Annotated in this window: 86 protein-coding genes, 4 tRNA genes and 1 pseudogene; 56 read left to right on the forward strand and 35 right to left on the reverse strand. The window is 74.1% G+C overall.

The genetic code is table 11. The annotated features are described in order from the left end of the window. The 5 genes from BM142_RS25695 to BM142_RS18725 all read right to left on the reverse strand — a co-directional run. On the reverse strand, positions 1–276 hold a 276-nt coding region (locus tag BM142_RS25695), incomplete at its 3' end, for a helix-turn-helix domain-containing protein (RefSeq protein ID WP_139228944.1). A gap of 131 nt (positions 277–407) precedes the next feature. Beyond that, positions 408–833, reverse strand: coding sequence for a hypothetical protein (locus BM142_RS18715; RefSeq protein ID WP_092202071.1), 426 nt, complete (start codon positions 831–833; stop codon positions 408–410). A 36-nt stretch (positions 834–869) separates the two neighbouring features. After that, positions 870–1,511, reverse strand: coding sequence for a TetR/AcrR family transcriptional regulator (locus BM142_RS18720; RefSeq protein WP_092202073.1), 642 nt, complete (start codon positions 1,509–1,511; stop codon positions 870–872). Positions 1,512–1,732: 221 nt separating this feature from the next. Beyond that, complete coding sequence (locus BM142_RS24690; protein ID WP_175527354.1) at positions 1,733–1,870, reverse strand: hypothetical protein; 138 nt, start codon at positions 1,868–1,870, stop codon at positions 1,733–1,735. Between the two features lie 122 nt (positions 1,871–1,992). Further along, the gene (locus tag BM142_RS18725) at positions 1,993–3,009 is read right to left on the reverse strand and encodes a TIGR03617 family F420-dependent LLM class oxidoreductase (protein WP_217640791.1); all 1,017 of its coding nucleotides are present in this window, start codon (positions 3,007–3,009) and stop codon (positions 1,993–1,995) included. A 66-nt stretch (positions 3,010–3,075) separates the two neighbouring features. Between BM142_RS18725 and BM142_RS18730 the strand changes: the two genes are divergently transcribed. The 7 genes from BM142_RS18730 to BM142_RS18760 all read left to right on the forward strand — a co-directional run bounded on the left by BM142_RS18730 (position 3,076) and on the right by BM142_RS18760 (position 12,832). After that, positions 3,076–3,810 (forward strand): TetR/AcrR family transcriptional regulator, encoded by a 735-nt coding sequence (locus tag BM142_RS18730; RefSeq protein WP_092202075.1) that lies wholly within the window; start codon positions 3,076–3,078, stop codon positions 3,808–3,810. 38 nt (positions 3,811–3,848) lie between these two features. Next, complete coding sequence (locus BM142_RS18735) at positions 3,849–4,643, forward strand: TIGR03084 family metal-binding protein (protein ID WP_092202077.1); 795 nt, start codon at positions 3,849–3,851, stop codon at positions 4,641–4,643. Then, a complete protein-coding gene (locus BM142_RS18740; RefSeq protein ID WP_092202079.1) occupies positions 4,640–6,361 on the forward strand; it encodes an acyclic terpene utilization AtuA family protein in 1,722 nt (573 codons plus the stop codon). The genes BM142_RS18735 and BM142_RS18740 overlap by 4 nt, the downstream gene beginning before the upstream one ends. Beyond that, complete coding sequence (locus tag BM142_RS18745; RefSeq protein WP_092202080.1) at positions 6,358–7,971, forward strand: acyl-CoA carboxylase subunit beta; 1,614 nt, start codon at positions 6,358–6,360, stop codon at positions 7,969–7,971. The genes BM142_RS18740 and BM142_RS18745 overlap by 4 nt, the downstream gene beginning before the upstream one ends. A gap of 8 nt (positions 7,972–7,979) precedes the next feature. Continuing rightward, entirely contained in the window at positions 7,980–9,956 is a 1,977-nt protein-coding gene (locus BM142_RS18750) for an acetyl/propionyl/methylcrotonyl-CoA carboxylase subunit alpha (protein WP_092202082.1), read from the forward strand. Between the two features lie 73 nt (positions 9,957–10,029). Continuing rightward, positions 10,030–11,190: an acyl-CoA dehydrogenase family protein gene (locus BM142_RS18755; protein WP_254791067.1), complete on the forward strand. Its 1,161-nt coding sequence runs from the start codon at positions 10,030–10,032 to the stop codon at positions 11,188–11,190. Between the two features lie 49 nt (positions 11,191–11,239). After that, the gene (locus BM142_RS18760; protein WP_254791068.1) at positions 11,240–12,832 is read left to right on the forward strand and encodes an AMP-binding protein; all 1,593 of its coding nucleotides are present in this window, start codon (positions 11,240–11,242) and stop codon (positions 12,830–12,832) included. Here BM142_RS18760 and BM142_RS24695 read toward each other — a convergent pair whose 3' ends face one another. The 3 genes from BM142_RS24695 to BM142_RS18770 all read right to left on the reverse strand — a co-directional run bounded on the left by BM142_RS24695 (position 12,833) and on the right by BM142_RS18770 (position 14,522). Then, on the reverse strand, positions 12,833–12,988 hold the full coding sequence (locus tag BM142_RS24695) for a hypothetical protein (RefSeq protein WP_175527355.1): 156 nt from the start codon (positions 12,986–12,988) through the stop codon (positions 12,833–12,835). A gap of 66 nt (positions 12,989–13,054) precedes the next feature. Next, on the reverse strand, positions 13,055–13,981 hold the full coding sequence (locus tag BM142_RS18765) for a ribokinase (RefSeq protein WP_092202084.1): 927 nt from the start codon (positions 13,979–13,981) through the stop codon (positions 13,055–13,057). A gap of 58 nt (positions 13,982–14,039) precedes the next feature. Further along, on the reverse strand, positions 14,040–14,522 hold the full coding sequence (locus BM142_RS18770) for a DUF6328 family protein (RefSeq protein WP_092202086.1): 483 nt from the start codon (positions 14,520–14,522) through the stop codon (positions 14,040–14,042). 100 nt (positions 14,523–14,622) lie between these two features. Between BM142_RS18770 and BM142_RS18775 the strand changes: the two genes are divergently transcribed. The 3 genes from BM142_RS18775 to BM142_RS18785 all read left to right on the forward strand — a co-directional run bounded on the left by BM142_RS18775 (position 14,623) and on the right by BM142_RS18785 (position 17,232). Further along, entirely contained in the window at positions 14,623–15,315 is a 693-nt protein-coding gene (locus tag BM142_RS18775; protein WP_092202088.1) for a methyltransferase domain-containing protein, read from the forward strand. Positions 15,316–15,461: 146 nt separating this feature from the next. Next, complete coding sequence (locus tag BM142_RS18780) at positions 15,462–16,490, forward strand: type III polyketide synthase (RefSeq protein ID WP_092202090.1); 1,029 nt, start codon at positions 15,462–15,464, stop codon at positions 16,488–16,490. A 70-nt stretch (positions 16,491–16,560) separates the two neighbouring features. After that, on the forward strand, positions 16,561–17,232 hold the full coding sequence (locus BM142_RS18785) for a response regulator (protein ID WP_092202092.1): 672 nt from the start codon (positions 16,561–16,563) through the stop codon (positions 17,230–17,232). A 3-nt stretch (positions 17,233–17,235) separates the two neighbouring features. Here BM142_RS18785 and BM142_RS18790 read toward each other — a convergent pair whose 3' ends face one another. Continuing rightward, entirely contained in the window at positions 17,236–18,918 is a 1,683-nt protein-coding gene (locus BM142_RS18790; RefSeq protein ID WP_254791069.1) for a sensor histidine kinase, read from the reverse strand. Positions 18,919–19,003: 85 nt separating this feature from the next. Continuing rightward, positions 19,004–19,537 carry a universal stress protein gene (locus BM142_RS18795; RefSeq protein WP_092202096.1) on the reverse strand — a complete coding sequence of 178 codons (534 nt, stop codon included), beginning with the start codon at positions 19,535–19,537 and terminating at the stop codon, positions 19,004–19,006. A gap of 255 nt (positions 19,538–19,792) precedes the next feature. Between BM142_RS18795 and BM142_RS18800 the strand changes: the two genes are divergently transcribed. Then, positions 19,793–21,838 carry a putative bifunctional diguanylate cyclase/phosphodiesterase gene (locus tag BM142_RS18800; RefSeq protein ID WP_092202098.1) on the forward strand — a complete coding sequence of 682 codons (2,046 nt, stop codon included), beginning with the start codon at positions 19,793–19,795 and terminating at the stop codon, positions 21,836–21,838. A gap of 52 nt (positions 21,839–21,890) precedes the next feature. Here the strand turns inward: BM142_RS18800 and BM142_RS18805 are convergent. From BM142_RS18805 to BM142_RS18815, 3 genes are all read right to left on the reverse strand, one after another. Next, a tRNA-Gly gene (locus tag BM142_RS18805) sits at positions 21,891–21,961 on the reverse strand. 53 nt (positions 21,962–22,014) lie between these two features. After that, positions 22,015–22,977, reverse strand: a complete 963-nt coding sequence (locus tag BM142_RS18810) for a methyl-accepting chemotaxis protein (protein WP_092202100.1) — start codon at positions 22,975–22,977, stop codon at positions 22,015–22,017. A 1-nt stretch (position 22,978) separates the two neighbouring features. Next, on the reverse strand, positions 22,979–23,557 hold the full coding sequence (locus BM142_RS18815) for a PAS domain-containing protein (RefSeq protein ID WP_217640792.1): 579 nt from the start codon (positions 23,555–23,557) through the stop codon (positions 22,979–22,981). A 238-nt stretch (positions 23,558–23,795) separates the two neighbouring features. Here BM142_RS18815 and dcd point away from each other — a divergent pair, with 238 nt between their 5' ends. Beyond that, positions 23,796–24,380 (forward strand): dCTP deaminase, encoded by a 585-nt coding sequence (gene dcd / locus BM142_RS18820; RefSeq protein ID WP_092202102.1) that lies wholly within the window; start codon positions 23,796–23,798, stop codon positions 24,378–24,380. Here dcd and BM142_RS18825 read toward each other — a convergent pair whose 3' ends face one another. From BM142_RS18825 to BM142_RS18835, 3 genes are all read right to left on the reverse strand, one after another. Then, on the reverse strand, positions 24,381–25,715 hold the full coding sequence (locus BM142_RS18825) for an MFS transporter (protein ID WP_254791070.1): 1,335 nt from the start codon (positions 25,713–25,715) through the stop codon (positions 24,381–24,383). Positions 25,716–25,889: 174 nt separating this feature from the next. Then, entirely contained in the window at positions 25,890–28,184 is a 2,295-nt protein-coding gene (locus BM142_RS18830) for a (Fe-S)-binding protein (protein WP_092202106.1), read from the reverse strand. A gap of 299 nt (positions 28,185–28,483) precedes the next feature. Then, on the reverse strand, positions 28,484–29,482 hold the full coding sequence (locus BM142_RS18835) for a type IV toxin-antitoxin system AbiEi family antitoxin domain-containing protein (protein ID WP_092202108.1): 999 nt from the start codon (positions 29,480–29,482) through the stop codon (positions 28,484–28,486). A gap of 303 nt (positions 29,483–29,785) precedes the next feature. Between BM142_RS18835 and dnaK the strand changes: the two genes are divergently transcribed. The 7 genes from dnaK (at position 29,786) to BM142_RS18870 (ending at position 36,776) form a co-directional block, all read left to right on the forward strand. After that, a complete protein-coding gene (gene dnaK, locus BM142_RS18840; RefSeq protein ID WP_092202110.1) occupies positions 29,786–31,657 on the forward strand; it encodes a molecular chaperone DnaK in 1,872 nt (623 codons plus the stop codon). Continuing rightward, positions 31,654–32,367, forward strand: a complete 714-nt coding sequence (gene grpE / locus BM142_RS18845) for a nucleotide exchange factor GrpE (RefSeq protein WP_092202112.1) — start codon at positions 31,654–31,656, stop codon at positions 32,365–32,367. Before dnaK ends, grpE begins: the two co-directional genes overlap by 4 nt. Before the next feature lie 28 nt (positions 32,368–32,395). Further along, positions 32,396–33,616: a molecular chaperone DnaJ gene (dnaJ, locus tag BM142_RS18850; protein ID WP_092202114.1), complete on the forward strand. Its 1,221-nt coding sequence runs from the start codon at positions 32,396–32,398 to the stop codon at positions 33,614–33,616. After that, positions 33,613–34,050, forward strand: coding sequence for a heat shock protein transcriptional repressor HspR (locus BM142_RS18855; protein ID WP_092202116.1), 438 nt, complete (start codon positions 33,613–33,615; stop codon positions 34,048–34,050). Before dnaJ ends, BM142_RS18855 begins: the two co-directional genes overlap by 4 nt. Then, positions 34,047–34,505: a MarR family winged helix-turn-helix transcriptional regulator gene (locus tag BM142_RS18860; protein ID WP_092202118.1), complete on the forward strand. Its 459-nt coding sequence runs from the start codon at positions 34,047–34,049 to the stop codon at positions 34,503–34,505. Before BM142_RS18855 ends, BM142_RS18860 begins: the two co-directional genes overlap by 4 nt. A gap of 106 nt (positions 34,506–34,611) precedes the next feature. After that, positions 34,612–35,100 carry a MarR family winged helix-turn-helix transcriptional regulator gene (locus tag BM142_RS18865; RefSeq protein ID WP_092202120.1) on the forward strand — a complete coding sequence of 163 codons (489 nt, stop codon included), beginning with the start codon at positions 34,612–34,614 and terminating at the stop codon, positions 35,098–35,100. Between the two features lie 59 nt (positions 35,101–35,159). Continuing rightward, positions 35,160–36,776: a DHA2 family efflux MFS transporter permease subunit gene (locus BM142_RS18870; protein ID WP_254791071.1), complete on the forward strand. Its 1,617-nt coding sequence runs from the start codon at positions 35,160–35,162 to the stop codon at positions 36,774–36,776. Between the two features lie 84 nt (positions 36,777–36,860). On the opposite strand, the gene BM142_RS18875 is transcribed toward BM142_RS18870, so the two are convergent. After that, complete coding sequence (locus tag BM142_RS18875) at positions 36,861–37,301, reverse strand: OsmC family peroxiredoxin (protein WP_092202122.1); 441 nt, start codon at positions 37,299–37,301, stop codon at positions 36,861–36,863. Positions 37,302–37,386: 85 nt separating this feature from the next. Further along, positions 37,387–37,842: a MarR family winged helix-turn-helix transcriptional regulator gene (locus BM142_RS18880; RefSeq protein ID WP_092202123.1), complete on the reverse strand. Its 456-nt coding sequence runs from the start codon at positions 37,840–37,842 to the stop codon at positions 37,387–37,389. A 203-nt stretch (positions 37,843–38,045) separates the two neighbouring features. Between BM142_RS18880 and clpB the strand changes: the two genes are divergently transcribed. Then, a complete protein-coding gene (gene clpB, locus BM142_RS18885; RefSeq protein ID WP_092202125.1) occupies positions 38,046–40,631 on the forward strand; it encodes an ATP-dependent chaperone ClpB in 2,586 nt (861 codons plus the stop codon). A gap of 191 nt (positions 40,632–40,822) precedes the next feature. Beyond that, positions 40,823–41,488: a hypothetical protein gene (locus tag BM142_RS18890; protein WP_092202127.1), complete on the forward strand. Its 666-nt coding sequence runs from the start codon at positions 40,823–40,825 to the stop codon at positions 41,486–41,488. Positions 41,489–41,536: 48 nt separating this feature from the next. Here the strand turns inward: BM142_RS18890 and BM142_RS18895 are convergent, their stop codons facing one another. Beyond that, positions 41,537–42,001, reverse strand: a complete 465-nt coding sequence (locus BM142_RS18895; RefSeq protein WP_139228945.1) for a hypothetical protein — start codon at positions 41,999–42,001, stop codon at positions 41,537–41,539. Between the two features lie 114 nt (positions 42,002–42,115). Between BM142_RS18895 and BM142_RS18900 the strand changes: the two genes are divergently transcribed. Both BM142_RS18900 and BM142_RS18905 read left to right on the forward strand, forming a co-directional pair. Further along, on the forward strand, positions 42,116–43,789 hold the full coding sequence (locus tag BM142_RS18900; protein WP_217640793.1) for a molybdopterin-dependent oxidoreductase: 1,674 nt from the start codon (positions 42,116–42,118) through the stop codon (positions 43,787–43,789). A 125-nt stretch (positions 43,790–43,914) separates the two neighbouring features. After that, on the forward strand, positions 43,915–44,583 hold the full coding sequence (locus tag BM142_RS18905) for a fasciclin domain-containing protein (RefSeq protein WP_254791072.1): 669 nt from the start codon (positions 43,915–43,917) through the stop codon (positions 44,581–44,583). A gap of 60 nt (positions 44,584–44,643) precedes the next feature. Here the strand turns inward: BM142_RS18905 and BM142_RS18910 are convergent, their stop codons facing one another. After that, entirely contained in the window at positions 44,644–45,099 is a 456-nt protein-coding gene (locus tag BM142_RS18910; RefSeq protein WP_092202132.1) for a TspO/MBR family protein, read from the reverse strand. 33 nt (positions 45,100–45,132) lie between these two features. Between BM142_RS18910 and pyrE the strand changes: the two genes are divergently transcribed. The 7 genes from pyrE to BM142_RS24700 all read left to right on the forward strand — a co-directional run bounded on the left by pyrE (position 45,133) and on the right by BM142_RS24700 (position 51,119). Next, entirely contained in the window at positions 45,133–45,690 is a 558-nt protein-coding gene (pyrE, locus tag BM142_RS18915) for an orotate phosphoribosyltransferase (RefSeq protein WP_092202134.1), read from the forward strand. Positions 45,691–45,824: 134 nt separating this feature from the next. Beyond that, positions 45,825–47,246, forward strand: a complete 1,422-nt coding sequence (locus tag BM142_RS18920; RefSeq protein ID WP_092202206.1) for an FAD-binding oxidoreductase — start codon at positions 45,825–45,827, stop codon at positions 47,244–47,246. A 39-nt stretch (positions 47,247–47,285) separates the two neighbouring features. Further along, positions 47,286–48,638 carry an FAD-dependent oxidoreductase gene (locus tag BM142_RS18925; protein ID WP_092202136.1) on the forward strand — a complete coding sequence of 451 codons (1,353 nt, stop codon included), beginning with the start codon at positions 47,286–47,288 and terminating at the stop codon, positions 48,636–48,638. A 47-nt stretch (positions 48,639–48,685) separates the two neighbouring features. Next, the gene (locus BM142_RS18930) at positions 48,686–49,315 is read left to right on the forward strand and encodes a pentapeptide repeat-containing protein (protein ID WP_092202138.1); all 630 of its coding nucleotides are present in this window, start codon (positions 48,686–48,688) and stop codon (positions 49,313–49,315) included. Positions 49,316–49,377: 62 nt separating this feature from the next. Beyond that, complete coding sequence (gene fbaA / locus BM142_RS18935) at positions 49,378–50,412, forward strand: class II fructose-bisphosphate aldolase (RefSeq protein WP_092202140.1); 1,035 nt, start codon at positions 49,378–49,380, stop codon at positions 50,410–50,412. Continuing rightward, a complete protein-coding gene (locus BM142_RS18940) occupies positions 50,412–50,834 on the forward strand; it encodes a DUF3151 domain-containing protein (RefSeq protein WP_092202142.1) in 423 nt (140 codons plus the stop codon). Before fbaA ends, BM142_RS18940 begins: the two co-directional genes overlap by 1 nt. A 141-nt stretch (positions 50,835–50,975) precedes the next feature. Next, positions 50,976–51,119, forward strand: coding sequence for a GPGG-motif small membrane protein (locus BM142_RS24700; protein WP_175527356.1), 144 nt, complete (start codon positions 50,976–50,978; stop codon positions 51,117–51,119). Positions 51,120–51,153: 34 nt separating this feature from the next. Here BM142_RS24700 and BM142_RS18945 read toward each other — a convergent pair whose 3' ends face one another. The 3 genes from BM142_RS18945 to BM142_RS18955 all read right to left on the reverse strand — a co-directional run bounded on the left by BM142_RS18945 (position 51,154) and on the right by BM142_RS18955 (position 53,889). Next, on the reverse strand, positions 51,154–51,978 hold the full coding sequence (locus BM142_RS18945) for an ATP-binding cassette domain-containing protein (protein ID WP_092202144.1): 825 nt from the start codon (positions 51,976–51,978) through the stop codon (positions 51,154–51,156). A gap of 73 nt (positions 51,979–52,051) precedes the next feature. Beyond that, positions 52,052–53,110 carry an ABC transporter permease gene (locus BM142_RS18950; protein WP_254791073.1) on the reverse strand — a complete coding sequence of 353 codons (1,059 nt, stop codon included), beginning with the start codon at positions 53,108–53,110 and terminating at the stop codon, positions 52,052–52,054. A gap of 140 nt (positions 53,111–53,250) precedes the next feature. Continuing rightward, on the reverse strand, positions 53,251–53,889 hold the full coding sequence (locus BM142_RS18955; RefSeq protein ID WP_254791074.1) for a hypothetical protein: 639 nt from the start codon (positions 53,887–53,889) through the stop codon (positions 53,251–53,253). A gap of 65 nt (positions 53,890–53,954) precedes the next feature. Here BM142_RS18955 and BM142_RS18960 point away from each other — a divergent pair, with 65 nt between their 5' ends. Beyond that, positions 53,955–55,244 carry an adenylosuccinate synthase gene (locus BM142_RS18960; protein WP_092202148.1) on the forward strand — a complete coding sequence of 430 codons (1,290 nt, stop codon included), beginning with the start codon at positions 53,955–53,957 and terminating at the stop codon, positions 55,242–55,244. Between the two features lie 221 nt (positions 55,245–55,465). Here the strand turns inward: BM142_RS18960 and BM142_RS18965 are convergent, their stop codons facing one another. Then, positions 55,466–56,494 (reverse strand): glycerophosphodiester phosphodiesterase family protein, encoded by a 1,029-nt coding sequence (locus tag BM142_RS18965; protein WP_092202209.1) that lies wholly within the window; start codon positions 56,492–56,494, stop codon positions 55,466–55,468. A 104-nt stretch (positions 56,495–56,598) separates the two neighbouring features. Here BM142_RS18965 and rsgA point away from each other — a divergent pair, with 104 nt between their 5' ends. The 9 genes from rsgA to BM142_RS19010 all read left to right on the forward strand — a co-directional run bounded on the left by rsgA (position 56,599) and on the right by BM142_RS19010 (position 65,895). Next, complete coding sequence (gene rsgA, locus BM142_RS18970; RefSeq protein ID WP_092202150.1) at positions 56,599–57,621, forward strand: ribosome small subunit-dependent GTPase A; 1,023 nt, start codon at positions 56,599–56,601, stop codon at positions 57,619–57,621. A gap of 23 nt (positions 57,622–57,644) precedes the next feature. Next, positions 57,645–58,901, forward strand: a complete 1,257-nt coding sequence (gene purD, locus BM142_RS18975; protein WP_092202152.1) for a phosphoribosylamine--glycine ligase — start codon at positions 57,645–57,647, stop codon at positions 58,899–58,901. Positions 58,902–58,950: 49 nt separating this feature from the next. Beyond that, complete coding sequence (purB, locus tag BM142_RS18980) at positions 58,951–60,258, forward strand: adenylosuccinate lyase (protein WP_092202154.1); 1,308 nt, start codon at positions 58,951–58,953, stop codon at positions 60,256–60,258. After that, on the forward strand, positions 60,255–61,112 hold the full coding sequence (locus tag BM142_RS18985; protein ID WP_092202156.1) for a phosphoribosylaminoimidazolesuccinocarboxamide synthase: 858 nt from the start codon (positions 60,255–60,257) through the stop codon (positions 61,110–61,112). Before purB ends, BM142_RS18985 begins: the two co-directional genes overlap by 4 nt. 122 nt (positions 61,113–61,234) lie before the next feature. Continuing rightward, entirely contained in the window at positions 61,235–62,104 is an 870-nt protein-coding gene (locus BM142_RS18990) for a DUF559 domain-containing protein (protein ID WP_139228946.1), read from the forward strand. 168 nt (positions 62,105–62,272) lie between these two features. Next, positions 62,273–62,512, forward strand: coding sequence for a phosphoribosylformylglycinamidine synthase subunit PurS (gene purS / locus BM142_RS18995; RefSeq protein ID WP_092202160.1), 240 nt, complete (start codon positions 62,273–62,275; stop codon positions 62,510–62,512). 4 nt (positions 62,513–62,516) lie between these two features. Further along, positions 62,517–63,188, forward strand: coding sequence for a phosphoribosylformylglycinamidine synthase subunit PurQ (gene purQ, locus BM142_RS19000; protein ID WP_092202162.1), 672 nt, complete (start codon positions 62,517–62,519; stop codon positions 63,186–63,188). After that, positions 63,185–65,518 (forward strand): phosphoribosylformylglycinamidine synthase subunit PurL, encoded by a 2,334-nt coding sequence (purL, locus tag BM142_RS19005; protein WP_175527357.1) that lies wholly within the window; start codon positions 63,185–63,187, stop codon positions 65,516–65,518. The genes purQ and purL overlap by 4 nt, the downstream gene beginning before the upstream one ends. Next, positions 65,518–65,895, forward strand: coding sequence for a sterol carrier family protein (locus tag BM142_RS19010; RefSeq protein ID WP_092202164.1), 378 nt, complete (start codon positions 65,518–65,520; stop codon positions 65,893–65,895). Before purL ends, BM142_RS19010 begins: the two co-directional genes overlap by 1 nt. 227 nt (positions 65,896–66,122) lie before the next feature. Here BM142_RS19010 and BM142_RS24705 read toward each other — a convergent pair whose 3' ends face one another. Continuing rightward, positions 66,123–66,269 (reverse strand): MFS transporter small subunit, encoded by a 147-nt coding sequence (locus BM142_RS24705; RefSeq protein ID WP_175527358.1) that lies wholly within the window; start codon positions 66,267–66,269, stop codon positions 66,123–66,125. Next, the gene (locus BM142_RS19015) at positions 66,266–67,681 is read right to left on the reverse strand and encodes an OFA family MFS transporter (protein ID WP_092202166.1); all 1,416 of its coding nucleotides are present in this window, start codon (positions 67,679–67,681) and stop codon (positions 66,266–66,268) included. The genes BM142_RS24705 and BM142_RS19015 overlap by 4 nt, the downstream gene beginning before the upstream one ends. Before the next feature lie 207 nt (positions 67,682–67,888). On the opposite strand from BM142_RS19015, the gene BM142_RS19020 reads away from it, so the two are divergent. Further along, a complete protein-coding gene (locus tag BM142_RS19020) occupies positions 67,889–68,980 on the forward strand; it encodes an S-(hydroxymethyl)mycothiol dehydrogenase (RefSeq protein ID WP_092202168.1) in 1,092 nt (363 codons plus the stop codon). After that, positions 68,977–69,591, forward strand: coding sequence for an MBL fold metallo-hydrolase (locus BM142_RS19025; RefSeq protein WP_092202170.1), 615 nt, complete (start codon positions 68,977–68,979; stop codon positions 69,589–69,591). Before BM142_RS19020 ends, BM142_RS19025 begins: the two co-directional genes overlap by 4 nt. A gap of 28 nt (positions 69,592–69,619) precedes the next feature. On the opposite strand, the gene BM142_RS19030 is transcribed toward BM142_RS19025, so the two are convergent. After that, positions 69,620–69,928 (reverse strand): hypothetical protein, encoded by a 309-nt coding sequence (locus tag BM142_RS19030; protein WP_092202172.1) that lies wholly within the window; start codon positions 69,926–69,928, stop codon positions 69,620–69,622. A 112-nt stretch (positions 69,929–70,040) separates the two neighbouring features. Here BM142_RS19030 and purF point away from each other — a divergent pair, with 112 nt between their 5' ends. After that, positions 70,041–71,606 (forward strand): amidophosphoribosyltransferase, encoded by a 1,566-nt coding sequence (purF, locus tag BM142_RS19035; protein ID WP_092202173.1) that lies wholly within the window; start codon positions 70,041–70,043, stop codon positions 71,604–71,606. Then, positions 71,603–72,655, forward strand: coding sequence for a phosphoribosylformylglycinamidine cyclo-ligase (gene purM / locus BM142_RS19040; RefSeq protein ID WP_092202176.1), 1,053 nt, complete (start codon positions 71,603–71,605; stop codon positions 72,653–72,655). The genes purF and purM overlap by 4 nt, the downstream gene beginning before the upstream one ends. 65 nt (positions 72,656–72,720) lie before the next feature. Here purM and BM142_RS19045 read toward each other — a convergent pair whose 3' ends face one another. Both BM142_RS19045 and BM142_RS19050 read right to left on the reverse strand, forming a co-directional pair. After that, positions 72,721–73,077: a DUF3073 domain-containing protein gene (locus tag BM142_RS19045; protein WP_254791075.1), complete on the reverse strand. Its 357-nt coding sequence runs from the start codon at positions 73,075–73,077 to the stop codon at positions 72,721–72,723. 27 nt (positions 73,078–73,104) lie between these two features. Then, positions 73,105–74,169 (reverse strand): Glu/Leu/Phe/Val family dehydrogenase, encoded by a 1,065-nt coding sequence (locus BM142_RS19050; protein WP_092202178.1) that lies wholly within the window; start codon positions 74,167–74,169, stop codon positions 73,105–73,107. 143 nt (positions 74,170–74,312) lie between these two features. On the opposite strand from BM142_RS19050, the gene BM142_RS19055 reads away from it, so the two are divergent. The 4 genes from BM142_RS19055 (at position 74,313) to BM142_RS19070 (ending at position 78,742) form a co-directional block, all read left to right on the forward strand. Continuing rightward, positions 74,313–75,317: a sugar ABC transporter substrate-binding protein gene (locus tag BM142_RS19055; RefSeq protein ID WP_092202180.1), complete on the forward strand. Its 1,005-nt coding sequence runs from the start codon at positions 74,313–74,315 to the stop codon at positions 75,315–75,317. A 92-nt stretch (positions 75,318–75,409) separates the two neighbouring features. Then, positions 75,410–76,384 (forward strand): ABC transporter permease, encoded by a 975-nt coding sequence (locus BM142_RS19060; protein WP_254791076.1) that lies wholly within the window; start codon positions 75,410–75,412, stop codon positions 76,382–76,384. After that, positions 76,381–77,190 (forward strand): ATP-binding cassette domain-containing protein, encoded by an 810-nt coding sequence (locus BM142_RS19065; RefSeq protein ID WP_092202182.1) that lies wholly within the window; start codon positions 76,381–76,383, stop codon positions 77,188–77,190. Before BM142_RS19060 ends, BM142_RS19065 begins: the two co-directional genes overlap by 4 nt. A 292-nt stretch (positions 77,191–77,482) precedes the next feature. Then, positions 77,483–78,742 (forward strand): M23 family metallopeptidase, encoded by a 1,260-nt coding sequence (locus tag BM142_RS19070; protein ID WP_092202217.1) that lies wholly within the window; start codon positions 77,483–77,485, stop codon positions 78,740–78,742. Between the two features lie 93 nt (positions 78,743–78,835). On the opposite strand, the gene BM142_RS19075 is transcribed toward BM142_RS19070, so the two are convergent. Then, the gene (locus tag BM142_RS19075) at positions 78,836–79,357 is read right to left on the reverse strand and encodes a hypothetical protein (protein ID WP_092202184.1); all 522 of its coding nucleotides are present in this window, start codon (positions 79,355–79,357) and stop codon (positions 78,836–78,838) included. A gap of 58 nt (positions 79,358–79,415) precedes the next feature. On the opposite strand from BM142_RS19075, the gene BM142_RS19080 reads away from it, so the two are divergent. Genes BM142_RS19080 through mftG form a run of 3 tightly spaced genes read left to right on the forward strand, consistent with a single transcriptional unit; the run spans position 79,416 to position 83,195 of the window. Then, entirely contained in the window at positions 79,416–80,300 is an 885-nt protein-coding gene (locus BM142_RS19080) for an MBL fold metallo-hydrolase (RefSeq protein ID WP_092202219.1), read from the forward strand. Continuing rightward, positions 80,297–81,628, forward strand: coding sequence for a class I adenylate-forming enzyme family protein (locus BM142_RS19085; protein WP_092202186.1), 1,332 nt, complete (start codon positions 80,297–80,299; stop codon positions 81,626–81,628). Before BM142_RS19080 ends, BM142_RS19085 begins: the two co-directional genes overlap by 4 nt. Continuing rightward, positions 81,621–83,195, forward strand: a complete 1,575-nt coding sequence (mftG, locus tag BM142_RS19090) for a mycofactocin dehydrogenase MftG (protein WP_092202188.1) — start codon at positions 81,621–81,623, stop codon at positions 83,193–83,195. Before BM142_RS19085 ends, mftG begins: the two co-directional genes overlap by 8 nt. A gap of 6 nt (positions 83,196–83,201) precedes the next feature. Here mftG and BM142_RS19095 read toward each other — a convergent pair whose 3' ends face one another. Next, positions 83,202–85,361: a transglycosylase domain-containing protein gene (locus BM142_RS19095; RefSeq protein WP_092202190.1), complete on the reverse strand. Its 2,160-nt coding sequence runs from the start codon at positions 85,359–85,361 to the stop codon at positions 83,202–83,204. Positions 85,362–85,528: 167 nt separating this feature from the next. Further along, the gene (locus BM142_RS19100; protein ID WP_092202221.1) at positions 85,529–85,741 is read right to left on the reverse strand and encodes a hypothetical protein; all 213 of its coding nucleotides are present in this window, start codon (positions 85,739–85,741) and stop codon (positions 85,529–85,531) included. Positions 85,742–85,938: 197 nt separating this feature from the next. Between BM142_RS19100 and BM142_RS19105 the strand changes: the two genes are divergently transcribed. The 4 genes from BM142_RS19105 to BM142_RS19120 all read left to right on the forward strand — a co-directional run bounded on the left by BM142_RS19105 (position 85,939) and on the right by BM142_RS19120 (position 90,619). Further along, positions 85,939–86,667 carry a phosphodiesterase gene (locus tag BM142_RS19105; RefSeq protein ID WP_217640795.1) on the forward strand — a complete coding sequence of 243 codons (729 nt, stop codon included), beginning with the start codon at positions 85,939–85,941 and terminating at the stop codon, positions 86,665–86,667. A 110-nt stretch (positions 86,668–86,777) separates the two neighbouring features. Further along, positions 86,778–87,689, forward strand: a complete 912-nt coding sequence (locus BM142_RS19110) for a hypothetical protein (protein WP_139228947.1) — start codon at positions 86,778–86,780, stop codon at positions 87,687–87,689. Between the two features lie 7 nt (positions 87,690–87,696). Beyond that, positions 87,697–89,385: an NAD(P)/FAD-dependent oxidoreductase gene (locus BM142_RS19115; RefSeq protein WP_254791077.1), complete on the forward strand. Its 1,689-nt coding sequence runs from the start codon at positions 87,697–87,699 to the stop codon at positions 89,383–89,385. 220 nt (positions 89,386–89,605) lie between these two features. Further along, complete coding sequence (locus tag BM142_RS19120; protein WP_254791078.1) at positions 89,606–90,619, forward strand: glycosyltransferase; 1,014 nt, start codon at positions 89,606–89,608, stop codon at positions 90,617–90,619. Positions 90,620–90,660: 41 nt separating this feature from the next. Here BM142_RS19120 and BM142_RS19125 read toward each other — a convergent pair. The 3 genes from BM142_RS19125 to BM142_RS19135 form a co-directional block, all read right to left on the reverse strand. Beyond that, positions 90,661–90,734, reverse strand: a tRNA-Phe gene (locus tag BM142_RS19125). A 23-nt stretch (positions 90,735–90,757) separates the two neighbouring features. After that, a tRNA-Asp gene (locus BM142_RS19130) sits at positions 90,758–90,831 on the reverse strand. A 38-nt stretch (positions 90,832–90,869) separates the two neighbouring features. Continuing rightward, positions 90,870–90,942: transfer RNA gene (locus BM142_RS19135), tRNA-Glu, on the reverse strand. A gap of 206 nt (positions 90,943–91,148) precedes the next feature. Between BM142_RS19135 and BM142_RS19140 the strand changes: the two are divergent. Then, positions 91,149–91,375, forward strand: a pseudogene (locus BM142_RS19140) (hypothetical protein); the annotation flags it as partial.

Consider the following 91,375-nt stretch of genomic DNA (forward strand, 5'->3'; position numbering starts at 1 on the left):
CGTGGACCCCGACCGGCCAAGGCGGCGGCCGATCGCCCGCAGGGATTCCCCCCGTTCCAGACCGCAGGCGATTTCCTCCCGCTCGGCCAGGTCCAGATATCGGCCGGTCGGCTCGCTCAGTTCGACAGGTGACACCCCGCCACACTCACGGAACCACCGAAATCCACGCGCCTGCGACACGCCTGATCGCTTCGCCGCGGCAACGGTCGGCAGCCCGTCCCGGATCCCGGTCCAGAACGCCCGCCGCTGATGCTGGAGCTCCGCCGTCCTCGCCATACCCGACCCCCACTCAGTCAGGGTGTTGCGACGACCCCCTGAGCCCGGGGACCCTGATCATGCGGCGTCCTCCCCCACGGTGGGCGGTGAGGGAGGACGCCCGACGATCAGGGAGGCTGATCGTGGCGTGGTCAGCCGTCGAGGGAGGGGCCGGTCTCGTGGCGGGGGTGGCCGGCGGTGCGCTCGCGCTGCTTCATCCGCGCCTCGTGGACGTGCCGGTCGCCGCCGGCCAGCTCGTCGCGGGCACGCGCGTCGAGGCCGCGGAAGGTCGTCCAGTAGTTCGCGTCGTAGTCCTCGACGATCTGGAACGTCCACCGGTCGGCGATCACGTTGCGGCCGACCAGGTCGCGGTCCAGGTCGGCGGCGAGGTCGGTGTGCCCGGCCTCGCGGAGCAGCTCGACGGCGTCCTGGAGCAGCAGGTCGGCCTTGCCGGTCAGCTGGTGGAAGCCGTAGAGCAGGCCGCGGGCCTGCTCGACGGTCTCCAGGGCCTCCGAGAGCTTGCCGAGCCCCTCGACGGTCGTGTCGTCGAGGTCGGGGCGGGTCCGGTCGTCCGTCACGCCCCCATCCTGCGGGGCTGCGCGATCAGCCGCCCGTCAGGCCCGGCCCTGTGCGATGGCGATCAGGCGCTCGGCGAGCCGCCGGCCGTGCGACGCCGGGCCGTCCGGGCCCAGCAGGCCACCGGAGAGGTACATGCCGTCGATGATCAGGTGGAGCTGGGCCGCGAGGTCCTCGCCGTGGCCCGGGGCGACCTGCTCCGCGAGCCGCTCCAGCCGGCTGTAGAGCTCGAACTTGTAGTCGGCGGCGGCGCTGCGCGCAGGGTGCTCCGGGTCGTCGTACTCGCTGCTGACGTTGTTGAACGGGCAGCCGCGGAAGCCGGTGCGGGTCACGTCGCGCTCGACGGCGTCCACGACCGAGAGCAGGGCTGCCCGCGGGTCGCCCTGCAGCCGCACCAGTTCGGCGTCGATGAAGGCGAGGAGGGTGGCCGCCTTGCGCGAGAGGTAGGCCCCGACGAGGTCGTCCTTGCTCTTGAAGAGCCGGTAGACCGTCATCTTGCCCAGGCCGGTCTCGCGGACGAGCTCGTCCATGCCGACGCTGCGCGAGCTGCGCCCGGCGAAGAGCCGCTCCGCGGTGTCCAGCACGATCGCCTGGCGCTCGGCACGGCTGCGACGGACCGGGGCTCCCGAGTCGGCGGAGGTTCCGGTGGCGTCGGCAGCGAGGTGCAGGGCGGCGGTCACGCAGCGATCGTGCACCACCTGCGTGACGGAGCAGTTCGCGGCACGCCGACCGACGTAGCGCTGGGTGACGAGAGGTCCACGGGTTTGCCGAGGCGGCGGGGGGCGCTGAGACCGATGTGGCTACGCACCGTCACGACGCGGCCTGCGGTGACCACCCCGCCCGGGGCCCGCGCGGGCGCGCGGGGGCCGGGGGCCGGGGGCCGGGGGAAGCGTGCTGCCGTTCAGTTCCGCCGGATGCGGCGGGGGTTGGCCAGCATGCGGGCCACGGTCGTCGCGGCCGCCTCGGGGCTGCCCGAGCCCTCCGTCTGGGCCTCGGTGGAGTCGTCGGATACTCGTACGTCGCTCTGGTTGTCCGCCATGGGTCCAGCCTGCCCGCAGCGGGCGGCCCGGGAAACGCCCGGAGGCGTGATCTCGCCCCACCGGTGGTGAGAGATCGCTCACGTACGCCCAGGTCGGAGGGGGTGTTCGGGCCGTCCCCGGGTCAGCGGAACGACTCCACCAGGGGGGTCCAGAGGTCCAGCGGCGCAGGGTAGGACGCGTACACGCTGAAGCGGTCGACCAGCCCGTCGTAGCGCCGGCGCACGGCGGCCCCGACGTCGGCGGGCTCGGCGACGACGGCGAACGTCGCGAGGACCTCGTCGTCGACCAGGTCGCGCATCGCCGTCCACTTGTCCTCCCGCCGGCTCACCGAGAGGCCGTGCAGCTCGTCGGCGAGGGACTCCCAGCCGTGCAGCTCGAGGACCGGCCGGTAGGCCGGGGTGCTCCCGTAGAAGGCGATGGTGGCCTTGACGGCGGACGCGGCCGCGGCCATCTCCGCCTCGTCGCGGCCGGAGACCACCAGTCCGGGCAGGGTCACCGCGACGTCGGCCCGGCCCCGGCCGGCCGACGCCAGGCCCTCGTCGAGCGCCGGGAGCGTCCGCTCGTGCAGGTAGCGCTCGGTGGTGAAGCCGTGCACCAGCAGCCCGTCGGCCACCTCTCCCGCCAGCCTGGTCATCAGCGGCCCCACCGCCGCGAGGTACACCGGCGGGGCGCCCCACTCGTGCGCCGGTGGCGAGAACATCGGCGTCATCAGGGTGTGCCGGTAGAACTCGCCCTCGAAGCGCAGCGGGGTGCCCTCCTGCCAGGCGTCCCAGATGGCGCGCAGCGCGCCGACGAACTCGCGCATCCGGGCGGCCGGCGCGCTCCAGGGCATGGAGAAGCGGCGCTCCACGTGCGGCTTGATCTGGGTGCCCAGGCCGAGCACGAACCGGCCCCGGGTGTAGCGCTGCAGGTCGTGCGCCGTCGTGGCCAGGGTCATCGGGGAGCGGGCGAAGGCCACCGCGATGGCTGTGCCGACCTGCAGCCGTCCGGTCGCCTGGCCGGCGGCAAACAGCTGGAGGAACGGGTCGTGGTCGACCTCGGAGGCCCACAGCGCCGCGTAGCCGCGCTCCTCCAGGTCGCGGGCGGTGCCCGCGATGTCGTCCATGCCGGTCGAGAGCAACGCCGCGTCGAGGAGCACGGGCGGCAGCCTGCCGTACCGGGGTGGACGCTGGCCAGGGGTACCGACCGTCCGTACGGTCACGTCGTGGTCGCCCGCCCGCTCCCGCCCGGTGGATCCACCGGGCCACGCCGTGACAGCCGGCGCGCCGACATCCTCGCGGCCTTCACCCGCGCCGTGGCCGAGCGTGGCTACGACGGGACGAACTTCGGCGACCTGGCGCTGGAGCTGGGGATCAGCAAGGGCACGATCGTGCACCACTTCGGCACCAAGGACCGGATGCTGCGCGAGCTGCACGAGGGCTACATGCGCCGGCGGCTGGCCGAGGTGCAGGTGGTGTGGGCACGGCTGACCGGTCCGGCCGAACGGCTGGCCGCCTTCGTCCACCTCGGCGTGCGCTACCAGGTCGTCGACCGCACCGCGACGGTGGCGTTCCAGCGGGAGGTGCTGCGCTTCGCCGCCGAGCCGGGGATGGAGACGTCGCAGTCGCTCCGCGGCGAGTACCGGGAGCTGGTGGAGCGGGTGCTCGCCGAGGGCACCGCCGCGGGGGTGTTCCGCCCCGGCGACGACCGGCTCCGCACCCTCCAGCTGTTCGGTTCGGTGCACTGGATGTGGACCTGGTTCGACCCGGCGGGCCCGCGCGAGGTGGCCGACGTGGCGGCGTCGTTCGTCGAGACGTTCCTCGCGGGGGTGCTGGTGGACCGGGCGCGCGCTGCCACGCTGGCCGATCGGTCCGGTCTGGTGGCGCAGGTGGTCGCCGAGGCGGTGGCCGCAGGTCGCGCCGAGGGGCTTGACGGCGACGCAGGTCACACCCCAGGCTGACCGTACGGGCGGTCAGTCCCGTCTGTCGGGAGGTCGGTGTGGCGGATCAGGTGCAGGTCCTCGCCGACCTCGCCGACGAGGGCGCGGCACTGGACGACGTGGTGGCGCACCTGGAGGACACGGCCTGGCTCACGCCCACCCCGGCGCAGGGCTGGACGATCGCCACCCAGATCGCCCACCTGACCTGGACCGACGAGTGGGCGTTGCGCGCGCTGACCGACCCCGAGGCGTTCCGGACGGCGGCCGCCGAGGTGGCGGAGCGGCTCGACACGATGGTCGACGACGGCGCCCGGGAGGTGGCCCAGATCGCGCCGGCCCGCCTCCTGGACCGGTGGCGGGCCACCCGCGCCGCACTCGCGGGGGCCCTGGCCGGCGCCCCGGCCGGCGAACGGCTGCCGTGGTTCGGCCCCCCGATGAGCCCGATGTCGATGGCGACCGCGCGGCTCATGGAGACCTGGGCGCACGGCCTGGACGTCACGGACGCGCTCGGCCTGCCCCCGACCGCCTCGCCCCGCCTGCGGCACGTCGCACACCTGGGGGTCCGCACCCGCGACTTCGCGTTCCGGCAGCGCGGCCTGCCGGTACCGGAGGCGCCGTTCCACGTGGAACTGACCGCGCCGGACGGGGCGACGTGGGCCTGGGGTCCCGAGGACGCCGAGCAACGCGTCGTCGGACCGGCGCTGGACTTCTGCCTCCGCGTGACGCGGCGGCGGCACCGCGCCGACCTGGCACTGGAGGCCGTCGGCCGGGACGCCGAGCGGTGGCTGGACGTGGCGCAGGCGTTCGCCGGCCCGGCCGGCGAGGAACGCCTCCCCGCCGGGGCGCAGGGGTGACCCGGCCGCTGCGGATCGGCAACGCCTCGGGCTTCTACGGCGACCGGCGGGCGGCCGTCCGGGAGATGCTGGACGGCGGCCCGCTCGACGTCCTCACCGGTGACTACCTGGCCGAGCTGACGATGCTGATCCTGGGCCGGGACCGGAGCGCGGACCCCTCGCGCGGCTACGCCCGCACCTTCCTGGCCCAGATGGAGGAGTGCCTGGGTCTGGCCGCCGAGCGCGGCGTGCGGATCGTCGTCAACGCCGGCGGCCTGAACCCGGCCGGGCTCGCCGGGGCGCTGCGCGACCTGGCCGCCCGGCTCGGGCTCGGCACCGCGGTGGCGTCGGTGGAGGGCGACGACCTGCTGTCGCGCGCCGGCGAGCTGGGACTCGGGACGCCGCTGACCGCGAACGCCTACCTCGGCGCCTTCGGTATCGCCGAGTGCCTCCGCGCCGGGGCGGACGTCGTCGTCACCGGGCGGGTCACCGACGCCTCGCTCGTCGTCGGGCCGGCCATCGCCCACTTCGGCTGGGGCCGGGACGACCTCGACCCGCTGGCCGGGGCGGTCGTGGCGGGGCACGTCCTCGAGTGCGGGGCGCAGGCCACCGGCGGCAACCTCTCCGCCTTCGACGAGCACCCGCTCGAGCAGTTGCTGCACCCCGGCTTCCCGCTGGCCGAGCTCTCCGCCGACGGCTCGTGCGTGATCACCAAGCACCCCGGGACGGGCGGCGTGGTGGACCGCGACACCGTCACCGCCCAGCTGCTGTACGAGATCGGCGGTCCCCGGTACGCCGGGCCGGACGTCGTCGCCCGCTTCGACACGATCACGCTGACCGACGACGGCGCCGACCGCGTGCGGATCTCCGGCGTCCGCGGTGAGCTGCCGCCCCCCACGACCAAGGTCTGCCTCAACTCCCTCGGCGGGCACCGCAACGAGGTCACCTTCGTGCTCACCGGCGACCGGATCGAGGCGAAGGCACGGTTCGCCCGTGCGCAGTTCGAGGCGGCCCTGACGACCCGGCCGGCGGAGCTGGTGTGGTCGACGGTCGGTGTGCAGCGGCCGGACGCCGACACGGAGGCATCGGCCAGCGTGCTGCTCCGCTGCACGGCGCTGGACCCGTCGGCCGACGTCGTGGGGCGGGCGTTCAGCGGCGCCGCGGTGGAGATGGCGCTGGCGAGCTACCCCGGCTTCCACCTCACGGCCCCGCCCGGCAACGGCTCGCCCTTCGGCGTCTACACGGCGGCCTACGTGCCGCAGGACGCCGTTCCGCACGTCGCCGTCCTGCCCGACGGCAGCCGCGTCGACATCGAGCCGCCGACGGTGATGCGAGCGCTCGAGGAGGTGCCTCCCGGGCAGTCGGCCCCTGCCCACCCGGGTGGGCAGGGGTCGACCGTCCCGGGACCCACCCGCCGGGCGCCGCTCGGCGCGGTGGCGCGGGCGCGCAGCGGCGACAAGGGCGGGACGGCGAACATCGGCTTCTGGGCCCGCACCGACCCCGCCGCCGCCTGGCTCGCCGCCGTCCTGACGCCGGCGCGGGTGCGCGAGCTCCTCCCGGAGGCGGCCGACCTGCCGGTCACCGTGCACCCGCTGCCGAACCTGCGGGCGGTCAACGTGGTGATCGACGGCCTGCTCGGCCGTGGCGTGGCGGCCAGCGCGCGCTTCGACCCGCAGGGCAAGGCCGTCGGTGAATGGCTCCGCGGCCGCACCCTCGACATCCCGGAGGAGCTGCTGTGAGCCTGTTCCGCTCGACGCTGGACGTCGGGTCGGCCGAGTTCGCCGCCAACCGGGAGGCGATGCTCGACGCCCTCGCGGCCCTGGAGGCCGAGCACGCGAAGGCACTGGCCGGTGGCGGGGACAAGGCCGTGGCCCGGCACCGCAGGCGCGGCAAGCTGCTGCCGCGGGAGCGGATCGAGCTGCTCGTCGACCCCGGCAGCCCGTTCCTCGAGCTCTCCCCGCTGGCCGCCTGGGGCAGCGACTTCGCCGTCGGCGCCAGCGTGGTCACCGGGGTCGGCGTGGTCGAGGGCGTGGAGTGCGTCCTGATCGCCAACGACCCCACCGTCCGCGGCGGGGCCAGCAACCCGTGGACGCTGAAGAAGACGCTGCGCGCGCTGCAGATCGCCCGGGAGAACCGGCTGCCGGTGATCCAGCTGGTCGAGTCCGGCGGCGCCGACCTGCCCACGCAGAAGGAGATCTTCATCCCGGGCGGGCAGCTCTTCCGCGACCTCACCCGCCTGTCGGCGGCCGGCATCCCGACGATCGCGCTGGTCTTCGGCAACTCCACGGCCGGTGGCGCCTACGTGCCCGGCCTCAGCGACCACGTGGTGATGGTCGACGGCGGGGCGAAGGTCTTCCTCGGCGGGCCGCCGCTGGTGCGGATGGCCACCGGGGAGATCGCCGACGAGGAGGAGCTCGGCGGCGCCGCCATGCACGGCCGGGTCAGCGGGCTGGCCGACCACGTCGCCATCGACGAGCGCGATGCGCTGCGGATCGGGCGGCGGATCGTCGCCCGGCTGAACTGGCGCAAGCGCGGGCCCGCCCCGGGGCCCTCGGTCCCGCCGCGCGCCGACGAGGAGGAGCTGCTGGGCATCGTCGGCACCGACCTCTCCCGCCCGTTCGACCCACGGGAGGTGCTCGCCCGCGTCGTCGACGACTCCGACCTCGACGAGGTCAAGCCCCGGTACGGACCGAGCCTGGTCACCGCCTGGGCGCGGATCCACGGGCACCCGGTGGGTGTCCTGGCGAACGCGCAGGGCGTGCTGTTCAGCCAGGAGGCGCAGAAGGCCGCGCAGTTCATCGCCCTGGCCAACCAGAGCGACACCCCGCTGGTCTTCCTGCACAACACGACCGGCTACATGGTCGGCCGCGAGTACGAGCAGGGCGGGATCATCAAGCACGGCGCGATGATGATCAACGCCGTCTCCAACAGCCGGGTGCCGCACCTGTCGGTGCTGCTGGGTGCGTCCTACGGCGCCGGGCACTACGGCATGTGCGGACGCGCCTACGACCCCCGGTTCCTGTTCGCCTGGCCGTCGGCCAAGTCGGCCGTCATGGGGCCGGCGCAGCTGGCCGGCGTGCTGTCGATCGTCGCCCGCGCCGCCGCCGAGGCACGGGGGACGGCGTTCGACGAGGAAGGGGACGCCGCGATGCGGGCCGCCGTCGAGGCGCAGATCGAGGCCGAATCCCTGCCGCAGTTCCTCTCCGGACGGGTCTACGACGACGGCGTCATCGATCCCCGCGACACCCGCACCGTGCTGGGCCTGTGTCTCTCGGCGATCAGCAGCCGGGAGATCGAGGGCGTCGGCGCCGGCAGGGGAGACGCCGGCTTCGGCGTCTTCCGGATGTGAGCGCCCCGATGATCGAGCGCGTCCTCGTCGCCAACCGCGGAGAGATCGCCCGCCGCGTCTTCCGCACCTGCCGCGACCTCGGCATCGGCACCGTGGCGGTGTACTCCGACGCGGACGCCGACAGCCCGCACCGCGCCGAGGCCGACCGCGCCGTACGGCTCCCCGGCTCGGCGCCGGCCGACACCTACCTCCGGTCCGACCTGCTGATCGACGCCGCGCGGGCCTCCGGCGCCGACGCGATCCACCCCGGGTACGGCTTCCTGTCGGAGAACGCGGAGTTCGCGCAGGCCGTGCTCGACGCCGGCCTGGTCTGGATCGGCCCCCCGCCGGCGGCCATCGACGCCATGGGTTCGAAGGTGCAGGCCAAGGAGCTCATGGCCGATGCCGGCGTCCCCGTGCTGCCCGAGCTGGACCCGGAGACCGTCACCGACCGCGACCTGCCGGTCCTCGTCAAGGCCAGCGCCGGCGGGGGAGGCCGCGGCATGCGCGTCGTCCGCACGCTCGCCGAGCTGCCCGGGGCGCTCGCCGCCGCGCGGGCCGAGGCCGCCAGCGCGTTCGGGGACCCGGCCGTGTTCTGCGAGCCCTACGTCGAGGCGGGCCGGCACCTGGAGGTGCAGGTCCTCGCCGACGCGCACGGCACCGTGTGGTCCCTCGGCGAGCGGGAGTGCTCGCTGCAGCGCCGGCACCAGAAGGTGGTCGAGGAGACGCCGTCCCCGATGGTGGACGACGCCCTGCGCGCCGAGCTGTCGGCCGCCGCCGTGGCCGCCGCGAAGGCCATCGACTACGTGGGCGCGGGCACCGTCGAGTTCCTCGCGAGGAACGACGGCACCTTCTGGTTCCTCGAGACCAACACCCGCCTCCAGGTCGAGCACCCGGTCACCGAGTGCGTGACGGGCCTCGACCTCGTCGCCGAGCAGCTGCGGATCGCGGCGGGGGAGCGGCTGGCGGCCGACCCGCCGGGGCCCCGGGGCGCCGCGATCGAGGTGCGGCTCTACGCCGAGGACCCGGGGCAGGGCTGGCGGCCGACCGGCGGCCCGGTCCGCCGGTTCGCCGTCCCTGGCGTGCGCGCCACGTTCGACGTGCCCGACCGGCCCGGCGTGCGGCTGGACCCGGGCGTCGTCGACGGCACGACGGTGGGGACGGCGTACGACCCGATGCTGGCGAAGGTGATCGCCTGGGCCCCGACCCGGGCCGAGGCGGCCGCCCGGCTGGCCGCCGCCCTGGCCGGTGCCCGGATCCACGGGCTGACGACCAACCGCGACCTGCTGGTGCGCACCCTGCGGCACCCCGAGTTCCTCGCCGGGCGCATCGACACCGGGTTCTTCGAGCGGATCGGACTCGACGTCCTCGCCGCTCCGCTGGCCAGGCCGCGCGAGGTCGGGCTCGCCGCGCTGGCCGGCGCCCTGGCCGTGGAGGCGACCGGACGCCGGGACGCCGGCGTGCTGGCGGAGCTGCCCAGCGGCTGGCGGAACGTGCCGTCGCAGCCGCAGTGGACGGCGTTCGACGCCGCCGGGGAGACCGTCGAGGTCGGCCTCCGGCACACCCGGGGCGGGCTGCTGGTCGAGGGGCGCGACGGCCAGCATCTTGAGGACGTGGTGCTCGTCTCCGCCGGCCCGGCGGACGTCGTCCTCGAGGTGGCCGGCGTCGAGCACCGGCTGGCGGTCTCCGTCGACGGGGACGCGGTGGACGTCGACGGGGACGGCTGGGCCGTGGCCCTGCGCCTGCTGCCCCGCTTCCCCGACGCCGCCGCCGCGGTCGCGGCCGGTTCACTCGTCGCACCCATGCCCGGCACGGTCACGGCGGTGGACGTCGCGGTCGGGGACGCGGTCGCGGCCGGGCAGCGGCTCCTGGTCCTCGAGGCGATGAAGATGCAGCACCCCGTTGTGGCCGGGACCGCCGGCGTGGTGCGCTCCCTGGACGTCGTCCCGGGGGCCCAGGTGGACGCCGGCACCGTGCTGGCCGTGATCGAGCAGGAGGACCCGTGACCGAGCTTGCGAGGGCACGCAGAGACAGAGCACCGCGCGGCACGTGTGCGACGAGCGTCAGCGAGGAGTGCACGTGACGCTGGACTTCGACGAGGGCGACGAGCTGCGGGCGCTCCGGGCGGCGGTGGCCGACCTCGGCTCGCGCTACGGGCAGTCCTACTTCCTGGAGCAGGCGCGCTCCGGCGGCAGCACCGACGCGCTCTGGCGGGAGGCCGGCAAGGCCGGCTTCCTGGGCGTCAACCTGCCCGAGGAGTACGGCGGGGGCGGCGGCATGGTCGAGCTGTCCCTGGTGTGCGAGGAGCTCGGCGCCGCCGGCTGCGGACTGCTGATGATGGTCGTCTCCCCGGCCATCTGCGGCACGGTGATCGCACGGTTCGGCACCGAGGAGCAGAAGCAGCGCTGGCTGCCCGGCCTGGCCGACGGCTCGTCGATCATGGCCTTCGCCATCACCGAGCCCGACGCCGGCTCCAACTCCCACGAGATCACCACCACCGCCCGGCGGGACGGCGACGAGTGGGTGCTCACCGGCCGCAAGACCTGGATCAGCGGCGTCGACCTCGCCGACGCCGTGCTCGTGGTCGGCCGGCTCGCGGACGGGCCGAAGGGCACGCTCCGGCCGGCGCTGTTCGTCGTCCCCACGGATGCGCCGGGGCTCACCGCCCAGCCGATCCCGATGGAGATCGTCAGCCCGGAGCGGCAGTTCTCCGTCTTCCTGGACGACGTCCGGCTGCCGGCCGACGCGCTGGTCGGCTCCCCCGAGTCGGGGATCGCGCAGCTGTTCGCGGGGCTCAACCCCGAGCGGGTGATGGCGGCGGCGTTCTCCCTCGGTGTCGCCCGCCTGGCCATGCGCAAGGCCACCGACTACGCCCGCGAGCGCACCGTCTGGGGCACCCCGATCGGCGCCCACCAGGGGCTGGCCCACCCGCTGGCCGCCTGCCAGATCGAGATCGAGCTGGCCCGGCTGATGACCCAGAAGGCCGCCTGGCTGATCGACCGGGGCCGGGACGCCGAGGCGGGGCTGGCGGCCAACAGCGCCAAGTACGCCGCCGCCGAGGCCGCCGCGCGCACCGTCGACCAGGCGGTGCAGACCCACGGCGGCGCCGGGCTCGCCCAGGAGTACGGCGTCGGCGCCCTGCTCGTGGCCTCCCGGCTCAGCCGGATCGCCCCCGTCAGCCGCGAGATGATCCTGAGCTTCGTGGCCCAGCACGACCTGAAGTTGCCCCGCTCCTACTGACGACGACGTCGTGCTCCATCGCGGTGGAGCACGGAGAACCGGAGGAACCGTGCCCGAGCCCCGCATCCACACCAGCGAGTACCCGCCCGTCCAGACCCCCACGACGCCGATCTGGCAGACCGTGCTGGCCGGGGCCGCCGAGCGCGGCGACCACCCCGCGCTGGTCGACGGCGTCAGCGGCCAGACGATCAGCTACGCCCAGCTCGCGCACATGGTCGAGCGGATGGCGGCCGGGTTCGCGGAGAACGGGGTGCGGCCGGGGGACGTCGTCGCCCTGCACAGCCCCAACACCGTGCTCTACCCGGTGGTCTTCTACGCGGCCAGCCGGGCCGGCGCGACCGTGACGACGCTGAGCGCGCTCACCACCGCGAAGGACATGGCCAACCAGCTCGACGACAGCAAGGCCACCCTGGTGATCACCGTGGGCCCGCTGCTGCCGGTCGCCGTCGATGCCGCCGGCGACCGCCCGGTGTGGACCTGCGACCAGGTCGAGGGGCACCGCAGCGTCCAGGAGCTGCTCGCGAGCACCGGCCCGGTGCCGGACGTGCCGGTGGACGCCGCCGAGGACGTCGCCGTGCTGCCGTACTCGAGCGGCACCACCAGCCTGCCCAAGGGCGTGATGCTCACCCACGCGAGCATCGGGGTGAACCTGGCCCAGATCGACGTGCTGCACACCATGGGGCCGGAGGACCGGATCGTCGCCGTCCTGCCGTTCTTCCACATCTACGGCATGACCGTGTTGATGAACGTGGCCCTGCGCAAGGGGGCGACCGTCGTCGTGCTGCCGCGCTTCGACCTGGCGCAGTTCATCGACGTCCTCGAGCAGCACCGGATCACCCGCGCCTACGTCGCGCCACCCGTCGTCCTCGCCATGGCCAAGCACCCCGCGTTCGAGGGCCGGGACTTCTCCGCCCTCACCTTCATCCTCTCCGCGGCCGCGCCGCTGGACGCCGAGCTGGGCGCGATCGCCTCCCGCCGGATGGGGGCCGAGCTCGGCCAGGCGTACGGCATGACCGAGCTCTCGCCCGGCACCCACCTGGTGCCCGACGGCACGGCGCACGACGCGCCGGCCGGCACCATCGGCAAGCTGTTCCCGTCCACCGAGGCCCGGCTGGTGTCCGTCGAGACCGGCGAGGACGTCGGCACCGGGGAGCCCGGGGAGATCTGGATCCGCGGCCCGCAGCGGATGAAGGGCTACTTCGGCCGCCAGGAGGAGACCGACACCCTCATCGACGCCGACGGCTGGCTGCACACCGGCGACATCGGCACCGTCGACGAGAACGGCTGGTGGCACGTCGTCGACCGGGTCAAGGAGCTGATCAAGTACAAGGGCTACCAGGTGGCGCCGGCCGAGCTGGAGGCGCTGCTGCTGGCCTCCCCGGACGTGGCCGACGCCGCGGTCATCGGCGTCTACGACGAGCGGGGCGACGAGGTGCCCAAGGCCTTCGTCGTCCGGGCGCCGGGCAGCACCGCCACCGAGGACGACGTGATGGCCTTCGTCGCCGAGCGCAGCGCGCCCTACAAGCGGGTCCGGCAGCTGGAGTTCATCGAGGCGGTGCCCAAGTCGGCCAGCGGCAAGATCCTCCGCCGCGAGCTACGGGTGCAGGAGAAGGCCGCCCAGGCACAGGAACCTGTGGCCTGATCAGGTGTCGGGGGTGTCCGCGCCCTCGCCCTGACCGGCGTCCGTGCCCTCCGCCGGCTCCTCGGGGTGCGGGGTGCGGCCGCCGGTCTCGTCGTCCCCGGGCCGGTCGCCCTCGGCGTTCTCGGACGTGTGCGGTGTGCGACCGGGCTCGGTCATGGCGGGTCCTCCTCGATCCGTCGACTGCCCGGCCTGTGCCCCTCCCGTCGCCACGGAAACCCCTGCTCAGCCGACCGGCTCGGCCGCCGGCACCCGGGGCAGCAGCGCCTCGACGGCCTCGGCGTCCGGGAGCGCGCCGCGGGCGCCGGGGCCGGTCGTCGACAGGGCGGCGGCGGTCACCGCGAACCGCACCGCCGCGGGCAGGTCCCGGCCGGTGGCCAGGGCCTGGGCGAGCGCGCCGCAGAAGCAGTCGCCCGCGCCGGTGGTGTCGACGGCCGCCACCGGCGGCGGGGCCTGCAGCAGGGCGGGGGAGCCGTCGCGGCGCACCAGGAGGGCGCCCCGGGCGCCGAGGGTCACCACCACGACCGGGCCGCTGATGCGGCGGGCGAGCGCGGCCAGCTCGGCGGGCGTCCGTTCGCCGGCGGCGGCCCCGGTGAGCTGCACGAGCTCGTGCTCGTTGGGGACCAGCACGTCGACGAGGGCCAGCAGCTCCTCGGACAGGGGCCGGGGAGGTGCGGGCGTCAGGACGACCCGTCCGCCGGCCGCCGCGGCGGCTCCGTGCACCGCGTCCATCGGCACCTCCAGCTGCAGCAGCAGCACGTCCGCGCGGCGGACCGGCTCGACGTCGACGTCCGCCGGCGAGAGCTCGGCGTTCGCGCCGGGGACGACGACGATCAGGTTCTCGCCGGTGCCCTCCTCCACCGGGATGGTGGCCGAGCCGGTGGGCAGGCCCGGTGTGCGCCGCACCCGGCTGACGTCCACGCGGGACCCGGCCAGCGCGGCCAGCTGCCGGTCGCCGGCCGGGTCCTCGCCGACGCGGCCGACCATGTGCACGCCCGGGCCCAGCAGCCCCGCGGCGGCGGCCTGGTTGGCGCCCTTGCCGCCGGGCGCCAGGACCGCGGAGCGGCCGATCACCGTCTCGCCCCGGGCCGGCAGCCGGTCGACGGCGACCAGCACGTCCTCGTTCAGGCTGCCCACGACGGTGACGGACACGCGGAGACCTCCGGGCTGGACGGCGGGCCCCAAGCAGTACCAGACCGGACGGCGGGGCTCAGCGCCGGCGGAGGGGCTGCGCGTACCAGGTCACGGCGCCGAGCAGCGCGACGGCGCCACAGCCGGCGAACGCCGGCCACCGTCCGAGCGCCACGTCGAGGACCAGCAGCAGGGCGCTGACGATGCCGAGCAGCAGCAGGCCCAGCCCGCAGCGCAGCGAGCGGTCGGCGAAGGCCACCAGCTCCTCCCGGCGGCCGCGCCGGAACACCATGCGGTGGAACGACACGGGCGCGATCAGGACCACCGTCGCCGCCGCGATGCTCAGCAGCGTGATGGTGTACACGCTGGTCGCGAAGGTCCCCCGGGTGTCGAGGTCGGCGGTGAACGCGAGGGTGAGCAGGAACCCGAACAGGACCTGCACGCCGGTCAGCACCACGCGCAGTTCCTGCAGCACGTCGCCCAGGTTCCGGTCGAGGACCTCCTCGCGGGTCTCCCCACGCGTGCGCGCGGTCTGCTCCACCCCTGGCCGTTCGTCCGTCACGGGGCTGCGGTACCGCGGTCGGGGCCACCCGACACCCGGAGGCGACGAGGATCGCCTGGTGGAGTGGGGGTGCGACCCGCGCACGGGCTAGGTTGCGTCGATGCGCCGCAACGATCCCGCGCAGTACGACCAGCTGGCCGACGAGTGGTGGCGGCACGACGGGGAGTTCGCCGCGCTGCACTGGCTGGCCGCCTCGCGCGCCGAGCACGTCCCCCCGGCCCCGCACCCCGGTGCCGTCCTGGTCGACCTGGCCTGCGGCGGCGGTCTCATGGGACCGTACGTCGAGCGCCTCGGCTACCGGCACGTCGGGGTCGACATCGGGATCCGCGGCCTGGAACTGGCGCGGCGGCACGGCGTGCTCCCGGTCCGCGGATCGGTTCTGGCGGTCCCGCTCGCGGACGGCTGCGCGGACGTCGTCCTCGCCGGGGAGATCCTCGAGCACGTGGAGGACGACGTGGGCGTCCTCGCCGAGTGCGCGCGGCTGCTCCGGCCCGGCGGCGCCCTGGTGCTCGACGCGCTCGCCGCGGGCCGGCTGTCGACCCTGGTCAACGTGCACCTGCTCGAGCGGGTGCCCGGGGGCCCGCCCCGCGGGCTGCACGACCCCGCGCTGTTCGTCGACCGGGAGCGCCTGCTGGCGGCGGCGGACCGGCTGGGGCTCGACCTGCGGCTGGTGGGCCTGCGCCCGTCCATGCGGCAGGCGATCGCCTGGAAGCTGGGCCGGCGGACGACGGTCGCGATGAAGCCGATCCGCTCGACGGCCGTCGTCTTCGCCGGTTACGGGCGGAAACGCTGAGGCGGCGGGCGGGTTGTGTGCCACGTACCGTCGACGCATGACGCCGAGCCCGTGCGCCCCGGAGACCCCGTGAGCGAGCTTGCGAGCTCGCGCGAAGACGCAGCACCGCTGTGGTCACGGCCGACGAGCGCCAGCGAGGAGATGCCGTGACCAGCGCGGTCGTGACCGGCGTGGGGTCCGCCCTCCCGGCGACCTTCGAGCAGGACGACGTGTGGAGCGGGTACTTCGCCCGGCACTACGAGGGCGTGCGCGCCGCGCACCGGATCTTCCAGAGCGCGGGCGTGCGACGCCGGCACGCGGTGGCCAGCCCGATGGACGAGGACCTCAGCCAGTGGGGGACCGGCGCCCGCATGGAGCGCTACGTCCAGGAGGCGCTGCCGCTGGGCAAGCAGGCCGTCGCCGGGGCGCTGGACTCCGCCGGCCTCGCGCCGGGCGACGTCGGGCTGTTCGCCGTCGCCACCTGCACCGGGTACGCGACGCCGGGCCTGGACATCCGGCTGGCCAGCGACCTCGGCATGCCGGTCGGGCTGCAGCGGCTCCTGGTCGGGCACATGGGCTGCTATGCCGCGATCCCGGGCCTGGCCGCGGTCAGCGACTTCGTGACGGCCCGGTCCCGTCCGGCGGTGCTGCTGTGCTGCGAGCTGACCAGCCTGCACGTGCAGCCGGCGCAGCGGGACCTCGAGCAGGTGGTGGCGCACGCGCTGTTCTCCGACGCGGCGGCCGCCGTCGTGCTGGAGCCCGGTGCGTCGCGCGGACGCCGGGTCGCCGGGATGGTGGCGCGCACCGACGCATCGACCGCCGACCACATGACCTGGGACGTCACCGACCTCGGCTTCCGCATGGGCCTGTCGCCGCGGGTGCCCGACGTGCTGTCCCGGCACGTCGGCGGGGTGGTCGAGGAGCTGCTCGGCTCGGCCGGCCTGCGGATCGAGGACGTCGCCGGCTGGGCGGTGCACCCCGGCGGGCCGCGCATCCTCGACGTCGTCCGGGACGAGCTCGGCCTCGCCGAGGAGCAGATGGCCGCCTCGCGCCGAGTGCTGGCCGAGCACGGCAACTGCTCGTCGGCCACGGTGCTGCTGGTGCTGGAGGAGATGGCCGACGTCGACGGGCCGGTCGTGGTCATGGCCTTCGGTCCCGGCCTGACGCTGTACGCCGCGCTGCTCATGCCGGCGTGACGTCGCGACACCTCCCATGATCACCTAGGCTGTGTGATCCAGATCACGGCCATGGGGGAGGTGGTCACCGGTGCAGCCGTCGAACGGCCCGGTCCGGGTCTTCCTCGTCGACGACCACGAGGTCGTCCGCCGCGGGGTGGCGGAGGTGCTGGAGGACGATCCCGGCATCTCGGTGGTCGGTGACGCCGGTTCCGTGGCGGAGGCGCAGGCACGGGTCCCGGCCGTGCGCCCCGACCTGGTGGTCGTCGACATGCGCCTGCCGGACGGGGACGGCGCGGACCTGTGCCGTGGCCTGTGCGACCGGGTCCCCGGACTGCGCTGCCTCGTGCTGACCAGCTTCGCGGAGCAGGATGCGCTGGATGCCGCCGTCCGCGCCGGCGCCTCGGGTTTCCTGCTCAAGCAGATCCGGGGGCCGGCCCTCGTGTCCGCCGTCAAGACGATCGCCGCCGGCGGGACGCTGTTCGACGAGGTCGCGCCGCGGGGTCCACGGGTGAGCGCGCCGGCTCCGGCCGGGAGCGACCGGCTCGCCCTGCTGACCGACCAGGAGCGCACCGTGCTGGCGCTGATCGGTGAGGGGCTCACCAACCGCCAGATCGGCGCCCGCATGGGGCTGGCGGAGAAGACGGTGAAGAACTACACCAGCCACCTGCTGGCCAAGCTCGGGCTCGAGCGGCGCACCCAGGCGGCGATCCTCGCGACGGAGCTGCGCGACCGGAGCACGGGGGAGCGCTCCGGGGGGTGACGGTCAGGCGGGCATCGGCGCCGTCCAGCGGATCTCCGTGCCCGACGGGGAGGAGGTGCAGCGCAGGGCTCCGCCCCGCCGCTCGGCACGGTCGGCCAGGTTCGCCAGCCCGCTGCGCACGGTGACCGGGGGCAGTCCGGCCCCGTCGTCGGTGACCACCACCCGGGCGCTCTCCCGGACGTCGACGGCGACGGTGAGCCGCCGGGCCCGTGCGTGCCGCACCACGTTGGTCACCAGTTCGCGGACCACCGCCACCAGATCGGCGACCAGATCGGGCGGCAGCTCGTCGTGGTCGCAGCGGATGCGCAGGTCCGGGCGGACGTCGTGCCCGTCGGTGACCGACCGCACCACCTCGGCCAGCCGGCTCCGGAAGGCCGCCTCCGACGCGTCGCTCGCCTCGTGCAGCTCGAAGATCGAGGAACGGATCCGGGCGATCGTCCCGTGCAGGTCCTCGACGCGCTGGGACAGCGCCGCGGCGACGTCGGCGCGGTCGGACTCCACCGAGCGGCCGAGCCGGTCCAGGGAGAGGGCGGTGGCGAAGATCCGCTGGACGACGTGGTCGTGCAGGTCCCGGGCGATGCGCTCCCGATCGGCCTGGACCTGAAGGCGGCGGGCGCGCTGCTGGGAGTGCGCCAGCTCCAGCACGACCGACGCCTGGGCGGCGAACGTCTGCAGCAGGTCCCGCTCGTTCGGGCAGAAGGGCGGGCTGCCGGCCGACCGCAGGGACACGAGCAGGCCGCGGTTGCCCCCGGTGCCCAGTGACGCCACCAGGGCAGGGCCGTAGCCCTCGGTGAGCTCCTCGACGACCGCCGCGCGGGTGCCGTCCACCGGCGCGGCACCGATGTCGTCGATCACCCGGGCCGCGCCCGTCTCGTACGCCTCGCCGAGCTGGGTCCCGGCCAGGGGCACGCGGACGCCCTCGAGGTCGTCGGCGCCCTCGCCGACCGCGGTCAGGATGGTCAGCGTCGACCGGTCCGGGCTGGGAGCCAGGACGCCGGCGACGTCGGCGTTGGTGAGCGCCGACACCCGGGTCGACACCGCCCGGAGCACCGCCTCCGGGTCGGCGCCCGACAGCAGGGCGGTGGCCATCTCGGTGGCCGCCTGCGCCCATCGGCGGCGGATCTCGGCCTGCTGGGCCAGCCGCGCGTTCTCGATGGCCATCCCGGCGACTCCGGCCAGCGCCTGCACGACCTCGGCGTCGGCCGGCGTGAACGGCCCACCGGTGCGCTTCTCGGTCAGGTAGAGGTTGCCGAAGACCGCCTCCCCGACGCGGACCGGCACCCCGAGGAAGGAGCGCATCGGCGGGTGCCCGGGGGGGAAGCCCAGCGAGGCGGCGTGCTCGCCGAGGTCGTCGAGCCGGAGCGTCGTCGGCTCGGCGACCAGGAGGCCGAGGATGCCGTGGCCCTCGGGGGGCCGGCCGATGCGCTCGCGGTCGTCGTCGTCCATGCCCACGATCACGAATCGGTCGAGCCGGAGGCCGTCCGCGGTCAGTACCCCGAGCGCCCCGTAGCTGGCGTCGACGTGCCGCACCGCCGCCTGCACGATGTCGTGCAGGGTCGCCTCCAGGTGGCTGCCCGAGGCGGCGGCGCGCAGGGCGGCCGTGAGAGTCGGGACGCCCCGCGCGTCACCCTGCGAGGCGGCCGTGCTGCCGACCGGTGGGGGAGCCGGGTCGTCGGGCGGGGGCACGGCCCGACGGTAGGAGCCCCGGCCGGGCTCGGACAGCGGTTCGCGAGCGGCGGGTTCCCGTCGCGGCGCGGCGGGGGAGCGGCGCTCAGGCGCCACGCGCGAGCCGGTGGGTCTGGGGGCGGGGGACGGCCTGCCGGAGCAGCGTCTTGCCGTGGGCACCGACGACCACGAGGTCGGCACCGTGGGTGGCGGCGGTGAGCGCCTCGAAGACCGGCCGGTCGAGCACCGCCGTCCGGCTCCGTCCGTGCACCCCGGTCTCCGCGATCGCCCGGAGGACGTGGGCCTCCAGGCGGTCGTGCGCGGCGGCCCGGGTGCGCAGGTGCACCCGGCCGGTCCCGTCCAGCGGGCTGCCGCCGGGGTCGTCGAGCACGTGCACCGCCACGACGGTCGCCTCCCGCCGCGCCGCCTCGCGCAGTGCCCACACCAGGGCGCCGTGCCCCGTCGGCGAGCCGTCCACCTCCACGATCAGCCACGGGTTCTGCCGGCGGGGCAGCAGCGGGGGCAGCCGCAGCGGTTCGACGCCGGCCGCGGGCTCCTCGTCGGCCCGTCCCTGCGGGGCCGGCTCCTCCGGCGTCGCGGGCACCGGATCGGATTCCCGGGGGGAACGGATCTCGCTCATGGCCGGAATCGTGGTGGGCGGCCCGGGGGGCTCCCAGGGACCAAGGGCCCGGCCCGCACCCGGAGAGAGGCGAACCGGCACCGTTCTGTTGTCATCCCGACGTGTCCACACACTGCGTGACTAGATGACCACGCTTGCGCATCGAAAGTTTCGGCGCCAGACCCTCCGACATGCACCGAAACCCGCGGTCACCCCGTGGAGGGGGGTTGTCGGGGTCGGTTCAAGGAAGGGGGTGATCGACCCGATGGTTGCGCCATGAGCCCTCTCCGGCGGCTGCGGAGCGCCAGTCTCCTCACCCGCTTCGGCGTCGTGAGCCTGCTGCTCACGATCGCCCTCGGTGTCGTGCTCTCCGCCGTGCTGAGCTCCGCCATCGAGGACCGTGCCCGCCAGCAGGCGGAGGATGCCGCCCTCATGGCCGTGCGCCTGGGCTTGCAGCCCCAGCTCACCCCGGCCGACCTCGCAGGCGGTTTCGACGCCGCCCGCCTGGCGGACGTGGAGGACGTGGTCGACGACGCCGCCGAGGAACCCGGGACGGCGGGCCCCGCCCTCGCCGCGTTCGACCCGGTCGAGCTCAAGATCTTCAACCGCGACCGCACGATCGTCTACCACTCGGAGAACCCGGAACTGGTCGGCGAATCCTCCGGCTCCGGTGAGCTGGGCGCCGCGCTGGACGGCTACGTCGTCTCCGGCTTCGCCCACTCGGCCGACGACAGCGCCACGAGCGAGGACGGTGCCCACCAGCTGCTCGAGGTCTACGTCCCGCTGCAGTACGGCGGGACGGCGGGGCCGGACGGCGTCATCGAGGTCTACCTGCCCTACGCGCCGGTCGCGGCCGCGATCGCCGAGGACGTCCGCACCATGACGATCGCGCTGGTCGCCAGCCTGACCGTCTTCTACCTCGTCGTCTTCCGCCTGATCGCCTCGGCGTCGAGGAAGCTCCGTCGCCAGACCGAGGACCTGCAGACCTCGGCCGAGCGGGACCGCCACCAGGCCACGCACGACGCCCTGACCGGGCTGCCCAACTGGGCGCTGCTGCGCGACCGCCTCGACCAGGGCCTGGCCGCGGCCGGCCGGGCGGACGGCGAGGTCGCCCTGCTCCTGATCGACCTGGACCGCTTCAAGGAGATCAACGACACCCTCGGCCACTCGTGCGGGGACAAGCTGCTCCGCCAGGTGGGTCCGCGGCTGCGGTCGGTGCTGCGCGAGGGCGACACCGTCGCCCGGCTCGGCGGCGACGAGTTCGCCGTCCTGCTGCCCCTCGTGGACGGCGTCGCGGAGGCCGAGCAGGTGGCCGAGCGGCTGCGCGAGGCGTTGCACCGGCCTTTCGGGGTCGACGGCGTGTCCCTCGACGTGGAGGCCAGCGTGGGGATCGTCGTCTCCCCGTGGCACGGGACCGACACCGAGGTGCTGCTGCGCAACGCCGACATCGCCATGTACGTCGCCAAGGAGCTCAAGGCCGGCGCGGTGGTCTTCCAGCCCGAGGAGCACGTCACGGCCCCGGCGCGGCTCAGCGTGCTCGGTGACCTCCGCCGTGCCCTGGACGGCACCGGCGAGCTGTTCCTCCACTACCAGCCCAAGTACACCCTCGACGGCGAGCGCATCGAGGGCATGGAGGCGCTGCTGCGCTGGCAGCACCCCACCCAGGGCCTCATCCCCCCGGGCGACTTCATCCCGGCCGCCGAGGGCACCGGCATCATCCTGCGGCTGACCGAGCACGTGCTCGGGCTCGCGCTGCGCCAGATGCGGCTCTGGTCGGACGCCGGCCACGCGGTGCCGGTGGCGGTCAACCTGTCCACCCGCTGCCTGCTCGACGCCGGCCTGCCCGACCTCGTCGGGCGGCTGCTCGCCGAGCACGGGGTGCCCGCCCGGCTGCTGCGGCTCGAGGTGACCGAGAGCGCGGTCATGGGCGACACCGCGCGCTGCACGGACGTCCTGCAGCGTCTGCACGACCTGGGCGTGAAGATCTCGATCGACGACTTCGGCACCGGCTACTCCTCCATGGCCCACCTGCGCCGGCTGCCCGTCGACGAGCTGAAGATCGACCGCTCGTTCGTCCTCGGCATGACCACCGCCGCACACGACGCGGTCCTCGTGCGCACCGCCATCGACCTCGGCCACAACCTGGGCCTCACCGTCGTCGCCGAGGGCGTCGAGAGGGCCGAGCACGTGACGGCGTTGCGCGCCCTGGGCTGCGACATCGCGCAGGGCTACCACTACGCCCGGCCGATGGGGGGCGAGCAGATGACCGAGCTACTGGACCGCGTCGGCAGCATCCACGAGGGGTCCGCCCGGGCCGTCTGACCCGCGGGACGGCGAAGGCCCAGGTCGATCGACCTGGGCCTTCGCCATGCGGAGCGGGTGACGAGAATCGAACTCGCACTGTCAGCTTGGGAAGCTGATGTTCTACCATTGAACTACACCCGCGGACGCCCGCCAGACTACCTGGGACCGTCGGCGAGCGGGAGCGGACCCCCTGATCAGCGCCGCATCTCGGCCAGGAAGCCGGTCGCCTCCGACCGCAGCTTCTCGGCCATCTGCGACAGACCCGTGGTGTCGTCGGCACCTGGCGACAGCGACGACGACCCGTCCACCGCGGCGGTGATCCCGTCGACGAGGGCGTTCATCTCGCCCACCGTCGTCCCGACGGTCCCCATCCCCGAGGCGACCGCGTCGGCCGCCTGCCGGATCTGCTCCACCTGGGCGGTGACCCGCTCGGTGGCGCGGCCGGTCTGGTCGGCGAGGTCCTTCACCTCCGACGCGACGACGGCGAAGCCCTTGCCCGCCTCGCCGGCGCGGGCCGCCTCGATGGTGGCGTTGAGGGCCAGCAGCCGGGTCTGGGCGGCGACGGCGTCGATCATGGCGATGATCTCCCGGATCTCGGCCGACGACTGCGTCAGCGAGGCGATCGTCTGCTGCGCCGTCCCCACCTCGGTGCTGGCCGCCGCCGCTGCCGTGCCGAGGCCGGACGCCGACGCACTCATCTCCGTGGACGCCGTGGCCACCTGCTCCGACATCGCCAGGACGACCGACTCGAACTCGTCGGCCATGCGCAGCCGGGACGTCTGCGCCTCGATCACCCGGCCGGCCGTCTCCTGCATGGCGGCCCGCGCGCTGTTGATCGCCGTGGCGCTGGAGCGGTACGCCCCGAGCAGCCCGCGCTCCAGCAGCCGCCGGTGGAAGCGTCCCTCGGCCGCCGACGTCAGGGCCGCCGAGGACTCGCGCACGAAGGCGTCGGCGACGTCGAGCATGCGGTTCGCGGCGTCGTGCAGGGTGCGCAGCTCCGGCACCGCCTCGATCGCCGGGTCCAGATGGCTGCGGGCCTCGAGGTCGCCACGGGCGGCCGCGTCGCAGACGTCGGTGAGCGACCGGACGAAGGCGCGGTAGAGCTCGAGCTCCTCGGCGTCGGTGCGGCTCGAGGCGCGGGTTCCGCGGATGCCCATGTCAGCGCTCCTCGCTGGAGATGACCGACCAGACGAGCTCCTCGTAGGAACCGCCCCGCTGCTCGATCGTCTCGGCCAGCAGCCGGCTCGAGGCCGCCACGGCCGCCTTCGCCGTCGGATGCCGGCGTTCCTCGGCGAGCAGCTGGTCGTAGAGCGGGCGGATCCGGTCGACCGCGCGGGGGGAGGGCTTCCGGCGGTTGGAGTGGTAGCCGATCAGCCGGCCGTCCGGACCGTGCGACGGCGTGACGTGGGCCAGCACCCAGTAGTGGGCGCCGTCCGAGGCGAGGTTGTTGATGTAGGCGAACAGCTCCTGACCCTGGGCGAGCGTGTCCCAGAGCAGCTGGAAGACCGCCCGGGGCATCTCGGGGTGCCGGATGAGGTTGTGCGGCTGCCCCATGACGTCGCGGGCGGCGTACCCGCTGACCCGCAGGAAGACGTCGTTGGCGTAGGTGATCACCCCGCGCGGATCCGTCTTCGAGACGATCAGCTCGTCGGCCGCGAACGTCCGTTCGACGCCGGTCGGCCGGATCGTCCGATGGGCGCCGCGCGCGGGCGGCGGCGCCGGTCGGGTGTCGAGCACGTTCGTCCTCCTGGTGGTCGTCCTGTCGGAGTCATCGGCAGCCGACCGTCCGGGCGGGACGTGTCGCACGGCACTGCGCCCCGTCCGCGCGGGGAAGTCGGACGGGGCGCAGCAGCTCCGGGCCGGCCCCGACGGGCGGCCCTCTCCCGTGGTGTCGGCACCCGCGCGGAATGGGACGAGGGCCCGCGCGGCAGGTTCCCCCGGAGAGGTGAGCGGGGCGGTCCCTAGACTCCGCGCCATGCTGCTGAGCGACCGCGACATCACCGGCGCGATCGCCGAGGGACGCCTGGGCATCGAGCCCTACGACCCGGCGCTCGTGCAGCCCTCGAGCATCGACGTCCGGTTGGACCGGTTCTTCCGCGTGTTCAACAACGCGCGGTACACCCACATCGACCCGGCGCAGCAGCAGGACGACCTCACCACCCTGGTCGAGCCCGACGGCGAGGAGCCCTTCGTGCTTCACCCGGGTGAGTTCGTGCTGGGGTCGACCCTCGAGGTGGTCTCCGTCCCGGACGACCTGGCCGCGCGCCTGGAGGGCAAGTCGTCGCTCGGTCGCCTGGGGCTGCTCACCCACTCCACGGCCGGCTTCGTCGACCCGGGGTTCTCGGGGCACATCACGCTGGAGCTGTCGAACGTGGCGAACCTGCCGATCACCCTCTGGCCCGGCATGAAGATCGGCCAGTTGTGCCTCTTCCGGCTCACCAGCGCCTCGGAGCACCCCTACGGCTCGGCCGTGTACGGCTCCCGCTACCAGGACCAGCGGGGTCCGACCCCGTCGCGCTCGTACCGGAACTTCACCCGCGCGGAGACCCGGCGCCCCTAGTCAGTCGCGGGGGTCGTCCCTGATCTGCGCGCTGGCCGGCGCCTCGGCCCCGGCCGACTCCAGCACCTCGGTCCGCGTGCCGGTGGCCGACCAGCCGGGGACGGACCGGTCCACCTCGTCGTCGACGTAGCGCTGGCCGGTCGCCACCCAGCCGCTCACGGCCAGGCCGGCCACGCCGGCGAGCACCAGGACGAACATGCCGGTGTAGTCCCCGGTGATCCCGCGCAGGACGCCGACCAGCAGCGGGCCGACCCCGGCGATCACGTAGCCCCAGCCCTGCGCGACGGTCGACAGCGCGGCGGTCGTCTCCGGCGTGCGGGCACGCAGGCCGATCAGGGTGAGCACCATCGCGAAGGTGCCCATGCCCAGTGCCAGCAGGCCCATCCACAGCCAGGGCGCGGTCGTCGGCGCCTGCCACAGGCCCACCCAGCCGGCGACGTAGCAGGTCAGGAAGCCCAGCAGCAGCGGCCGCTGCCACCGCGGGCGCACGGTCAGCGACGGGACGAGGGCGCTCACCGGGAGACCGACCACCGAGTTGAGGCCCAGCAGCAGCCCCGCCGTGGCCGCGCTCAGCCCGGCTTCGCGCAGGTACTGCGCGGACCAACCGATGACGATGTAGGCCTGCAGCCCCTGGATGCCGAAGAACACCGTCAGTGCCAGCGCCATCCGGCTGTGCACCAGGTCCCGCATGCGCACCGCCGCGTGGGTCGCGCGGGACGCGCCGGGGGTGGCCCGGACGGTGAGCCACACGGCCGCGGCGGCCAGGGCCGGGACCGCCCAGACCCCGAGCGCCCAGCGCCAGCCCTCGCCGGCGGCCGCGTCGGCGATCGGCTGGGCCGCCATCGCGGCCGTGGCGCCGCCCAGGCCGAGGGCCGTGCTGTAGGCGCCCACCAGCAGCCCGGTCCGGCCGGGGAAGTACCGCTTCACCAGGCCGGGGAGCAGCACGTTGCCCAGCGCCCCGCCGATCATCGCGACCGCCGTGCCGGCCAGGAAGAGCGGGAAGCCGCCGGCGAGGCTGCGCAGGACCAGCCCGGCCGCCATCGCCAGGAGGGCACCGGCCAGGACGTGGGAATCCCGGAACCGGGCCGACAGCGGGGGCCCGGCGAAGCCGATCACGGCGAAGCACAGCACCGGCATGGACGTGATCAGCCCGGCGAGGCCGCTGGAGATGCCCAGCCCCCGTTCCAGCTCCCCGAGCACCGGGCCGACGCTGGTGACCGCCGTCCGCAGGTTGAGGCCGGTGAGGACGATCGCGAGCCCGATCAGCGCGAGGCCGCGGCGGTGGTCGGTGCCGGGGCGGACGCCGCCGGCGGCGGGCGGGGCGGTGCGGGTCACGTCGCACGATGGTCCTCCGTGCGCGGCTGTGACCTGCGTCCGGGTCGTGAGCCGGCGTAACGATCCCCCGCCCGGGGAACGACGACGGCGCGCGCCCCCGAGGGGGACGCGCGCCGTCATGGCCCTGTCCAGAGGCTCGTCCCGAGCCTGCGAGGGGTGAGGGGGGCGGGGTCCTTACTCGTGCTCCGTCGCCGCCGAGCCCTCGCCGACCGGGTCGGGGCCGGCCTTCGTGCCGACGTCGGGACCGGACGCCTCACCCTGGGCGCCGACGCCCACCGGGGTCATCGACCGCAGCAGGATCTGGCTGACGTCGAGGACCTCCACGTGCTCCCCGGCCTCACCGTTCTGCTTCTTCGACGTCAGCGCGTCGCTGAGCATCGTGATGCAGAACGGGCAGGCGGTGGAGATGACGTCGGGGTCGAGCTCGAGGGCCTCCTCGGTGCGCTCCATGTTGATCCGCTTGCCGATCTTCTCCTCCATCCACATGCGCGCGCCGCCGGCGCCGCAGCAGAAGCCGCGGTCCTTGCAGCGGTGCATCTCCTGGGTGGACAGGCCCTGGACGGAGTCGAGGATCTCCCGCGGCGGCGTGTAGACCTTGTTGTGCCGGCCCAGGAAGCACGGGTCGTGGTAGGTCACCTTGCGGTCGACCGGCGTGACCGGGGTCAGCCGGCCCTCCTCGACCAGCTGGCCGAGCAGCTGGGTGTGGTGCACCACCTCGTACTCGCCGCCGAGCTGCGGGTACTCCCGGCCGAGGGAGTTGAAGCAGTGCGGGCAGGTGGCCACGATCTTGCGCATCCCCGGCACGCGGCCCTCGAAGACGCCGTCGAGCACCTCGATGTTCTGCTGCGCCTGCATCTGGAAGACGAACTCGTTGCCCAGGCGCCGGGCCGGGTCGCCCGAGCAGCTCTCGCCGTCACCGAGGACGGCGAACTCGACGCCGGCGATGTTCAGCAGCTCGGCGACGGCCTTGGTGACCTTCTTGGCGCGGTCGTCGACGGCGCCGGCGCAGCCGACCCAGAACAGGTACTCGATGTCGTAGTCGAGCGGCCCGTCGGCGACCTTGACCTCGAAGTCCAGTTCCTTCATCCAGTCGTTGCGGGCGCTGGCCTGCATGCCCCACGGGTTGCCGCGGTTCTCGATGTTCTTCAACATCACGCCGGCCTCGGACGGGAAGTTGGACTCGATCAGCACCTGGTAGCGGCGCATGTCCATGATGTGGTCGACGTGCTCGATGTCGACCGGGCACTGCTCGACGCAGGCGCCGCAGCTGGTGCAGCTCCACAGCACGTCGGGGTCGATGACCCCGGCCTCCTCGAGGGTGCCGACCAGCGGGCGGTGCGCCTGGGCGTCGTTGGTGCCCTCCACCCGGGCGTAGCCCGACGCCCAGACCTGCTCGTCGCTGGGCTTGAGGACGTCGTAGTCCGGCGCCGTCTCCGACGCGGTCTTCTCGCCCAGCAGGTAGGGGGCCTTCGCGTAGAGGTGGTCGCGAAGATCCATGATCACCATCTTCGGGCTGAGCGGCTTGCCCGTGTTCCACGCCGGGCACTGGCTCTGGCACCGCCCGCACTCGGTGCAGGTGGTGAAGTCCAGCATCCCCTTCCAGGTGAAGTCCTCGATCTTCCCGCGGCCGAAGACGTCGTCCTCGCCCGGATCCTCGAAGTCGATGGGCTTGCCGCCGCTCGTCATCGGCTGCAGCGGGCCGAGCGCGACGCTGCCGTCGTCCTCGCGCTTGAAGTAGATGTTGAAGAAGGCGCTGAACCGGTGCCAGGCGACACCCATGTTCAGGATCCGGCTGATCACGACCAGCCAGGTCAGGCTCACCACGATCTTGACGAACGCGACGACCGTCAGCAGGTCGGGGCTGTCCGGGAGGATCGTGGCCAGGGCGCCGGAGATCGGGTGCGACCAGGCCGGGGCGTCGGTGAGGTCGCTGGAGACCTTGAGCGCGCGGATCAGCAGGATGGCGACGCCGACGGTGAGGACGACGGCCTCGACGAAGTAGCCGCGACCCTCGTTGGTGCCGGCGAAGCGGCTCCTCCGGCCCTGGCGGCGCGGGTGGTCCTTCTGGCGCCGGTAGATCAGGTACAGGATGCCGACGATCGTGCCGGTGCCGATGATGTCGGCGAACAGGTTCCACAGGGACCACTCGCCGATCAGCGGCAGGTGGAAGGCCGGGTTCCAGACCTCGCCGAACGCCTCGACCAGGGTGAGGAACAGGCCGTAGAAGCCGACGAAGACGAACCAGTGGGCGGCGCCGATGGCCGACCACTTGAGCATCCGGGTGTGCCCCAGCGACTCGATGGCGAGGGTCTTCAGCCGGCTCTTCACCGGGCCGAACCGGGTGCCGTCGGGCTGACCGGTGCGGATGATCCGCACCATCGCCCGGACGGCCCGGTAGGCCATCACGGACGAGACGATCAGGAACAGGACGCTGATCGTGCCCAGGACGATCTGCAGTGGGCCCGTCATGTGTTTTCCTCCCCCGCGCGCCGTGGTGGCGCCGGCTGACTCCCGTCCACCACGCGGCGGCGGCGAAGCTGTGGTCGGTGCACGCGGACGCGACTGCCCGCAGCCGCACGATAGCGGGCGCGGAACGAGGCTACTCGTCGGTAACCAAGCGCAGGGCGGAACCGTGATCAACCGCGGCCACCGCCGGTGGTCCCGACCGGGACGAGCCACCGGTACCGCGCTGCGGGGGCCGCTACCTCGTCAGGAGTCGGTACCCGCGACAACACGGCGGTCGCCGACCGGATCGCCCCCTCGGGACATCAGCCGGTCCGGTGTACTCCGCGTTCCCGCGGCGTCGCCGTGAACCGCCGGTTCGTGGGCCCGGCCCTGCCGAGCAGGCGGCGGAGGTGCGCCTCGGTCGCCGGCCATCGCGAGCCGACGTCGGCGTCGACGATCCGGGCGACGCCGATGTCGAGCGCACGGACGTCGTCCTCGCGTCGCTTCTCTTCCCACAGCACCTGTTCGGGTGACCGGCCACGCCACGGGTCGGTGTACTTGATCCGACCGTCGAACTCGATCGCGACCGCGGCGGCCTCGTACCAGGCGTCGGCGACCGCGACCAGTCGCCCGTCGACCCGGATCTCCACCTGGAGGTCGTCCGGCGCGAGCCCGGCACCGATCAGGCGCAGCCGGCCGCGTGTCTCCAGCGGCGACTCCGCGCGCCCGTCGGCGAGCGTCAGAGCGCGTTCCGCCCGACGTCCCCCGGGCCAGAGCCGGGCTCGCGCCACGGCGGAGGTGAGACTGTCACGCGTGGTCCTGCCCTTCAGGAGGGCGGCGTCGATCGCCACGACGGCGTCCTCCAACGGCCACTCGCGCGCGCCGTCGACCAGCGTGCGAGCCGGAGTGGTCAGACGGAACGAGCCCAGCGTGCTGATCTCGTCGGCTTCCAGAGGTGATCGCGTCACCCGGAACCCGCGGCCGGCGCGGTTGTGATGGGGATCGGTGAGGCGGATGTCGCCACCTGAGCGCCGGTCCACGTGAAGGCCGGAGAGACGGGCGGCCGAGGTGTGGCTGAGGGCCGTGGAGCGCCGGTCGGTGGACAGCAGGACCGCCAGGCAGTCGAGCTGGTAGCGGCGCCCGGCAGCCTCCACGTCCGCGAGGGTGTCGGCGGGGACGTAGATGCCGCGGCGAAGCCGCTTCCACTGTCCGGAGGAGCACAGCCTGCGGACCTCCTCGACCTGGTACCCGGCGCGGTAGGCGTCGGTGGCCGTGACGAGGCCGCACTGCCGGTCGGCGGCGGCGCGCAGGAGCGGATGCATCGGGGAAGTCTGGTCGTGACGGTCGAGGCTCTCGACCGCCTTGTGGACAACCTCCCCGGTACCGCGGTGCAGGTACGTCGACCGCGGCAGAGCGGTGTAGTGGCCCAGGCGGCGCGGTACCCGACGGGCTGAACGTGGGTGCTCCTCGAGAGCGGCGGCATTTTCGTCCCGCCCCCGGAACAGGAGCCGACTGGCTGCCGTTAGGGTGGGCAGGAAAGTTGAGCGGACCCCGCGCAAGATGCGGTCGCCGGCTTCCACCGGACCAGGCACCACCCGCACACGAACGGAAGAGAGGCCATCCCCATGGCACGAGCGGTCGGTATCGACCTCGGCACCACCAACTCCGTCGTCACCGTCCTGGAGGGCGGCGAGCCGACGGTTATCGCGAACTCCGAGGGCTCGCGCACCACCCCGTCGGTCGTCGCGTTCGCCAAGAACGGCGAGGTCCTCGTCGGCCAGTCGGCGAAGAACCAGGCGGTCACCAACGTCGACCGCACCATCCGCTCCGTCAAGCGGCACATGGGCACGAACTGGGCCACCGACGAGATCGACGGCAAGAAGTACACGCCGCAGGAGATCTCCGCCCGCATCCTGCAGAAGCTCAAGCGGGACGCCGAGACCTACCTGGGCGAGCCGGTCACCGACGCCGTCATCACCGTCCCCGCCTACTTCGAGGACGCGCAGCGCCAGGCCACCAAGGAGGCCGGTGAGATCGCCGGCCTCAACGTCCTGCGCATCGTCAACGAGCCGACCGCGGCCGCGCTGGCCTACGGCCTGGACAAGGGCGAGACCGAGCAGACGATCCTCGTCTTCGACCTCGGTGGCGGCACCTTCGACGTCTCCCTGCTCGAGATCGGGGACGGCGTCATCGAGGTGAAGGCCACCGCCGGTGACAACCACCTCGGTGGTGACGACTGGGACCAGAAGGTCATGGACCACCTGGTCAAGACCTTCAACGCCTCCAACGGCATCGACCTGTCCAAGGACAAGCTGGCCATGCAGCGCCTCCGCGAGGCCGCCGAGAAGGCCAAGATCGAGCTGTCGGGCGCGCAGTCGACCAACATCAACCTGCCCTACATCACCGCCGGCGCCGAGGGTCCGCTGCACCTCGACGTCACGATCACCCGCGCCGAGTTCCAGCGGATGACCCAGGACCTGCTCGACCGCGCCAAGGCGCCGTTCAACCAGGCCATCCGGGACGCCGGCATCTCGGTGGACCAGATCGACCACGTCGTCCTGGTGGGTGGCTCGACCCGCATGCCGGCCGTGACCGACCTGGTCCGCGAGCTCACCGGCGGCAAGGAGCCCAACAAGGGCGTGAACCCGGACGAGGTCGTCGCCATCGGCGCCGCGCTGCAGGCGGGTGTGCTCCGTGGCGAGGTCAAGGACGTGCTGCTGCTCGACGTCACCCCGCTGTCCCTGGGCATCGAGACCAAGGGCGGGATCATGACCAAGCTCATCGAGCGCAACACCACGATCCCGACCAAGCGCTCGGAGATCTTCACGACGGCCGACGACAACCAGCCGTCCGTGCAGATCCAGGTGTTCCAGGGCGAGCGCGAGATGGCCGCTTACAACAAGAAGCTCGGCATGTTCGAGCTGACCGGTCTGCCCCCGGCGCCGCGCGGCGTCCCGCAGATCGAGGTGGCCTTCGACATCGACGCCAACGGCATCGTGCACGTCCACGCCAAGGACCTCGGCACGGGCAAGGAGCAGTCGATGACGATCACCGGCGGCTCGGCGCTCCCGAAGGACGACATCGAGCGGATGATGAAGGACGCCGAGGCGCACGCCGAGGAGGACAAGAAGCGCCGCGACGAGGCCGAGACCCGCAACCTGGCCGAGTCGCTGCAGTACCAGACCGAGAAGTTCCTGGCCGAGAACGGTGACAAGATCCCGGCCGAGAAGAAGGACGAGCTCGGCGAGGCGCTGACCGAGCTCCGCTCGGCCCTGGGCGGCTCGGACATCGAGGCGATCAAGACGGCGCAGGAGAAGGTGGCCCGGGTGTCCCAGGAGGTCGGCGGCGCGCTCTACGCGCAGAACGCCGAGGCCGCCGGGGCCGAGGGTGCGCCCGGCGCCGAGCAGGGGGCCGGGGCCGCCGGCGGCGCCACGTCCGCCGACGACGACGTCGTCGACGCCGAGATCGTCGACGAGGACACCGACAAGCGGCCGTGAGCGAGCGGAACGAGGAAGCGCCGCGGGTCGTCATCCGCGACAAGCGGCGCATCGATCCGACCACCGGGGAGGTGCGGGTGCCGGCCGGCGACCAGCCGGCCGGCACCGGCCCCGCTCCCACCGCCGCCCGAGAGGAACAGATGAGCGAGCACGAGACGCCGGTCGCCGAGGAGTCGGCCCCGGCTCCGCAGGCCGCCCCGGCCACACCGCCCCCCGCGGCCACTGCGGGCGACCTGGAGAAGCAGCTGGCCGAGCGGACCGAGGACCTGCAGCGGGTCACGGCCGAGTACGCCAACTACCGGCGACGGGTCGACCGCGACCGGTCACTGGTGGTGGACCAGGCCGCCGAGCGGTTCGCGGTCCAGCTGTTCCCGATCGTCGACGACATCGAGCGGGCGCGGGACCACGACGAGCTCACCGGTGGCTTCAAGCTGGTGGCCGATCGGATCCTGGGCCTGCTCGAGGGCCTGGGGGTGGAGGCGTTCGGCACGGCCGGCGACCCGTTCGACCCGGCGCTGCACGAGGCGGTCCTGCACGACACGTCGCCCGAGGTCGGCGTCCCGACGGCGACCACGGTCCTGCGGCAGGGTTTCCGTCGCGGCGACCGCGTCCTCCGGACGGCGATGGTCGGGGTCTCCGAGCCCGAGCACCCGGCGCCGGCCGCGGAACCGGCGGCGGAGCCCGCGCCGGACGAGCCGGCCCAGAACTGACCCGACGGAGACCGAGAGGGGGCGCCCGGTGAGCACCCGGGACTTCATCGAGAAGGACTACTACGCCGCGCTGGGCGTCCCCAAGGACGCCGATGCGCCGGCGATCAAGAAGGCCTACCGCAAGCTGGCCACGGAGCTGCACCCGGACAAGAACCCGGGCAACGCCGAGGCCGAGGCGCGCTTCAAGGACGTGTCCGAGGCCTACGACGTGCTGTCGGACCCCACCCGGCGGGCGGAGTACGACGAGGCCCGCCGCCTGTTCGGGGCGGGTGGCTTCGGGGCCGGCGGCCGTCCGGGCGGCTTCCCCGGCGGCTTCCCGGGCGGGAGCGGCGGCGGTCAGCCGTTCGACCTCGGCGACCTCTTCGGCGCGGCGGGTGGTGCCGGCCCGGCCGGGGGGCGCGGGGCCGGTGGGCTCGGCGACATCCTCGGTGGGCTGTTCGGCGGCGCCGGTGGCGCGCGCGCCCGGAGCCAGGCGGCGTCCGGACCCGCCCGCGGTCAGGACGTCGAGACCGAGGCGACGCTCTCCTTCGACGAGGCGGCGCTCGGCGTCACCGTCCCGCTGCGGATGCAGAGCCCGGGCACCTGCCCGACCTGCAGCGGCAGCGGGGCCAAGCCGGGCACCAGCCCCCACACCTGCCCGGTGTGCCAGGGGGCCGGCGTCACCAGCCGGAGCCAGGGCGCGTTCGCCTTCTCCGAGCCCTGCCGCAACTGCCGCGGCACCGGCTCGGTGGTCGACGACCCCTGCCCGACCTGCGCCGGCAACGGGGTCACCACGCAGACCCGCACGATCACCGTCCGGATCCCGGCGGGGGTCAGGGACGGCCAGCGCATCCGGCTGGCCGGCAAGGGTGCCCCGGGACGCCGCGGCGGTCCGGCCGGTGACCTGTTCGTCGTCGTGCACGTGGCCGAGCACGAGCTCTTCGGGCGCAAGGGCGAGGACCTGACGCTCACCGTGCCGATCACCTTCGCGGAGGCCGCGCTGGGGACGACGCTGACCGTGCCCACGCTCGACGGCAACGTCTCGCTCAAGGTGCCGGCCGGCACCGCCAGCGGGCGCACGCTCCGGGTCCGGGGGCGCGGGGTGCCCGGCAAGGGGCGGTCCGGTGACCTGCTGGTCACCCTCGAGGTGGCCGTGCCGTCGCGGTTGACACCGGCCCAGCGCAAGGCGGTCGAGAGCCTGGCCGAGGAGATGAGCGAGGACCCCCGGCCGCAGATCACCGCCGCGGTGCAGGCGGGAGGTGCGCGGTGAGCAGCCACTCCGACGGCGTCCGGGCCGTGGCCGAGGACGCCCCGGTCTTCGTGATCTCGGTGGCGGCCGAGCTGGCCGGCATGCACGCGCAGACGCTGCGCCAGTACGACCGGCTGGGTCTGGTCAGCCCCGGCCGGACGCCGGGCGGCGGGCGCCGCTACAGCCCGCGGGACGTGGCGCTGCTCCGCGAGGTGCAGCGGCTCTCCCAGGAGGACGGCGTCAACCTGGCGGGGATCAAGCGGATCATCGACCTGGAGTCGCAGGTCGAGGCGCTGCAGGCGCGGGTCCGCGAGCTGCTCGAGGCCATCGACCTCGCCGAGGCCCGGCGCATGGCGGCGGAGGCCGCCGTGCCCGCCGGCTACCGGCGTGACCTGGTGCCGCGGAGCCGCCCGAGCTCGGCGCTCGTCGTCTGGCGCCCGCGAGGCGGACGGTGACCGAGTCGCACGAGGCCTTCGTCCGGCTGGAGCGCGAGGTGGGGCTGCTGCTGCGCCGGGCACGGGCCATCTCCGCCCGGCTCGCCGGTGAGCTGCACCCCGACCTGGACGGCGCGGCCTACGGGCTCCTGGCGCTGCTGCAGGACTCCGGTCCGCTCCGGGCCAGCGAGGTCGTGGCCCGACTGGGTCTCGACAAGAGCACCGTCAGCCGACAGGTGGCGCACCTGGTGGACCTCGGGCTCGTCGACCGCAGCGCCGATCCCGTCGACGGCCGGGCGCAGGTGCTGACGCCGTCGGCCGAGGGCTCGGCCCGCCTCTCCCGCATCCGGGACGTGCGGCGGGCCCGGTGGGAGTCCGATCTGGAGGACTGGCCGGCCGCCGACGTGGCCCAGCTCGCGGAACTGCTGGGCCGGCTGAACCGGCTCGGGGAGGCGCGCGAGGCCGCCGGCCCCTGAGCCGGTGAGAGCCGGATCACGGGGCGTCGGCCGGGTGACTGGTTGTAGACCGCAACCAAACTGCTATATGGTTGCGGTCTACACCTAGTCACCCCCGAGGATCCCCATGACCATCAGTCCCGAGACGCGGGACCGGCTGACGGCGAGCATCGCCCAGCTCGTCCGCACCGGGCGGCAGGTCAGCACCCGGGCCGCCGCCCAGCTCTACGGAGAACTGCCCTCCTTCGGCTGGGCGCTCCTGCTGCCCCTGGAGCGCGACGGCGCCCAGCGCTGCAGCTCGCTCGCGGCGCACGCCGGGATCGACGTCTCCGTCGCCAGCCGCCAGGTGGCGGCCCTCGAGCGGGACGGCCACGTCGAGCGGCGTCCCGACCCGGACGACGGCCGGGCCAGCCTGCTCAGCATCACCGAGCGCGGATCGCTGGCCCTCGCGGCGACCCGTGCCCTGCGCGCGGACTGGGCCCTCGGTGCGCTGAGCGCCTGGGACGAGACCGACGCCCGCCTGCTCAGCGACCTGCTCGACCGGCTCGTCGCCGACCTGGAGCCGTTCGCCGGGCACCGTCCCGCGGCCGGGACGGCCGTCCCCGCCCCCCGATGACCACCCCGCTCCCGACCGTGCGCCCGTCCCGCCGGACCGACCTTCCCCCCAGGAGAACCGTGAGCAGCACCATCCAGCGCCCCGGCACCGTCGCGGCGCCCGAGCCTGCGGCCGACACCGCCCCGGCCGAGCAGCAGGGCCAGATGACGCACCGGGAGATCCTCTCGGCGCTGTCCGGGATGCTCCTGGCGATGTTCGTGGCGTTCCTGTCCTCGACCGTCGTCTCCAACGCCCTGCCGACCATCATCACCGAGCTGCGCGGGTCGCAGAGCCAGTACACCTGGGTGGTCACCGCGACGCTCCTGGCCTCGACGGCGTCGACGCCGATCTGGGGCAAGCTCGCCGACCTGTTCAGCAAGAAGCTGCTGATCCAGCTCTCCATCGTCATCTTCGTCGTCGGCTCGATGCTGGCCGGGCTGTCGCAGTCGGTGGAGACGCTGATCGCCTGGCGGGTGCTCCAGGGGCTCGGCCTGGGCGGCCTGCAGGCGCTGGTGCAGATCGCGATGGCGGCCATGATCAGCCCGCGCGAGCGCGGCCGGTACGCCGGTCTGCTGGGCGGCGTGATGGCCGTCGCCACGGTCGGCGGCCCGCTGCTCGGCGGTCTGCTCGTGGACACCAGCTGGCTGGGCTGGCGCTGGTGCTTCTACGTCGGCGTCCCCTTCGGTCTGGTCGCCCTCGTGCTGCTGCAGCGCACCCTGCACCTGCCGGTGACGAAGCGGACGGTGCACATCGACTACCTGGGTGCGGCCTTCCTGGCCGCCGGCGTCTCGGCCCTGCTGATCTGGGTGACGCTGGCCGGCAACAGCTTCGCGTGGGCCTCTACCGAGACGGCGCTGTTCCTCGCCGGCGGCGGCGCGGCCGTCATCGCCTTCGTCGTCACCGAGCTGAAGGCCACGGAGCCGATCGTGCCGCTGCGGCTGTTCCGCGACCGGACGACGACGCTGGCCATCATCGCCAGCATCGCGATCGGCGTGGCGATGTTCGGCTCGTCGGTCTTCCTCGGCCAGTACCTGCAGATCTCCCGCGGCTACTCGCCGACCGTGGCCGGCCTGCTGACCATCCCGATGGTCGCCGGCCTGCTGCTGTCCTCGACGGTGTCCGGCATCCTGATCACCAGGACCGGCCGCTGGAAGCGGTTCCTGGTGGCCGGCTCGGTGCTGGTCGTCGTCGGCTTCGCGCTGCTCGGATCGGTCGACCACGAGACGGACATGGTGCTGCTGAGCAGCTTCCTCTTCGTGCTGGGCGTCGGCATCGGCATGACGATGCAGAACCTCGTCCTCGCCGTCCAGAACACCGTGGCGGCGACGGACCTGGGCGCCGCGAGCTCCGCGGTGGCCTTCTTCCGCAGCCTCGGGGGCACCGTCGGCGTCTCGGTGCTGGGCGCGGTCCTGTCCACGCGCGTCGGTGACCTGATCCGCGGCGGCCTGGCCGACGTGCCCGGCGCCGCCGCGGCCGCGGGCTCCGGCGAGATCGGCCTGGCGAACCTTGCCGACGCCCCGCCGGCGATCCAGACCCTGATCCGGGTCAGCTACGGCGACGCCACCGGCCGGATCTTCGTCATCTCCGCGGTGATCGCCGTGGTCGCGATGGGGGCGATCGTGCTCATCCGGGAGATCGCTCTCAGCACGCAGAGCGGCGAGGCGCGGCTGCGCGAGGAGTCGGCAGAGCGCGTCTGACCCGGTTGCCCCGCCGGCGGAGGAACCTGTGCACACGTCCTGGCTGATCCAGGCGCATGCACAGGTTCCGCTGCCGGTGCGGGGCTAGTTCTCCAGGGCCGCGTCGAGGGTGATCTCGTCGACGCCGGCCAGCGCCTTGCTGACCGGGCAGCCGACCTTCGCCGCCTGGGCCGCCTGCTCGAAGCCCGCGGCGTCCAGGCCCTCGACCTCGCCGCGCACCGTGAGCGCGACCGTCGTGATGTGCGGTGCGCCGTCCTTCTGGCCGAGCGTCACCTCGGCGGTGATCTCCAGCGCCGTCGGGGTCCCGCCGGCCTTGTCGATCTCGTTGGAGAGGGCCATGGCGAAGCAGGACGAGTGCGCGGCGGCGATGAGCTCCTCGGGACTCGTCGTCCCCCCGGCCTCCTCGGCGGCCCGCTTCGGGAAGGACACCTCGTAGGTGCCGACCTTCGAGCTGGTGAGCTCGACCTGGCCGGATCCGTCCTGCAGGGTGCCGTTCCAGGCGGTGCGTGCGGTGCGAGTGGGCATGGTCCTTCTTCCGTGCCGGGCGCCGCCCGCTCCTGGACGGCGCGTCGACGCAGCCCTTACCCGCTGACGTGCGGGGTCAACGCGTTCAGCAGACGGCCTCGCCGCGGTTCACCCGCTCGGTGAGCAGACGGAGGCGCTGCATGAGCTCGTCGAACTCGCCGCTGTCGAAGCCGATGGCGCCGATCATCTCCTGGGAGATCCCGAACGCCTTGTCCTTGAGCGCGCGGCCCTCGTCGGTCAGCGCGATGGCGACCGAGCGCTCGTCCTCGACGCGGCGGTGCCGGGTGACCAGACCGGCCGCGGTCAGCCGCTTCAGCAGCGGGGAGAGGGTGCCGCTGTCCAGCGCCAGGCGGGACCCGAGCTGACCCACGGTCTGGTGGTCGGACTCCCAGAGCAGCATCATGACCAGGTACTGCGGATAGGTGAGGCCGAGAGCGTCGAGCATCGGTCGGTAGCGCGCCGTCACGGCCCGGGAAGCGGCGTACAGCGCGAAGCACAGCTGGTCGTCGAGTGCGACGCTCGGTGCCGGCAGGGCGGTCATGGGGCGAGTCTAGGTGCCGGAAGGCGCCATGCCACCGTCCCGGCGCAGTCCGGGGCCCCGTCGAGGGGTTCCGGCCCGGGACCGGGCATGCAAGGGTTGAGCGGAACAGACTCAACTTGTGCGTCGTTGCACGGATCGACCAGGCGGCCACCGGTCCCCTCCGGTGGTCGATCGATCCAGCCGAGAGGAAGGCGTCCCCGACCATGGAGAGCAAGCTCACGACCCGGTCGCAGGAGGCCGTCGCCGGGGCCCAGCGACTCGCCGTCGCCCGCGGCCAGGCGGCACTGGAGCCGCTGCACCTCCTCGCCGCCCTGCTGGAGCAGTCCGACGGCATCGCCGGCCCGCTGCTCACCGCGGTCGGCGCCGATCCCGTCGACGTCCGCGCGAAGGCGGATGCGGCGCTGCGCCGCATGCCCAGCGTGAGCGGGGCGACCGTGCCCGCCCCGTCGCCGTCCCGGGAACTGCTCCGCGTCATCAACGACGCGGGGGAGCAGGCGAGCGCCCTCGGTGACGAGTACATCTCCACCGAGCACCTGCTCGTCGGGCTCGCCGGCTCGGCCGGCGAGGCGGGTGACGTCCTCACCGGCGCCGGGGCCACCCGGGAGACGCTGCTGGCGGCCTTCCGCACCGTCCGGGGCAACCGCAAGGTGACGACGCCGGACCCCGAGGGCACCTTCCAGGCGCTCGAGAAGTACGCCGTCGACCTCACCCAGCGGGCCCGCGACGGCAAGATCGACCCGGTCATCGGCCGGGACACCGAGATCCGGCGGGTCGTCCAGGTGCTCTCCCGGCGGACCAAGAACAACCCGGTCCTCATCGGCGAGCCCGGTGTGGGCAAGACCGCGATCGTCGAGGGCCTGGCCCAGCGGATGGTGGCCGGCGACGTCCCGGAGAGCCTCAAGGGCAAGCGGCTGATGGCCCTGGACCTGAGCTCCATGGTCGCGGGCGCGAAGTACCGCGGCGAGTTCGAGGAGCGGCTCAAGGCCGTGCTGCAGGAGATCACCGACGCCGAGGGGCAGATCGTCACCTTCATCGACGAGCTGCACACCATCGTCGGCGCCGGGGCCACCGGCGATTCGGCGATGGACGCCGGAAACATGATCAAGCCGATGCTGGCCCGCGGTGAGCTGCGCATGGTCGGGGCGACCACGCTCGACGAGTTCCGCGAGCACATCGAGAAGGACCCGGCCCTGGAGCGGCGCTTCCAGCAGGTCTTCGTGGGCGAGCCGAGCGTCGAGGACACCATCGGCATCCTGCGCGGTCTCAAGGAGCGCTACGAGGTGCACCACGGGGTCCGGATCACCGACACCGCGATCGTCGCGGCGGCCACGCTGTCGGACCGGTACGTCACGGCCCGGTTCCTGCCGGACAAGGCGATCGACCTCGTCGACGAGGCCGCCAGCCGGCTCCGGATGGAGATCGACAGCCGCCCGGTCGAGGTGGACGAGGTGGAGCGCGCCGTCCGCCGCATGGAGATCGAGGAGATGGCGCTGTCCAAGGAGGACGACCCCTCGTCGATGGAGCGGCTGGCCGCGCTGCGCGAGGAGCTCGCCAACCGACGGCAGGAGCTGGCCGAGCTGACCTTCCGGTGGCAGCAGGACAAGACCGCCATCGACCGCATCCAGCGGATCAAGGAGGAGCTGGAGTCGGTCCGCCTGGAGGCCGAGCGGGCCGAGCGCGACGGCGACCTCGCCCGGGCCGCGGAGCTGCGCTACGGCCGGCTGCCGGAGCTGGAGCGGTCGCTGACCTCGGCCGAGGAATCCGTGGCCGGTGGCGACTCGATGCTCAAGGAGGAGGTCGGCCCGGACGACATCGCCGAGGTCGTCCAGGCCTGGACCGGCATCCCCGCCGGCCGGCTGCTGGAGGGCGAGACGGCGAAGCTGCTCCGGATGGAGGACGAGCTCGGCCGGCGGGTGGTCGGCCAGACCGACGCCGTCCGCGCCGTCTCCGACGCCGTCCGCCGCGCGCGCTCCGGCGTCGCCGACCCCAACCGGCCCACCGGGTCGTTCCTGTTCCTGGGTCCGACGGGCGTCGGCAAGACCGAGCTGGCCAAGGCGCTGGCGGAGTTCCTCTTCGACGACGAGCGGGCCATGGTCCGCATCGACATGAGCGAGTACTCCGAGAAGCACTCGGTCGCCCGGCTGGTCGGCGCCCCGCCCGGCTACGTCGGCTACGAGTCCGGCGGCCAGCTCACCGAGGCCGTGCGCCGGCGTCCCTACACGGTGGTCCTCTTCGACGAGGTCGAGAAGGCGCACCAGGACGTGTTCGACGTGCTGCTCCAGGTGCTCGACGACGGCCGGCTCACCGACGGGCAGGGCCGGACGGTGGACTTCCGCAACACCATCCTCATCCTGACGTCCAACCTGGGCTCGCAGCTGATCGCCGATCAGTCGGTGCCGGAGGCAAGCCGCCGGGAAGCGGTGATGGACGTCGTCCGCACGCACTTCAAGCCGGAGTTCCTCAACCGGCTCGACGACGTCGTGGTCTTCCGGGCGCTGGGCAGCGAGGAGCTGACCGGGATCGTCGAGATCCAGGTCGGCGTCCTGGCCCGGCGGCTGGCGGCCCGGCGGCTCACCCTGCAGGTCACCGAGGCGGCGAAGGAGTGGCTGGCGATCAACGGGTTCGACCCCGTCTACGGTGCCCGGCCGCTGCGCCGGCTGGTGCAGTCCGCCATCGGCGACCAGCTGGCCAGGGCGCTGCTGTCCGGTGACATCCGGGACGGCGACGAGGTGGTCGTCGACCGGCCGGCGGACGTGGCCGACGGCGGGCTCAGCGTCACGCGCGGCTGAGACGGGCCCGACCGGCCCGCCCGATCCCCTGGACCGGACGGGCCGGCGCGCTGCCGCAGCCACCCACCGGGCGCGCCGGCCGGGCCGCGGCCGCCTGACCCGACCGGGCGACAGCGGGCGGCGCGGCGATGGCGGCCGAACGCGGGGGTCCACCATGATCGGCAGGAATCGACACGTCCGGGAGGCCGAAGATGACGTCAGGACAGAGCGGTCCGCACGGGGACCCCGACCAGCAGGGGCAGGGTGGGCCTCCGCAGGGCTGGAACGCCCCGCCGTCCCAGCCGCCGTACGGGCAGCAGCAGCCGGGGCAGCCGCCCTACGGGCAGCAGTACCCGGGGTACGCCCCGGCGCCGTCGGCACCCACCGGGTACGGGGCGCCGCCCCCGATGGAGCGGCCGACCACCGTCCGCGCCGGCATCGGGGCGCTGGTGGCGAGCCTCGTGCTCGGGCTGATCTCGGCGATCGTGACGTTCTCCGACCTCGACGGCCTGATCGAGGAGACGCTGCGCCAGTCGACCGACCCCGCGATCACCGAGGACCTCGCCCGCACGGGCATCCTCATCGGCGTCGTCATCACGCTGATCATCCTGGGGCTGCAGGCGCTCTTCATCTGGTTCGCCTGGCAGGGGCGCAACTGGGCGCGGATCGTCATCTGGGTGCTCGGCGGCATCAGCGTGGTCTTCGGCCTGGTGGGCCTCGCGGCCGGCACCGGCGGGCAGGCCACCAGCGGTTTCGCCACCTCGCTGGGCTGGTTCCAGCTGATCCTGACCGCCGTCGGCATCGTGGCACTGGCGCTCAAGCCGTCCAACGACTGGTACCGCTTCCGCGGCTGGCAGCGGGCGAACGGCCAGGGCTGACCGGATCGTCGTCGGTGGCTCCGCGGACGGAGCCACCGACGACGGCCGTCAGCCGGCGGAGCGCAGCGGCGGCACCCACTCCCGGGTCCCCCGGGCGAGCAGACCCGCGACGGCCGCGATCGAGAGGGCCAGCAGCAGCAGAGACGCGATCGTGATGTCGCCGGCGACGAGCTGGAAGAGGGTGAGCACGACCAGCAACCCGCTGGCCGCCAGCCCCGTCCACCGCGCCCAGGGCTGCCGGCGGGGGAAGAACCACGCGGACAGCGCCAGCACGAGGCCGAGCACCACGTTCGGGATCAGGGACGACAGCACGAACTGCCGGGCCGCGTCGCGGCCGACCTCGGCGGCCTCCGCGACGCGGTCGACGGCGTCGTCGAAGCCGGACCAGAGCAGTGCGCCGTTGGTCAGCAGCAGCGCCGCGACCACGCCCATGGCGATGGCGGCGACCCGCACGGACGGCGGCAGGACGGGGCGCGCGGCAGGTCCTCCCGCAGGGGTCTGATCGGTCGGCACCGCGCCAGGGTGCCAGACCTCCTCCCCGGCGGGCCGCGTCGGCCACAGCCGGTTGTGCCCCAGATGATTTCTCCCGATCGAATCCGGTCCGGGGGTGGCGCACGAAGACCCGGTGTGACCACTTCCCTCCAGGACCCGGCGCCGGCCGCGGACGAGCGCTCCGAGCGGCCCCCCCGGCGCCGTGTCCTGGCCGCGCTCGCCGGCCTGCTGGCCGCCGCGGTGGCGCTCGGTGCGGCGGAGCTGGCCGCCGGGCTCGTGGGGCCGGTCTCCTCGCCGGTGATCGCCGTCGGCGACGCGGCCATCACCCTCACGCCCGAGCCGGTGAAGGCGTTCGCCATCCGCACGTTCGGCGAGGACGACAAGATCGCCCTGATCGTCGGGATGCTGGTCGTCATCGCCGGCTACGCCGTGCTCGTCGGGTTGCTCGGACTGCGCAACCGGCGGCTCGGCGTCCTCGGGATCGCCGTCTTCGGGGCCGTCGGCGTCCTCGCCGCCCTCACCCGGCCGGCGGGGGCGCCGCTGGACGCCCTTCCCTCGCTGCTCGGCGCCACGGCCGGGACCGTCGCCCTGCTGGTCCTGCTCGCGCCGCTGACCGCACCGGTCGCCGGCCCGTCCGGGGAGCGGCCCGCGCCGACGTCCGGCGGGCATGCCGACGAGCGGATCGTGGAGCGGCTGCGGGACGTCCTCGGCTCGACCGACCGCAAGGGCGCCGGCCTCGACCGGCGGCGCTTCTTCCTCACCAGCGGTGTCGCCCTCGGCGCCGCGGCCGTCACCGGGGGCGGTGGCCGGCTGCTCCAGCGGCGCTTCGACGTCGCGGGGGACCGGGCCGCGCTGACCCTGCCGGCCCCCGCCTCCCCGGCGGCCGCGCTGCCCGCCGGCGCCGACCTCTCCGACGAGGTCGACGGGCTGACCCCGCTGTTCACCGCCAACGGCGAGTTCTACCGGGTCGACACCGCGCTCAGCGTCCCGCGCATCCGTCCCGCCGACTACCGGCTGGAGCTGGCCGGGATGTTCGACTCCCCGCGCAGCTACACCCTCGCCGACCTGTTCGAACGCGACGACCTGATCGAGCGCGACATCACGCTGACCTGCGTCTCCAACGAGGTGGGCGGCGGGCTGGCCGGCACCGCGCGCTGGATCGGCGTCCCCCTGGCCGCCCTGCTGGAGGAGAACGGCATCCGCACCGGCAGCGATCAGCTGCTGTGCCGTTCCGAGGACGGCATGACGATCGGCGCCCCGACCCGCAGCGCGCTCGAGGTCGAGGACGCGATGCTGGCGTTCGGGATGAACGGCGAGCCGCTCCCGGTCGAGCACGGCTTCCCGGTGCGGATGCTGATCCCCGGCCTGTACGGCTACGTGTCGGCCTGCAAGTGGCTGGTGCGCATCGAGGCCACCACCTTCGACGCCGTCGACGCCTACTGGACCGAGCGCGACTGGGCCGCCGAGGGGCCGATCAAGATCGCGTCCCGGATCGACACCCCCGCCCCGCTGCGCGAGTTCCCGGCCGGCCGCCGCGCCATCGCCGGCGTGGCCTGGGCCCAGACCCGCGGCATCGCCTCGGTCGAGGTGCGCGTGGACGACGAGGACTGGGCCGAGGCCGAGCTCTCCCCGCAGGTCGACGCCGACCTGTGGCGCCAGTGGGTGCTGCCCTACGACTTCGCGCCCGGCCGGCACTCGGTGACCGTGCGGGCCACGAGCGCCGACGGCGAGCGGCAGACCGAGGAGCGCGCCGCGCCCTTCCCCGCCGGATCCAGCGGCTGGCACTCCATCCAGGTGGTCGCCGGCTGACCGGCCACCCCACAGACTCGTCCCCGGCAGCTGCCGGAGACGCGATCCCGGACCGCGACCGCGGCCGGTGCACTCCCCGCCCGCGACAATGCGGTCGCACGGACAGGACAAAGGAGCACCACCTCGTGAAGAACAGCATGCTCACCCGCGGCGTCCTCCTCACCGCCGTCTCCACGCTCGCCATCACGCTGAGCGCCTGCGGCTCGGACGACTCCGCCGAGGACACCGGCGCGGCCGCCGACACCAGCAGCAGCATGGAGAGCTCGGAGACCACCGACAGCGCGACGCCGGTGTCCGACGAGCCGTTCGGCGAGGGCTGCGCCGCCGTTCCCGCCGAGGGCGAGGGCAGCTTCACCGGGATGACCGACGACCCGGTCGCCACCGCCGCCAGCAACAACCCGGCGCTGTCCACCCTGGTGCAGGCCGTCACCGCCGCCAACCTCGGCGACACGCTGAACACCACCGACGACATCACCGTGCTGGCCCCGGCCAACCCGGCGTTCGAGGCGGTTCCCGCGGACGCGCTGAACGGCCTGCTGGCCGACACGGCGGCGCTGACCACCGTGCTCACCCACCACGTCATCCCGGGTCGCCTGGCCCCCGACGAGCTGGCCGGCACGCACACCACGCTGAACAACGACGAGGTCACCATCGAGGGCTCGGGCGAGGACTTCTCCATCGCCGCCGAGGGCACCGTGACGCAGATGGAGGCCTCGGTGATCTGCGGGAACGTGCAGACCGCCAACGCCACCGTCTACATCATCGACCAGGTGCTGGCCCCGGCCGCGTCCTGATCCAGGCGCAGGGCCGTCGCCCGACTGCGGTCGAGCGGCGGCCCTCCTGCACGTCCGGGGTCAGTTGCGCCGTGCGATGGCGACCGTCAGGGCCGTCGCGAACGCCGTCCACGCGGCGTACGGCACCAGGACGGCGCCCGCCGGCCGGCTCACCCGGGCGGCCCGGCGGACCAGGTCGACCGTCGAGACCGTGAGGGCGGCGCTCTCCGCGGCGGCGAGCCACGGCCGGTGCGCGCGGAAGAACACCGGCGTCCAGGCGGTGTTCAGGACGAGGTCGGCGGCGTAGGCGCGACCGAACGAGGGGCCCGACCCCTTCGCGAGCGCCTCGCCGGAGGCCCAGGCGATGCCGGCGTAGAGGCCGGTCCAGACGATGCCGAAGGCCCGCGGTGGCGGGTACCAGGCCGGCTTCTCCAGGTTCTGGAACCAGCGGCTGTCCGGATCGGTGGCCAGCCCTCCGACGAGCGCGGCGGCGAGCGGCCCGGCGGCGGCGAGCAGGCGGGTGCGGCTGATCGGCATGCACCGATCCTGGGCCTCAGTAGGGTCGGACGCATGCAGAGCGACCCCGTCCCCGCGCACCCCGACCGTGACCGGCTGCGCGAGCTGATCGTCGAGCTCGCCGTGGTGCACGGGAAGGTGACGCTCTCCTCGGGGCGCGAGGCCGACTGGTACATCGACATGCGCCGGCTCACGCTGCACCACGAGGGCGCCCCGCTGGTCGGTCGCGTGATGCGGCAGCTGACCCGGGACCTGCGCTACGACGTCGTCGGCGGGCTGACCCTGGGCGCCGACCCGGTGGCCACGGCGATGCTGCACGCGGCGTCGGACGGCGAGGGCTTCCTCGACGCCTGCGTCGTCCGCAAGGCGGGTAAGGCGCACGGCCTGCAGCGGCGGATCGAGGGCCCGGACGTCGAGGGCCGCGCCGTGCTGGTGGTCGAGGACGTCTCCACCACCGGCGGCAGCCCGCTCACCGCGGCCGAGGCGCTGCAGGAGGCCGGTGCGGAGGTCATCGGGGTCGCGGTCATCGTGAACCGGGGCGCGCGCGAGGCCGTCGAGGCCGCCGGCTTCGAGTACCGCGCGGCCTTCGAGCTCGCCGACCTCGGCCTGTAGAAGACCCCGCGCCCCCGCTCCATGATCAGGGACCCTGATCATGGAGCGTCCTCCCTCACCGTGGGACGTGGGGGAGGACGCCGCACGATCAGGGAACCTGATCGTGGCCGGGGCCCAGGTCGTACGGTGTGACGGTGACCACTCAGTGGGGAACCGAGCTGCGCGACGCGCTCGGCGCCGACAGCGTCCTCACCGACCCCGACGTCACGGCGTCCTACGCCCGCGACCAGGCGATGCTCGCCCCGGCGGGCACGCCCGCGGCGGTCGTCCTGCCCCGGTGCACCGAGGACGTCGCCGCCGTCATGCGCATCGCCACCCGGCACGGCGTCCCCGTCGTCCCGCGCGGCGCCGGATCGGGGCTGGCCGGGTCCAGCAACGCCGTGGACGGCGCGATCACGCTGGTGATGACCCGCATGGACGCCGTCCTGGAGGTCTCGCCGGCCGACCGGCTGGCCGTCGTCCAGCCCGGCGTGGTGAACAAGTCGCTGCGCGACGCCGTCGCCGGGGCGGGCCTGTTCTACCCCCCGGACCCCTCCAGCTACGACTGGTGCACCATCGGCGGCAACCTCTCCACCAACTCCGGCGGCCTGTGCTGCGTGAAGTACGGCGTCACCACCGACTACGTGCTGGGCCTGGAGGTCGTGCTCGCCGACGGGCGGGTGCTGCGCACCGGCCGGCGCACCGTCAAGGGGGTGGCCGGCTACGACCTCGCCCGGCTCTTCGTCGGCTCCGAGGGCACGCTCGGGGTGATCACCGAGGCGACCCTCGCGCTGCGCCCGGCGCCCCGAAGGCCGGTCACCCTGGCCGCCACCTTCGCGACGACGGCACAGACCGGGCAGGTGGTCGAGCAGGTGGTGACCACCGGCCTGGTGCCCAGCCTGCTCGAGGTCATGGACAACACCTGCATCTGCGCCGTCGACGACCTGCTCAAGGCCGACCTCGACCGCACCGCCCGCGCCCTGCTGGTCGCGCAGTCCGACGCCGGCGGGGAGGCCGCCGCGGAGGAGATCGAGGCCCTCGCCCGGCTGTGCCGCGAGGCTGGCGCGGAGTTCGTGCACACCACCGACGACCCCGCGGAGGGTGACCTGCTGCTGGCGGCCCGCCGGATGGCGCTGCCGGCACTGGAGCAGCTGGGCAGCACGCTGATCGACGACGTCGCCGTGCCGCGCTCGCGGATCGCGCAGTTCCTCGACGGCTGCGACGCCATCGCCGCCGGCCGGGCGCTCACCATCGGCGTCGTCGGGCACGCCGGCGACGGCAACATGCACCCGACCATCTGCTTCGACCCCGCCGACGCCGACCAGCGGGAACGTGCCTTCGCGGCGTTCGACGACATCCTGGAACTGGGGCTGTCGCTCGGCGGCACGATCACCGGTGAGCACGGGGTGGGTGCGATCAAGGTCGACTGGCTGGAGCGCGAGATCGGGCCGGTGGCCCTCGACGTGCACCGGGCGATCAAGGACGCGCTGGACCCGGCCGGGCTGCTCAACCCGGGCAAGGTGTTCCGGCGTGCGGCCGTCCGGGACCTGGCCGCCGTCGCCGACCTGGGCGGGTGATGACCTGACGGTGTCGGCCGCAGGTGCCAGGCTGGCCCCATGAGCACCGAGCGGTTGGTCGTCATCGGCGGCGACGCGGCGGGCATGTCGGCGGCCGCGCAGGCCCGGCGCCTGCGGGACGCCGGTGACCTGGAGATCGTCGTCCTGGAGCAGGGTGACGTCGTCTCCTACTCCGCCTGCGGCATCCCGTACTGGGTGGGCGGGCAGGTCGAGGACCGGGACGCGCTGATCGCCCGCACGCCGGCGGAGTTCGCCGCCCGCGACATCGCCGTGCACACCCGCACGCGGGCGGTGGAGATCGACGCGGGCGCCGGGAAGGTCGTGACCGACGCCGGCGAGCGGATCGGCTACGACCGCCTGCTGATCGCCACCGGCGGGCGGCCGAACCGGCCGCCGATCCCCGGCCTCGACGCGCCCGGTGTGTACGGCGTGCACCGGCTGGACGACGGTGCCGCGATCCGGGCCGCCCTGGACGCCGGCGCGCGCCGGGCCCTGGTGCTGGGCGGCGGCTACATCGGGCTGGAGATGGCCGAGGCCCTGCAGCGGCGCGGGCTGGAGGTCACGGTCGTCCTCGCCGACCCGCTGCCGATGCAGCTCCTCGACGCCGACATGGCCGAACGGGTGTGCGCCGGCATGGGGGCCATGGGCATGGAGATGCACCCCGACCAGGCGGTCCGGGAGATCCTGGTCGACGAGGCCGGCCGCGCCCGGGGCGTGCGGACCGACGCCGGCAGCTACGACGCCGACCTGGTCGTGCTCGGTCTCGGCATGGGGCCGGAGGTGGCGCTGGCCGAGCAGGCCGGAATCCGGCTGGGCACCACCGGCGCCATCGCCGTCGACCGCACCCAGCGCACCCGCTCGCACCCGGAGATCTACGCCGCCGGCGACTGCTCGCAGACCTTCCACCGGGTCACCGGCGAGGCCACCCACGTCGCGCTCGGCACCCACGCGAACAAGCAGGGCCGGGTGGCCGGGTCGGTCATCGGCGGGCGGGCGGCCCGCTTCGCCGGGGTCCTGGGCACGGCCCTGACCAAGGTGGGGGACCTGGAGGTCGCCCGCACCGGGCTGTGCACCACCGAGGCCGAGCAGGCCGGGTTCGACTACCGCACCGACACGATCGAGGCGACGACGAGGGCCGGCTACTACCCGGGCGCCGAGGACATCGCGATCAAACTGCTGACCGAGGCCGGGTCGGGGCGGCTGATCGGGGCCCAGATCGTGGGCGGCCCCGGTTCCGGCAAGCGGATCGACGTGCTGGCCGCCGCCATCTGGGCCGGGATGACCGCCGAGGACCTCGCCGGCTCGGACCTCTCCTACGCCCCGCCCTTCTCGCCGACCTACGACCCGGTCGTGGTGGCGGCGCGGGTGGTCAGCCGCATCGAGCAGGGCTGAGCGGGACGGGACGGTGTCGTCGGGGTCGGTGGGCGGGGGTTGAGCTAGTGGCCGACCGGAAGTACGGCGTCGAGCCGCCGCCCACGGAGACCGAGGTGCGGCAGGCCGACTGGTACGGCGAGGACATCTCCGGGCAGGAGCACACCCGGGTGGCCTTCGTCGGCGTCGACCTCACCGAGACCACCGACGACGGCGCCGTCTTCACCGAGTGCACGTTCCGCGACTGCCGGTTCAACCTGTCGCGGCACAGCGAGGCCGCCTTCCTGAACTGCACCTTCACCGGCTGCTCGTTCTTCCAGGCGTCCTTCACCGGGTGCAAGCTCGTGGGCTCCATGTTCGACCGGTGCAGCTTCGACCTCATGACCGTGACCGGCGGCGACTGGTCCTTCGTCGGGCTCCCCGGGGCGGACCTCTCGCGGGCCACGCTGACCGGCGCGCGGATGCGGGAGGCCGACCTGGTCGGGGCCCGCGCCGTGGGGGCGACGCTCCGGCACCTGGACCTGTCCGCGGCCTGGTTCCACGGGACCGACCTCAGCGGGGCGGACCTGCGCGGCTCGGACCTGTCGGCGCTCGACCCGCGGACCGTCGAGCTGGCGGGCGCGGAGGTCGACGTGACGCAGGCGGTCGTGCTGGTGACCGCTCTGGGGCTGCGCGTGCGCCCCGACGTCCCGGAGTGAGCGGTCCAGCGGAATACTGACGCCCGAGCAGCGCCGAGCATCGACGACGAGGAGTGCCCCGCATGCCCATCGCGACCCCCGAGGTCTACGCCGACATGATCCGCCGGGCCAAGGAGGGCGGGTTCGCCTACCCGGCCATCAACTGCACGTCCTCGGAGACGGTCAACGCGGCCCTCCGCGGGTTCGCCGACGCCGGCAGCGACGGCATCATCCAGTTCTCCACCGGTGGTGCGGAGTTCGGCTCGGGCACCCGGGTGAAGGACATGGTCACCGGCGCGGTGGCCCTGGCGGAGTTCGCCCACGTCGTCGCCGAGAAGTACCCGGTGAACGTGGCGCTGCACACCGACCACTGCCCCAAGGACAAGCTCGACTCCTACGTGCGGCCGCTGATCGCGCTGTCCAAGGACCGGGTGGACGCCGGTCAGGAGCCGCTGTTCCAGTCGCACATGTGGGACGGCTCGGCGATCGAGCTGACCGAGAACCTGGACATCGCCGAGGAGCTGATGGAGCGCTCCGCGGCGGCGAAGATCGTCCTGGAGCTCGAGATCGGCATCGTCGGTGGCGAGGAGGACGGCGTCGTCGCGGAGATCAACGAGAAGCTCTACACCGCCGACGGCGACTTCCTGCGGACGGCGCAGCAGCTGGGCCTGGGGGAGCGGGGCGTGTACCTGCTGGCCGCCACGTTCGGCAACGTGCACGGCGTCTACAAGCCCGGCAACGTCAAGCTGCGCCCCGACGTGCTCGAGCGCGGCCAGGCGCTGGTGGCGAAGGAGTTCGGTCTCGGCGAGGGCGCGAAGCCGTTCAACCTGGTGTTCCACGGCGGCTCCGGGTCCGCGCCGGAGGAGATCCGCGAGGCGCTGTCCTACGGCGTGGTGAAGATGAACGTCGACACCGACACCCAGTACGCCTTCACCCGCCCCATCGCCGGCCACATGTTCGGCAGGTACGACGGCGTCCTGAAGATCGACGGGGAGGTCGGCGACAAGAAGGCCTACGACCCGCGCAGCTACCTCAAGGCCGCCGAGGCCGGGATGGCCGCCCGCGTGGTGCAGGCGTGCGAGGACCTGCTGTCGGCCGGCCAGTCGGTGGCCGGCTGATGAGCTCCTCCCACGGGAACCTGCTGGGCGAGCCGCCGGCCACGCTGCTGCCCCCCACGCCCGAGGCCGATGCCGAGCTGGCCGAGGGGGCGACGGCCGCCGAGGTCGTCGCCCACCACCCCACGGTGAGCTCGCTCTGGGCGACGCTGGCCGAGGAGGCGCTCGGCCGGGCGGAGCGGACCCTCCCGGACACGATCGAGGCGTACGCCTATGCCCGGACCGGCTACCACCGGGGGCTGGACGCGCTGCGCCGCAACGGCTGGAAGGGCTACGGGCCGGTGCCGTGGTCGCACGAGCCCAACCGCGGGTTCCTGCGCTGCGTGACGGTTTTGGCCACGGCCGCCGAGGCCATCGGGGAGCACGACGAGCACCAGCGGTGCATCCAGCTGCTGCGTGACTGCGACCCGACCCTGGCGCCCTGATCCTCACTTTCGGTAACCTGCGGTCCGGGCGTTACGGCGTCCTGGCCTGCGGTTCCGTGCTCAGGTTTGCTGGATGATCGTGGTGGCAATCACTGTCCGTGCACGGCGTCACTCCGGCGCCCGCCCGAACGGAGACAGCACATGGAATTCATCCTGTGGATCCTCGCCGTCGTACTGGTGATCGCGGGCATCGTCGCGATCGTCCGCAAGCAGCTGCTGTGGGGGGTCGTCCTCATCGTGGTGGGCCTGCTGGTCGGGCCCGGTGGGGTCAGCATCCTGAGTTGACCGCGCCCCGGGCCCCTCTCGCGGGGCCCGGGGCTCAGCGGTCGCCGAGCTCGGAGTGCAGCGCCGTCAGCGCCTCGGTGAGGGCGTTGAACTCCTCGCCGCCGGCCATCAGCCGCATGAGGTCGGCGGCGTCGACGTCGTCCCGGGTCAGCAGGCCGGCGACCGAGCCGTGCGCCAGCAGCAGGAACCGATCACCGACCAGGTGCGCGTAGCGCGGGTTGTTGGTCACCAGCAGGACCGCGAGGCCCTGGGTGCGGGCGGCGACGATCGCCTGCAGCAGGAGTGTCTGCTGGTTCACCGTCAGCGGTGCCGTCGGCTCGTCGACGATCAGCGCCCGCGCCCCGAAGTGCATGGCCCGCGCGATCGCGAGGCTCTGGCGGGCGCCGGCCTGCAGCGTGCTGGCCGGCTGGTCGGGGTCCAGGTGAGTGACCCCCACGCGGGCCATGGCCCGGACGGTGGTCTCCCGCGCCTTCTCGACGTCCAGCCGGCGCAGCGGCCCGACCCCGCGGGTGGGTTCGGCGCCCAGGAAGAAGTTGCGCCAGATCGACAGCAGGGGCGCGACCGCGAGGTCTTGCCAGACGGTCGCGATCCCGGCCGCGCGGGCCTGCCGCGGCGAGCGGAAGCGGACCGGCTCCCCGCTCAGGAGCAGTTGCCCCTCGTCGTGCGGCCGCAGCCCGGAGAGCACCGAGACCAGGGTGGACTTGCCCGAACCGTTCTCCCCGAGGACGCAGGTGATCTCCCCGGCCGGCAGCGTGACGCTCACCCGGGACAGCGCGGCCACGCTGCCGAAGTGCACGCTGAGCCGCTGCAGTTCCAGCTCCGGCAGGTGCGGGGCGGCGCGGTGGACGGGCTCGGTCACGGGCGCTCCTCGCTGGCGCTCGTCACACCCGTGTCCGTGGGTGCTCTGTTCCCCCGTGACCTCGCGAGCTCGGTCACGACCGGGGCACCGCCTTCAGCCGGCGGCGCACGACCCCGGTGGCCAGGAGCGCCACCAGCAGCAGGACGCCGAGCAGCGCGCGGAACCACAGCGGGTCCCACCCGCTGAGGACGATGCCCTCCCGCGAGACGGCGTAGAGCAGCGCGCCCACGGAGGCGCCGATCGCCGAGCCGTACCCCCCGGTGAGCAGGCAGCCGCCGAGGACCGCCACCACGATGAAGTCGATCGCCGTGGTCAGGACCGGGGAGCCGATGCCGACCGAGCCGAAGCGGACCAGCCCCAGCGTGCCGATCAGCCAGCCGGCCGACGCGGTGAGGCCGAAGAGCACGAGCGTCGTCCGCTGGACCGGCACCCCCAGCTGGCGGGCCGCCGTCCGGGCTCCCCCGCTGGCGAAGACGGCGTTGCCGAAGCGGGTGCGCCACAGCGCCCAGGTCGCCACCAGGGTGACCCCGAGCCACCAGAGCAGGGACACGCGGAAGCGGCCGTCACCCACCTGCAGCGTGGAGCCGAACACCGCGACGGCGGACTCCCAGCCCGGGGCCTCGTCCACCCCGGCGACCCGGCCCGACCCCGTCACGGCGAGCGCGCCGGCCTGGGAGACCCCCTGCAGGACGAGGAACGTCGCCAGGGTCACCAGGAAGCTCGGCAGCCCGGTGTTCACCACCAGGAACGCGTTGACCAGGCCGACGGCCAGGGCCGCCGCCAGGGAGACCAGCAGCGCCGGCCAGATGTCCCACCCCGCGTGCTGGACCAGCAGTGCCGTGAGCAGCGGGCTGGCCACGGCGACGACGCCCACCGACAGGTCGAACTGGCCGGCGATGAGCAGCAGTCCCACGGCCACCCCGCCGATGCCCAGCAGCGCCGCCGTGTCCAGGACGCCGGCCAGCCCGCCGGTCGTGAGCAGCGCCGGCGCCTGCAGGCCGAACACCACCGAGACGACGAGCAGGGCGACCAGTGCGGGCAGGCTCGGCCGCGCGAGCGCCCGCCCGAGCAGCCGGCGGCCGGTCGAGGGGGCGGGCGACGCCGTCGACGTGGGCAGCCGGGTGCTGGTCACCGGCAGGCCTCGCGACGGAGCCACAGCCCGGTCAGGGCACGGGACGACGGCAGCGGGACCTCCTCGGCGGGCGGATGGAGGACAGTCTCCACGACGCGGCCCGACCCGTGCAGCGGCCCGCCGCGAGCGGGGCCGGGCGGCTACGGCTCCAGGCGCCAGCGCACGCGGTCGTCGGCGTACCAGGTCCAGCGGTGCACCGGCCGCGGGTAGGGCACGCCGTCGCGGACGATGCGGGCCGGGTCGGACGCGAGCTGGAGGGCCCGGCCACTGGTCTGCCGGGTGGGCCGCAGCGGCAGGAGCATGACCGTGACGGCGATCGTGTCCACGGCCCGCCAGTCGGGCCGGACGTCGATCCGGGTGATCTCGCCGTCGGCCACCTTGATGTCGTCGTGGTAGGCCTGCAGCCCCAGACGGCGGCTCAGCGAGCGGCGCCCGTCGCCGTCGGCCTCCACGCGCCCGTGGTGCAGGAGGACGCCGCCGTGGTCGTCCCGCACCAGACCGAGCTCACGGGGCCCGCCGGTGCCGACGCCGATGTCGCGGGCCAGGGCCAGCGAGGCCTTGTCCGACGCCGGCTCCCAGGCCACCGGGACCAGCGCCGTCCGCTCGGCCTTGTGCAGCACGGTGAGCACGGCGGCGAGGCCGGCGACCGGACCCCGCACGCGCACGGCGTCGGCCTCCGCGGCGGCGGCGACGTCGGCCGGCCGGGGAGCCTCCCCGGGCTCCAGCCGGCGGAGGTCGAGCTGCACGGCGGCCATGCGGATACCCTGCCATCTGGTCATGCGGGCAACCGTGGGTGGCGAAGCACCCGACCACCCACCGCCATTGCAGAGGAGACCAGGACCCGATGCCGGCTGTCGTGCTGATCGGTGCCCAGTGGGGCGACGAGGGCAAGGGCAAGGCCACCGACCTCCTCGGCGGCCGCGTCCCCTACGTCGTGCGCTACCAGGGCGGCAACAACGCCGGGCACACGGTGATCACCCCGGACGGCGAGAAGTACGCCCTGCACCTGATCCCGTCCGGCATCCTCACGCCCGGCTGCACACCGGTCATCGGCAACGGCGTGGTCATCGACCCCGAGGTGCTGATCGGGGAGCTGGCCGGCCTGGAGGAGCGCGGGGTGGACACCTCGCGGCTCGTCATCTCCTCCGACGCGCACCTGATCATGCCGCACCACCGGGCCCTGGATAAGGTCACCGAGCGCTTCCTGGGCACCCGCAAGATCGGCACGACCGGGCGCGGGATCGGCCCCGCCTACGGCGACAAGGTCGCCCGCAACGGCATCCGGGTGCAGGACCTGCTGGACCTCTCCATCCTCCGGCAGAAGCTCGAGGGCACCCTGCAGGAGAAGAACCAGGTCCTGGTCAAGGTCTACAACCGCAAGGCCATCGACGTCGACGAGGTCGTCGAGGAGTACACGCAGTACGCCGAGGCCCTCAAGCACCGCATCGTCGACACCCGCCTGCTCCTGGGCACGGCCCTGGACGCCGGCGAGTGGGTGCTGCTCGAGGGGTCGCAGGGCACCCTGCTGGACGTCGACCACGGCACCTATCCGTTCGTGACCTCCTCCAACCCGACCGCGGGCGGGGCAGCGGTCGGCGCGGGGGTCGGCCCGACCCGCATCGAGCGGGTCGTCGGCATCCTCAAGGCGTACACGACCCGCGTCGGATCGGGGCCGTTCCCCACGGAGCTGTTCGACGCCAACGGCGAGTACCTGCGCAAGCAGGGTGGCGAGGTCGGCGTCACGACCGGCCGCGACCGCCGCTGCGGCTGGTTCGACGCCGTCGTCGCCCGCTACGCCAGCCGGGTCAACGGCATCACCGACTACTTCCTCACCAAGCTCGACGTGCTCTCCGGCCTGGACACCGTGCCGATCTGCGTGGCCTACGACGTCGACGGCGTGCGGCACGACGAGATGCCCATGACGCAGACCGACTTCCACCACGCGACGCCGGTGTACGAGGAGATGCCGGGCTGGTTCGAGGACATCCGGCACTGCCGGACCTTCGACGAGCTGCCGGCGAACGCGCAGGCCTACGTGCGGCGGCTGGAGGAGCTCTCGGGCGCCCGGATGAGCGTCATCGGCGTCGGACCCGGCCGCGACGAGAACGTGCTGATCCACGATTTGATCGGCTAGGTCGTCTGTCGTCCTCCGGACGACACCGCGGCCAGGAGCCGTCCCCTGCTGAGCTGAGCTGTTGCCGACCGCTCCTCGGGGAGGCCTCCGGCCCCCGTCGTCGCGGCCGTCTCGCGGGAGCGGCTCTCGCCGGGTTCCGCGGCTCCGAGCCCGCCTGGCTTGGTCCTCGCGGCTTCTCGCCCCTTCTCTGGGGACCCTTCGGGCCCCCGTCGGCGGGGCGGTCAGACCGCGGCGGGGGTGCGGGTCTGCAGTTCGGCGACGGCTGCGGCGGCGTGCTCGGGGGAGTCGGTGATCAGGCCGTCGACGCCGAGCGACAGCAGCTGCCGCGCGATGCCGACCGCGTCACCGTGCGCCTCGGGGATCGTGCCGATGCGCAGGTGCTCGGGCAGGTAGGCGTTCTCCGCCCGGAGCGTCCAGGTGAACACGGTGAGCGCCGCCCGGTGTGCCTCGGTCACCAGCGAGGAGGTCCCGCGCACCGGGTGGACGCCGCGGAGCACCCGCTCCACGCTGGGGGCGATGCCCTGGGCGTAGGTGGAGATCTCCCGCAGCCCGGCCCGGGTGACCATGCGGTCGCCTTCGGCGTGGTTGTTCACCAGCTGGACGATCTCCGGACCGTCGTCGCCCAGGCGGCCGCGCAGCTCCCGCAGCAGGGCCGCGTCGAAGGCCTGCAGCACCACCGGCCCCTGCGGGCCGGCCGCGTCCAGCCGGCGGAGCTCCTCGGCGACGAGTTCACCCATGGGCAGGGCCGGTTCGGCGGCCGTGCCGGGGTGCTTGAGCTCGGCGAGCACCCGGATCCGGCGCTCGGCCGTCGACCGGGCACGGGCCAGGTCGACGACCTCGGCGAGGGTCAGGATCCCGAACCGGCCGTCGTAGGCGGTGTTCAGCGGGCGGAGATCGGGCATCCGCTCCACGGCCCGCAGGGTGCGCAGCTCGTCGAGGGTGAAGTCCTCGGTGAACCAACCGGTGCAGGGCGCCCCGTCGACCTCCCGGGTCGTGCGGCGGCCGGCGAACTCGGCGCGGTCGGCGACGTCGGTGGACCAGGAGAGCTCGCTCTCGTGGCGGACGACGAGGGCGCCGTCCCGGCTGAGGACGACGTCGGGCTCGACCAGCTCGGCGCCGAGGTCGATGGCCAGCTCGTAGCTGGCCGCCGTGTGCTCGGGGCGGTAGGCGGGGGCACCGCGGTGCCCGACGACGACAGGACGGGGAAGGCGGGTCGCTGGTCGTGCTGCCAGCGACTCGGTCGCGCGCATGTCCGCCACGAAACCTTGATCGGATGGCCGCGGGGTGAACTGAAGCAGACGAGTCGCACACAATTCGCATGACGTCCCGCTGACCAGGGCGGCACCATGCGCCCGTGACCGATCTCTCATCGCTGGGCTGGGACCGCACCGGGACGCCACCGCCCGGCGCCGAACCGGGCCGCGTGGCGCGCGTCGACCGAGGCCGGCTGACCGTGCTGACCGCCCAGGGCGCGCGCCGGGTGGTGCCGGGAGCTGCCCTCCACGCCGCCGACGGCACCGGTCCCGCGGTGGGCGACTGGGTGGCGCTGCGGGGTGAACTGGCCGTCGAGATCCTCCCCCGGACGAGTGCCTTCGTCCGCACCGTCGCCGGCCGCACGTCGGCCGCGCAGGTCGTCGCTGCCAACATCGACCTGGTGCTCGTGGTCGACGCGCTGACCGGCGGGGCGCGGCTGCGCCGCATCGAGCGCTACCTCGCGGTGGCCTGGAGCAGCGGGGCCACCCCGGTCGTGGTCCTGACCAAGGCCGACCTCTGCGCCGACGTCGCCGCGGTGGTCGGCGCCGTCCGGGAGGACGCGCTCGGTGTCGAGGTGCTGCCGGTCAGCTCGGTGACCGGGGACGGCCTGGCCGCGGTCCGCGACCTGCTCCGCCCCGGCCGGACGGCGGCGATGGTGGGGCCCTCCGGGGTCGGCAAGTCCAGTCTGGCCAACGCGCTGGCCGGCCGGACGGTGGCGGGGACCCGGGAGATCCGCGGGGACGGTCGCGGGCGGCACGCCACGACCGCCCGCGAGCTGCACCTGCTGCCCGGCGGTGGCCTGCTGGTCGACACCCCCGGGATGCGGGAGCTGGGGCTGCGCGACGACGCCGAGGGGATCGCGACCGCCTACGCCGACGTCGGGGAGCTCGCGGCCGGGTGCAGGTTCCGCGACTGCGGCCACTCGGGGGAACCGGGGTGCGCGGTCGCCGCCGCGATCGACGACGGGCGGCTCGATCCCGCCCGGTTCACCGGGTGGCGGAAACTCGAGGCCGAGGCACGCCGGCAGCGGTTGCGCGTCGACGCACGCGCCCGGGCCGAGGAGCGGGCCCGGCTGCGCACGCTGCACCGCGCACGCCGGGAGCAGCCGAACAGGTCCCGCTGACCGCTCATCGGTACGTTCGCCCCGTGCGCGTGCTCGTGATCGGCTCCGGTGCCCGGGAGCACGCCCTGTGCGTGGCTCTGTCGTCCGACCCCGCGGTGGGCGCGCTCGCCTGCGCCCCCGGTAACGCCGGCACCCGGGCGCTCGCCGAACCGCACGTCGTCGACGTCGCCGACCCCGACGCGATCGCCGCGCTCGCCACGGCCTGGTCGGCCGATCTCGTCGTCGTCGGCCCCGAGGTCCCGCTGGTCGCCGGTGCCGCCGACGCCGTCCGCGAGGCCGGCATCGCCTGCTTCGGCCCCTCGGCGCAGGCCGCCCAGCTGGAGGGCAGCAAGTCCTTCGCCAAGCACGTCATGGAGGCGGCCGGCGTGCCCACGGCGCGGGCCTGGCCGGTCGGCGGGCCGGCCGAGCTGGAGACGGTGCTCGACGAGGTCGGCGCCCCGTACGTCGTGAAGGACGACGGCCTGGCCGCCGGCAAGGGCGTGCTGGTCACCGGCGACCGCGCCGCCGCGGCGGCGCACGGCCGCCGGATCCTCGACGCCGGTGGCGCCGTCCTGGTGGAGGAGTTCCTGGACGGCCCCGAGGTCTCGCTGTTCGCGGTCACCGACGGGACGACGGTGCTGCCGCTGGTGCCCGCCCAGGACCACAAGCGCCGCGACGACGGCGACGGCGGCCCGAACACCGGCGGGATGGGCGCCTACGCCCCGCTCCCGTGGGCGCCGCCCGGACTGGTCGAGGAGGTCGTGGCGACGGTGCTGCAGCCGACCGTCGACGAGATGCGCCGGCGCGGGGAGACCTTCAGCGGCCTGCTCTACGCCGGGCTGGCGCTGACCTCGCGCGGCGTCCGCGTGGTGGAGTTCAACGCCCGTTTCGGCGATCCGGAGACGCAGGTGGTGCTCCCGCTGCTGGCGACCCCGCTCGCCGGGCTGCTGCACGCCGCCGCCACGGGCACCCTCGCCGATCACCCCCCGCTGCGCTGGCGGGACGGCGCCGCGGTGACCGTCGTCGTCGCCGCCCCGGGCTATCCGGAGGCGCCCCGGACGGGCGACCCGGTGACCGGCGCGGACGGCGACGGGGTGCTGCACGCCGGGACGGCGATCTCGGCCGACGGCACCGTGCACTCCTCCGGGGGGCGGGTGCTCTCGGTGGTGGGGCTGGGCCCCGACCTGGCCGCCGCCCGGCAGACCGCCTACGAGCGGGTGGCCGGCGTCCGGCTGGCCGATGCGCACTGGCGCACCGACATCGCGCTGGCCGCCGTCGAGGGGCGGATCGCCGTCCCCTGACCGGCCTGCGCGAGACTGGAGCCGTGCTGATGGCGACGAGGTGGGCCCGATGATCGAGCGGTACACGCTCCCCGAGATGGGGCGGGTCTGGAGCGACCAGCACAAGTACGAGCTGTGGTGCCGGGTCGAGACGCTGGTGCTCGAAGCGCACGCGGCCGCGGGGCGGGTGCCCGCCGACGTCGTCGAGCCGGTGCGCAACGCGCCTCCGCCCACCCCGGAGCGGGTCGCGGAGATCGAGGAGACGACGCAGCACGACGTCATCGCCTTCCTCACCGCCTGGGCGGACAACACCGAGCCGCGCTCGGCCGCGGCCTACGTGCACCACGGCATGACGTCGTCGGACCTGCTGGACACCGCCCTCGCCGTCCAGCTGACCGACGCCACCGACGTGCTGCTGGCCAAGGCCGACCGGTTGGTGGCGGCGCTCCGCGACCACGGGCTGGCGCACCGGTCGACGATCAAGGTCGGCCGCACCCACGGGGTACACGCCGAGCCCGTCGTCTGGGGCCACCGGGTCGCCGACCTGGCCTTCGCCGCTGCCCGCTCCCGGGACCGGCTGCGGGCGGCCCGGGACGCGGTCGGCGTGGTGGCGATCTCCGGCGCCGTCGGCACCTACTCGCTGATCGACCCGTCGGTCGAGGTGGCGGTCGCGTCGGCACTGGACCTCCGGCCGGCCGACGCGTCCACCCAGGTGGTGCTGCGGGACGGGATCAGCGAGTGGGTGTCGGCGCTGGGGATCATCGCGACGGTCTGCGAGGCGATCGCGCTGGAGGTCCGGCACGGCCAGCGGACCGAGGTGCGCGAGCTGGCGGAGGCGTTCGGGTCGGGCCAGAAGGGCTCGAGCGCCATGCCGCACAAGAAGAACCCGATCCGCTCCGAGCGCATCGCCGGGCTCGCGCGGGTGGTGCGGGCGGCGATCGTGCCGGTGATGGAGGGCATCCCGCTCTGGCACGAGCGTGACATCTCCCATTCCTCCACCGAGCGGGTCTTCCTCCCCGACGCCGCCATCACCACCGACTACCTGCTGGACCTGACCGCCGGGCTGGTGGAGAACCTGGTGGTGGACGCCGACCGGATGCGGGCCAACCTGGAGTCCACCGGCGGGCTGATCTACACGTCGTCGGTGCTGCTGGAGCTGGTCGAGGGCGGGCTGTCCCGGGAGGACGCCTACGCGCTCGTGCAGACGGCCGCCATGGAGACCTGGAACTCCGGGACGCCGTTCCGGTCGACCCTCCGGACACGCGCCGAGGCGTCCGGGGTGACCCTCGACGAGGCGCGGTTGGACGAGATCTGCCGGCCCGAGCGGTACGTGGCCAACCTGGGCCCGCTCTTCGACCGGCTGGCTGCCCTCTCGTGATCGACCTCCCGCTCGTCGCCCGCGGCAAGGTGCGGGAGATCTACGACGCCGGTGACGGCCGGCTGCTGCTCGTGGCCTCGGACCGCATCTCGGCCTACGACCACGTGCTGCCCACGCCGATCCCGGACAAGGGCGCCGTGCTCACCCGCTTGTCGGTGTGGTGGTTCGAGCAGCTCGCGCCCGTGCTGGCGGAGTTCGGCGCTTCGCACCACCTGGTCAGCGCATCCGAGGTGCCGGCAGCGGTGGCCGGCCGGGCGATGCTGGTCCGCCGGCTGGAGATGCTGCCGGTCGAGTGCGTGGCCCGCGGCTACCTGTCCGGGGGCGGCACCGCGGAGTACCGGCGCACCGGCTCCATCCGCGACGTCGCGCTGCCGCCCGGGCTGGTCGAGGGCTCGAAGCTGCCGGAGCCGGTGTTCACGCCGTCCACCAAGGCCGAGCTGGGGGAGCACGACGAGCCGATCGACTTCCCCCGCGTGGTGGAGCTGGTCGGCGCGGAGCGGGCCGAGCAGCTGCGCGCCCTGACCCTGGCGCTGTACCGGCGGGGCGCGGAGCTGGCCGAGGCCGCGGGGATCATCCTGGCCGACACGAAGGTCGAGTTCGGCCTCGCCGCGGGGTCGCTGGTGCTCGGCGACGAGGTGCTCACCCCCGACTCCTCGCGCTTCTGGCCGGCCGCCACCTGGTCGCCCGGCTCGGTGCAGCCGTCCTACGACAAGCAGTACGTCCGCGACTGGCTGACGTCGTCCGGGTGGGACCGCGTCTCCCCGCCGCCGGAGCTGCCCGAGGACGTCGTCGCCGCCACCCGCGAGCGCTACGTCACCGCCTACGAACGCCTCACCGGCCAGCGCTTCACCTGACCCCAGCCGCCGAATCATGCGATCTCGTGGCCATCGGCGGCTGATGGCCACGAGATCGCAGGGTTCGCCCGGCCTGTGGACGGCGCCCGCCCCACGTGCCCCGGATCGGCAGGCTCCTGGCCATGCCGACTCCGCCCGTGCCGCCCCGGGTCACCGGACCGATCGACCGCTCCAGGGCTGAGGCGGCGGGCGTCACCGACTGGCACCTGCGGCACCGGGAGGTCGTGCGCACGTCCCGGAACACCTACCTGCCGCACCTGGCCGGTGAACTCGACCGGGTGCGAGCAGTGCTGCTGGGCGCTCCGGAGGATGCGGTCGTCAGCCACCTGACGGCGGCACGGACCTGGGGATTCGAGGTTCCGCTGGTGCCGGACGACGGGCGTGTCCACCTGACCGTCCGGCCGGAGGCCCGACTGCGGCACCGGCGGGACCGGAGGATCCACTTCTCGGCCGTGCCGGCCCCCGAGACCCGTCGTCGGCACGGCGTCGTGGTCACGTCACCCAGCCGGACGTGGATCGACCTCGCGGCATCGCTACCGCCGGCGGCCCTGCTCGCGGTCACCGATCAGATGCTTGCCCGGGGGTTCCCCGAGGACGAGTTCCCGGTGATCCTGCGCCGTTCGGCGGGCCGCCGCGGGGTCGCGACCGCCCGGCGCGTGGCCGAGCGCGGGAACGCGGGATCCGGCTCCCCCATGGAGTCCGTTCTCCGCTGGCTGCTGCTGGAGGCGGGCCTGCCGGAGCCGGTGCTGCAGCAGGTCGTCCGGGTGGACGGGCGGTTCGTCGGTCAGGTGGACATGGCCTGGCCGGACCGGAAGGTGCTCGTCGAGTTCGACGGCGACGTGCACCGCGAGCGGCGGGTCTTCGTCGACGACCTGCGCCGGCAGAACGGGCTGGTGCTCGCCGGCTGGACGATCCTCCGGTTCTCGTCGGCGGACGTGCTGGGTCGGCCGGAGCAGGTGCTGGCCACGATCCGCGCCGCGCTGGGGCTGTGACCGGCCCCGCGCCGCCGAACCATGCGAACTCGTGGCCATCCGCCGCCGATCGCCACGAGTTCGCATGGCTCGCGGGGAGGAGCAGGCGAGACGAGGGTCACGGGCGGTCCCAGGGGCGTGAGCGCACACACAGGAGGACGGCGGACGCCGCCCGGTACCCTCGACAGCGTGTCCCGGGTGGTCGTCGACGTGGTCCTCAAGCCGGAGATCTCCGACCCCCAGGGGCAGGCGGTCCTGGGAGCGCTGGGCCGGCTCGGCCACGACAGCATCCGCAGTGTCCGCCAGGGCAAGCACTTCGTGCTCGAGGTCGACGGGACCCCCGACGAGGCGGAGCTGAAGCAGATCGCCGAGACGCTGCTGGCCAACCCCGTCATCGAGGACGTCGAGCTGCACCTCACCAAGGACTGACGTCGTGCGCATCGGTGTTCTCACCTTCCCCGGCTCCCTGGACGACGTCGACGCCGCCCGCGCGGTGCGGCTGGCCGGAGGGGCGCCGGTCCCGCTGTGGCACGGCGACCACGACCTGAAGGACGTCGACGCCGTCGTCCTCCCCGGTGGCTTCTCCTACGGCGACTACCTGCGGGCCGGGGCCATCGCTGCCCGCTCGCCGCTGATGCAGGACGTCGTGACGGCCGCCCGGCAGGGCCTCCCCGTGCTCGGCATCTGCAACGGCTTCCAGGTGCTCTGCGAGGCCGGGCTGCTGCCCGGCGCGCTGACCCGCAACAGCCACCTGCACTTCCGCAACCGCGACCAGGTGCTGCAGGTCGAGCGGGCCGACACCGCCTGGACCGCCGACTACGCGGCCGGTCAGCGCATCGTCATCCCGGTCAAGAACGGCGAGGGCCGGTACGTGGGGTCGCCGGCGGACCTCGACCGCCTCGAGGGCGAGAACCGGGTGGTGTTCCGCTACGTGGACGGCAACCCGAACGGGTCCAGCCGCGACATCGCCGGCGTCGCCAGCGAGAACGGCCGGGTCGTGGGCCTCATGCCGCACCCGGAGCACGCGGTCGAGGACCTCACCGGGCCGAGCACCGACGGGCTCGGCTTCTTCACCAGCATCCTGAAGGCGGTCGTGAACGCGTGAGCCAGGGACTGAGCGACCTCGACACCGGCCCCGGCCGGCTGGCCGACCGCCTCGACACCGTGGAGCTGGCGGCCGGCACCCCGGACGACGAGCAGCCCTTCGCCGAGCTGGGCCTGAAGGCGGACGAGTACGCGCGGATCAAGGAGATCCTCGGCCGCCGGCCCACCACCGCCGAGCTGGCCATGTACAGCGTCATGTGGAGCGAGCACTGCTCCTACAAGAGCTCGAAGGTCCACCTGCGGCAGTTCGGCGATCTCCCGCCCAGCGAGGCCCTCCTGGTCGGCATCGGCGAGAACGCCGGCGTCGTCGACGTCGGCGACGGCTACGCGGTCACCTTCAAGGTGGAGTCGCACAACCATCCCAGCTACGTCGAGCCGTACCAGGGCGCGGCCACCGGCGTCGGCGGCATCGTCCGCGACATCCTGACCATGGGCGCCCGGCCGATCGCCGTCATGGACTCGCTCCGGTTCGGCCGGGCCGACGCCCCGGACACCGCCCGCGTGCTGCCCGGCGTCGTCGCCGGGGTCGGCGGCTACGGCAACTGCCTGGGCCTGCCCAACATCGGCGGCGAGCTGCTCTTCGACGACTGCTACGCCGGCAACCCGCTGGTCAACGCGCTCTGCGTCGGCGTCATGAGGCACGAGGACGTCCGGCTGGCCAAGGCCGAGGGTGTCGGCAACAAGGTGATCCTGTTCGGCGCGCGCACCGGCGGCGACGGCATCGGCGGGGTCAGCGTCCTGGCGTCGGAGACCTTCGACGCCGAGGGCCCGGCCAAGCGGCCCAGCGTCCAGGTGGGCGACCCGTTCACCGAGAAGCTGCTCATCGAGGCCTGCCTGGAGATCTTCGCCGCCGACCTCGTCACCGGCATCCAGGACCTCGGTGGCGCCGGGCTGTCCTGCGCCACCTCCGAGCTGGCCAGCGCCGGCACCGGCGGCATGCACGTCGACCTCGACACGGTCCCGCTGCGCGATTCCACGCTAACCCCCGCCGAGATCCTGATGAGCGAGTCGCAGGAGCGGATGTGCGCGATCGTCGAGCCGGCCAAGGTCGCCGACTTCCTCGCCGTCTGCGCGAAGTGGGACGTGCTGGCCACGGTCGTGGGTGAGGTGACCGACGGCGACCGGCTCACCGTCGACTGGCACGGCGAGCGGATCGTCGACGTCCCGCCGCGCACGGTCGCCCACGAGGGCCCGGTGTACGAGCGGCCGATGGCCCGCCCGGCCGACCTCGACGCCCTTCAGGCCGACGACCCGGCGCGCCTGCCGCGCCCCACGACGCCGGCGGAGGTGCAGGCGCACTGGTTGGCCCTCGTCAGCAGCCCGGACGGCGCGGACAAGACCTGGGTCACCGAGCAGTACGACCGGTACGTCCGCGGCAACACCGTGCTCGCCCAGCCGGAGGACGCCGGCGTCGTGCGCATCGACGAGGAGTCGAACCGCGGCATCGCGCTGGCCCTCGACGGGAACGCCCGGTACGCCCGCCTCGACCCCTACCTCGGTGCGCAGCTGAACCTGGCCGAGGCATACCGCAACGTGGCCGTCTCCGGCGCGAGGCCGCTGGCCGTGACCAACTGCCTGAACTTCGGCTCCCCCGAGGAGCCGGAGGTCATGTGGCAGTTCGCCGAGGCCGTCCGCGGTCTGGCCGACGCCTGCCGGGAACTCGGCCTGCCGGTCACCGGGGGCAACGTCAGCCTCTACAACCAGACCGGCGACGTCCCGATCAACCCGACGCCGGTCATCGGCGTCCTGGGCGTGCACCAGGACGTGCGCACCCGCGTGCCGAGTGGCTGGCGGACCGCCGGCGAGACCGTGCTGCTGCTCGGCGAGACCAGGCCGGAGTTCGGCGGCTCGGCCTGGGCGAGCGTCGTGCACGGCCACCTCGGCGGCCGCCCGCCGGCGCTCGACCTGGCGGCCGAGCGCGCCCTGGCGGAGCTCCTGGGCGCCCTCGCGACGGAGGGTCTGCTCGGCTCCGCCCACGACCTGTCCGACGGCGGCCTGGCGCAGGCGCTCACCGAGTCGGCGCTGCGGTACGGCGTCGGTGCGGACCTGCACCTGGACGGCGATGCGTTCACCGCACTGTTCAGCGAGTCCACCGGCCGCGTCGTCGTCACCACGTCCGACCCCGGCGGCGTGAAGACGACGGCCCGGTGGGCCGGTGTGACCGTGACGGAACTGGGGACGACGGGCGGGGACGCCCTGCGCCTGGACGGCGGGCTCGACCTGCCCCTCGCCGAGCTGCGGGCGGCCTGGACCGCCACCCTCCCGGCGCTCTTCGGGTCTCCCGACGTCGCCGTCGGCACCGTTCCGGCGGGCACCGTCCCCACCAGCTGATGCCGGCCCCGATCCCGGCCGAGGAGCTGCGGGCCGCTCTGCAGCCGGTGGCCGCCTGGCTGGACCAGGACGCCGAGCAGCCGCCGCGATCGGTGGTGGGTGCCGCGGTGAAGACCAGCGCGCGCTGGCTGGCCCAGCAGGTTCCGGGACGCTCGGTGGAGGTCCGGGTGCCGCCGCACGTCGCCGTCCAGTGCATCGAGGGCCCCCGGCACACCCGGGGGACGCCGCCGAACGTGGTGGAGACCGATGCCGCGACCTGGCTGCGGCTGGTCAGCGGCCGCCAGTCCTGGGACGACGCCGTCGCCGCCGGGAAGGTCGCCGCCAGCGGCAGCCGCGCGAACCTGGGTGCCGTCCTCCCGTTGTCACCCCTTCGCTGAGGCTCGTCGTGCCGGGTGGCGCCCGGGGGGCTCCGCGCAGCAGAAGGACCCCGCTGCCCCCCGCCCCTCGCAAGCTCGCGGCGGGACCCTGCAGCGCGGCCTGACGGCTCCGGACGTCGGGGACGGCACCAGGCCGCGGTGTCGTCCGGAGGACGACGGTGGGCACAGCACTGCGCCCCGCCCGCTGGAGAGCGGACGGGGCGCAGGAGTGCGGTGCTGCGGGGGGATCAGCCGGTGAAGAGGGCGCTGGCCGCCTTCACCGTGTTGTACAGGCCGTAGACCAGCGGCACGCCGACCAGTGCCCACGCGACGGCGACGAGACCCGTCGGGGTGCTCGAGGCCGGCTGCTCACCGGTGGATGACGTCGAGCTCATCGGGTGGTGCTCCTCTCGGGTTCCGCGGCAGCGGTGGGGGTGTCGGTGTCCTTCGGCTCGAACCACTTGTCGGCGACCGGCTTGATCAGCAGGTTGGCGATGAAGCCGACGACCAGGATCCCGACCATGATGAACAGGGCCGGCCGGTAGTCGGAGGCCACGAGGTTCCCCGGCTCGCCCTGCATGTCCAGGATGCCGTTGATGATCAGCGGACCGGCGATGCCGGCGGCCGCCCACGCGGTCAGCAGCCGGCCGTGGATGGCGCCGACCTGGTAGGTGCCGAACAGGTCGCGCAGGTAGGCCGGGACCGTCGCGAACCCACCGCCGTAGAAGCTGATGATGATCGCGGCCAGCCCGACGAACAGCCAGACGGCGCTGCTGCCGATGGTGGCCAGCCCGACGTACAGCACGATGCCGACGCCCAGGTAGACCATGTAGATCGGCTTGCGGCCGATGTAGTCCGACGTGGAGGACCACACGAAGCGGCCGGCCATGTTGAACAGCGACAGCAGCCCGACGAAGCCGGCCGCGGCGGCCGCGGCGACCGCGGAGGTCCCGCCGTCGCGGAAGAAGTCCTGGATCATCGGCGCGGCCTGCTCGAGGATGCCGATGCCGGCGGTCACGTTGCAGAACAGGACCGTCCACAGCAGCCAGAACTGCGGCGTCTTGATCGCGTTGTTGGCGGAGACGTTCTCCGTCGTCACCAGCGACTTCTGCTTGATCGTCGCCGGGTCGAAGCCGTGCGGCCGCCAGTCGGGGGCGGGGACGCGCACGATCAGGGCACCGAACAGCATGAAGGCCAGGTAGACCAGGCCCAGGGTGACGAACAGCAGCGCGACGGAGTTGCCGCTGGCGACCTCGCCGGCCGCGCCGGTGTAGTCCTCGTCGTACCAGTTCATCAGCTGGCGGGACAGCGGCGAGGCGACCATCGCGCCACCGCCGAAGCCCATGATCGCCATGCCGGTGGCCAGGCCCGGGCGGTCGGGGAACCACTTGATCAGCGTGGACACCGGCGAGATGTAGCCGATGCCCAGGCCGATTCCGCCGAGGACGCCGTAGCCGAAGTACACCAGCCACAGCTGGTCGGTGGCGATGCCGAGGGCGCCGACGAGGAAGCCGGACGACCAGAAGACGGCGGCGGTCGCCATGGCGGCGCGCGGGCCGTTGCGGTCGACCCACGTGCCGAAGACCGCGGCCGAGAGGCCGAGCATCACGATCGCGAGGGAGAAGATGATGCCGATCTCGGTGAGGCTGGCGTTGAAGTGCTCGACGAGCGCCACCTTGTAGACGCTCGTCGCGTAGGCCTGGCCGATGCACAGGTGGACGGCGAGTGCCGCCGGCGGGATCAGCCAGCGGTTGAAGCCCGGCCGAGCGACGATGCGCTCTCGTGCCAGGAAGCTGGGTACTGCCACGGAACAACCTCCGAGGACGGGAACGGCGCGGCCGGTTGGACGCAACCCGGCCGCGCGCTGTGATGTGCGTCGCGGCCGGTCGGACGGTACGACGCCGTGGGGATACTCGCGCGTTCAACACTCGACCGAGACGTGCGCGTGACGAGCACGATCCGCTGACGGGGAGCCCCTCGGGCCCCATCCGCCCCATCCGCCTACGCTCGCCGCATGGCTTATGAGGTGAAGGGCGTCGTCGCCCGCAGCAAGGGCGCTCCGGTGAGCATCGAGACGATCGTGGTCCCCGACCCCGGCCCCGGTGAGGCCGTGGTCGACGTCCAGGCCTGCGGGGTCTGCCACACCGACCTGCACTACCGCGAGGGCGGGATCAACGACGAGTTCCCGTTCCTGCTGGGCCACGAGGCGGCCGGGATCGTCTCCGCGGTCGGCGAGGGGGTGACCAACGTGGCCGTCGGCGACTACGTCGTGCTGAACTGGCGGGCCGTCTGCGGTGAGTGCCGGGCCTGCCTCAAGGGCGAGCCGAAGTACTGCTTCAACACCCACAACGCCGCGCAGAAGATGACCCTGGCCGACGGCACCGAGCTGTCCCCGGCCCTCGGTATCGGCGCGTTCGCGGAGAAGACGCTCGTGCACTCCGGGCAGTGCACGAAGGTCGACCCGGCGGCACCGCCCACGGCGGCAGGTCTGCTCGGGTGCGGCGTGATGGCCGGCGTCGGTGCGGCGATCAACACCGGGGCCGTGCAGCGCGGGGAGACCGTGGCCGTCTTCGGCTGCGGCGGTGTCGGCGACGCCGCGATCGCCGGCGCGAAGCTGGCCGGCGCGACGACGATCATCGCCGTCGACATCTCCGACAAGAAGCTCGAGTGGGCGCGGCAGATGGGCGCCACCCACACCGTCAACTCCGCCGAGACCGACGCGGTCGAGGCGGTCAAGGCCCTCACCGGTGGGTTCGGGGTGGACGTCGCGATCGACGCCGTGGGCCACCCGAAGGTCTTCGAGCAGGCGTTCTACGCCCGCGACCTCGCCGGGCGCGTGGTGATGGTGGGCGTCCCGACGCCGGACATGGAGATCACCCTGCCCGCGATCGAGGTCTTCGGGCGCGGTGGCTCGATCAAGTCCTCCTGGTACGGCGACTGCCTGCCCAGCCGCGACTTCCCGATGCTCGTCGACCTCTACCTGCAGGGCCGCTTCGACCTCGACGCCTTCGTCTCCGAGACCATCGGCCTCGACGACGTCGAGGAGGCCTTCGAGAAGATGCACAAGGGCGAGGTCCTGCGCTCCGTCGTGGTGATCGACAAGTGACTCCCCGCATCGACAAGGTCGTGGTCAGCGGCGTCTTCTCCCTGGACGGGCAGGACTTCGACGTCGACAACAACGTCTGGCTGGTCGGGGACGACGACGAGGTGCTCGTCATCGACGCCCCGCACGACGCCGCGCCGATCGTCGAGGCGATCGGCGGCCGCAGGGTGACGGCGATCGTGCTGACCCACGGGCACAACGACCACGTCACCGCCGCGCCCGCCCTGCGCGAGGCCACCGGCGCCCCGATCTGGTTCAACGAGCAGGACCGGATGCTCTGGGACATGACCCATCCCGACACGGCCCCGGACCACGACCTGACCGCGGGCACCAGCTTTCCGGTCGCCGGGACGACGCTCACCGCGCTGCACACCCCGGGGCACTCGCCGGGCAGCACCTGCCTGCACGCCCCCGACCTCGGCACGGTGTTCACCGGCGACACGCTGTTCTGCGGCGGGCCGGGCGCGACCGGGCGGTCCTTCAGCGACCACCCGACGATCGTGCGCTCCATCCGGGCCCAGCTGCTGAGCCTGCACGGCGACACCGTGGTGCGGACCGGCCACGGCGACGACACGACGATCGCCGCCGAGTTGGGCAACGTCCCCGCTCAGTAGCCTCCGGCGGGGTTCGGCGTCGAGCGGGTCACTGCCCGTCGGCGCCGTCCCGCGGCGCCGGGCGGTCCTGCGGTTCCGGGGCCGTCCGCTCGAGCCGCTGGCGGATCGACGCGACGTTGAGCGCGAGGTCCTCGAGCGCTTCGACGGCGCGCGTCGCGAGGGCGAAGGTCAGGTTCTCCCGCTGCTCCTCGGCGCTGGGCTCGGGGGTGCGCCGCACGGCATGGCGGGTGGCGTCCGCCCACGGTTCGTCGTCGCGGCGCGGTTCGTCGAAGAACTGCCGGAGCATCCGCTGCGCCAGCTCGAGGAATTCACGCGGGTCGGGCCCGTTGGCTGCCATTCCGTGCCAACGCGCCGCCACCGGTCGAGGTTCCGCCCCCGGCGGAACACGGGTGGTCGGTGACACCTCCGCCGGAGTAGGACGGGTGGCGTCGCGCCGGTACTGTCGGGGTGTGCCTCGCGGTGATGGACGGCTGACGCACGACCTCGACCCCCAGAATCCCGGACCTCAGGACGCCTGTGGCGTCTTCGGTGTCTGGGCGCCGGGGGAGGAGGTCGCGAAGCTGACCTATTTCGGTCTGTACGCCCTCCAGCACCGCGGTCAGGAGGCGGCGGGCATCGCGGTGTCCGACGGCGCCTCCGTCGTGGTCTACAAGGACCTCGGCCTGGTCAGCCAGGTGTTCGACGAACCGACCCTCGGCAGCCTGCGCGGCCACCTCGCCGTCGGCCACACCCGCTACTCCACGACCGGCGCCTCGACGTGGGAGAACGCGCAGCCCACGTTCCGCACCACGTCGGCCGGCACGGGTCTGGCGCTGTGCCACAACGGGAACCTGGTCAACACCGCCGAGTTGGCCGGCAAGGCCGCCGACGCCGGCGTCCCCGGGGCGTTCATCGCCACCAACGACTCCGACCTGGTGACCGCGCTCATCGCCGCCCGCCCGGACCTCTCGGTGGAGGCCGCGGCGATGGAGGTGCTGCCCCAGCTGCGCGGCGCCTTCAGCTTCACGTTCATGGACGAGGACACCCTCTACGCCGCCCGCGACCCGCAGGGCGTCCGCCCGCTGGTGCTCGGCCGGCTGGAGCGCGGCTGGGTCGTGGCCAGCGAGACGGCGGCGCTGGACATCGTCGGTGCCTCCGTGGTCCGCGAGGTCGAGCCCGGCGAGCTGATCGCGATCGACGGGAACGGGCTGCGCAGCCAGCACTTCGCCCCGCCCGAGCCCAAGGGCTGCGTCTTCGAGTACGTCTACCTCGCCCGGCCCGACACCACGATCTCCGGCCGGGGCGTGCACGCCGCCCGCGTGGAGATCGGCCGGCGGCTGGCCAAGGAGCACCCGGTCGAGGCCGACCTGGTCATCCCCGTCCCGGAGTCGGGGACCCCGGCCGCGGTCGGCTACGCGGAGGCCTCCGGCATCCCCTACGGCCTGGGCCTGGTCAAGAACTCCTACGTCGGGCGCACGTTCATCCAGCCCAGCCAGACCATCCGCCAGCTGGGCATCCGGCTCAAGCTCAACCCGCTGCGCGACGTGATCCGCGGCAAGCGCCTGGTCGTGGTCGACGACTCGATCGTGCGCGGCAACACCCAGCGGGCCCTGATCCGGATGCTGCGCGAGTCCGGCGCCGTGGAGGTGCACGTCCGGATCGCCTCCCCGCCGGTGAAGTGGCCGTGCTTCTACGGCATCGACTTCGCCAGCCGGGCCGAGCTGGTGGCCAACGGCCTGGACGTCGACGGCGTGCGCGCCTCGATCAACGCCGACTCGCTCGGCTACGTCTCCGAGCAGGGCCTCATCGCCGCGACGGAGCAGCCGGCCAACCGGCTGTGCACGGCCTGCTTCACCGGCGAGTACCCGATCCCGCTGGGGGAGTCGGAGCTGTTCGGCAAGCACGTGCTCGAGGGCATCGGCCGGACACCGCTCCCGCTCGTGGACGAGCGGCGTTCGGTCAGCGGCTGGACCGGCCAGCAGGCCGGGAGTGCCAGCGTCCCCGGCGGTGCCGAGGACGCGCTCACCCGTCCATGACCGAGTTCACGTATGCGGCGTCCGGCGTGGACATCGACGCCGGGGAGCGTGCCGTCACGCTGATGAAGGCCGCCGTCGAGCGGACCAACCGGCCGGAGGTTGTGGGCGGCCTCGGTGGCTTCGCCGGCTTGTTCGCCCTGGACACGCAGAAGTACCGCACGCCCCTGCTGGCGTCCTCGACCGACGGCGTCGGCACCAAGATCGCCCTCGCCCGGCAACTGGACCGGCACGACACGGTGGGCATCGACCTCGTCGCCATGGTCGTCGACGACCTCGTGGCCTGTGGCGCCGAGCCGCTGTTCCTCCAGGACTACGTGGCCTGCGGCAAGGTCGTCCCCGAGCGGATCGCCGCGATCGTCACCGGCATCGCCGCCGGCTGCACCCAGGCCGGCGCGGCCCTGGTCGGTGGGGAGACCGCCGAGCACGGCGACCTGATGGAGGCCGACGAGTACGACCTGGCCGCCACCGCGGTCGGGGTCGTGGAGGCCGACGCCGTCCTGGGGCCCGAGCGGGTGCGGGCGGGTGACGTCGTCGTGGCGATGGCGTCGTCCGGCTTCCACTCCAACGGCTACTCGCTGGTGCGCCGGGTGGTGGCCGCCGCGGGGCTCGACCTGTCCGCGACGCCGGCCGGGCTGGACCGCCCGCTGGGCGAGGAGCTGCTCGAGCCCACCCGCATCTACGCCCAGGACTGCCTGGCGCTGGTCGAGGCCTTCGGGGTCGACGGCGTGCACGCGTACGCGCACATCACCGGCGGCGGGCTGGCCGGCAACACCGCGCGCGTCCTCCCGGACGGTCTGGAGGCGGTGCTCGACCGCGGCACCTGGGCGCTGCCGGCGGCGGTCCGGCTGATGGAGGAGCACGGCGTCCCCCGCGCGGAGTCCGAGCGCGCCTTCAACTGCGGCGTCGGCATGGTCGCCGCGGTGGCACCCGAGACGGCCGACGCCGTCGTGGCCCGGCTCGACGCCGCCGGGGTGCCCGCCTGGGTCGCCGGCACGGTCGGTCCGCGCACGGGCGACACCGCTGCCCGCCTGGAGGGCACCTACCGCTGAGGCGGGCACACCCCGACGCCGCAGCTCCCGGGGGAGCTGCGGCGTCCGCGATCAGGTGCTGAGGATCAGCGGCTCAACGCGGGGCGACCGTCGTCGTCCTCGTCGTCGTCGTCGTCCGCCCAGCGGTCGCTGTACTCGTCGTCGTCCTCGTCGTCGTCCGTCGCCCGGGAAAAGGCGGTGTAGGACGGCGTCGAACCGGCGAGCTCCTTCTGCAGTGCAGAAAGGTCGGTGTTCGGTGAGCTGTACTTGAGCTCACGGGCCACGCGTGTCTGCTTGGCCTTCGCTCGGCCGCGCCCCATCGGCTCGACCCCCTCGCTACGGAGTGCGGGCGTCCAGCCGGCGGGCTGGAACGGCCCGCGTGGCGACCCCGACTGAGTGACAATGTCTCGGACAACCTTACGACACGGATCGACGTCGGGCACACGTCCCTCCTCCGGAGGGGTCCTTCGTCAGCCGGGGAGCCGGATGGTGGCCAGCCGGCCGACCGAGCGGATGCGCTCCTCGGCCAGCCGGTCGGCCGCGACGGCGGGGGAGACGCCCTCCTCGTCGGCGGCCCGGAACACCCGCAGCGCGACGTCGAAGATCCCGTCCGCCTTCGACCGCGCCCGGGCGAAGGAGAACCCGTGCCGTTCGTCCTCGACCTGGATGACCCCGCCGGCGTTCACCAGGTAGTCCGGCGCGTAGAGGATGCCGCGGTCGCGCAGCTGCCCGGCGACGTCGGGGGTGGCGAGCTGGTTGTTCGCCCCGCCGCAGACGATCCGGGAGGGCAGCGCCGCCACCGTCCCGGGGTCCAGCGCGCCGCCGAGGGCGTTGGGGGAGTAGACGTCGTGCTCGGTGCGGATCAGGGTCGCGGTGTCGGGCACGGCCCGCACCTGCGGGTGGCGCGCCCGGACGCGCTCGACCGCCGCCGGGTCGACGTCGGTGACCACCACGTCCGCCCCGTCGTCGGCGAGGTGGCCGATCAGGTGCGAGCCGACCTTGCCGGCGCCGGCCACGGCCACGGTCCGCCCGGCCAGCGACCGGGAGCCCCAGCAGTGCTGGGCGGCCGCCTGCATGCCCAGGAAGACCCCGTACGCGGTGAGGACCGAGGAGTCGCCGCAGCCGCCGTAGGCCTCCGACCGGCCGTGGGCGAACCGGGTCTCGCGGGCGACGACGTCCAGGTCGGCGTTGGACGTGCCGACGTCGCAGGCCGTCAGGTAGCGGCCGCCCAGTGCCTCGACGAACCGCCCGTAGGCGCGCAGCAGGGCCTCGGTCTTGTCGGTCCGCGGATCCCCGATGATCACGGCCTTGCCGCCGCCGAGGTCGAGGCCGGCCAGGCTGTTCTTGTACGACATGGCCGCGGACAGCCGCAGGGCGTCCGCGACGGCGGACTCCTCGTCGGCGTAGGGGTAGAACCGCGTGCCGCCCAGGGCGGGGCCCAGCGCCGTGGAGTGGACCGCGATGACGGCTCGCAGACCCGACTCGGCGTCGCTGCAGAAGACGACCTGCTCATGACCGGAACCGAGGATCTCCACGTCCGGAGCCTAGAGCGACCGGGACACATCCCCCGTCGGAAGGGCGTGCAGGCGGGTCCACCCACGGGGACGGGCCGGTGGGAGGCATGATTCCCCAGGACAGGCGGGGGCGAGGCAGCTCCCGCGAGCACAGGAGGACACCCATGGCCCGACCCCACCGTTCGCCGGCGATCGCCCTGCTCTCGGTCGTGGTGGCCGCACCGCTCCTGCTCGCCGCGTGCACCACCGGAGACGGCGGGTCCGACGGTGGCGGTACGGACCCGGGCCCCGGCGGCGGTGGTGGCGGTGGGGGCCTCGCCTTCTCCGTCATCACCCACGGCTCGGCCGGCGACGCCTTCTGGGACGTCGTCCAGAACGGCGCGGAGGCGGCCGGCGAGGACCTGGGGATCGAGGTGGACTACCAGAGCGACGGCGACCCGCAGCGCCAGGCGCAGCTCATCGATGCCGCGGTCAACCGGGAGGTCGACGGGATCGTGGTCTCGATGGCCAACCCCGACGCCCTGGAGGACTCCATCACCGCGGCCGTGGACGCGGGCATCCCGGTGGTGACCATCAACAGCGGTGGCGAGCGGTCGGCGGAGCTCGGCGCCATCGGCCACGTGGGCCAGGACGAGACGATCGCCGGCCGCGGTGCCGGGCAGGAGCTGGCGGCCCGGGGGGCGACGAACGTGCTCTGCGTCGTCCACGAGGCCGGCAACATCGGCCTGGAGCAGCGTTGTGCCGGCGCCGCCGAGGGCCTGGGCAGCCCGCTGACCCCGGTGCAGGTCGACGTGAACGACCTCCAGGGCGCCCAGTCGACGATCACCTCCCAGCTGCAGAGCGACCCGACCATCGACGCGGTGCTCACGCTGAACTCCGCCGTCGCCGCGGTGGCCGTCGCCGCGGCCGGCGACGCCGGGTCGGAGGCGCAGGTGGCCACCTTCGACCTGAACTCCGACGTCATCAGCGGCATCCAGGACGGCGACATCGCCTTCGCCGTCGACCAGCAGCAGTACGAGCAGGGCTACCTGCCGGTGGTGATGCTGAAGCTGTACGCGGAGAACCTGAACACCGTCGGCGGCGGGCAGCCGGTCCTCACCGGGCCGGGGATCGTGGACGAGAGCAACGTCGACGAGATCGCCGACCTGGCCTCGGCCGGCACGCGCTGAGCGCGCCGGCGCAGGCGGGGACGCCGCCGCCAGCGGCCGGGCGGCGGGCCGACGAGCGGCTCGCCGCGGCCGGCCCGCTGCGCCGGCTGCTGGTGAAGCCGGAGCTCGGTGCGCTCATCGGGGCGGTGGCCGTCTTCACCTTCTTCGCCGTCCAGTCGGAGGTGTTCCGCTCGGCGCGGGGCGTGGCCAACTGGCTGGACCCGGCCTCGACGCTGGGCATCATGGCCGTCGCCGTGGCCCTGCTGATGATCGGCGGGCACTTCGACCTCTCGGCCGGCGTCATGGTCGGGACGACGGCGCTGACGGTGGGCATCGTCGCCGTCGAGTTCCGGCAGAACCTGTGGGTGGCGATCGCCGTCGCGCTGGTCGTGGCCCTGGCGATCGGCTTCTCCAACGGGTGGCTGGTGACGCGCACCGGGCTGCCCAGCTTCATCATCACGCTCGGCACCTTCCTCATGCTCCAGGGCCTGAACCTGGGCCTGACCAAGCTGTTCACCAGCACGGTCACCGTCGGGGGGATCGACGACGTGCCCGGGTACGCCGCGGCGGAGTGGGTGTTCGCCTCCCGGCTGAGCGTCGCCGGCACCGAGTTCCGCGTCGCCATCCTCTGGTGGGTGCTGTTCACGGCGCTGGCGACGTGGGTGCTGCTGCGCACCCGGTTCGGCAACTGGGTGTTCGCCACCGGCGGTGACGAGGTGGCCGCGCGCAACGTGGGCGTCCCCGCCCGGCGGACCACGATCACCCTGTTCATGACGACGGCGGCGGCGGCGTGGTTCGTCGGCGTGACGCTGGCGGTGCGGCTGACGTCGGTGCAGGCGAACACCGGCATCGGACAGGAGCTGATCTTCATCGTGGCCGCGGTGATCGGCGGCTGCCTGCTCACCGGCGGCTTCGGGTCCGCGATCGGGGCCTCGCTCGGCGCGCTGATCTTCGGCATGACGCAGCTGGGCATCCCCTACCTGCGCTGGGACGCCGACTGGTTCTACTTCTTCCTCGGCGCGATGCTGCTGCTCGCCGTGCTGACCAACCGGCTGGTCCGCCGCTACGCCGAGGCGGCCCACAGATGAGCGGGGTCGGTGGGGGAGCGACGCAGTCCCCGCCCCTGCTCGAGCTGCGGGACGTCGGCAAGGACTACGGCTCGGTGATCGCCCTGGACGGCATCAGCACCACCGTGCGCGCCGGGGAGGTCACCTGCGTGCTCGGCGACAACGGGGCGGGCAAGTCGACGCTGATCAAGATCCTGTCCGGCGTCCACCGTCCCGACCGCGGCGAGCTGCTGCTCGACGGGCGGCCGGTCGCCTTCGGGGCGCCACGGGACGCTCTGGACGCCGGCATCGCCACGGTCTACCAGGACCTGGCGATGATCCCGCTGATGGCGATCTGGCGGAACTTCTTCCTGGGTGCGGAGCCGACCCGGGGGTGGGGGCCGTTCCGGCGGTTCGACGCCGCGACCGCCCGGGAGACGACCCGCCGGGCCTTGGCGGAGATGGGGATCGACCTTCGGGACCCCGACCAGCCGGTCGGCACGCTGTCGGGCGGCGAGCGGCAGTCCGTCGCGATCGCCCGCGCGGTGCACTTCGGCGCCCGGGTGCTGATCCTGGACGAGCCGACCTCCGCGCTCGGGGTCAAGCAGGCCGGCGTCGTCCTGCGGTACGTCGCCCAGGCACGGGACCGGGGCGTGGGCGTCGTGCTGATCACCCACAACCCGCACCACGCCTATCCGGTCGGCGACCGCTTCCTGCTGCTGAACCGCGGTCGCAGCCTCGGCAGCTTCGCCAAGGGCGAGGTGGACCGGGACGAGCTGACCCGGCTCATGGCCGGCGGCGCGGAGCTGGACCAGCTGACGCACGAGCTGGAGCGCCCGCCCTCCTGACGCCGATTGTCGACATACCGACAGTCGCGGCGCGGTCACTCATCGTTCTTGCCGCGGCGCGCCACTTGTTCCGCGTGTTGTCTTTGTGACTCATGGTGATGCTGCGACTCTCGCTGGGCGTCGATGACCGCCGTCGACGCCCACCCTCTTCCCCAGGGAGCGAGACATGTTCCAGCGCCGTCCATCCGGACCGGCGACTCCGTCGGTCCCCGGGCGTTCGCGCGCCCGCCGGCCGGTCGCGGGCCGTCGGCCGCGCCCCGCACGGACCGCCCTCGTCGCCGCCGTCACCGGCATGACGCTGCTGGCCATCGCCGGCCCCGCCTCCGCCGTGCCCGCGCCGCCACCGAACCCGAGCGACAGCCAGCTCGGCGCCGCGCGGGCCGAGCAGGACGCCGCCGCTGCCGAGGTCGGCCGGATCGCCGCACTCGTCGCCGGCGCGGAGGCGGAGCTGGAGAAGGTCGGCGTCCTGGCCGAGGCGGCCGGCACGGCGTACCTGCAGGCCGAGGAGGCGCTGCTGCAGGCCCAGGAGGCCGCGGACCGGACCGCCGCGGAGCTGCAGGTGGCCGCCGACGCCGTGACGGCGTCCCAGGCCCGCATCGCGACCTTCTCCCGGGACAGCTACATGAAGGGGGCGCAGCTGAGCACGACCGCCGCCCTGCTGGACTCCGCCGGCCCCGGTGAGCTGATCCAGAACGCCGCGATGCTCGCCTACGTGGCCGACAACCAGGTCGACGTCCTCAGCGAGCTGGAGGTGGCGAAGGTGACCCAGGCCAACGCCGACTCCGCCGCCCGGGCCGCCCGCGACCAGATGGCCGCGGCGGAGGAGGCCGCGGAGGCGGCGAAGGTGCAGGCCGACCGGCAGCTGGCCGCCCAGCAGGGGGCCTACGAGCAGGTGGCTGCGCAGAAGACGGCGTACGAGGCGCAGCTGCAGAGCGCGCAGATCCGGCTCCTGGAGCTCCAGGGCGCCCGGGACGCCTACCAGCAGTGGGTCGCCCAGAAGGCGGCGGAGGAGGCCGCGGCCGCCCGGGCCGCCCAGGAGGCCGCCGCACGAGCAGCGGCAGCGGCGGCGGCCGCCGCCGGTGGGGGCGGCAGCGGTGGCGGCGGCGGTGGCGCATCCGGCGGCGGAGGCGGTGGCGGTGGCGGCAACCACGTCGCGCCGACCTCCGGCCGGGTGAGCAGCTGCTACGGCGCCCGCTGGGGCGTCACGCACTACGGGGTCGACATCGCCGCCCCGATCGGGACGAACGTGTACGCCGCCACCTCCGGCGTGGTGAAGCGCGCCGGTTCGGCGACCGGCTTCGGCCAGGCCGTCTACATCCTCGGGGACGACGGCTACGTCACCGTCTACGGGCACGTGAACCGGTACTTCGTGTCCTACGGCGAGCGGGTGTCGGCCGGTGAGGTCATCGCCGAGGTCGGCAACCGCGGGCAGTCGACCGGCCCGCACCTGCACTTCGAGGTGCACCGCAACGGCATGCTCTACAGCCAGCAGATCAACCCGGTGCCCTGGCTCAACGCGCGCGGCGTCTACATCGGCGGCTGCGGGGGCTGACGCCACGCACGGCCGGTGGCCCGCCACCGAGTGGCCCCCCTGCAGGGGCCCGCCGCGAGCGTGCGAGCGGTGGGGGGCAGGGGGGGTCCTTCGTCAGCTGGTGGGGGCCGCGGGCTCGGTCTCGTCGACCTCGAGGCCGCACTCGGTGGTGAGGTAGGTCTGGACGTTCGTGGCCGAGGTGGTCAGCTCGCCGATGATCTCGGTGCTCCGCTCCTGCAGCTCGGCGGCGCTGGCGGGGTCGTTCACGTCGACGTCCGCGAAGGCCTGCGCGAACTGCTCGATGCCGTCGGCCAGCGACGCCCAGTCGCTCTCGATCTCGCTCGGCGGCTCGATCTCGCGGACGTCGTCGGCCGCCTGCTGGAGCGCCGTGGCCAGGGCGGCGGGGTCCTCTCCGCCGCCGGTGAAGGCCGGTTCGACCTGCTCGAAGGCGGCGGCCGCCTGGGTGCAGAACTCGGAGTCGTCCTGCTCGGCGGTCGTCTCGGCGGCGCTGGACGTGCTCGCACTCGACTCCGACGACGCGGCGTCCTCGTCGTCGGAGCCTCCACAGGCGGTGACGAGGACGACGGCGGCGGCGAGGGAGAGCCCGCTGCGGCACACGGTGAGGGTTCGGCGCATGCCGCGAGGCTAGCCGCCGGATGCGCACCCCTCCAGGTGTGCGGCTAGCGTGCCGGGCGTGGACGCCCCGGCTGACCCGCGCGCCTCGTGGTCCCTGCCCGCCCTGGGGGAGCTGCCCCGGACGGCGGAGCTGGAGCCGCTGGTGACCCGCGTCCTCGCGCCCAACCCGTCGGGGATGACCCTGGACGGCACGAACACCTACGTCGTCGGCGCACCCGGCAGCGGCCAGGCGGTCCTGGTGGACCCGGGACCCGACGACCCGGCCCACCTGGCCGCGGTCGAGGCCGTGCTCGCCGCACGGGATGCCCGCTGCGTCGCCGTCCTGGTCACCCACCACCACGGCGACCACGCGGAGGCGGCCCTGCCGTGGGGGAGCCACTTCGGTGCGCCGGTCGCCGCGGGGAGCGCGCAGGTCGCCGGGCCGGGCGGTCGCGTGCTCGACCACGGCGATCGCCTGCGGCAGGCCGGCACCACCCTCGACGTCGTGGCCACGCCCGGGCACACCAGCGACCACCTGGCCTTCCGGCTGGAGTCGGGCGCCGTGCTGGTCGGCGACCACGTCCTCGGCCGCGGCACCTCGGTCGTCACCCACCCGGAGGGCGACGTGGTCGCCTACCTGGAGTCCCTGCGCCGGGTGCACGACCTGGGCCCCAGCGCCCTCTACTGCGGGCACGGGCCGGAGCTCACCGAGGACCCGGGTGCGGTGCTCGGCTACTACCTCGCCCACCGCGCCTACCGGGAGCACCAGCTGCTCGCGGCCCTCGGGCGGGGGCCGGCCGGCGTCGACGACCTGGTCGCGGAGATCTACGCGCAGGTGCCCCGCGCCGTCTGGCCGGCCGCGGCGCAGTCCACCCGGGCGACGCTGGACAAGCTGGTCGCGGAGGGCCGGGTCGTGTGGTGGGGGGCGGACGAGTCCGACGCCGACCGGGTGCGCCTGGCGTGACCGCCGCGGTCGTGTGCAGCGCCGACAGCGAACGGGACCAGCGCCGGGCGGCGGCCGCGCTGGCCGCCGGGGGGCTGCGCGCCGGCGACCGGGTGGTGGTCTCCGCGGTCGGGTCCCCCGGCCTGCTCGCCGTCGTCCTCGGGGCGCTGCGCACGGGCATCGTGCCGGTGGTGCTCGACCCCGGCCTGCCGCCGGCCGAGCGGGCGGCCCTGGTGGCCGACGCCGATCCCGCGCTGGACGTCGCCGCGGATCCCGGCCGCCTGCTGGCCGGCACGGAGCAGCACGACCTCGCCGACGTGCCGCTGGCCCGGCCGATGCACTACACGTCGGGCACGACCGGCCGCCGCAAGGGGGTGTGGTCCGGGGTCCTGCCCGAGGACCGTGCCCGCGCACTGGCGGCCGAGGAGATCGAGCTGTGGGGCTTCGAGCCCCGGGACCGGCACCTGGTGCTCTCCCCGCTGCACCACAGCGCGCCCCTGCGGTTCGCCGTCCACACGCTGCTGGCCGGCGGGGAGGTGCTCCTGCCCGGCCCGTTCGACGCCGCGCGGGCCGGGGCCGCGATCTCCGCGCTGCGCCCGACGACGACCTTCTGCGTGCCGACCCACCTGCAGCGGCTGCTCGCCCGGGGCGGGATCGACTGGTCGTCCTTCCGCCGCCTCGTGCACGCCGGCGCGCCGTGCCCGGTCCCGCTCAAGCGCGCGGTGCTGGAGGCCGCCCCCGAGGGCAGCGTCTGGGAGTTCTACGGCTCCACCGAGGCCCAGTTCACCGTGTGCTCGCCCGGGGACTGGCTGGCCGCTCCCGGTACGGTGGGCCGCGCCCGCCCCGGGCGCCGGCTGGAGACCGACGAGCGCGGCCAGCTGTGGTGCGCGGTGCCGCCGTGGGCGCGGTTCGAGTACTGGCGGGCCCCGGAGAAGACGGCCGCGGCCTGGCGCGGGGACCGGGTGACGGTCGGTGACCTCGGCCGGGTGGACGACGACGGACTGGTGTGGCTCGACGGCCGGCGGGAGGACCTGATCATCTCCGGTGGCGTGAACGTCTACCCGGCCGAGGTCGAGGCCGCGCTGGACGCCCATCCGGACGTGGTCGAGAGCGCGGTGTTCGGCCTGCCCGACGAGGAGTGGGGCCAGCGGGTCGTCGCCGCCTACGTGGGTGCGGCCGACCCGGCGGACCTCGGCGCCTGGGCGCGTGCGCGGCTCGGCGCGGCGAAACGCCCCAAGGCGCTGCACCGGCTCGACGACCTCCCGCGCACCTCCACCGGCAAGGTGCGCCGGCTGGACCTGCCCGGCGTGCTGGGGCTGGACGGCTCCCGGAGCGACCCCCATGGCTGAGGAGTGGGACGTCGTCGTCGTCGGCGCAGGGACGGCGGGCTGCGCGGTGGCCGCCCGGCTGGCCGATGCGGGCCGTCGGGTGCTGCTGCTCGAGGCGGGTGCCGACCACCGGGAGCCCGGGGACTTCCCGGCCGAGCTGCGGGATCCCGCTTCGATGCGGGCCGTGGTGCCCGGCCACGCGGCGAACTGGGACCTCGAGGCCGAACTGGTCCCCGGCCGCACCGCCCGGGTCCCGCGCGGCCGGGTCGTCGGCGGCTCGAGCGCCCTCTACGCCGGGTCGTTCATCCGCGGCACCCGGGCCGACCTGGACGGCTGGGCCGCGGCCGGCAACGACCTGTGGTCCTACGACGCGGTCCTGCCGGTCTTCTGCCGGCTGGAGTCCGACGCGGACTTCGGGGGCCGTCCCGGCCACGGATCGGACGGACCGGTGCCCGTCGCGCGGCCCCCCGGCCCGCATCCGCTGGCGGACGCGTTCGCCGCCGCGGCGGCGGAGCTCGGGCACCCGGCCGAGCCGGACAAGAACGCCGACGGCCCGCCGGGCTACGGACCGGTGCCGTTCACGGTGTCCGGGGGGATCCGGGTGAACACGGCGATGGCCTACCTCTCGCCCCGCCGGGGGCACGCGGGGCTCACCGTGCGGGGCGGGGTCCGCGCGCAGCGGGTCGTCGTGGAGTCCGGCCGCGCCGTGGGCGTGGCGACGACCGCGGGCGTCGTCCGGGCCGCGGAGGTCGTGCTGTCGGCCGGCGCCGTCGGCTCGGCCCACCTCCTGCTGCTGTCCGGCGTCGGGCCGGCCGACCGGCTGCGGTCGGCCGGCGTCCCCGTCGTCGCGGACGTGCCGGGGGTGGGGGCGGACACCAGCGACCACCCGCTGGTCTACGTGCCCTTCCGGCCGGCCCGGCCGGTGCCGCCACCCCCGGGTGGGTTGCCGGTGCACGGCGTCCTGCACGCGACCTCCGAGGGGGCGGGGCGGCCGGGCGACCTCGAGCTGCTGCCCTGGCTGGTGCCCTTCGGTCGGCTCACCGGCAGCGCCGGTGCCACGGACGCCGACGAGCTCGCGATCGGCGTGGGACTGCAGTGCGGGGACAGCCGCGGCCGGCTCTCCCTCCGCACCGCCGACCCCTCCCGCCAGCCGCGGCTGGAGTACCGCTACCTCACCGAGGAGGCCGACCGCCGACGGATGCGGGCCGGGGTGCGCCTGGCGGCCGCGCTGCTGCGCGCCGACGCGCTCGCGCCGCTCGTCGCCCCGGGCGGCGGACCGCCCGCGGCGGGCCTCGGCGCCCCGGTCCGGGACGCCGCGGTCCTGGACGCCGCGGTCCTGGACGACGACGCGGAGCTCGACCGCTGGGTGCGGTCCCGCCTCACCACCGCCGTCCACCTCGCGGGGACGGCCCGGATGGGCCCGGACGCGGACCCCGGGGCGGTGGTCGACCAGTGGCTCCGGGTCCGCGGCGTGACCGGGCTCCGGGTGGCCGACACCTCGGTCATGCCGCAGGTGACCTCGCGGGGCACGGCCGCGTCCGCGGTGATGATCGGGGAGCGGGCCGCGGAGCTGATGACCGCCGGCTGAGGCGGGTCACCCGGGACCGGCGGGGGCCGCCGGGTCGACGGGTGGCGGCGCGGCCGGCAGCGGGTCGGGTGCCGGCTGCTCCGGTGCGGGTTGCTCGGGCGCCGGCGCCGGGGCGCTCCGCGGCGGCGGCGCCGGCCGGGGCCGCGGCGGGGGTGGCCGCGGATCGTCGAGCGGGATGCCCGGTGGGGGGAACGGGACCGGCGGCTGGGCGGACAGGATCGGCAGCATGGCGGCCCGCCAGATCGGTGCGGCGAGCCGGCCGCCGTAGCCCCCGAGGTCCTCGTTCCGCTTGGGGTTGAGGACCATGACGCTGGCCGCGTACTGCGGGGTGTAGCCGACGAAGGCCACCGAGAAGCGCTGCTGGCTGGTGCCGGTCTTCCCGGCGATCTGGTGGCCGGGGATGGCGGCCCGCGTGCCCGTGCCGATGGGCAGGGCCGTGTCGCCGACGAGGATCTGGTTCAGCGTCGTCGCGACGGCGGGCGGGACCGCCTCCGGCGTGCAGCTGGGGCCCACCGGCACCGGCGCCCCGTCGGGCCCGGCCAGGAGCGCGCCGTCGCGGTCGAGGATCTCGGTGACCGGGGTCGGGTCGCACTGCGTCCCCGAGGCGGCGAGGGTGGCGTAGGCGCCGGCGAGCGCCAGGGGGCTGGTCGCCTCGGCGCCGAGCGTGAAGGAACCGCGGTTCTCGGCGACCACCTGGTCGGCGACCGGGTCGAGGGAGAACAGGCCCATCCGCTGCGCCGCCCGCACCGGCCCCTCGACGCTGCCCAGCTGGTCCTCCAGTGCGACGAAGTACGTGTTCGAGGAGCGGACCAGCGCCTCGGTCATGTCCAGCGTCGCCGGGTACCTGCCGACGTTGCGCACGACGTAGGGCTCCTCGCCGTTGCGGTAGACCCGGGACACGTACGGATCGCCGGCGGTGATCCGGTGCCAGGGCGGGATCCCGCGCTCGAGCGCCGCGGCGGCGACGAAGACCTTGTAGGTGGACCCGGCACCCTGGCTCGCCACCAGGTTGAGGTTCACCGACTCCTGCGCCGGGTCGGTCACGTCGTAGCCGAACCGGCGGTTGACGCTCATGGCCAGGACCTTCCCGGTGCCCGGCTCCACGGCCGTGAACATCCCGGCCAGCGGGTCGTCCAGGGCCAGGCTCGCCACGACCGCCTGGTCGCCGGCCAGCTGCAGGTCGGTGCGCAGCGTCGTCCGGATCGTCAGGCCGCCGGTGTCCAACTGCTCCTGGGTGAGCCCGAGCGGGCCGGTGAGGTGGCGCTGCAGGTAGTCGCAGAAGAAGGCACCCACCACGGCGTCGACGCACCCGTTGGGCGGGGGCTCGGTGGGCGTGACCTGGACGGGCTGCCCCAGGAACTGGACGAGCTCCTCGTCGGTGGCGTGGCCGAGGGCGTGCATCCGGCGGAGCACCTGGTCCCGCCGCTCCACGGCGGAGTCGGGGTAGGCCACCGGATCGTCGTGCGTGGGGGTCTGCACCAGACCGGCGAGCATCGCGGCCTGCGGCAGCGTGAGCTCGGCGGCGGTCACGCCGAAGTACCGCTGGGCCGCCGCCTCCACGCCGTACGCGCCGCGGCCGAAGTACACGATGTTCAGGTAGCGGGTGAGGATCTCGTCCTTCGTGTACCGCTCCTCCAGGGCGAGGGCCAGGCGGGCCTCGCGCAGCTTGCGGCCGACGCTCTCCTCGGTGGCCGCGCTCCGCTCCTCGGCCGTCGTCGCCGTCTGCAGCAGGGTCTGCTTGACCAGCTGCTGGGTGATGGTCGAGCCGCCCTCCATGACGCTGCCGGCCAGCACGTTGCGCATCAGGGCCCGGGCGGTGCCCTCGACGTCCAGCCCGCGGTGCTCGTGGAAGCGGGAGTCCTCGATGTCGATCAGGGCCTGCTTCATCACCTCCGCGATGGCCTCGGCCGGGACCGGTGCCCGGTTGTGCCGGTAGAAGTAGGTGATCAGTGAGCCGTCGGCCGCCAGGACGGCGGTCTTCCCCGCCGGGGCGCTGTCCCGCAGCTCGATCGGCAGCGGGGCGAGCACGTCGGCGTGGGACCGGACGAGGAGGCCGGGGCCGAGCAGCCAGGGCAGCAGGAGCGCGGCCACGAGCGCTCCGGCGAGGGGGACGGCCACCAGCAGCTGCCGGGCGGCTCGCCCCCGGGATCGGTCCCGCTCGGCCATCGACCACCTCGTCCACCGGCGCCGTCGTCGGTGGACATGATGTGCCCAGGAGCAGTTCCGGAACAGGCCCCGCGTGCTCGTCGTCCGGGGGCGACGGCGTGTCGGCGGCGGCACGCCCGGCCGGGCCGTCCCGGCGGCGCGCTATCGCAGCCGCCGGGACGCCGGGGTCAGCGGATCGCGGGGATCTCGTTGGTGGTGGTGGCGGTGACCGGCGACCACGCGTCGGGGTGCGGGCGGCCGGCGTCGACCACCCAGGGGCGTTCGGCCGCCGGCGCGGTGGCCGAACGGGTCTGCGGCCGACCGCTGAGGCTCACGATCAGGGCGAGGAGGACGAGCAGTCCGACGAGGACACCACCGATGATCAGGAGCGTGGAGAGCATGGCCACAACGTATGCGGAGGACCGATCCGTGTCATGCGGCCCGCGCCAGCAGATGTCACCGAACGTCGGTCCGGTTTTGCGCACTGTTCGCCGCCCGGTGTTCTCGTTCGAGGGAGGGCCCGGACAGATTGCGCCATGCGGACGCCCACCGGCGGGCGCGGGTGTGCTGCCGCCGCCGGGCGGGGTAGGACCGCGCGGTGCGGACCGGGCAGCGGTGGGCGGCGACGGTCGCCCGGGTGGCCGGCCGGGTGGTGGCCGTGCCCCTCGGCGCCGTCGCCCGGTGGCGTGGCGGCAAGCCGATGCACCCGCGGGGGGTGGTGCTCGACGCCGTCCTCGAGCGCCACGGCAGCACCGTGCCCTGGGGCGTGCCCTGGCTGGACGACCCGGCGACCGAGGCCGCGCTGGTGCGGCTCTCGCGGGGCGCCGGGCTGCCGGCACCGCTGCCGGACCTCCTGGGGCTGGCCGTGCGGGTGCCCGGCGGCACCGAACCGGTCGACCTCCTGCTGAGCACCACCGGTTCCGGACCGCTCACCCGGATGCTGCCCGTCCTCCGGCGGGACGGGGCGGCCGTCCACTCCTCGATCATGGGTTACCGCTCCGCCGCCGGGACGCTGCGGCTGGCCGCGTTCCCCGAGGCCGGGCAGCTGCTGTCCGAGCCGCGGCCGCTCGCCGACGAGGTCGCCCGCCGGGACCGGTGCTTCACCCTGGCCGCAGCCCGGGGCGGCGGGTCGTGGCAGCCGTTCGCCCGGCTGAGGCTGACCGCGCCGCGACCGCCGCTGGATCCCGACGTCGCGTTCGACGCCGTCCGCCACCCGCCGCCGGGGCTCGTGCCCGACGGCCCCCTGGCCGGCTTCCGGGCGCCGGCCTACGCCCGGGCCCGCGCGGCGCGGAGGTCGGCGTCCGGAGCCGAGGGGCCGGGCAGTTGAGGGGCCGGGGCGGCGACCGGCCGGAAAGGCGGTGACAGGCGGCGGCACCGGTGGTTCGATCGATGCGCCGGACAATCACGCACGGGGGCTCGATCCGCACGGGAGGTCCCGTGGACCCTGCCACCGCCACCCTCGATGCCTCGCGCGGACATCGCCGGCTGCGCCCGGGGATGCGTGCGCTCCTCACCGCCTTCGCCGTGCTCACCGCACTCGCGACCGGAGCCCTGTTCGTGCTGGCGGAGAACACCTCCGAGACGTTCGCCTGGACGATCCAGCCACCGCTGACCGCGGCCTTCATCGGCGCCGGGTACGCGGCCGGGTTCGTGCTGGTCGTCCTGTCCCTGCGGGAGCCGCTCTGGGCGCACAGCCGCGTCCCGGTGCTCACGATCCTCGTCTTCGTCGTCCTCACCCTCGTGGCGACCCTGCTGCACGTCGACCGGATGCACTTCGACGACGACTTCGGTGGGCTGGGCGCCCTCGCCCGGGGTGCGGCCTGGTTCTGGCTGGCGGTCTACGTCGTCGTGCCGGTGGCCATGGCGGTCCTGCTGGTCGTGCAGGAGCGGGCGCCGGGCGCGGACCCGGCGCCGCGCCACCCGGTACCCGGCCTGCTCCGGACCGCGCTCGCCCTGGAGTCCGCGCTGCTGCTCGTCGCCGGCGCGCTGATCTACGTCCGGCCGGCGACGGCGGAATCGGTGTGGCCCTGGGAGATGGCGCCGTTCACCGCCCGGGTGGTCGCCGCCTGGTTGCTCGCCTTCGGGCTGGCCACCGCGCTGGCCGCGGTGGCCGGCGACCTGCGGCGGCTGCGGACCGCGGCGATCGCCTACACCGTCTTCGGCGCCCTGGTGCTCGCCGCGGTGGCGCGCTTCCCGGACACCCTGGACTGGGACGCCCCCGCCGCCTGGGTGTTCGTGGCCCTCGCCGCCGGCGTCGTGCTCACCGGCGCCGTCGGCTGGCGGCTGGCACCGTCGGACCCGGCACCGTCGGATCCGGCCACCACCCGTAGCGGACTTGGACGGGGCTGAGTCCACCGTGGCCGAGGAGTTGCGGGCCGCGCTCGTCGTCGTCACCCGGGACGAGGAGGCGCGGGAGACGCTCACCACCGAGCTGCAGGGCCGGTACGGACGCGACTACGAGATCGTCGGGTGCGTGGACCCGGCGGAGGCCGGGCCGCGGTTGCGCGCGTCCGGGCTGCCGGTGGCGGCGGTGCTGGGCGGCATGGGCGGGCCGGATCCGGACGGGCTGGCGACCCTGCGCGCCCTGCACCGGGACCATCCCGCCGCGATGGCGGTCGCGGTCGTCCGGTGGGGCGACTTCACCACCGCGCAGCCGATCTTCGAGGCCGTCACGCTGGGCCAGCTCGACCGGTGGCTCTACGTGCCCGAGGTCGTCGGTGACGAGGAGTTCCACCGCGCGGTGACCGAGGCCCTGGAGGAGTGGTCGGCGCGCCAGGGCGGCGGCTTCGAGGCCGTGCGGCTGATCGGGGACCGGTGGTCCGGGCGCGCCCAGCACCTGCGGGACTCCTTCACCCGGAACCGGATCCCGCTCGGCTTCTACGACGCCGACTCGGCGGACGGCCGCGCGATGCTGGCCGGCATGCGCCTGGAGGAGCCGCGGCTGCCCGTGGTCCAGCTGCGCTTCCGCCCGGAGCGCCCGGTGCTGGAGGACCCCAGCGACCTGGAGATCGCCGACGCCTTCGGCCTCCTGACCCCGCTGGACCCGGACACCGTCTTCGACGTGGTCGTCGTGGGCTCGGGCCCGGCCGGTCTGGGGGCGAGCGTCTACGCCGCCTCGGAGGGGCTGCGGACGCTGGTGCTGGAACCGGAGGCGATCGGGGGACAGGCCGGCACCAGCTCGCTGATCCGCAACTACCCCGGCTTCCCGACCGGGATCAGCGGCAACCGCCTGGCCTTCAGCGCCTACCAGCAGGCCTGGGCGTTCGGCAGCACCTTCCACTTCATGCGCTCGGCCGAGGGGATCACCGCCGAGGGCGGGTCGCTCCGGCTCGCCCTGAGCGACGGGGCGAGCGTGGCCGCGCGCAGCGTCGTCGTGGCCACGGGCGCGGCCTGGCGGCGGATCGGGGTCCCGGAGCTGGAGCAGCTGGCCGGCCGCGGGGTCTTCTACGGTGCCGCCGTCAGCGAGGCGCCCGCGATGCGCGGGCGGCACGTCTTCGTCGTCGGTGGCGGGAACTCCGCCGGCCAGGCGGCGGTCCACCTCTCCCGGTACGCCGACCGGGTGACCGTCCTCATCCGCCGGGCCACGCTGAGCGCGACCATGTCGGACTACCTGATCCGCGAGCTCGATGCGCTGCCCACCGTCGACGTCCGCCCCCGGGTGGAGGTCGTGGGCGGGACGGGGAGCGACTTCCTGGAGACCCTCACCCTCCGGGACCTGGACACCGGTGCCGAGTCGGTGGAGGCCGGCGTGCTGTTCATCCTGATCGGCAGCGAGCCGCGGACGGACTGGCTGGGCGGCGCGCTGGCCCGTGACCGCTGGGGCTTCCTGCTCACCGGCGACCGGCTGCTGACCGGCGACCCGACGCCGGCCTGGCCGCTGGACCGGCCTCCCGCGCTGCTGGAGACGAGCCTGCCGGGTGTGTTCGCCGCCGGGGACGTGCGGGCGGGGTCGGTGAAGCGCGTCGCCTCCGCCGTCGGGGAGGGGGCGCTGGCCGTCACCCTGGTGCACGCCCACCTCGCCGCGCTCGGGGGCTCTGCTCGCTGAGCGGCCCCGCCCGCTCACCCGATGGAGTTGATGCCGGATTGGTCCGGACTGGCCGCGGGTAGGGCGGAACGGACCGGCTCGAATCCCGTGCCGGGCGCTGAGACCGTCGTGCAGCAGGTGCTGCCGCAGTGCTCGACCACGCGAGGAGCCGGACCGCCCTGTGATGCCCGCCGACCCCCCTGAAGCCGGGGGGTCGCTCTCCCGGAGCGACCCCGTCCGCGTGGCGACGATCCCGTTCGCCGGCCCCTACGTCGACGCCGTCCTCCCGCCGGACGCCGTGCGCGTCGGACCCTCGGGCGAGCTCAGCCCTTGGCTGGACTCCGCCTACCTCGCCGCGCACGCCACGGACGTCGACGTCCTGCACCTGCACACCGGGCCCGCGCACGTCGCAGCCGCGGCGGTCGAGTGCTGGGCCGAGACCGTCCGCCGTCTCGGCATCCCGCTGGTCGTCACCGTGCACGGGCTGGGCGCGGGGGTGCGGGAAGGGCACTGCCCGGCCGACCCGGGAATGGACGCGCACCTGGAGGCCGTGCTCTCGACGGCCGAGGTCGTCCTCACCCTCACGCCGGGGGCCGCCGACGAGATCGCCGAGCGGTACGGCCGCACGGCCATCGTCGTCGCGCACCCCACCGTCGCGGCACCCGACCCGGAGCTGGGCGCGGAGCGGGGCCTCGTGGGGCTGCGGCTGGGACGGGTCTCGGCGGCGGTGCCCGACCCCGGGGCTCTCGTGCGGGCCGCGCTGTCCGGCGCCGTCTCGGGCGGCGGCCGGCTCCGCGTCCTGGTCGACGCCGCCGACGCGTCGTGGGCCGGCAGCGAGGTCCGCAGGCTGGCCGGCCTCGGCGAGCTGGAGGTCGTGGTCCATTCCGGCGACGGGTGGGCCGCGCAGCTGCAGCAGCTGCACGTGGCGGTGCTGCCCGAGCCGTGCGGCCGGCACTCCCTCGACCTCGAGATCTGCCGGGACGTGGGCACCCGCGTCGTGGCCCCGGGGTGCGGCTGGTTCGTCGACCAGTGGTCCGACGTCGTGCCGTACGGCAACCACGAGCACGGCCGGCTGGACCCGGTGTCGCTGGCGGCCGCCGTCGGCGCGGCGCTGGCCCGTCCGATGCCGCGGCCGGCCGACCGGGACCGGCGCGCGGAGCAGCTGGCCGCGGTGCGCCGCGTGCACGCCGAGGTCTACGCACAGCTGGCCGAGCAGGTGTTCCCGGGAGTGCGGGGGAGCGCGGGCTCCGCCTGATCCCCTCGGGGACGCGGGCCGCTCCGTGCAGATCTTCTGTGTGGGCAGGGGCGGGGTCGAACCGCCGACCTCTCGCTTTTCAGGCGAGCGCTCGTACCGACTGAGCTACCTGCCCCTCCCGGTGTCTCCACCGGAGAGCGACCCTGACGGGACTCGAACCCGCGACCTCCGCCGTGACAGGGCGGCGCGCTAACCAACTGCGCTACAGGGCCTTGCTGGTGCAGTCCTGCCTGCTGACTGCTGTCGTGCGTGCCCCCAACGGGGTTCGAACCCGTGCTACCGCCTTGAAAGGGCGGCGTCCTGGACCACTAGACGATGGGGGCTCGTAGTTCGCCGGGGGCGGAAGAAACAATACATGCCCCTCGCGGCACCACCCCGGCGGGGGGCGAGGGTGCCGCCGCCGGGTCAGACGGTATGACCCGACCGATCCCGTGGGGAGCGGTTGCGGGTCGGGGCCTTCCACACCAGAAACGTGGGTTACCGGGGAGGAGCCCCTGCCCGGCCTATCCGACATGTGTGGGAGGCCCCGATGGGTGTGGAGCGTACGAGCGTCGGGCTGGACGTGCACGCACGATCGGTGTCCGCGGCGGCGATCGACGGCGTCACGGGCGAGTTGATCAAGAAGCGGCTGGTACCCACGACCGACACCGTGATCGAGTGGGTGCGTGGCCTGCCGGGTCCGGCGGCGGTCACCTACGAGGCCGGGCCGACCGGGTTCGGGCTGGCCCGGGCACTGGCCACCGCGGGGATCCGCTG

The sequence above is a fragment of the Blastococcus tunisiensis genome, from assembly GCF_900112815.1.
GTDB lineage: Bacteria > Actinomycetota > Actinomycetes > Mycobacteriales > Geodermatophilaceae > Blastococcus_B > Blastococcus_B tunisiensis.

Coding starts and splice junctions, on each gene's coding strand:
- BM142_RS24690 (WP_175527354.1), bottom strand. CDS start 1,870: ATGGCGGACAACCAGAGCGACGTACGAGTATCCGACGACTCCACCGAG.
- BM142_RS18750 (WP_092202082.1), top strand. CDS start 7,980: ATGATCGAGCGCGTCCTCGTCGCCAACCGCGGAGAGATCGCCCGCCGC.
- BM142_RS24695 (WP_175527355.1), bottom strand. CDS start 12,988: ATGACCGAGCCCGGTCGCACACCGCACACGTCCGAGAACGCCGAGGGC.
- BM142_RS18775 (WP_092202088.1), top strand. CDS start 14,623: ATGCGCCGCAACGATCCCGCGCAGTACGACCAGCTGGCCGACGAGTGG.
- BM142_RS18795 (WP_092202096.1), bottom strand. CDS start 19,537: ATGAGCGAGATCCGTTCCCCCCGGGAATCCGATCCGGTGCCCGCGACG.
- BM142_RS18800 (WP_092202098.1), top strand. CDS start 19,793: ATGAGCCCTCTCCGGCGGCTGCGGAGCGCCAGTCTCCTCACCCGCTTC.
- BM142_RS18810 (WP_092202100.1), bottom strand. CDS start 22,977: ATGGGCATCCGCGGAACCCGCGCCTCGAGCCGCACCGACGCCGAGGAG.
- dcd (WP_092202102.1), top strand. CDS start 23,796: ATGCTGCTGAGCGACCGCGACATCACCGGCGCGATCGCCGAGGGACGC.
- BM142_RS18830 (WP_092202106.1), bottom strand. CDS start 28,184: ATGACGGGCCCACTGCAGATCGTCCTGGGCACGATCAGCGTCCTGTTC.
- BM142_RS18835 (WP_092202108.1), bottom strand. CDS start 29,482: ATGCATCCGCTCCTGCGCGCCGCCGCCGACCGGCAGTGCGGCCTCGTC.
- dnaK (WP_092202110.1), top strand. CDS start 29,786: ATGGCACGAGCGGTCGGTATCGACCTCGGCACCACCAACTCCGTCGTC.
- BM142_RS18865 (WP_092202120.1), top strand. CDS start 34,612: ATGACCATCAGTCCCGAGACGCGGGACCGGCTGACGGCGAGCATCGCC.
- BM142_RS18875 (WP_092202122.1), bottom strand. CDS start 37,301: ATGCCCACTCGCACCGCACGCACCGCCTGGAACGGCACCCTGCAGGAC.
- BM142_RS18880 (WP_092202123.1), bottom strand. CDS start 37,842: ATGACCGCCCTGCCGGCACCGAGCGTCGCACTCGACGACCAGCTGTGC.
- clpB (WP_092202125.1), top strand. CDS start 38,046: ATGGAGAGCAAGCTCACGACCCGGTCGCAGGAGGCCGTCGCCGGGGCC.
- BM142_RS18890 (WP_092202127.1), top strand. CDS start 40,823: ATGACGTCAGGACAGAGCGGTCCGCACGGGGACCCCGACCAGCAGGGG.
- BM142_RS18910 (WP_092202132.1), bottom strand. CDS start 45,099: ATGCCGATCAGCCGCACCCGCCTGCTCGCCGCCGCCGGGCCGCTCGCC.
- pyrE (WP_092202134.1), top strand. CDS start 45,133: ATGCAGAGCGACCCCGTCCCCGCGCACCCCGACCGTGACCGGCTGCGC.
- BM142_RS18925 (WP_092202136.1), top strand. CDS start 47,286: ATGAGCACCGAGCGGTTGGTCGTCATCGGCGGCGACGCGGCGGGCATG.
- fbaA (WP_092202140.1), top strand. CDS start 49,378: ATGCCCATCGCGACCCCCGAGGTCTACGCCGACATGATCCGCCGGGCC.
- BM142_RS18940 (WP_092202142.1), top strand. CDS start 50,412: ATGAGCTCCTCCCACGGGAACCTGCTGGGCGAGCCGCCGGCCACGCTG.
- BM142_RS24700 (WP_175527356.1), top strand. CDS start 50,976: ATGGAATTCATCCTGTGGATCCTCGCCGTCGTACTGGTGATCGCGGGC.
- BM142_RS18955 (WP_254791074.1), bottom strand. CDS start 53,889: ATGACCAGATGGCAGGGTATCCGCATGGCCGCCGTGCAGCTCGACCTC.
- BM142_RS18960 (WP_092202148.1), top strand. CDS start 53,955: ATGCCGGCTGTCGTGCTGATCGGTGCCCAGTGGGGCGACGAGGGCAAG.
- BM142_RS18965 (WP_092202209.1), bottom strand. CDS start 56,494: ATGCGCGCGACCGAGTCGCTGGCAGCACGACCAGCGACCCGCCTTCCC.
- purB (WP_092202154.1), top strand. CDS start 58,951: ATGATCGAGCGGTACACGCTCCCCGAGATGGGGCGGGTCTGGAGCGAC.
- BM142_RS18990 (WP_139228946.1), top strand. CDS start 61,235: ATGCCGACTCCGCCCGTGCCGCCCCGGGTCACCGGACCGATCGACCGC.
- BM142_RS19010 (WP_092202164.1), top strand. CDS start 65,518: ATGCCGGCCCCGATCCCGGCCGAGGAGCTGCGGGCCGCTCTGCAGCCG.
- BM142_RS24705 (WP_175527358.1), bottom strand. CDS start 66,269: ATGAGCTCGACGTCATCCACCGGTGAGCAGCCGGCCTCGAGCACCCCG.
- BM142_RS19020 (WP_092202168.1), top strand. CDS start 67,889: ATGGCTTATGAGGTGAAGGGCGTCGTCGCCCGCAGCAAGGGCGCTCCG.
- BM142_RS19030 (WP_092202172.1), bottom strand. CDS start 69,928: ATGGCAGCCAACGGGCCCGACCCGCGTGAATTCCTCGAGCTGGCGCAG.
- purM (WP_092202176.1), top strand. CDS start 71,603: ATGACCGAGTTCACGTATGCGGCGTCCGGCGTGGACATCGACGCCGGG.
- BM142_RS19055 (WP_092202180.1), top strand. CDS start 74,313: ATGGCCCGACCCCACCGTTCGCCGGCGATCGCCCTGCTCTCGGTCGTG.
- BM142_RS19065 (WP_092202182.1), top strand. CDS start 76,381: ATGAGCGGGGTCGGTGGGGGAGCGACGCAGTCCCCGCCCCTGCTCGAG.
- BM142_RS19070 (WP_092202217.1), top strand. CDS start 77,483: ATGACGCTGCTGGCCATCGCCGGCCCCGCCTCCGCCGTGCCCGCGCCG.
- BM142_RS19075 (WP_092202184.1), bottom strand. CDS start 79,357: ATGCGCCGAACCCTCACCGTGTGCCGCAGCGGGCTCTCCCTCGCCGCC.
- mftG (WP_092202188.1), top strand. CDS start 81,621: ATGGCTGAGGAGTGGGACGTCGTCGTCGTCGGCGCAGGGACGGCGGGC.
- BM142_RS19095 (WP_092202190.1), bottom strand. CDS start 85,361: ATGGCCGAGCGGGACCGATCCCGGGGGCGAGCCGCCCGGCAGCTGCTG.
- BM142_RS19100 (WP_092202221.1), bottom strand. CDS start 85,741: ATGCTCTCCACGCTCCTGATCATCGGTGGTGTCCTCGTCGGACTGCTC.